The organism is Variovorax endophyticus (assembly GCF_025376855.1).
GTDB lineage: Bacteria > Pseudomonadota > Gammaproteobacteria > Burkholderiales > Burkholderiaceae_C > Variovorax.
On record NZ_JAHUTH010000034.1, the window covers coordinates 1 to 98,624 of the forward strand.

The window sequence follows — 98,624 nt, forward strand, 5'->3', positions numbered from 1 at the left end:
GGATAAGGGCCGCAGCTGTCTGAGCGCAACGAAGTGGAGCGAGTTCTGCGGACCCCCGCTTTCTCCGAGCACCGCAGGTTGCCCGTAGCGAAGCGAAGGGACACAGACAGCGGGGTCGCCTTCTCTTTGGTTACTTTCTCTTGGCGAGACAAGAGAAAGTGACTCGCCCGCCGGGGCGAGACCCGGCCAACGGCTTCAATACGAAATTCAGCCTTCGATCTTCCCCAACCGAGACTCCTTCAGTCGAGAAGGCGCCAAAGCCCCAGCCGACTCCAGAATCGGATAAGCAATAGAACAGATATGCGAATTGATCCGCTTCAAATCGCTGATCAGATCGATATGCAATGAACTGGTCTCGATGCTCAACGTCGTCCGATCCGACAACCGATCCAGGTGCGTCGTCGCATAAGCCCGCTCCAGATCCCGAAACCGAGCCTTCTCCTCGAGCAGCTTCTGCGCATCCCGAACATTCCCGTTCAGGAACACGCTCATCGACAGCCGCAGATTCGCCACCAGCCGCCCGTGCAGCTCGACGATCTCCGCCATCCCCGCTTCCGAGAAGTTGCGCTGCGGCTTGATCTTCTTGTCCTCCACGTCCTGGATCACCCGCTCGATGATGTCCCCGATCTGCTCCATGTTGATCGTGAAGCTGATGATGTCGGTCCAGCGCCGGCTCTCCTCCTCGCCGAGGGCCTCGCGCGAGATGCGTGTCATGTAGTACTTGATCGCCGAATAGAGCTCGTCCACCGTGTCGTCGAGCTGGCGCAGCTCCTGCGCCAGCTTGAGGTCGTTGCGGCGGATCACGTCGAGCACGCCGATCAGCATCGTCTCCACGATGTCGGCCTGGTGCAGCGCCTCGCGCGCGGCATTGGAGATCGCGAGCGTCGGCGTCGACAGCGCCGAGGGATCGAGGTGGTGCGGCCGCAGCGAAGCCGCCGAGGGCGCGGGCTCGGGCAGCATGCGCGTCACCAGCTTCGCCACCGTCTGCGTGAGGCCGATGAAGCCGATGCTGATCACGATGTTGAAGGCCAGGTGGAACAGCACCACGCCATGCGTGGGCGTGGGCAGCTGCGGCTGCACGTAGCGCAGCCAGAGGCCGACGAAGGGCGCGACCACCGCCACGCCCAGGGCCTTGAACAGCAGGTTGCCGATGGTCACCTGGCGCACGGGGATCGCCGACTTGGCGGTGGTCAGCACCGCGAGCAGGCCGCTGCCGAGGTTGGCGCCGAGCACCAGGCCGAGCGCGACGTCGAGCGGCACCACGTTCGAATTGGCCATGGTCGCCACCAGCAGCACCACCGCGAGGCTCGAGTACGAGGCGATCGCGAGCACGGAGCCGATGGTGATCTCGAGCAGCACGTCGCTGTTGAGCGAGGCCAGCACCGCGCGCACCGCCTGCGAGGAGAACAGCGGCTCGGTGGCTTCGACCACCAGCTGGAGGGCCAGGAGCATCAGGCCCAGGCCGATGAAGACGCGGCCGATGCGGCCCGCCACGCTGGCCGGGCGGCTGATGAACAGCACCACGCCCACGAAGATGAACATCGGCGAGAGCCAGGACAGGTCGGCGGAGAACAGCACCGAGATCAGCGCCGTGCCCACGTCGGCGCCGCGCATCACCGCCAGCGCCGCGGGCAGGGTGATCAGGCCCTGGCCGACGAAGGAGGAGGTCATCAGCGAGGTGGCGGTGCTCGATTGCACGAGGGCCGTGACGCCGATGCCCGAGAGGGCGGCCGTGAATCGGTTGCGCATGCTCTGCACGAGGATCTTGCGCAGGTTGGCGCCGAACACGCGAAGAACGCCGGTGCGCACGAGGTGCGTGCCCCACACCAGCAGGGCGACGGCCGCCAGCAGGTTCAGAAGATGCTTCATGGGTGTCGGGCTTGATCCTTTCTTTTCGTTCTGTTTCGGTTTTGCGTCGACCCCCCATTCTCCACATGTGGCCGGAGCAGGCCAGCCTGGGTCCTAGTCGATCAACGCGCCGTTGTCGTGGAAGGGATACGGCCCCTCGAAATGCCCGGAGGCCGCGAGGTGAGTGACCAGCCGGCCGGTCGTGGGCGACCAGGCATGCACGCGGAAGCCCGGGGGCTCGAGCGTCCAGGCCGAGGCCGCGTCGGGCGCGAGGTCGAGGCAGACCTGGTGCGCGGGCGCGGGCGCGGTCGAGGCGAGGGTGCCGCCGAAGCGCACGTCGATGGCGCGGTGCAGGTGGCCGCAGATCACGCGTTCCACATTGGAATGACGCGCCATCAGGGCCTCGAGTTCCGCGGCGCCCTCGAGCAGGCCGATCTCGTCCATGTGGCCGATCAGGGTCTGGAACGGCGGATGGTGCATCGCGACCACCACCGGCTCGCGCCGGCTCTCGCCGAGCCGGGCCTCGAGCCAGGCCAGCCGCTTCTCGCACAGCGCGCCATGGCTGGCGCCGGGCACCACGGTGTCGAGCGCGATCAGCCGCAGCGGCCCGACGTTCAACGCGTACTGCACGAAGCCGTCGCTGTCGCCGCCGTCGCCGAGGTAGGCGTGGCCGGGGAAGCTGCGGCGCAGCTGGTCGCGGTCGTCGTGGTTGCCGGGCATCAGGTGGACGGGGATGCCCCGCGCCTCGAGCGGGGCCAGCAGGCGCGCGAGGTGCTCGTACTCGGCGGCGCGGCCGAAGTCGGTGAGGTCGCCGGTGATGACCACCGCGTCGGGCGCCTGCCGCAGCGCGAGCACCGACTGCACCGCGCGCGCGAGGTAGGGCGCGGTGTCGATGCGGCCATAGGCCAGCCGGCCCGGCTCGCGGATGTGCAGGTCGGTGAGCTGGACCAGGAAGGTGTCGTGGGTCGTGGCGGTCATGCGCGGGTGTCCTGCGGGCTCATCAATCGGTCGGGGTGGATGCGAAGGGCGACGGCATCGCCGATGCCGTAGGGTGTGTCGCGCGCGGTGTCGGCCAGCAGCATCCGTGGCTGGTCGGCCACGCGCAGCTGCAGCTGCACGCGGTCGCCGAGGAAGGTGCGGCGCTCGACCGTGGCGGTGCCCCAGCCGGGCCGCGCGGGCTGCGCGGGGCCGACCTCGATGTCCTCGGGGCGCACCAGCAGCATGGCGCGGTCGCGCCAGGCGCCGGGGCAGGGCAGGGCGCTGCCGCCGAGCCGCACGACATCGTCGCGCAGCGCCTCGGGCGTGCGCTCGAGCCGGTTCACGCGGCCGAGGAACTCGGCCACGAAGGGATGGGAGGGCGCGCGGTAGAGGTCCTCGCCGCGGCCCACCTGCACGATGCGGCCGGCCTGCATCACGGCGAGCCGGTCGGCGATGGCCAGCGCCTCCTGCTGGTCGTGCGTGACGTGCACGGCGGTGATGTGCAGCCGCCGCAGCAGCTCGGCGAGCTCGTCGCGCAGCGACTCCTTGAGCTTGGCGTCGAGCGCGGCCAGCGGCTCGTCGAGCAGCAGCACGCGCGGGCGTACCGCCACGGCGCGCGCGAGTGCCACGCGCTGGCGCTGGCCGCCCGAGAGCTCGGCCGGGCGCTTGTTCTCGAGGCCGCCCAGGCGCACCAGGTCGACCAGCTCGCCGACGGCGCGCTGCTCCTCGGCCGGCGCCACGCCGCGGATGCGCAGGCCATAGCCGATGTTGGCCGCCACCGTCATCTGCGGGAACAGCGCGTAGCTCTGGAACACCATGCCCACGCCGCGCTGCTCGACCGGGCGCTGCGTCACGTCCTGGCCGCCGAAGGCGATGCGGCTGCCGGCATCGGGCGTTTCCAGGCCCGCGATCAGCCGCAGCAGCGTGGTCTTGCCGCAGCCCGAGGGGCCGAGCAGCGCCAGCACCTCGCCGGCCTCCACCTGGAGGTCGGTGGGCTGCAGGCCGCGCGTGCCGTCGGCATAGGTCTTGGCGCAGCGGGCGATGTCGATGGGGACGCGTTCAAGTTCCATGGCGTTTCTGGATCAGGTGGGCGAGGTATTGCAGGCCCCACAGCACGGGGAGGATGACGGCGAAGAAGACCAGCGTGTAGGCCGAGCCGATCTCGATGCGCATCGAGGCATAGCTGTCGGCCAGGCCCACGGGCAGGGTGCGCGTGAGCGGGGTGTGCAGCATCCAGGTGAGGTTGAACTCGCCGACCGAGAGCGTGAACACCATCAGGCTGCCGGCCACGATGGCGGGGAACACGGCCGGCACCAGGATGCCCATGAAGCGCTGGCGGAAGCTCGCGCCCAGCGTGCGCGCGGCCTCCTCGAGCGCGAGCAGCTCGTGGCGCTGGAAGGCCGAGCTCACGGTGCGCACCATGAAGGGCAGCGTGAACACGACGTGGCCGACCAGGATGAAGGCGAAGCTCTGGCGGAAGGCCGTGAGCTGGCCGTAGGCGAGGATCAGCGCGAGCGCGGTCGCCAGCCCCGGCACCGCGACCGGCAGGGTCAGCAGTTCCTCGAAGACATGGGCCGCGCGCGAGCGGCTGCGCGCCAGCGCATAGGCGCAGGGCACGCCGAGCAGCACGGTGCAGGCGACGCAGGCCGCGGCCAGCGCGAGCGACCAGCCGACGGTGCCGCCGTAGTTCTCCCACACCTCGCCGAGCCAGCGCAGGGTGAGGCCGCTCTTCAGGCCGGTGCTGTAGTTGTTGACCAGGCCGGCCATCACCGACAGCAGCATCGGCGCGATCATGAACAGGCTCACGACCAGCGTGATCGCGAGCAGGAAGGGCGCCTGGGGCCGGGTGTTGGTTCGCATGAGGGCCTCAGCGTGCGACGGGGTTCGCGCCGAAGCGGCGCGCGGCGAACAGCACCAGCCAGGTCACGAGGCCGAGCGCGATCGACAGCGAGGCCGCGAGCGCGAAGTTCGCGTAGTTGGTGAACTCGTTGTAGATGGTGATCGGGATCACCTCGAACTTGCTCGCGAGCGTGAAGGCGGTGCCGAAGGCGCCCATCGAGGTCGCGAACAGGATCGCGCCGCAGGCCAGGGTGGTGGGCGCGAGCTCGGGTATCCACACGTCGCGCGCCACGCGCAGCCGCGAGGCGCCGAGCGAGCGCGCGGCCTCCTCGAGCTGCAGGTTCATGGCCTCGGCCGCGGCCGCGTAGGTGGCGATGGCGCGCGGCAGCGAGAAATACAGGTAGGCCAGGAACAGCCCGAGCAGGCCGTAAGCGAAGGTGATGCGCTCGCCGATGAGGGCGTCGCTCAGGCTCGCCACCACGCCCTGGCGGCCGCCGAGCAGGATCACGAAGAAGCCGATGATCACGCCCGGAAAGGACAGCGGCAGCGTGAGCAGCGACAGCAGCACGCGCCGGCCCCGGAAGGCATGGCGCGCGAGGTAGATGCCCACCGCCGCGCCGAGCACCAGCGTGGCCAGCGTGACCGCCGCCGACAGCAGCACGGTGTTGGCCATGCTCTGCAGGTAGCGCGCGTCGGTCAGCACGGCGAAGTAGGTGGCCCAGCCCTTGTCGGCGGGCAGCGCGAGCAGCCGCACCACCGGCAGCAGCCAGAAGGCCGCGAAGAAGGCGGCCGCGGGCAGGGCGCAGGCCAGCAGCCGCCAGCGCGGGGTCCAGGCGCCGGCGGCGCCGTCCGGGGGCATGGTGGCGGTGGCCTGCGTCATCTCATGCGGTGCGGCTCAGCGCACTTCCTTCAGGTACTCGTCGGAGAAGGCGCGCTGCGCCGCGGCCATGCGGCCGTAGTCCACGCTCTTGGCGCGCGCGTAGTCGCTCGCGGGCAGGAACTGGGCCTCGATCTCCTTGGGCATCGCGCCGGCGCGCACCGGGCGCAGGTAGGCCTTGGCCCAGATCGCCTGGCCCTCGTCGGACAGCGTGAAGTCCAGCACCTTCTTGGCGTCGGCCGCGTGCGGCGCCTTGGCCACCAGGCTCATTACGTAGGGCACGGCCAGCGTGCCTTCGCTCGGGATCACGAAGGCGACGTTGGCCTTGTCCTTGTACTTGGCGCGGTAGGCGTTGAAGTCGTAGTCGAGCAGGATCGCGATCTCGCCCGAGAGCACGCGCGCGTACGAGGTCTGCTTGGGCACGATCGGCTCGTTCTTCTGCAGCGCCTTGAAGTAGTCGATGGCCGGCTTGAAGTTGTCGAGCGTGCCGCCGCGCGCCTCGTTGACCGCGACCGCGCCGACGTAGCCGACGAAGGCCGAGGCCGGGTCGAGGTAGCCGATCAGGCCCTTGTACTCGGGCCTGAGCAGGTCGGCCCACGACTTGGGGACCGGCTTGCCCTTGAGCGCGTCGACGTTGACCATGAAGCCCAGCGTGCCCGAGTGGATGGTGAACCAGTTGCCGGCGGGGTCCTTGAGGCCGTCGGGGATGTCCTTCCAGGCGGCCGGCTTGTAGGGCTCGACCAGGCCGTCCTTGGCGGCCTGCACCGCGAAGGTCACGCCGAGGTAGGTGACGTCGGCCACCGGGCTGGCCTTCTCGGCCGCCATCTGCGCGAGCGACTGGCCCGAGTTCTTGTTGTCGGGCGGCACGGTGATGCCGGTCCTGGCCTTGATGGCCTTCAGCTGGGTGCCCCAGTCGGCCCATTCGGTCGGGCAGTTGTAGCAGATGGCGGTCTGCGCGAAGGCGGCGCTGCCGCCGACGAGCGCGGCGGCGAGCAGGCCGAGGCGCGCGATGCGGCGCAAGGGAGAGGACATGGGAGAAGCTCCTGTGGCGGGTGGGTTGAAGCGGTCGGGAGAAAAGGGGCGTCAGGCGATGTCGCCCGGATCGCCGTCGGGCGCGGCGGCGCACGATTCGCCGTCGCGGAACACGTGGGGCAGCAGCAGGCTGGCGTCGGCGTCGAGCGCGCCGCCGCCGGCCATGGCCTGGATCAGCAGCTCGACGCCGTGGCGGCCGATGTCGCTGTTGGGCTGCGCGATGGTGCTGAGCGCGGGCGTGAGGTCCTCGCCGAGCGCGATGCCGTCGAAGCCGATCACGCTGAGGTCGGCCGGCACGGCCAGGCCGCTGCGGTGCGCGGCGCGAATGCTGCGGATGGCGAGCAGGTCGTTCGAGCAGACCAGCGCGCTGGGCCGGTGGCGCAGCTGCAGCAGCCGCGCGAGGCGTTCGACCGCGCTCTCGACGAAAGGCACCTCGACCAGCGGCTGCGGCTTGAGGCCGGCATCGGCCATGCCTTTCTGATAGCCGCGGTAGCGCTGCTGCGCGCGGTCGGAGGCCGCCAGCGTGCCGCTGACCATCGCGATGCGCCGGTGGCCCAGCAGCACCAGCCGCGCCACCGCGTCGGCGACGGCGGCCTCGTTGTCGACCGTGACGCAGGGATGCGCGGGATGGCGGTTGTAGGCCAGCACGTAGGGCACGCGCTGGGCGCGCAGCCGCTCGAGCGCCTTCGAGGTCGAGGGGTTGGAGACCACGAGGATCAGGCCGTCGACATTGCCGGCCAGGAGCATGTGGACCGCGCGCTCCTCCTCGTCGAGCTTGTAGCCGGTGGTGACCGGGATGATCGCGTAGCCGCCGGCCACGGCCGCCTGCGCGATGCCCTGCAGGCATTCGGCGAAGGTGGGGTTCAGCAGCGTGGGCAGCACCACGCCGAGCACGCGGCTGCGCTGGGTGCGCAGAGTGCGGGCGCTGGCATTCGGCAAGTAGTTCAGCTCGCGTGCCGCGCGCTCGACCAAGTCGCGCGTGGCGCCGCTGACCTTGTCGGGGAAATTGAAGACGCGCGAGACGGTGGCGACGGAAACGCCGGCCTTGGCCGCGACTGCCTGGATGCTCATGGGTAGGTGCTATGTAATCGATTACATTGGACCGCGGCAGTATGACCCCGCCATGACAGCGCGGGATCGATGAAAACCCGTGCGCCCGAATGCGCGAAGGGCGCGCCGGGGATCCCGGCGCGCCCTTCGAGGGAGCAAAAAGACGGTGGCCGCTACTTGCCGCGCCGCACCCTTCGGATCTCGTCGACGATCAGGCAGATCGCGCCGAGCGTGATCGCGCTGTCGGCCGCGTTGAAGGCCGGGAAGTACCAGTTGCCCGCGTGGAAGCTCAGGAAGTCCACCACGTAGCCGTGCATCATCCGGTCGACCACGTTGCCGACGGCACCGCCCAGGATGCAGGCCATGGCGAACGAGAACAGCTTCTGGCCCGCATGCGACTTCAGCATCCAGACGATGAACACGGCCGCCGCCACGCCGATGCCGGTGAACAGCCAGCGCTGCCAGCCCGAATGGTCGGCCAGGAAGGAGAAGGCCGCGCCCGTGTTGTGCCAGCGTCCCACGTTGAAGAAGCTGGTGACGTAGGTGGAGTCGCCGTACTTGTAGTAGCCGAGGATCAGCGTCTTGGTGAACTGGTCGATGATCACGATGATCAGCGCCAGCGCGAGCCAGGGCCAGATACCCAGGCCGCGCGAGCGCGAGGCCGAAGCGGTGCGGGTGGCGGCCATCAGGCGAAGCTCCTCGATTCGCCGGCGCCGAACAGGTTGCTGGTGCAGCGCCCGCAGATCGTCGGATGGGCCGGATCGTGGCCCACGTCGTCGCGGTAGTGCCAGCAGCGCTCGCATTTCTGCGCCGTGCTCGGCACGACCGCCGTGGCCAGCGCCTCGCCCGCGGCCAGCTCGATCGCCGAGGCGATGAAGACGAACTTCAGGTCCTCGCCGAGCGAACCCAGCAGCGTGAAATCCTCGGCCGGAGCCGTCACGCGCAGGTTGGCCTGCAGCGAGGAGCCGACCTGGCCCTCGGCGCGCACCGTCTCGATCTCCTTGTTCACCGCGTCGCGGATCTCGCGGATGCGGCTCCACTTGGCGAGCAGCGCCTCGTCGGGTGCGTCGAAGCGGCTGTAGGTCTGGGTGAAGATCGAGTCGCCGGCCTGGCCGGTGCCGACGATCTTCCAGGCCTCCTCGGCCGTGAAGCTCAGGAACGGCGCCATCCAGCGCAGCATCGCCTGCGCGATGTGCCACAGCGCGGTCTGCGCGCTGCGGCGCGCGCGCGAGCCGGGCGCGGTGGTGTAGAGGCGGTCTTTCAGGATGTCGAGGTAGAAGCCGCCGAGGTCTTCCGAGCAGTAGATCTGCAGCTTGGCGACCACCGGGTGGAACTCGTACACCTTGTAGTGCGCGAGGATCTCGTCCTGGAACTGCGCGGCGCGCGCGAGCGCGTAGCGGTCGATCTCGAACAGCTCCGAATGCGGCAGTGCGTCCTTCGCGACGTCGAAGTCGCTGGTGTTGGCCAGCAGGAAGCGCAGCGTGTTGCGGATGCGGCGATAGGCGTCGACCACGCGCGCGAGGATCTTGTCGTCGCCCGCGATGTCGCCCGAGTAGTCGCTCGCGGCCACCCACAGGCGGATGATCTCCGAGCCCAGCTTGTTGCTGATCTCCTGCGGATCGATGCCGTTCTTGAGCGACTTGCTCATCTTGATGCCCTTGGCATCGACGGTGAAGCCGTGCGTGAGCAGGCCCTTGTAGGGCGCGCGGTCTTCGAGCGCGCAGGCCAGCAGCAGCGACGAGTGGAACCAGCCGCGATGCTGGTCGTGGCCTTCGAGGTAGAGGTCGGCCTCGGGGCCGGTCTCGTGGTGCACCGTGGGGTGGGTGCCGCGCAGCACGTGATAGAAGGTCGAGCCCGAGTCGAACCACACCTCGAGGATGTCGGTGCTCTTGGTGTAGCTCGGCGCATCCTCGGCGCCGAGGATCTCTTCGACCGTGACGCGGCTCCAGGCCTCGATGCCGCCCTTCTCGACGATGTCGGCGGCCTGGTCGAGGATCTCCATCGTGCGCGGATGCAGCTCGCCCGAGTCCTTGTGCAGGAAGAACGGGATCGGCACGCCCCAGCTGCGCTGGCGGCTGATGCACCAGTCGGGCCGGCCGGCGATCATGTCGTGCAGGCGGGCCTTGCCGTTCTCCGGATAGAAGCTGGTCTCTTCGATCGCGTCGAGCGCGGTCTGGCGCAGCGTCTTGGGCGCCTTGTCCTTGGTGAACACGCCCTCGCCCTCGTCCATGCGGATGAACCACTGCGCTGCGGCGCGGTAGATCACCGGCGTCTTGTGGCGCCAGCAGTGCGGGTAGCTGTGGCTGATGGTCTCGGTGGTCAGCAGGCGGTTGGCATCGCGCAGCGCGGCGATGATCGCCGGCACGGCCTTCCAGATGTTCTGGCCGCCGAACAGCGGGAAGTCCGGCGCGTAGCTGCCGTTGCCCTGCACCGGGTTCAGGATGTCGTCGTAGGCCAGGCCATGGGCGACGCAGGAGTTGAAGTCGTCCAGGCCGTAGGCGGGCGAGGAGTGGACCAGGCCGGTGCCGTCGGTGGCGGTGGCGTAGTCGGCCAGGTAGATCGGCGACAGGCGCTTGTAGCCGGCGTCGACGTCGTACAGCGGATGCTCGAACTCGAGCCCGCCGAGCGCCTCGCCCTTGACGGTGGCGATCACCTTGCCGTCGAGCGCATAGCGCGTCATGCACATCTCGACCAGCGAGGCGGCCAGGATCAGCAGGCCGCGCTCGGTGTCGACCAGCGCGTACTCGAGTTCGGGGTTGAGGTTGATCGCCTGGTTGGCCGGGATTGTCCAGGCGGTGGTGGTCCAGATGACGGCGAAGACGTCGCCCAGCGCATCGGGCCGGCCGAAGGCGGCGAGCACCTTCTCGCGCTCGTGCGCCTTGAAGGCCACGTCGATGGTCTGGCTCTTCTTGTCGGCGTATTCGATCTCGAACTCGGCCAGCGACGAGCCGCAGTCGAAGCACCAGTAGACCGGCTTCAGGCCGCGGTAGACGAAGCCGCGCTCGATCACGCGCTTGAACGCGCGCAGCTCGCCGGCCTCGTTGGCGAAGTCCATGGTCTTGTAGGGATGGTCCCATTCGCCGAGCACGCCCAGGCGCTGGAAGTCGGCCATCTGCTGCGCGATCTGCTCGGTGGCGTAGGCGCGGCTCTTGGCCTGCATCTCGTCGCGGCTCAGGTTGCGGCCGAACTGCTTCTCGATGGCGTTCTCGATCGGCAGGCCGTGGCAGTCCCAGCCCGGCACGTAGAGCGCGTCGTAGCCCTCGAGCTGGCGCGCCTTGGTGATCATGTCCTTGAGGATCTTGTTCACCGCGTGGCCCATGTGGATCTGGCCGTTGGCGTAGGGCGGGCCGTCGTGCAGGATGAACTTGGGCGCGCCGCGGCGCGCCAGGCGCAGGCGGTGGTAGGTGCCGTGCTCGGCGTCGTTCCATTCCTTGACCCAGCCCGGTTCGCGCTTGGGCAGGTCGCCGCGCATCGGGAAGGGGGTGTCGGGCAGGTTCAGCGTGGAACGGTAATCGGTGGGGGCGGCAGCGTCAGACATGTTGGGGGTGCGAAACAGTGGGCTTCGACAGGCTCAGCCCGAACGGCACAAAGGGCGTCGGTGCGGAAGAAAAGCCGTTCGCCCTGAGCTTGTCGAAGGGCGGCAGCACGGAGCGTGCAGGGCTAAATTCGATCGCGCGTGGTCTGGCGGTGGGTTTCTGCGTGGGTGGATGCAAAGAAGGCACGCGCGTCGCGTCCATCCTTCGCGATGCCCGCGGTGAGGGCTTCGAGGCTGGTGTAGCGCAATTCGTCGTGCAATTTGTGCAGCAGTTCCACGCGCACGATTTTACCGTAGGCCCCTTCGGCGCCCAGGTGGGAGGGCCACTCGAGGCAATGGGTCTCGAGCAGGACCCGGCCGGCATTGACGTCGTTCGGGTCGAGCGAGGGCCGCACGCCGAGGTTGGCGACGCCGGGCAGCGGCCGCTCGGACAGGCCATGCACCAGCACCACGAAGATGCCGCTGGCCGCCGGTTTCCAGTGCTTGAAGCGCAGGTTGAGGGTGCGGAAGCCGTCGTCCTGCCCCGGCGCCGAGGCGCCGAGCGCGCGGCCCAGCTTGCGCCCGTGCACCACGTGGCCCGAGATGGCGTAGGGCCGGCCCAGCAGGGTCTGGGCATCGGCCATGCGGCCTTCGGCCAGCGCCTCGCGCACGGCCGAGCTCGACACGCGCAGGCCGTGCCCGTCGCCGGGCCGCCCCAAGACGGGCGCACCCCCTCGGGGGGCAGCGGGGCGAAGCCGCGCGTGAGGGTCCGATATCTCGTAGCTGTTCATGCGCGCGACGTCGAAACCGCGGGCATCGCCGGCCGCGTCGAGCATGGCGTAGTCGCCCGCGCGCCTGGCGCCGAAGCGGAAGTCGTCGCCCACCAGCACGTAGCGCGCGCCCAGGCCGTCGACCAGCACGTTCTGGATGAATTCCTCGGGCGACTGCGAGGCCAGCCGGGCATCGAAGGGCAGCACCACGGTCTGCGCCACGCCGCAGGCGGCCAGCTCGCCGAGCTTGTCGCGCAGCGTGCCGATGCGCGCCGGGGCCAGTTCGGGCTTCTTCGAAAGCGCGGCGAAATAGTCGCGCGGATGGGGCTCGAAGGTCAGCACGCAGCTCGGCAGGCCGCGCTGCCGCGCCTCGGTCTGCAGGAGCGCCAGCATGGCCTGGTGGCCACGGTGGACGCCGTCGAAATTGCCGATGGTCAAGGCGCAGGCCGGAGCCACGCCCGGGTGCCGGAAGCCGCGGAAAACCTGCATGGGTGAATATCTTTTTGATAGCGCCTTTCGCCCGCCGAATGGGCTCATCAGGCCGTTTTGTCACAAAGCCGGTATATTGTGACGCAGTGCGCCGATCCGCGAGGTCGCCGACGCGCTCCGTGTCCCGGGTCTCTCCGTGTTTCTTTCGTTCTGTCGAGGAGGCGTGTGGTGAAGGTCTTGAAGCTGTCGGCCCAAGGGCTGCCCCAGTCGTGGATTTCGCTCGAACAGGCGGTGATCCACTATGCAGCGGACGAGGTCCGCTGGGAGGCTGGCGGCCAGGTGGCCCTGTTCCGCGGCGGCCACAACGCGATGACGGGCGAGCAGTCGCAGATTGCCGTCAACAGCATCATCGGCACCAAGGGCGTGCCGCGCATCAACCCCTTCACCCAGCGTCCGGGCCTCACCAACAGCAAGCTGTTCGCGCGCGACCGCAACGTCTGCGCCTACTGCGGCGGCCACTTCCACGAAGACGAGCTGACCCGCGAGCACATCATTCCGTTCGCGCAGCGCGGCATCGACACCTGGATGAACGTGGTCACGGCCTGCAAGCCCTGCAACCACCGCAAGAGCAGCCGCACCCCCGAGCAGGCCAACATGCCGCTGCTCTACGCGCCCTACGTGCCCAGCCTCTGGGAGGACTTCATCCTGCGCAACCGCCGCATCCTGGCGGACCAGATGGAGTTCCTGATGGCGCACCTGCCGCAGAGTTCGCGGCTGCACGACAGCTAGCTGCTCAGGCTTTCCAGGAAGGCGGGCGCTTCTCGATGAAGGCCTGCACGCCTTCGAGCGCACTCGCATCCATCATGTTGCAGGCCATGGTCTGGCTGGCGTCCGCCAGTGCCGGCGCGATGCCGGTTTCGAGCTGACGGTAGAACAGCGCCTTGCCGAGCGCCAGCGCGGTGCGCGGCTTGGCGACGATGCTGGCCAGCAGCGCCTCGAGCGCGGCATCGAGTTCGGCGGGCGGCGCCACGCGGTTGACCAGGCCCTTCTCGCGCGCCTCCTCGGCGCCGATGAATTCGCCGGTGACGAGCATCTCGAAGGCTTCCTTGCGCCCGAGGTTGCGCGACAGCGTGACGCTCGGCGTGGCGCAGAACAGCCCGACGTTGACGCCGCTGACCGCGAAGCGCGCCTCGCCCGAGGCCACGGCGAGGTCGCACACCGCCACCAGCTGGCAGCCCGCGGCCGTCGCGATGCCGTGCACGCGCGCGATGACGGGCACCGGCAGCCGCTGCAGCGACAGCATCATCTCGCCGCAGCGCGCGAACAGGCGCTGGTAGTAGTCGAGCGCGGGCGCGGCGCGCATTTCCTTCAAGTCGTGGCCGGCGCAGAAGGCCTTGCCGGCGCCCGCGATCACGACGGCACGCACCGTGTCGTCGGCCGCGATGCCGGCGATGGCGTCCTCGAGGGCGCCCAGCATGCCCTCGGACAGCGCATTGAACGCGCCCGGGCGGTTGAGCGTGAGGGTGACCACGCCGCGGGCGTCGCGGGCCTCGAGCACGAAGGGGGAGCTGTCGTTCATCGCATGCCGCCTTTTCTTCAGTAGGTCAGTTCCAGCACCGTGACATGGCCCTTGACCGCGGGCCAGGTGAGCCCCGTGAGGCGCTCGCCATTGAACTCGCCCGTGACCGCGCGCTGCGGCTCGGAGCCCGTCTCGCGCAAGCGCGAGCTCGACACGCCGGCCCCCTTGGGCGGCACCCCGGCCGGCGGGCTCTTGCCGTCGAAGCGCATGGTGTCGCGCTGCGCGTCGAAATAGCCGCGCGGCCGCGTGAAGACGGCGACCGCGTTGGCGCTGCCGTCGGCTGGCACGATCGGGTCGAGCCGCAGGTTCACGAGGCTGCTGCCGCGCGGGAACGGGCTGCGGTAGACGTGGGTGACGCTGGCCTGCGTGTCGAGCACGAATTCGTAGGCCGCATCGGGGCGCGCGCTGAAGGGTCCCCAGCGGCCATCGGCGCCGATGGTCTTGCGGTGCACGGGCTCGCCGAGCCGCCGGCCGGTGGCCGGATCGACCGCGTACACCAGCACCTGCGCGCCGGCCAGCGACTGGTTCTCCGCGCCGATCGCGCGGCCGTCGAGCACCACGTTGGCCTCGTGCGCGATCTCCGGGCTGCGCGGCGCCTCGCCGGTGAGGAACTGCCAGGTCGCCGCGAAGGCCGCGGGCGAGAACGAGGTCTCGCGATGGTCGACCCGCGGCAGCACGATGTTGGTCGCGCCCTTGAGCGCCGGGCCGTCGAAGCCGATGTTCGTCGGCTTGCCGGGCGACCCGACCCACAGGCCGTCGGGCTGGGCGAACTTGTCGTTGTTGTCCGAGCGCAGCGTGAGCCACTTCACACCGGGCGTCACCTCGTCGCCGTTCGGGCCCTTGGGCGCGTTGAGCTGCCGCATGAAGGGCGACAGCCCCGAGAACTCGTTGTTCTCGCGCAGGCCCGGCACGGCCCAGATGCCGTGCGCCGGGTTGCCGCCGAGCACCACGTGGCTGACGACGGCCGCGCCGCCGCCGTTCTGCACGTAGTTGCGGATGGTGTTGCCGCCGCGCGAGTTGCCGATCAGCACGACCCTGGCCGCGCCGGTGGCGCGCAGCACCTGCTCGACCCGTTCCTTGAGGAAGGCGGCCGATTCGGCCGTGGAGCTGCGCCCGGCCTGGGCCACGCCGTCGTCGTCGCGCGCCAGCGGCAGGGGCTGGTCGAAGGCGAACAGCCGCTCGCGCGGCCAGCCGTTCGACTCGAAGCGCCAGAACGTGGTCTGCCACAGCGCGGCCGAGTCGCCGTTGCCGTGCACGAAGACGATGGGCGGGCGGTCGGCGAGCGAGGGCATGGCGGTCGGCGCGTTGGCGCAGGCGGTCAACAGGAGGGCGGGAGAGGCGAGCAGCCCGGCGAGGACCGGCGGTGCGCCGAGGAGGAGGGTGCGGCGGGATGGCATGGTCGTTGTGGTTGCGTGGCGGCGGCCGTTCCGAATGAAAAACGCCCGCCGGCGCGAAGGCGGGCGGGCGCTGGATGCTAAGAGAAAAGCGGCGTCAGGCGAAGACGCCGGCCGTGTCCTGCATGCGCGCCGACACCTCGCCCAGGTGGTGGAAGCTGTCGCCGAAGCTCATCTCGAGCTGCGTGAGCTTGCGGAAGTAGTGGCTGCCGATGTATTCGTCGGTCACGCCGATGCCGCCATGCAACTGCACCGAGTTCTGGCCCACGAAGCGCATCGACACGCCGAGCTGGTACTTGGCGCGCGCCAGCGCCTGGCGCCGCTCGGCCGCGGGGGCGTTGAGCTTGAGCGTGGCGTAGTAGCTCATCGAGCGCGCGAGCTCGAGCTGCATCTTCATGTCGGCGACGCGGTGGCGCAGCGCCTGGAAGCTCGAGATGACCACGCCGAACTGCTTGCGCTGGTTCATGTAGTCGACCGTCACGTCCAGCGTCTTGTCGAGCACGCCCACCGCTTCGGCGCAGGTGGCGGCGATGCCGACGTCGACCGCGTATTCGAGGGCCGCGAGGCCATCGGCCGTGACCAGCGTGGCGTCGGCCTTGTCGAACACCACCTCGGCGGCGCGGCTGCCGTCCTGCGTGCCGTAGCCGCGTGCTTCCACGCCGCTGGCGCTGCGCTCGACCAGGAACAGGGCGATCTTGCCGTCGGCCTGGGCGGGCACGAGGTAGGCATCGGCCTGGTCGCCTATGGCCACCAGGCTCTTGGCGCCGGTCAGGCTCCAGCCTTCGCCGGCCTTCACCGCCTGGGCTTCGCAGACGTCGAGGCGGTAGCGCGCCTTGCGTTCCTGGTAGGCCAGCACCACGATGGCCTCGCCGCCCGCGATGCGCGGCAGCCAGGCCTTCTTGAGCGCGTCGCCCGCGTAGCCGCCGAGCACGGCGCCCGCGATCAGCGTCTGCGCGAAGGGCTCGAGCACGATGCCGCGGCCCAGTTCTTCCATCACGACCATGCCGGCCACCGGGCCCATGCCCAGGCCGCCGTCGTCCTCGGAAATGTAGAGGCCGCCGAGGCCGAGCTCGGCCAGTTCGTCCCAGGCCTCGTGCGAGAAGCCGCCCTTGGCCTCGATGCCGCGGCGGCGCTCGAAGTCATAGCCCTTGTCGACCCATTTGCGGACGGCGTCGCGCAGTTGTTCCTGGTCGTCGGTGAAATTGAAATCCATGTCTTTGTCTCCTCAGCCCAGCACCGTCTGCGCGACGATGTTGCGTTGCACTTCGTTCGAGCCGCCGTAGATGGTGGTCTTGCGCATGTTGAAGAAGGTCGACGACAGCGGCGCGAGCGCCGGGTTGCCGCCCGGGAAGTTGCCCTGCCAGCCGGCGGCCATGGCTTCGCGGATCAGCGGCAGCGAATACGGGCCGCCCGCGAGCATCATCAGTTCGCTGTAGCGCTGCTGGATCTCGCTGCCGCGGATCTTGAGCAGGCCGGCCACGTCGAGCGAGTTCTTGCCCGAGGTGGCGGCCGACAGCACGCGCAGCACCATCATCTCGAGCGCGACGATGTCGACCTCGAGCCTGGCGATCTCGTCGCGGAAGCGCGCGTCGTCGTACACGCCCTCGGTCTTCGCGATGCGCTTGAGGCGCTCGAGTTCGCGCTTGGCGCGGTTGACGTCGGCGATGTTGGTGCGCTCGTGCGAGAGCAGGTGCTTGGCGTAGGTCCAGCCCTTGTTCTCCTCGCCGATCAGGTTCTCGGCCGGCACCTCGACGTTGTCGAAGAACACCTCGTTGACTTCATGGCCGCCGTCGAGCAGCTTGATCGGGCGCACGGTGACTCCGGGCGACTTCATGTCGAGCAGCAGGAAGCTGATGCCGGTCTGGGGCTTGCCCTCGCTGCTGGTGCGCACGAGGTTGAACATCCAGTCGCCGTACTGGCCGAGCGTGGTCCAGGTCTTCTGGCCGTTGACGATGTACTTGTCGCCCTGGCGTTCGGCCTTGGTCTTGAGCGAGGCGAGGTCGGAGCCCGAGCCCGGTTCGCTGTAGCCCTGGCTCCACCAGACCTCGCCGCTGGCGATGCCGGGCAGGAAGCGCTTCTGCTGCTCGGGGCTGCCGAAGGCCATGATGACCGGGGCCACCATCACCGGGCCGAAGGGCACGATGCGCGGCGCGCCGGCCAGCGCGGTCTCTTCCTCGAACAGGTGGCGCTGCACGGCGGTCCAGCCGGGACCGCCGAATTCCTTGGGCCAGCCGTAGCCCAGCCAGCCCTTTTTGCCGAGGATCTTGGCCCAGGTCTGCATATCGTCGCGCGTGAGTTCCAGCGCGTTGTGGACCTTGGTGGAGATTTCCTTGGGAAGGTTTTCTTTGACCCATGCGCGAATCTCTTCGCGGAACTGCTGTTCTTCGGGCGTGAAGCTCAAATCCATGCGTGCCTCGCTGTGTTGATCGTCGGTGCACCGCAGACGCGGCGTGTCTCCGGAGCCATGAGTTTTAGCACGGTCGTGCTGCAAATTGCTGTCCGCGCGGCGACAAGTCTGGGTGCGCGGACCTTGCGCGGCAAGGGGCGGGGCCGGAAAAGGCGCCGTGCGCGGGCACGGATAATCCCGCCTCCCATGAAGAACATCGTGATCCTGATCTCCGGCGGCGGCTCCAACATGGAGGCCATCGTGCGCGCCGCGGCGCGCGACCGCTGGGCCGAGCGTTTCGGCGCCCGCGTCGCCGCCGTCGTCAGCAACAAGGCGGAGGCGGGCGGCCTGGCGCTGGCCCGGGCGCAGGGCATCGCGACCGCGGTGGTGCCGCACAAGGATTTCGAGAGCCGCGAAGCCTTCGACCAGGCGCTCGCCGCGGCGGTCGACGCGCACGCACCGGCACTGGTGGTGCTCGCGGGCTTCATGCGCATCCTGACGCCCGGTTTCGTCGAGCGCTATGCCGGGCGGCTGGTGAACATCCATCCCTCGCTGCTGCCGGCGTTTCCGGGCCTGCACACCCACCAGCGAGCGATCGATGCGGGCTGCAAGGTGGCGGGCGTCACGGTGCACCAGGTCACGACCGAGCTCGACCATGGCCCGATCCTGGCCCAGGCCGTGGTGCCGGTGCTGCCCGACGACACGGCGGCGACGCTCGCCGGCAGGGTGCTCGCGCAGGAGCACCAGTTGTATCCACGCGCCATCGCCCAGTGGCTGATGGATACATCAGGACACAATCCGTAAAGAACTTGTTTATATTCGCGGGTTTTCGGGAGTCGCAGTGAAAACCCAATCGCTACTGTCCACGATCGCCGGTGCCGCCCTGATGGCAGGCTGTGCCGCTCCGGCCCCGCCGCCGCCCGCCGCGCCGGCGCCGGCGCCCGCCCCGGTGTTCCAGTGCGGAGCCGACGGTGCCCGTTTCGCCGTGGGCCAGCAGCTCACGCCGCAGCTCGAAGCCGCCGCCAAGGTGCGCGCGGGCGCCGGCACGGTGCGCGTGCTCAAGCCCGGCGATGCCGCGACCACCGAACTCGATGGCGGGCGCCTGAACCTCGACGTCGATGCCCGCAACCGGGTGACCGACGTCCGCTGCGGCTGAGCGGTCCGTGCCGCTTCAGCCGTCGATCCGCGCGAAGCGCGGCTGCGGCCGGCCATCGATGTCCACGGTTTCCCCGAACATCGCGGCCGGACGTACCCACAGGCCCCGGGCGCCGTAGAGCGCGCGGTAGAGCGTCATCGGTTCCAGGGTCTCGCTGTGGCGCACGGTGCCCAGCACCTCGTATTCCCCGCCCTTGTAGTGGCGGTAGCGGCCCGGCGGGGTTTCGATCAGGGGCGGCAGGTCGTCGTCGGTCACGGGGTCGTTTCTTTCTTTGTCAGGAGTCGGGGCCGCCGGCAGGCATGCCGGGGCCGGCGGAAGTACCGGAATGGATCGCGCTGATTTTGTCCACCTCGTCCGGCTGAGCGAGCATGCCAGCGCGGAGGACAGCGCGCGTTACCGCCGCGGCGTGGCGGCGTTCGCGGCGCTGGGCTATCTGTGGGTGCTGGCCTGTCTCGGGCTGGCGATGGGGCTGATCGTCTGGGTCGCCGTGTCGCTCGGCGACGGCGGGTTCAGCGTCTCGCGCGGCTGGCTGCTGCTGTTCGGCCTGGGCCTGCTGTGGGCCACCGTGCGGGCGCTGTGGGTGCGCTTCGACGAGCCGCATGGCCTGGAGCTCTCGCGCGAGGACGCGCCCCAGCTGTTCGAGGCGCTCGACCGCATCCGCGGCAAGATCAAGGGGCCGCCGGTCCACCATGTCTACCTCGACGACGACTTCAACGCCAGCATCCGCCAGGTGCCGCGCTTCGGGCTCTTCGGCGGCGCGGTCAATTCGCTGAGCATCGGGCTGCCGCTCCTGATGATGCTCGACCGGCGGCGGCTGCTGTCGGTGCTCGCGCACGAGTACGGCCACCTGCGCGGCAACCACGGCAAGCTCAGCGCCTGGATCTACCGCACGCGGCTGTCGTGGCTCAAGCTCGATGCCAACCTGCAGCGCAACGAAGGCGTGATGGCGATCGTCTCGCAGGCCTTCTTCCGCTGGTATTTCCCGCGCTTCGCGGCCAAGACCTTCGCGCTCGCGCGGCAGGACGAGTACGAGGCCGACCGCATCTCGGGCCGGCTGCTCGGCACCTCGGTGGCGGCCGCGGCGCTGACCGAGATCTCGATCAAGGCCAGCTGGTACGCGAACGAGTTCTGGCCCTGGCACTGGGCCCGGGCTGAGCGCGAGCCGCTGCCGCCGGGGCCCTTCGCGGGGCTGCGCGAATGCGTCGCGACGCCGCCGGGGCCGGAGTTCGCGCGACAGGCGCTGCGCGAGGCGATGCGCCGCGTCAGCGACCTGGAAGACACCCATCCGGTGCTGCGCGACCGGCTCGAGGCGCTGCGCCAGAAGGCGACGGTGCCGGCCTGGTCGAAGCGGCCGGCGCTCGAGATGCTGGTCGACGGCCCGCGCTGGATCGCGCACTTCGACGCCCAGTGGCGCCAGGCCCATGCCGCCGACTGGAAGCAGCATCACGCGCACCGCTCGCGCATCCGCGAGCGCATCGCCGTGCTGGCGGCGCGCGGCGAGCGCAACACGCCCGACGAGTGGGTCGAGTGGGCCGATGCCGAGCGCCGCCTCGACACCTCGGCGCCCGTGCGCGAGCACTACGAGCGCGCGCTGCGGATCGCGCCCGAGCATCCGGGTGCCTTGCGCGGCCTGGCGCAGATGATTCCGCCGACCGAGCGCGAGGCGCGGCTCGCGGTGCTCGAGCGGCTGCACGAATCGGGCTCCGCCAGCCGCTGGTGGGCGGCGCGCAATGCGGTGGCGGTGCTCGAGAACCCCGATGCCGGCCCGCACGACGAGGCGGGCCTCAAGCACTGGCGCGGCCGCCTGAAGGAGGCCGAGGAGGCCGAGGCGCGCGCCTGGGAGGAACTGACCGAGACGCCGTGCTTCGCCCAGATCGGCCGGCACGACCTCAACGAACACGAGCTCGACGAGCTGCGGGCCGACCTCGTGCGCAACCTGCCGGTGTCGCGCGCCTGGCTGGTGCGCAAGAACCTGCGCGAGTTTCCGTGGCGGCGCGCCTTCGTCGTCTTCGTCGAGCTGCCGGGCCTGGACGACGAGGAGCGCTGGCAGCTGTGCCGCCAGCTCGAGCAGACCCTGAGCCTGCCCGGCGTGGCCCTGGTGCTGTGGGCCGGGCATTCGCCGACCTTGGCGGACATCGAGCGGCAGGCTTTCGGTCCGGTCTGGACGCGCGGCACCTGAGGCGGACGGCGGCTGAGACAATCGGGGCATGCACCCCAAAGCCCTGTTGGAGGCCACCGCCGATCTGGTCGGCCTGGTCCTGAAATTCGATCATCCCGCCGACCAGGTGGTTTCGCGCTTCTTCCGCGACCACCGCGAGTTCGGTCCACGCGAGCGCGCCACCCTGGCCGAGACGGTCTACACCGTGCTGCGCAAGAAGCTGCTGTTCGATCACCTTTCGCCCTCGGGCAGCGGCCCGAAGGAGCGCCGGATGGCGATCCTGGGCTTCCATGGCCCGCGCGACTTCCTCAAGAGCGCGCTCAACGACACCGAGAAGCGCTGGCTCGACAACTGCGACGCGGTCAGCGAGGCCGACCTGCTCGAACGCCATCGTCACAACCTGCCCGAATGGCTGGTGGCGCCGCTCAAGAGCCAGCTCGGCGACGGCTTCTGGCCGCTGGTCCAGAGCCTGCAGCAGCCGGCACCGCTCGACCTGCGCGTCAATTCCTTGCACGACAAGCGAGCCGATGTGAAGGCGGAGCTTGCCAAGGCTGCTATCAAATCGGAAGCAACACCGTATTCGCCCTGGGGCCTGCGCCTCGAAGGCAAGCCCGCGCTGACCAAGCTCGATGCCTTCGTGCGCGGCGCCATCGAGGTGCAGGACGAGGGTTCGCAGCTGCTGGCGCTGCTGCTGGACGCCAAGCGCGGCGAGATGGTGGTCGATTTCTGCGCGGGCGCCGGCGGCAAGACGCTGGCGATCGGCGCGGGCATGCGCAACACCGGACGGCTGTACGCCTTCGACACCTCGGCGCACCGCCTCGACGCGCTCAAGCCCCGGCTGGCGCGCAGCAAGCTCTCGAACGTGCATCCGGCCGCCATCGCGCACGAGCGCGACGACCGGGTGAAGCGGCTGGCGGGCAAGATCGACCGCGTGCTGGTCGACGCGCCGTGCTCGGGGCTCGGGACGCTGCGGCGCAATCCGGACCTCAAATGGCGCCAATCGGCCCAATCGGTGGAAGAACTGACCGTGAAGCAGGCGGCGATCCTGCAGAGCGCGGCCCGGCTCGTGAAGTCGGGCGGGCGGCTGGTCTACGCCACCTGCAGCGTGCTGCCCGAGGAGAACGAGGCCATCGCGGAGGCTTTCGGCGCCGCGAATCCCGATTTCGTGCCCGTGGACGCGGCGGAACTGCTGCAGGGCCTCAAGGTGGAGCAGGGCGACAGCCTGGTCGCGGGCGGCGCCGACGGACGGCGTTACCTGCGCCTGTGGCCCCATCTGCACGCCACCGACGGTTTCTTTGCCGCCGTGTGGAACCGCAAATAGGTACGGGGCTCCAAAGTTAGGGTAAATCTGCGCAAACCATGGGGTGAAAGGTGAGTGATTCCTGACCCCCGGCTTTAAAATTGCGAGTTACCTGGAAGCCGCACCTTCGTGCGGTTATGGAGTACCTGACTCAATGTTGCTTCCTGACTCCGCCATCCTGAGCGCGGCCATCGACTGGCTCGGAAACGGCCTGTGGGATCTCACCTGGTGGCAGATCGTGCTGTACACGCTCGTCACCACGCACATCACGATCGCCGCCGTGACGATCTTCCTGCACCGGACGCAAACGCACCGGGCGATGGACCTCGGTCCGATCCCGTCGCATTTCTTCCGCTTCTGGCTCTGGATCGGCACCGGCATGGTGACGAAGGAGTGGGTCGCGATCCACCGCAAGCACCACGCCAAGTGCGAGAGCGAGGAAGATCCGCACAGCCCGCAGGTCAAGGGCATCGAGGAAGTGCTCTGGCGCGGCGCCGAGCTCTACCGCGCGGAGTCGAAGAACAAGGAAACGATGGAGCGCTACGGTCACGGCACGCCCGACGACTGGATCGAGCGCAACCTGTATTCGCGCTACAGCTGGCAGGGCGTGGGCCTGATGCTGGTGCTCAACCTGGCGCTGTTCGGCACGCTCGGCATGGCCGTGTGGGCGGTCCAGATGCTGTGGATCCCGATCACCGCCGCCGGCATCATCAACGGCATCGGCCACTACTGGGGCTACCGCAACTTCGAGGCGCCCGACGCCAGCCGCAACATCATGCCCTGGGGCCTGATCATCGGCGGCGAAGAACTGCACAACAACCACCACACCTACCCGACCTCGGCCAAGTTCTCGGTCAAGAAGTACGAGTTCGACATCGGCTGGATCTACATCCAGATGATGCAGAAGATCGGCTGGGCCAAGGTCAAGAAGGTGCCGCCGAAGATGCTGATCGGCGACATCCAGCCCGTGGCCAACGAGAAGACGCTCGAGGCCGTGATCGCCAACCGCTACGAAGTGATGGCCGGTTTCGCGCGCGAGATGCGCCGCGCCACGCAGGAGGAAATCGCCGCGCTCAAGAGCAAGGGCGCCGACCTCTCGGCGCTGAAGGCCGCCAAGCGCTGGATGCACCGCGACGACGACAAGGTGCCCGCCTCGGCCCGCTCGCACGTGGTGCAGGCCCGTGCCGCCCACCCGGTGCTCGACAAGATGGCGACCATGCGCGAAGAACTGCGCCAGCTCTGGCTCAACACCTCGCACTCGCGCGAGCAACTGGCGGCCGACCTGGCGGCCTGGTGCCATCGCGCGGAAGCCAGCGGCATTGCGGGCCTGCGCGAGTTCTCGACGCGGCTGCGCTCGGCACGCGCCTGAGGGAGCCTTTTCTCTCGTCGAAAAGCCGGCCTCGTGGCCGGCTTTTTTGTGCCCGTCGCATTTGCCCGTTGATCGAAATTCCAGACAAATAAAAAAGCCCGCGGCTTGCGCTGCGGGCTTTTTAGAAAGAATTCAGGCTGAATTACTTCAGCTTGATTTCCTTGTATTCGACGTGCTTGCGTGCCTTGGGGTCGAACTTCATGATCGACATCTTTTCAGGCATCGTCTTCTTGTTCTTGCTGGTCGTGTAGAAGTGGCCGGTACCCGCGGTGGATTCCAGCTTGATCTTTTCGCGTCCGCCTTTGCTCGTTGCCATGATTCAGCTCCTTAAGCTTGGCCGCGTGCACGCAGGTCTGCGAGCACGGCGTCGATGCCGTTCTTGTCGATCAGGCGCAGGGCAGCGCTCGAAACACGCAGGCGAACCCAGCGGTTTTCCGTTTCGACCCAGAAACGACGGTATTGCAGGTTCGGCAGGAACCGGCGCTTGGTTTTGTTGTTGGCGTGAGAAACGTTGTTTCCCACCATCGGGCCCTTGCCCGTGACTTCACATACGCGTGCCATGAGGACACTCTTTCTTGAACAGCTGGCACCGGCTCGACGGCAGTGGCCGAGGGTGTTTTGCAGCTTGACCTCGCCAGAAACGGGTGGCGGTACCCCGGATTGCCGCTGGCCCCAGGAGGGTGCGATTTCGGCAAAGCCTCGGATTATAGCCCTTTCGGCGGGCCGGCAGGAAAACCGAAGGCGGGCCCACGAAAAAGGCGGGCGCAAGGCCCGCCTCGTCGAGGAGCCTGGCGACTCAGAGCGTGCCGTCCTGCTCTAGGAAGCGCTGCGCATCGAGCGCGGCCATGCAGCCCGTGCCGGCGCTGGTGATGGCCTGGCGGTAGATGTGATCCTGCACGTCGCCGGCGGCGAACACGCCCGGCACGCTGGTCATGGTGGCGAAGCCCTGCAGGCCCGAACGCGTGACGATGTAGCCATCCTTCATGTCGACCTGGCCCTGGAAGATGTCCGTGTTCGGGTGGTGGCCGATCGCGATGAAGCAGCCCTTGAGGTCGATCTGCTCGGTCGCGCCGGTCTGCGTGTTCTTGATGCGGATGCCGGTCACGCCGGAATCGTCGCCCAGAACTTCGTCGAGCGTATTGTGTACTTTCAACTCGATTTTGCCCTCGGCTTCTTTTTCATGAAGCTTGTCGATCAGGATGGGTTCCGCGCGGAATTTGTCGCGGCGATGCACCAGCGTTACTTTTTTGGCGATATTCGAAAGATAAAGCGCTTCCTCGACCGCCGTATTGCCGCCGCCGATCACGCAGACTTCCTGCTCGCGATAGAAGAATCCGTCGCAGGTGGCGCAACCCGACACGCCGCGGCCCATGAACTTCTGTTCGGATTCGAGGCCCAGGTACTTGGCCGACGCGCCGGTGGCGATCACGAGCGCGTCGCAGGTGTAGGTGCCGCTGTCGCCGGTGAGCGTGAAGGGGCGCTTGCTCAGGTCGACCTTGTTGATGTGGTCGAACACGATCTGCGTCTTGAAGCGCTCGGCGTGCTCCAGGAAACGCTGCATGAGGTCGGGCCCCTGCACGCCATGCACATCGGCCGGCCAATTGTCGACCTCGGTGGTCGTCATCAATTGCCCGCCCTGGGCCATGCCGGTAATCAGCAAAGGCTGAAGATTTGCACGCGCCGCATAAACGGCAGCCGTATAACCGGCGGGACCTGAGCCCAGAATTAAAACCTTGGCATGTTGGGAAGCGGACATGGTGCGTAAAAACCTAGGAATTGCGCTGATTCAGCGTGTACATTTTGAGGGTGGTAGCGATACATGGGGAGTATCGCCGCTCGGATCAACCACCGAGTGCACGGTGTTTTCAATGCGCGCGATTGTAGTAATCCATCGGCGCGCCGATGGCCCGACCGCAGGAGCGCGCGGTACCAGGGATTGAATGAATGTCGATGCTGTCCAACCTTGAATTGCTCCGGCGCGTTCCGCTGTTCGCGTCGCTGACTCCTTCGCAGTCCGCAAGCATTGCGGATGCGATCATCAAGAAGCGCTTCAAGCGCGCGGAGGTCGTGGTCGAGCAGGGCAAGAAGTCCGATGCGCTCTACATCATCCTGACCGGGCGAGCGCGCGTGACCAGTGCCGACAGCCGTGGCCGCGAGGTCATCCTCGCCACGCTGCATCCCGGCGACTATCTGGGCGAGATGAGTCTGATCGACGACGAGCCGCATTCGGCCACGGTACGCACCGAGATCCAGTGCGACGTGCTGATGCTGGGCCGCGAAGCCTTCGCGCGCTGCCTGCCCGAGAACTCCTCGATGGCCTACAACATCATGCGCGGCCTGGTGCAGCGCCTGCGCCATGCCGACCGCAAGATCGAGTCGCTCGCGCTGATGGACGTCTACGGCCGCGTCGCGCGCTCGCTGCTCGAGTTCGCGGTCGACGACGGCGCCGGCAACCTCAAGGTGCGCGAGAAGATTTCGCGCCAGGACCTCGCGAAGATGGTCGGTGCCTCGCGCGAGATGGTGAGCCGCGTGATGAAGGATCTTGAGGAGCGCGGTTTCGTGCAGACCCTCGAGGACGGCTCGATGATCGTCAAGGAGCGCCTGCTGTCGCTGGCCTGAGCCGGCGCGAAGGCGTGAAAGAAGGTGTGAGCGAAACTGCCGCGGCCCGTGGACGCGGCAGAATAGCCGCGGCCCTTTTCGTTGTAGTGTTCGTGCCGCCAGACCCGCGTCCCGCCGGTCTGGCCGCCAGTATTTCATGACCTATTCGCTCAATACGCTTCACTCTTCCACGGCCGGCGAAGGTGCGCCCGTGCGTGTGCGGGCCATGCGCTTCGCCCACGAGATCACCCTGATCGCCGGTTTCGCGGCGCTGTTGTTCTGGCTGCTCGCCATGCTGAGCTTCACGCCCTCCGATGCGGCCTGGTCGACCTCGGGCACCGGCGGCGAGATCAAGAACTGGGGCGGCCGCATCGGCGCCTGGGTGGCCGACGGCAGCTACTTCCTGGCCGGCTACTCGGTCTGGTGGTGCCTGGCAGCCGGGCTGCGCGCCTGGCTGTCCTCGCTCGCGAGCTGGATGCGCGGCGGAGAGGAGGGCCCTCAGGGCGATCCCGCGCCGCGCGGCCGCTTCAACCGCAGCCGCCTGGCCTTCTGGTTCGGGCTCGTGCTGCTGCTGTGCGCGAGCACCATGCTCGAGTGGTCGCGCCTGTACCGGCTCGAGTCGCACTTGCCCGGCTCGGGCGGCGGCGCCATCGGCCTGCTGGTCGGTCCCGCGAGCGTGCGCTGGATGGGCTTCACGGGTTCGGCGCTGGTGGCCATCGCCGGCGGCGTGATCGGTTCGGCGCTGGTGTTCCGCTTCTCGTGGAGCCAGATCGCCGAGCGCATCGGCGCGCGCGTGTATTCGCTGTTCGAATCGCGGCGCGAGAAGCGCGAGGTCGCCGCCGACATCGCACTGGGCAAGAAGGCCGTGCGCGAGCGCCGCGCCGAGGTCGACGACGAGCCGGCCTATGTGCCGCGCGGTGCCGTCGAGCCCTCGATCGATGGCGAGCATCAGTCCACCGCCGTGCCCGACATGGACGACCTGCGCATCGAGCCGCGCGCCAAGCGCCGCCCCGCATCGCCGCCGGTGCAGATCGAGCCCGCGATGACCGAGGTGCCCAAGAGCGACCGTGTCGCCAAGGAGCGCCAGAAGCCGCTGTTCAAGGAACTGCCCGACAACAAGCTGCCGCAGGTCGACCTGCTCGATGCCGCGCAGGCGCGCCAGGAGACCGTCTCCTCCGACACGCTCGAGATGACCTCGCGCATGATCGAGAAGAAGCTCAAGGACTTCGGCGTCGAGGTGCGCGTCGTGCTCGCCTCGCCCGGCCCGGTCATCACGCGCTACGAGATCGAGCCCGCCACCGGCGTCAAGGGCTCGCAGATCGTCAACCTCGCGAAGGACCTCGCGCGCTCGCTTTCGCTGGTGTCGATCCGCGTGGTCGAGACCATCCCGGGCAAGAACTACATGGCGCTCGAACTGCCGAACGCCAAGCGCCAGTCGATCAAGCTCAGCGAGATCCTCGGCTCGCAGGTCTACAACGAGGGCAAGTCGATGCTCACGATGGGCCTGGGCAAGGACATCATCGGCAACCCCGTGGTCGCCGACCTCGCGAAGATGCCGCACGTGCTGGTGGCCGGTACCACCGGTTCGGGCAAGTCGGTGGGGATCAACGCGATGATCCTGAGCCTGCTCTACAAGGCCGAGGCGCGCGACGTGCGCCTGCTCATGATCGACCCCAAGATGCTGGAAATGTCGGTCTACGAAGGCATCCCGCACCTGCTCGCGCCCGTGGTCACCGACATGCGCCAGGCCGCGCACGGCCTGAACTGGTGCGTGGCCGAGATGGAGCGCCGCTACAAGCTCATGAGCAAGCTCGGCGTGCGCAACCTCGCGGGCTACAACACCAAGATCGACGAGGCCAAGGCGCGCGAGGAGTTCATCTACAACCCCTTCAGCCTCACGCCCGACGACCCCGAGCCGCTGCGCCGCGAGCCGCACATCGTGGTGGTGATCGACGAGCTGGCCGACCTGATGATGGTGGTCGGCAAGAAGATCGAAGAGCTGATCGCCCGCCTCGCGCAGAAGGCGCGCGCCGCCGGCATCCACTTGATCCTGGCCACGCAGCGGCCCAGCGTCGACGTGATCACCGGCCTCATCAAGGCCAACATCCCGACCCGCATTGCGTTCCAGGTCTCGAGCAAGATCGACAGCCGCACCATCCTCGACCAGATGGGCGCCGAGGCGCTGCTCGGCATGGGCGACATGCTCTACATGCCCAGCGGCACCGGCCTGCCGGTGCGCGTGCACGGTGCCTTCGTGAGCGACGAGGAAGTGCACCGCGTGGTGGCCTATCTGAAGAGCCAGGGTGAGCCCGACTACATCGAGGGCGTGCTCGAAGGCGGCACGGTCGACGGCGACGGTGACGGCGACCTGCTCGGCGGCGGTGGCGACAGCGAGAAGGACCCGATGTACGACCAGGCGGTCGAGGTGGTGCTCAAGAACCGCAAGGCCAGCATCTCGCTGGTGCAGCGCCACCTGAAGATCGGCTACAACCGCGCGGCGCGGCTGGTCGAGGACATGGAGAAGGCCGGCCTGGTGAGCGCCATGAGCGGCAGCGGCCAGCGCGAGATCCTCGTGCCCGCGCGCGCCGAATAGGCGCGCCCACGCGATCCCGTGTCCGTTCCGTTACGTGTTGAGATACGGCTTGCACAAGCTCGCTGCCCATTGCAAATCTTCATCAAGCCCTACAAGGACGGCCATGGCCGCCGGGGTAAGGTCGATGCGGTGTTCAGCTTCGAAGGTTTGAAAGAATGAAGACTCGTCCCTGGCTCCTCGCGGGCCTTCTCCTCGCGTGCGGTGCCCATGCATGGGCCGGCGGCATGGAAAGCCTCGAGGCTTTCGTCAAGTCCGCCAAGTCCGGCCGCGCCGACTTCACCCAGACCGTGACCGCGCCGCCGCGCGACGGCCAGGCCGGCCGCGTCAAGACCTCGAGCGGCACCTTCGAATTCCAGCGGCCCGGTCGCTTCAAGTTCGACTACAAGAAGCCTTTCGCGCAAAGCATCGTGGCCGACGGCAAGACGCTGTGGCTCTACGACGCCGACCTCAACCAGGTCACGCAGCGCGCGCAGGCACAGGCTTTGGGCTCGACGCCCGCGGCCCTGATCGCCGCCGCACCCGACCTGCGTGCGCTGCAGGCCGACTTCGCGCTCGAGGCGGTGCCCGAGCGCGACGGCCTGCAATGGGTCAAGGCCACGCCGAAGAACAAGGACGGCCAGCTGCAGAACGTGCAGGTCGGCTTCCAGGGCGACGCGCTCGCGGCGCTCGAGATCCTCGACAGCTTCGGCCAGCGCTCGGTGCTCAAGTTCAGCAAGGTCGAGGTCAATCCCGCGCTGCCCGCCGCCACCTTCGACTTCAAGGTGCCCACCGGCGCGGACGTCGTCAAGCAGTAATCCACACTCTCACCCGAACGTTTCGTCCTTGGCCGTCAGCTCGCATCAACCCCTGGCCGAGCGCCTGCGTCCGCGCACGCTCGGCGAAGTCATCGGCCAGCAGCACCTGCTCGGGCCCGGCATGGCGCTGCGCATCGCCTTCGAGTCGGGCCAGCCGCATTCGTGCATCCTCTGGGGCCCGCCCGGCACCGGCAAGACCACCATCGCGCGCCTGATGGCCGATGCCTTCGATGCGCAGTTCCTGAGCATCAGCGCGGTGCTCGGCGGCGTGAAGGACATCCGCGAGGCGGTCGAGCGCGCGACCGCTGCGCGCGACGGGCTCGAGCAGCGGCGCACCATCGTCTTCGTCGACGAAGTGCATCGCTTCAACAAGAGCCAGCAGGACGCCTTCCTACCGCACGTCGAGTCGGGCCTCTTCACCTTCATCGGCGCCACCACCGAGAACCCGTCGTTCGAGGTCAACTCGGCGCTGCTCTCGCGGGCCGCCGTGTATGTGCTGCAGTCGCTCGGCGAAGCCGACCTCAAGCAGATCGTCGCGAAGGCGCAGGCCATCGACGCATTGCCCGCCATCGAGGACGCCGCGCTCGAGCGCCTGATCGCCTATGCCGACGGTGATGCGCGCCGGCTGCTCAACACGCTCGAAACGCTGGCCGTCGCGGCACGCGCCGAGAAGCTCGAGGCCATCGGCGACGAATGGCTGCTGCGCGTGCTCGGCGAGCGCATGCGGCGCTACGACAAGGGCGGCGAGCAGTTCTACGACACCATCAGCGCGCTGCACAAGTCGGTGCGCGGCAGCGATCCAGATGCCGCGCTCTACTGGTTCGTGCGCATGCTCGATGGTGGCGCCGATCCGCGCTACATGGCACGCCGGCTGGTGCGCATGGCGAGCGAGGACATCGGCCTGGCCGATCCGCGCGCGCTGCGGCTCGCGCTCGACGCGGCCGAGGTCTACGAGCGCCTGGGCACGCCCGAGGGCGAACTCGCGCTGGCCCAGTGCGTGGTCTACCTCGCGATGGCGCCCAAGTCGAACGCGGTCTACACGGCCTACAACGCGGTGCGCGCGCTGGTCAAGAAGGACAGCACGCGGCCCGTGCCCATGCATCTGCGCAATGCCCCGACCAAGCTCATGAAGGAGCTCGACTACGGCAAGGGCTATCGCTACGCGCACGACGAGGAGGGCGGTTTCGCGGCCGGCGAGCAGTACCTGCCCGATGGCCTGCAGGGTCAGGTCTTCTACGAACCGGTCGATCGCGGACTCGAGATCCGCATCGGCGAGAAGCTGCGCGAGCTGCGCCGCCGGAACGCCGAACAGGGCGACTGATACGCCCTTGCGGCGTGCACGCAAGGCGTGCATGGATACAAGCGCAAAGCGCATGACGTCAGCGGGTAAACCCCCGTCGATGCGCACCAAATCGGCGCTGGCCCGTGACTACAATCCCGCCCACTAAATCGGCAGCCACCACATGCTGGCTGGTTTTTTGCTTGTCAAGCCAAGGCGCCAAACCGGTGCCACGGTGGGTGAATGGCACCCCGCAACGGTGCAACACAGAGGAATCTTCTTTATGGACATCTTGCTGCAGCAGATCATCAACGGTCTGGTTCTCGGCAGCATGTACGCCTTGATAGCCTTGGGCTACACCATGGTGTACGGCATCATCAATCTGATCAATTTCGCGCACGGTGAAGTGCTCATGGTGGGGGCGCTCACGAGCTGGTCCATCATCGGGCTCATGCAGTCGTCGATGCCCGGCACGCCGGGCTGGCTGATATTGATCATCGCGCTGGTCATCGCGTGCGTCGTCGCCGCCACGCTGAACTTCGTGATCGAGAAAGTGGCCTACCGGCCGCTGCGCAACTCGCCCAAGCTCGCACCGCTGATCACCGCCATCGGCATGTCGATCCTGCTGCAGACGCTGGCGATGATCATCTGGAAGCCCACCAACAAGGCCTACCCGACGCTGCTGCCCTCGGACCCCATCCACATCGCCGGCGCCGTCATCTCGCCGACGCAGGTGATGATCCTCGGCGTCACCGCGGTCTCGCTGGCCATCCTCATGTGGCTGGTCAATTACACGAAGCTCGGCCGCGCGATGCGCGCCACCGCCGAGAACCCGCGCGTGGCCGCGCTGATGGGCATCCGCCCCGACATGGTCATCTCGGCCACCTTCATCATCGGTGCCGTGCTCGCGGCCATCGCGGGCGTCATGTACGCCTCCAACTACGGCATCGCGCAGCACGCGATGGGCTTCCTGCCCGGCCTCAAGGCCTTCACCGCGGCCGTGTTCGGCGGCATCGGCAACCTCGCGGGAGCGGTCGTCGGCGGCCTCCTGCTGGGGCTCATCGAGGCCATCGGCTCGGGCTACATCGGCACCCTCACCGGTGGCGTGCTCGGCAGCAACTACAGCGACATCTTCGCGTTCATCGTGCTGATCGTGATGCTCACGCTGCGCCCCGCCGGCCTGCTCGGCGAACGCGTGGCCGATCGCGCCTGAAGGACTTGCCATCATGAAGAACAGCAAGAACCTCGCGCTCTACCTGGTCGGCGTCATCGCCGTGCTCGCGCTGCCGCTGCTGCTGCAAAGCCAGGGCAATGCCTGGGTGCGCATCGCCGACATCGCACTGCTCTACGTGCTGTTGGCACTGGGCCTGAACATCGTGGTCGGCTACGCCGGCCTGCTCGACCTGGGCTACGTCGCCTTCTTCGCGGTCGGTGCCTACCTGTTCGCGCTCATGGGCTCGGGCCACCTGTCCGAGACCTTCGAGTGGTTCAAGGCCACCTTCCCGAACGGCATGCACACCTCGCTGCTGATCGTGATACCGCTGGCCTTCGTGCTGGCCGCGCTGCTCGGCGTGCTGCTCGGCGCGCCCACGCTGAAGCTGCGCGGCGACTACCTCGCGATCGTGACGCTGGGCTTCGGCGAAATCATCCGCGTGTTCCTGAACAACCTCGACCAGCCGATCAACATCACGAACGGTCCCAAGGGCATCACCTCGATCGACTCGATCAAGTTCTGGGGCCTCGATCTCGGCAAGGCCTGGAAGTTCGACGGCTTCACGATCTCCTCGGTCACGCTGTACTACTACCTGTTCCTCGCGCTGGTGGTGGTCACCATCGTGATCTCGCACCGCCTGCAGGTCTCGCGCATCGGCCGCGCCTGGATGGCCATCCGCGAGGACGAGATCGCCGCCAAGGCGATGGGCATCAACACCCGCAACATGAAGCTGCTGGCCTTCGGCATGGGCGCGAGCTTCGGCGGCGTGTCGGGCGCGATGTTCGCGGCCTTCCAGGGCTTCGTCTCGCCCGAGTCGTTCAGCCTCATGGAGTCGGTGATGATCGTCGCCATGGTCGTGCTCGGCGGCATCGGCCACCTGCCCGGCGTGATCCTGGGCGCCGTGCTGCTCGCGGCCCTGCCCGAGGTGCTGCGCTACGTCGCCGGCCCGCTGCAGGCGCTGACCGACGGCCGCCTCGACGCCTCCATCCTGCGCCAGCTGTTCATCGCGCTGGCCATGATCGTCATCATGCTGGTGCGTCCGCGCGGCCTGTGGCCCTCGCCCGAGCATGGCAAGACGCTGCAGCGCAAGGGCGCCGCGGCGGTCGACCCGGCCCATGCTGCGGTCGCGCCCGGCTCGCTGCAGACCCACGCGCCCGGCGTCGATTCGCCGGCCGACGAAGTGCCCGGTGGCGCCTCGCGTTCCATGTCGATCAATCCGTGAGCCAGGAGACGCATCCCATGAGCACGGCAGACACCATCCTCAACGTCCGCGGCATCTCCAAGCGCTTCGGCGGCCTGCAGGCCCTCTCGGACGTCGGCATCACCATCCAGCGCGGCCAGGTCTATGGCCTGATCGGCCCCAACGGCGCCGGCAAGACCACCTTCTTCAACGTCATCACCGGCCTGTACACGCCCGACAGCGGCAGCTTCGAGCTCGCCGGCAAGCCCTACCAGCCCACGGCCGTGCACGAGGTGGCCAAGGCCGGCATCGCGCGCACCTTCCAGAACATCCGCCTGTTCGCCGAGATGACGGCGCTCGAGAACGTGATGGTCGGTCGCCACATCCGCACCCGCTCCGGCGTGGTCGGCGCGATGCTGCGCACCGGCGCCTTCAAGGCCGAGGAGAAGGCCATTGCCCAGCGCGCGCAGGAGTTGCTCGACTACGTGGGCATCGGCAAGTTCGCCGACTACAAGGCGCGTACCCTGAGCTACGGCGACCAGCGCCGCCTCGAGATCGCGCGCGCCCTGGCCACCGACCCGCAGCTGATCGCGCTCGACGAGCCCGCGGCCGGCATGAACATGACCGAGAAGGTCCAGCTGCGCGAGCTGATCGACCGCATCCGCCGCGACGACCGCACCATCCTGATCATCGAACACGACGTGAAGCTGATCATGGGCCTGTGCGACCGCGTCACGGTGCTCGACTACGGCAAGCAGATCGCCGAAGGCACGCCGGCGGACGTACAGAAGAACGAAAAGGTGATTGAGGCTTACCTCGGCACCGGAGGACATTGAGATGAGCGCAGCAGTGCAAACCCAAGAGGAAGTCGCGGCGGGCGCTTCGCAACGCAAGGCCGCAGGCAAGGTGTTGCTCAAGGTCAGCGGCCTGAAGGTCGGCTACGGCGGCATCCAGGCCGTCAAGGGCGTGGACTTCGAGGTGCGCGAGGGCGAGCTGGTCTCGCTGATCGGCTCCAACGGCGCCGGCAAGACCACCACCATGAAGGCGATCACCGGCACGCTGCCCGCGGGTGCGGGCGACATCGAGTTCCTGGGCCGCAGCATCAAGGGCCGCGGCGCCTGGGACCTGGTGGGCGAGGGCCTGGTGATGGTGCCCGAGGGCCGCGGCGTGTTCACGCGCATGACGATCACCGAGAACCTGCAGATCGGCGCCTACATCCGCAAGGACAAGGCCGGCATCGCGAGCGACATGGAGCGCGTCTTCGTGACCTTCCCGCGGCTGCGCGAGCGCAAGGACCAGCTGGCCGGCACCATGTCGGGCGGCGAGCAGCAGATGCTGGCCATGGGCCGCGCATTGATGGCACGCCCCAAGGTGCTGCTGCTCGACGAACCCACCATGGGCCTGTCGCCGATCATGTGCGACAAGATCTTCGAGGTGGTGCAGGCCGTGGCCGCGCAGGGCGTGACCATCCTGCTGGTCGAGCAGAACGCCAACCGCGCGCTGCAGCTGGCCGACCGCGGCTACGTGATGGAGTCGGGCCTGATCACCATGTCGGGCGATGCGAAGGGCCTGCTCAGCGATCCGAAGGTGCGCGCGGCGTACCTGGGCGAGTAAGCGGCACGGCGGGCCTTTCGAGGCCACGCAAAAAAGGGCGGCGGTGCGAGGCACCGGCCGCCCTTTGTCTTGTGGGTGCGAGCTCAGTCGACCTTCGCGCCCGTGGCCTTCACCACCTGCTCGTACTTGCCGAGCTCGCTCTTCATGAAGGCGCCGAACTGCGCGGGCGTGCTGGCCACCGGCTCGGCCAGCAGCAGCGCGAAGCGCGACTTGGTCTCCGGCGCGTTCAGCGCGTCGACGAAGGCATGGTTGAGCTTGGCGATCACGTCCGGCGGCGTGTGGGCCGGTGCGACAAGGCCCCACCAGGTGTCGATCGAGAAGTCCTTGAGCGTGTCCGACACCGGCGGCACCTCGGGCAGGGCGCTGCTGCGCTGCAGGGTGGTCACGGCGATCGCCTTGAGCTTGCCCGAGCGGATGTTGGGCGCGGCGGTGGCGAGGTTGTCGAAGTTGAAGTCGACCTGGCCCGACACCAGCGCCAACTGCGCCGGGTTGCCGCCGTTGTAGGGGATGTGCACCGCGAAGATGCCGGCGGCCTTCTTGAACATCTCGCCCGCCAGATGGCCGGCGCTGCCGTTGCCGCCGCTGCCGTAGTTGAGCTTGCCGGGGTTGGCCCGGGCGTAGGCGATCAGGTCCTTGAGCGTGGCGATCTTCAGGCGCTGCGCGGTCTCGGCGTTCATCACCAGCACGTTGGGCACGCGGACCATCTGCGTGATCGGCGCGAAGTCGGTCGCCGCGTTGAAGGGCATCTTGCTGTAGAGCCAGGGGTTCACCGCGTTGGTGGCGGTGGCGGCAATGCCGATGGTCAGGCCGTCGGGCGCGGCCTTGGCGACGATGTCGGCGCCGATGTTGCCGCCCGCGCCGGGCTTGTTGTCGATGATCACCGGGCCGCCGAGCGTGTCGCGCACGCGTTCGGCCAGCGCGCGCGCTGTCACGTCGATGGGGCCGCCGGCCGCGTAGGGCACGACGAGGCGGATCGGCCGCTGCTGCTGGGCCAGGGCGGGGGCGCCGGTGGCCAGGGCGAGCGTGGAGAGGGCGAGGGTGGCGAGGAAGGTCTTGCGGGTTGTCATGCCCCGGATTGTCGGCGCGCCGCGCGGCGGCCGCAGCGTGGCTATCCCTAGCCGGCGCGCCGGGCCACCGGCTTCAGGGCAGTGCCTTGTCGGCCTCGGTGGTGAAGGCGTCGGCGAAGAACTCTTCCTCGGGCAGGCCCGCGAGCGCCACGTAGTCGCGCTTGGCCGAGTCCACCACGATCGGCGCGCCGCAGGCATAGACCTGGTGGCCCGAGAGGTCGGCGAAGTCTTCCAGCACCGCGGCATGGACGAAGCCGGTGCGGCCGGTCCAGTTGTCCTCGGGCGTGGCGTTGGAGATCACCGGCACGTAGCGCAGGTTCGGCATCTGCGCGAGCTGCTCGCGCACCCAGTCGTCCATGTAGAGATCCTCGGGCCGGCGGCCGCCCCAGTAGAGCGTGGCGGGGCGGTCGATGGCCTTGAACTTCATGTGTTCGAGCAGCGCCTTGATCGGCGCGAAGCCGGTGCCCGAGGCCAGCAGGATCAGCGGCTTGTCCGAGTCCTCGCGCAGGAAGAAGCTGCCGTAGGGGCCCTCGATGCGCAGGATCTCCTTTTCCTTCATGGTGAGGAACACGTGGTCGGTGAACTTGCCGCCCGGCAGGTGGCGCAGGTGCAGCTCGATGCCGGTGCCCGGCTCGCCCAGCGTGTGCGGCGCATTGGCCATCGAGTAGCTGCGGCGCGCGCCGTCGCGCAGGATGAATTCCACGTACTGCCCCGCATAGAACTGCAGCGGCTCGCCGGCCGGCAACTGCAGGCGCAGCTGCATCACGTCGTGCGACTTGCGCGCGAGCGCGAGCACCCGCACCGGCATCTTGCGGATGGGGTGGGCGCCGGCCTCGGTCACCTGGCGCGATTCGAGCACCACGTCGCTGCGCGCGCGGGCGCAGCAGGTCAGCACGAAGCCCGCGAGCTGTTCTTCCGCGCTCAGGGCCTTGCTCTGGTGCGGGCCGAGCTCGACCTCGCCCGAGAGCTTGCGGCACTTGCACGAGCCGCAGGCGCCGTCCTTGCAGCCATAGGGCAGGCCGATGCCCTGGCGGATGCCGGCCGCGAGGATGGTTTCGTCGCCTTGCGCCGCGAAATGGCGGCCGCTGGGTTCGACGGTGATGGAAAAGCCCGCCTCATGCGGCGCTGCAACAGTCATCGGTATTCTTCGGCTTGGATCAGCCCGTTACATGGGGGCTGAAAAAGAAAAGGGAACCCGAATTTTGCCTTCAATCCATAGCCCCTCCGGCGCGCTGCCGGCGCGCTTCCGCCGGACGCGTCTCCTGATCGTCGGCTGCGGCGACGTCGGCCAGCGCGTGGCGCGCGATCTGCGCGGGCGCGTGTCGCTGGTGGCGCTCACCTCCTCGGCCGAGCGCGTGAGCGCTTTGCGCGCCGCGGGCATCCGGCCGCTGATCGGCAATCTCGACGATCCGAAGACGCTGCGGCGCCTGTCGGCGCTGGGCACGCGCGTGCTGCACCTGGCGCCGCCGCCGCGCGACAGCGGCTCGGCCTGGTGGCGCGACCAGCGCACCGCCGCGCTGGTGCGCGCGCTGCGGCTGCGCGCGCTGCCCGACGCGCTGGTCTACGGCTCGACCAGCGGCGTCTATGGCGATTGCGGTGGCGCGCGCGTGAGCGAGACCCGCGCCGTGCGCCCCGACACGCCGCGCAGCCATCGGCGCGTCGATGCCGAGCGCGCCGTGCGCTGGTTCGGCCGCAGCACGGGCGTGCGCGCCAGCATCCTGCGCATCCCGGGCATCTACGCGCCCGACCGCGAAGGCGGCACGCCGCGCCAGCGGCTGCAGCGCGGCACGCCGGTGCTGCGGCGCGAGGACGACGTCTACACCAGCCACATCCATGCCGACGACCTCGCGCGCGCCTGCATCGCGGCGCTGTTCCGCGGCCGGCCGCAGCGCATCGTGCATGCCTCGGACGACACCGAGCTGCGCATGGGCGACTACATCGACCTCGCGGCCGACCTCTACGGCATGCCGCGCCCGCCGCGGGTGGCGCGCGAGGAGGCCGAACGCCAGCTGCCGCTGCAGCTGCTGAGCTTCATGGGCGAATCGCGCCGGCTCGACAACACGCGGCTCAAGCGCGAGCTGCGCGTGCGGCTCGCGCATCCGACGGTGCATACCGGGCTGCGCGAGGGAATCTGAGAGGGGAGGCGGAGTCCGCGAAGGACACCGGAAAAGAAGGCGCCGTGTGTGGTGCCCGGGGCCGGAATCGAACCGGCACGCCTTGCGGCGGGGGATTTTGAGTCCCCTGCGTCTACCAATTTCACCACCCGGGCACGGCAGGAAGGAAGCCCAAAATTATGGCACAGTGGAATGATGAACCGTCCCGAAGCTGATTCTTTTGCATATCCGCTACCCTCCGGGGCGGCAACCAGCGCCTTCCGCGCGGCCGACCGGACGCAGTCATGACCCACAAGTACCCCACCATCGAAGACGCCATCGGCCGCACGCCGCTGGTCGCGCTGCAGCGCATCAACGCCGAAGAGAACGCGCGGCGCAACAACGTGATCCTCGGCAAGCTCGAGGGCAACAACCCCGCCGGTTCGGTCAAGGACCGTCCGGCGCTTTCGATGATCAAGCGCGCCGAGGAGCGCGGCGAGATCAAGCCCGGCGACACGCTGATCGAGGCCACCTCGGGCAACACCGGCATCGCGCTCGCGATGGCCGCGGCCGTGAAGGGCTATCACATGGTCCTGATCATGCCGGAGGACCTCTCGATCGAGCGCGCCCAGACCATGAAGGCCTTCGGCGCCGAGCTCGTGCTCACGCCCAAGAGCGGCGGCATGGAATACGCGCGCGACCTCGCCGAGCAGATGGTGGCGCAGGGCAAGGGCCGCGTGCTCGACCAGTTCGCCAACCCCGACAACCCGCGCATCCACTACGAGACCACCGGCCCCGAGATCTGGGCCGACACCCAGGGCAAGGTCACGCACTTCGTGAGCGCCATGGGCACCACCGGCACCATCACGGGCGTGTCGCGCTTCCTCAAGGAGAAGAACCCCGCGATCCGCATCGTCGGCGCGCAGCCGGCCGAGGGCTCGCGCATTCCCGGCATCCGCAAGTGGCCGGCCGAATACCTGCCGAAGATCTTCGACCCGAGCCGTGTCGACCAGGAGATCAGCGTGAGCCAGGACGATGCCGAGGAGATGTGCCGGCGCCTCGCGCGCGAGGAGGGCATCTTCGGCGGCATCTCGGCCGCCGGCGCGCTGTGGGCGGCGCTGCAGGTCGCCAACACGGTCGAGAACGCCACCATCGTGTTCGTGGTCTGCGACCGCGGCGACCGCTACCTGTCGACCGGCGTCTTCCCCGCCTGATGCCAGCACCCCGGTGCGCCACGCGGCGCGCCGGCGGTTTCCCGGAACGAGACAAGAAAGAACAAGAGCCACCCCATGCCCCATCCCAAGTTCTGCCAGGCCTGCGCCACGCCGCTCGAATGGATCGCGCTGATGGAAGACGGCGGTCCCAAGGAGCGCCTGCGCTGCCCCAACTGCGGCCACACGCACTGGAACAATCCGACGCCGGTGCTGGCCGCCATCGTCGAATACCGCGGCCAGGTGCTGCTGGCGCGCAACGCGGCCTGGCCCGGCAAGATGTTCGCGCTGATCACCGGCTTCATGGAGGCCGGCGAGACGCCCGAGGAAGGCATCGCGCGCGAGGTCAAGGAAGAGACCAACCTCGACGTGAGCGCGACGAAGATCGTCGGCGCCTACGACTTCCAGCGCATGAACCAGGTCATCATCGCCTACCACGTGGTGGCCGATGGCGAGGTCAGGCTCTCGCCCGAGCTGGTCGACTACCGCCTCTACGACCTGCCCGACCTCAAGTGCTGGCCCGCCGGCACGGGCTATGCGCTGGCCGACTGGCTGCGCACGCGCGGCCACGAGCCGGTGTTCTTCACCGCGGCCGAGAACGAGGAACGCCGCCGCGGCCTGAACCTGCCGCCCGAGCCGCCCACCGGCAAGGGAGCCTGAGCATGGACGTCGACCGCGAAATCGACACCCGCGGGCTCAACTGCCCGCTGCCCATCCTCAAGGCCAAGAAGTCGCTCAACGACATGGCCAGCGGCCAGCTGCTGCGCGTGGTCTCGACCGACCCCGGCTCGGTGCGCGACTTCCAGGCCTTCGCGCGCCAGACCGGCAATGCGCTGATGGAACAGCAGACGGTCGGCACCGACTTCATCCACGTGCTGAAGCGGCGCTGAGGCCGCGCGCGACACGGCATCGAAAAGCAAAAAGGCCGGGAATCGCTGCCCGGCCTTTCGATTTGGAGCGACCCGGTTCAGAGCTTCAGGCTCTTGAGGTAGTCGCGGAACTGCCCGCCCACTTCCGGATGCGCGAGCGCCAGTTCCACGCTGGCCTGCAGGAAGCCTTCCTTGCTGCCGCAGTCGTAGCGCACGCCCTTGTAGGAATAGGCGTAGACCGATTCCTTCTTCATCAGCGCGGCGATGCCGTCGGTGAGCTGGATCTCGCCGCCCGCGCCCTTGGGCTGCTCGCGGATCTCGGCGAACACGCCGGGCGTGAGGATGTAGCGGCCAGCCACGCCCAGGCGCGAGGGAGCGTCCTCGGGCTTCGGCTTCTCGACCATGCGGTTGACCTTGACCAGGCCGTCCTCGATGGCGTCGCCGGCCACGATGCCATAGCGCTTCACGTGCTCGAGCGGCACTTCCTGCACCGCCAGCAGCGAGCCGCCGAGGCGCGCGAAAGCCGCGGTCATCTGGGCCAGCACCGGTTCGCCGCCCGTGGGGCCGACCATCAGGTCGTCGGCCAGCAGCACGGCGAAGGGCTCGTTGCCCACCAGGTGCTCGGCGCACAGCACCGCGTGGCCCAGGCCCAGCATGCGCGGCTGGCGCACGTAGGAGCAGGTCATGTCGTCGGGCATCACCGAGCGTGCGATGTTCAGCAGCGCATCCTTGCCGCTGGCCTCGAGCTGGCTCTCGAGCTCGTAGGCGGTGTCGTAGTGATCCTCGATCGCGCGCTTGTTGCGGCCGGTCACGAAGATCATGTCGCGGATGCCCGCGGCATAGGCTTCCTCGACGGCGTACTGGATCAGGGGCTTGTCGACCACCGGCAGCATTTCCTTGGGCTGGGCCTTGGTGGCCGGCAGGAAGCGGGTGCCGAAGCCTGCAACGGGGAATACGGCCTTGCGGATGCGCGTCGGGGAGGTGGACATGGGCAATTCGGTGTCGGTTCGTTCAGGATGAAGGAAGGAGTGAGGGCCGCGGGGGCCGTCCGGAACTGCGGCGGCGGAACCGGTCCGCCACCCGGCCGATTCTGCATCGGCCACCCATCCTACCGGCCTGCGGACAAGCCCGTATGTCAGCCGAGGCGCACAAGCTGGTCGCGCAGGCGCTCCAGCGTGGCCGTGAAGTCGGCCAGGCGCTTGCGCTCCTGCTCGATCACGGCCGGCGGCGCCTTGGCCACGAAGGCCTCGTTGCCGAGCTTGCCGTTGACCTTGGCGATCTCGCCCTCGATGCGGGCGATCTCCTTGCCGATGCGCGCGCGCTCGGCCACCTTGTCGATCTCCATGTGCAGGCACAGGCGGGCATTGCCGACCACGGCCACCGGCGCGGCCTCGGCGGCCGCGGCCCAGGCGGCCTCGTCGTCGAACACGCGCACTTCCTTGAGCTTGGCGAGCGCCTGCAGCACCGGCGCGGCCTCGCGCAGGAAGGCCGCGCCCTCGGCGTCGTCGGCCACGGCATAGAGCGGCAGCCGCAGCGCGGGCGAGACGTTCATCTCGCCGCGCAGGGTGCGGCAGCCGTCCACCAGCGCCTTGAGCCGCGCCACGTGGGCCTCGGCGGCCTCGTCGATGCGCTCGGGCTGGCTGAGCGGATAGGCCGCCACCATCACCGATTCGCCCGTGCGGCCCGCTACCGGCGCGACCTTCTGCCACAGCTCCTCGGTGATGAACGGGATCACCGGATGCGCGAGGCGCAGCAGGGTTTCGAGCGTGCGGATCAGCGTGCGGCGCGTGGCACGCTTCTGGGCATCGTCGCCGGTCTGAATCTGCACCTTGGCGATCTCGAGGTACCAGTCGCAGAACTCGTCCCAGGCGAACTGGTAGATCGCGTTGGCGACGTTGTCGAGCCGGTACTCCTCGAAGCCCTTGGCGACCTCGGCCTCGACGCGCTGCAGCTGCGAGACGATCCAGTAGTCGGCGCGGCTGAACTTCAGGTAGCCGTGCGCCGGACCGCCGACCTTGCACTCTTCCTTCGTGTGCTCCTTGAGGCCGCAGTCCTGGCCCTCGCAGTTCATCAGCACGAAGCGGGTGGCGTTCCACAGCTTGTTGCAGAAGTTGCGGTAGCCCTCGCAGCGCTTGCTGTCGAAGTTGATGCTGCGGCCCAGCGAGGCCAGCGAGGCGAAGGTGAAGCGCAGCGCGTCGGCGCCGAAGGCCGGGATGCCCTCGGGGAATTCCTTCTGCGTGTTCTTGCGCACCGTGGGCGCGGTCTCGGGCTTGCGCAGGCCCTGGGTGCGCTTGTCGAGCAGCTCGGGCAGCTCGATGCCGTCGATCAGGTCGACCGGGTCGAGCACGTTGCCCTCGGACTTGCTCATCTTCTTGCCCTGCGCATCGCGCACCAGGCCGTGGATGTAGACGTCCTTGAACGGCACGCGGCCGGTGAAGTGCTTGGTCATCATGATCATCCGGGCGACCCAGAAGAAGATGATGTCGTAGCCCGTGACCAGCACGCTCGAGGGCAGGTAGAGGTTGTAGTCGCTCGTGGGCTCGGTGCCCTGGTTCGGCCAGCCCAGCGTCGAGAACGGGAACAGGGCCGCGGAGAACCAGGTGTCGAGCACGTCCTCCTCGCGGCGCAGCGTCTTGCCGGGCGCCTTGGCCTGGGCTTCCTCCTCGCTGCGCGCGACGTAGACATTGCCCTCGTCGTCGTACCAGGCCGGGATCTGGTGGCCCCACCAGAGCTGGCGCGAGATGGTCCAGTCCTGGATGTTCTCCATCCAGTGGTTGTAGGTGTTGATCCAGTTCTCGGGCACGAAGCGCACCTCGCCCGAGCGCACCACGTCGATCGCCTTCTGCGCGATCGACTGGCCGTCGGCGCCGGGCTTGGTCATGGCCACGTACCACTGGTCGGTCAGCATCGGCTCGACGATGGCGCCGGTGCGCGCGCAGCGCGGCACCATCAGCTTGTGCTTCTTGGTCTCGACCAAGAGGCCCAGCGCGTCGAGGTCGGCCACCACGGCCTTGCGCGCCACGAAGCGGTCGAGGCCGCGGTATTTCTCGGGCGCGTTGTCGTTGACGGTCGCGTCGAGCGTGAGGATGCCGATGGTCTCGAGCTGGTGGCGCTGGCCCACCGCATAGTCGTTGTAGTCGTGCGCGGGCGTGACCTTCACCACGCCGGTGCCGAAGGCCTTGTCGACGTAGTCGTCGGCGATCACCGGGATCAGCCGGTCGACCAGCGGCAGGCGCACCTGCTTGCCGATCAGCGCCTTGTAGCGCTCGTCTTCCGGATGGACCATCACGGCCGTGTCGCCGAGCATGGTCTCGGGCCGGGTGGTGGCCACCGTGAGCGTGCCCGAGCCGTCTGCCAGCGGGTAGGCGATGTGCCAGAGCCAGCCGTCCTCTTCCTCGCTCTCGACCTCGAGGTCGCTCACGGCGGTCTTGAGCGTCGGGTCCCAGTTCACCAAGCGCTTGCCGCGGTAGATCAGGCCCTCTTCATAGAGCTTGACGAAGGTGTCCATCACCACGGGCGAGAGCTTCTCGTCCATGGTGAAGTATTCGCGGCTCCAGTCGACGGTGTCGCCCATGCGGCGCATCTGCTGGGTGATGGTGTTGCCGCTGCGTTCCTTCCACTCCCAGACCTTGGCGATGAAGTTCTTGCGCGCCTCCTGCGGCGTCGGGCCCATCTCGTGGCGGCTGATGTTCTGCGCCTGCAGCTGGCGCTCGACCACGATCTGGGTCGCGATGCCCGCGTGGTCGGTGCCCGGCAGCCACAGCGTGTTGTCGCCCTTCATGCGGTGGTAGCGCGTGAGGCTGTCCATGATCGTCTGGTTGAACGCATGGCCCATGTGCAGCGTGCCCGTCACGTTGGGCGGCGGCAGCTGGATCGAGAACGCGCCGGCGTCGGCCTTCGGCTTCCCGGTGCCGCGCCAGCCCGCGTGCGCGTAGCCGCGCTTTTCCCATTCGGGACCCCAGTGCGCCTCGAGGGCCGCGGGTTCGAACGATTTGGAAAGGCTCTCGAGGCCGGGTTGGGCGGTGGGTGTGGTGGGTTCGCTCATGGGGGCTTGGGGCAATGCGGCCATGGCGCCGGTACGCAGGTCGTACGGGCCGCGGGCCGCGCGGAGGCAGGGAAGGTCGGCGATTTTACCGGCGCCGCAAGGGGCGGGCGGGCCAACAGATAATTCCGCGATGCTGTTCCTGCTCTCTCCCGCCAAGTCGCTCGACTACGACACCCCGGTCCCCGCCGAAGTCCCCGCCACCCAACCCCATTTCGAGAGCCCGAAGGGCCCCTCGGTCGAACTGATCAAGCTGCTGCGCGAGAAGTCGCCGCAGCAGATCTCCGAGCTGATGCGCCTGTCGGACAAGCTCTCGGCCCTCAACGTGGCGCGCTATGCCGCCTGGCGTCCCAAGAGCACCGAGCAGAACGCCCGCCAGGCCGCCTTCGCCTTCGACGGCGACGTCTACGGGGGCTTCGACGCGCGCTCGTTCACGCCCGCGCAATTGGACTGGGCGCAGGACCACGTCTGCATCCTCAGCGGCCTGTACGGCGTGCTGCGCCCGCTCGACCGGCTGCAGCCCTACCGGCTCGAGATGGGCACCGCGCTGGCCAACCGGCACGGCAAGGACCTCTATGCCTTCTGGGGCGCGCGCATCGCCGAGCACCTCAACGAGCGGCTGGCGGCCGACCGCACGCCGGTGGTGATCAACGCCGCCTCGCAGGAGTACTTCCGCGCCGTCGATACCAAGGCGCTCAAGGCGCGTGTGGTCGAATGCGTGTTCGAGGAGTGGAAGGGCGACCGCTACAAGGTCATCAGCTTCTTCGCCAAGCGCGCGCGCGGCCTGCTGGCGCGCTGGGCCGTGCTGCACCGCGTGGCCACGCCCAAGGCGCTGGAAAAATTCGATCTCGAGGGTTATGGTTTCGACGCCCAGGTGTCCACGGCCGAACGGCTGGTCTTCAGGAGAAAACTCGTATGAATGATGTGAGGGAAGCAGGCGAGGCAACCGGAGCGCGCGCATGACGCAGGCCGTGAGTCCCGAACTGCGCGACTGGCTGGTGAGCCAGCTCGCGGCCGGCCATTCGGTGCCCGCGCTGCGCGCCTCGATGCGCGCGGCCGGCTGGCACGACGCCGCCACCGACATCGCGCTGGCCCAGCTCGAGGCCGGCTTTCCCGAATCCAGGGCCGCGTCGGCGCTGCCGCCGCGCACCTCGATGCCGGGCCCCGACCTCGAGGGCTCGCCGCTGTACATCGATGCCGGCGACCGCCGCGTGCAGGTGCTGCAGACCATGAAGCACCCGCGCGTGATCGTCTTCGGCAACCTGCTGTCGGCCGAGGAGTGCGAGGCGCTGATCGCGGCCGCGCGCGTGCGGCTCGCGCGCTCGCTCACGGTCGAGACCAAGACCGGCGGCGAGGTGCTCAACGTCGACCGCACCAGCGAAGGCATGTTCTTCGAGCGCGGCGAGAACGAGACCGTGCAGCGGCTCGAGCAGCGCCTGGCGCTGCTGCTGCGCTGGCCGCTCGAGTTCGGCGAGGGGCTGCAGATCCTGCGCTACGCGCCCGGCGCGCAGTACCGGCCGCACTACGACTATTTCGATCCCGGCGAGCCCGGCACGCCCACCATCCTCAAGCGCGGTGGCCAGCGCGTCGCCACGCTGGTGATGTACCTGCAGGAGCCCGAGAAGGGCGGCGCCACCACCTTCCCCGACGTCGGCCTCGAGGTCGCGCCGGTGCGCGGCACCGGCGTGTTCTTCAGCTACGACCATCCCGATCCCGCCACCCGCACGCTGCACGGCGGCGCGCCCGTGGTCGCGGGAGAGAAGTGGGTCGCCACCAAGTGGCTGCGCGAACGCGAGTTCCGCTAGCCCGCAACACAAGAAAGCCGCGATGAAGGTCCAGGCCAACGGATTGCAGATCGAAGTCGACGACACCGGCGGCGAGGGCCGGCCGGTGATCCTGCTGGTGATGGGCCTGGGCATGCAGCTCGTGGCCTGGCCGCGCGATTTCGTGCAGCCGCTGGTCGACGCCGGCTTTCGCGTGCTGCGCCACGACAACCGCGACATCGGCCTGAGCGAAGGCTTCGACCACAAGGGCGTGGGCAACATCGTCTGGGAGAGCATCCGGCTGCGCCTGGGCCTGCCGGTGCGCTCGGCCTACACGCTGCAGGACATGGCGGCCGATTCGCTGGGCGTGCTCGACGCGCTGGGCATCGCGCAGGCGCACGTGGTCGGCGCCTCGATGGGCGGCATGATCGCGCAGCGCATGGCCGCGACCGCGCCCACGCGCGTGCAGAGCCTCGTGAGCATCATGAGCTCGAGCGGCGCGCGCGGCCTGCCCGGTCCGCGCCGCGAGGTGGCCGCGATGCTGCTGCGGCGCCCGCTGGGCCGCGGCGAGGACGAGCTGATCGCGCACAGCATCCGCCTGCTGCGCCTGATCCAGAGCCCGGCCTATCCGCAGACCGACGAGGCGCTGGCCGAGCGCCTGCGCTTCGCCATGCGCCGTGCCTACCATCCGGCCGGCATGTTCCGCCAGATGCTCGCCATCGGCGCCGACACCGAGCGCCCCGAACTGCTGGGCCGCATCCAGTGCCCGACCCTGGTGCTGCACGGCGAGCCCGACGCGCTGGTGCCGATCGCCTGCGGCCAGGACACGGCGCGCCGCATCCCCGGCGCGCAGTTCGTGCCCATTCCCGGCATGGGCCACGACCTCCCGCCCGAGGTCTGCGCCATCCTTGCCAGACACATCGTCCCGTTCCTGAACGCGACGCCATCCCGCCATCCATGAGCCACGACGCCTCCCACACCCCCAACCCCAACACGCCCGAGCAGTCCCAGCTCGGCCGCGCCTCGGCCTACGCCGACCGCTACGACCCCACGCTGCTGTTCCCGATCGCGCGCGCCACCCAGCGCGAGGCCATGGGCATCGCGGCCGGCGCCTTGCCCTTCTTCGGCGCCGACCTCTGGACCGCCTTCGAACTGAGCTGGCTCAACCCGCGCGGCAAGCCGCAGCTCGCGATCGCGCACTTCACCGTGCCCTGCGAGACGCCCAACATCATCGAGAGCAAGAGCTTCAAGCTCTACCTCAACAGCTTCAACAACACCGCCTTCGCCGACGCCGAGGCCGTGCGCGAACGCCTGCGCACCGACCTGGCCGAAGCGCTGTGGCGCGGCAGCGACCGCGCGGCGGGCATCGGCGTGAAGCTGGTCGCGCCCGAGCTGTTCGACCGCGAGCCGGTGCACGAGCTCGACGGCCTGGACCTCGATCGGCTCGACATCGAGTGCACGCACTACCAGCCCGCGCCCGAGCTGCTCTCGAGCGACGCCACGCAGGTGCCGGTCACCGAGACGCTGACCAGCCGGCTGCTCAAGAGCAACTGCCTGGTCACGGGCCAGCCCGACTGGGGCAGCGTGCAGATCCGCTACAGCGGCCCGCCGATCGACCAGGCCGGGCTGCTCGCCTACATCGTGAGCTTTCGCAATCACAACGAATTCCACGAGCCCTGCGCCGAGCGCATGTTCACCGACATCTGGAAGCACTGCCACCCGACCAAGCTCGCGGTGTACGCGCGCTACACGCGGCGCGGAGGGCTCGACATCAACCCGTTTCGCACCAGCTGGCCGCAGGCGCTGCCGGCCAACGTGCGCACTGCGCGCCAGTAGGCGGACCGGTGTCGTCGAAGTTTTTTGAAGATTTTTTTGCTCGAACTCAAAAATGGCGTTTTTGGGGCATATAATCTGAGGCTTCGCGGGAATAGCTCAGTTGGTAGAGCGCAACCTTGCCAAGGTTGAGGTCGAGAGTTCGAGACTCTTTTCCCGCTCCAAATTTTTTTGCTTCTTCGAAGGGTCCGCAAGACCCGCCGCAGAACGCAAGCGAAGACGAAAGAAAAGGCCGCTGTCCCCAGCGGCCTTTTTCTTTTTCCGCGGCCGTTCGCGAGGGGTGGCCCGGCCCGTGTGGCATCCTGCCCGCATGACCCCCGACACCCGTTCGCTGCGCCTGTTCGTGGCCGTGGCCGACCACGGCAGCATCAGCGAGGGCGCCAAGCGCTGCCACCTCGCGCTCGCGGCCGCGAGCAAGCGCATCTCCGACCTCGAGGCGCGCGCGCGGCTGCCGCTCCTGGTGCGCCATGCGCGCGGCGTCACGCTCACGTCCGCCGGCCATGGCCTGTTGCTGCATGCGCGCGCCGTGCTCTCGGCCATGGACCGGCTCGGCGCCGAGCTCGACGACTTCCAGAACGGCGTGGCGGGCGTGGTGAGCATCACGGCCAATGCCTCGACCATCGCGCAGTTCCTGCCGGCGCAGATCGGCTCCTTCCTGCGGCTGCATCCGGTGCTCAAGATCGATCTGCAGGAGCGCGCGAGCACCGAGGTGGTGAAGGCGGTGCAGGCCGGCCTGGCCGACATCGGCGTGATCGAGGGCAACACGCCGGCCGATCCGCTCGAATGCCTGCCCTACCGCAGCGACGAACTGGCCGTGGTGGTGGCGCGCGACCATCCGCTGGGCCGGCGCAAGCGCATCGGCGCGGACGAGGTGCTGCGCCACGAGCACATCGTGGTGCGCGAAGGCACGGCGCTGCACCGCGTGCTGCTGAGCGCCGCGCTCGAGGCGCAGGTGCCGCTCAAGGTGCGCATGCAGGTCGGCAGCTTCGACATGGTGTGCCGCATGGTGGAGCAGGGCGCGGGCATCGGCGTGCTGCCCTATGCGGCCATCCTGCCGCAGCTGCAGATCCTCAAGCTGCGCTGCCTCAAGCTCGATGCGCCCTGGGCCGTGCGCCGCCATCTGCTGTGCGTGCGCCGGCAGCAGGACCTGACGGTGGCCGCGCGCTCGGTGCTGGAACACCTGAGCCGGCCCGACTGAAGCACGAGGCTTCGCGCCGCGCGAAGCCTCGCTCCCGCCAAAAACGAATTGTTCTCCACCGGGGCGCGCGCAAAGATGCGCGCACAACGAAGGAGACAATTTTGAAGATCGTTCGCGTCAGCGCCACGCCGCTGAACATTCCCGTCGCCATCGACGTGCTGGGGCTCGACAAGAAGACCTCGCTGTCGCTGTGCCTGACCGAGATCGAGACCGACACCGGCCTCGTCGGCCACGGCATGACCGCCATCACCGAGGAGGAGATCGTCGCCGCCGCGGTGCGCGAGGTGGCGGGCCCGGCGCTGATCGGCGAGGACCCGATGGCCACCGAGCGCCTGTGGGACAAGCTCTACTGGCTGCTGTCGCCGCGCGGCCAGACCGGCTACGCGAGCCATGCCATCGCCGCGCTCGACATCGCGCTGTGGGACCTGAAGGCGAGGGCGCTGGGCCAGCCGCTGTGGCGCCTGCTCGGCGGCGCGCGCGCCAGGGTGCCGGTGTATGCGACCTTCGGCTTCGGTTTCTTCGAGCGCGACCAGCTCGCGGCCGCCGCCAAACTGTGGGTGGAGCAGGGCTTTCGCCGCCTGAAGATGACCGTCGGCGGCCATGCGCTCGCGCGCCGCGACGAGCCGCGGCCGATCGACGAGGTGATCGCCGAGGACGTGCGCCGCGTCGCCGCGGTGCGCGAGGCGGTCGGCCCCGAGGTGAAGCTCTATGTGGACGCCAACTGCGGCCTCGACCTGTTCCATGCGAGCGAGCTCGCACGCCGCATCGAGCCCTACGGCATCAGCTTCTTCGAGGAGCCGCTGACGCAGAACGACGTGCGCCAGATGGCCCAGCTGCGCGCGCGCACGAGCATCCCGCTGGCCTGCGGACAGAACGAGGGCCTGGCCTTCCGCTTCCGCGACCTGCTGGTGAACCAGGCGGCCGATGTACTGCAGCCCAACGTGACGATCTCGGGCGGCTATTCGCAGTGCCTGAAGATCGCGGGCATGGCGCAGGCCTTCAACGTGCCGATCGACAATGGCGGCGCCTGGCCCTTCCACAACATGCACCTGCATGCAGGGGTGTCGAATGGTGGGCTGGTCGAGTACCACTACGTGGCGGTGAAGATGCTGCAGCAGATCTTCGACGGCCTGCCCGTCCCCGATCAGGGCTGGCTCACGCTGCCCGAGACGCCGGGCCTGGGCTTCGCGCCCAACGCCGAGCGCGTGCGCGAACTCGCGAAGCTGCCGACCTCGCGCGGCAAGGGCAAGGCCTGAACGATGAAGACGACAACACCCACGATCTTTCGCTCGCGTCGTCTTGCACTGCGCGCCGCAACGGTCTTCGGCCTCGCGGGCCTGCTCGCGACGCCCATGGCCTGGGCCCAGAAGTACCCCGACAAGCCGATCCGCCTCATCGTCGGCTATTCGGCCGGCGGCGGCGTCGATGCCGTGGCGCGCCTGCTGAGCGCGCGCCTGCCCGCGGTGCTGGGCCAGCAGGTGCTGGTGGAGAACCGCACCGGCGCCACCGGTCTCATCGCGGCCGACTTCGTCGCCAAGGCGCCGCCCGATGGCTACACGCTGATGATGGGCGACAGCGCCTTGCTGATCGCCAAGCTGCTGCAGCCGAAGATCGCGATCGATCCGCTCACCAGCTTCAAGCCGGTGGCCGGCGCCTTCGTCTCGCCGCTGATGATCGTCACGGGCAACGACTTCCCCGCGAAGACGCCGGCGGAGTTCGTCGCCCAGCTCAAGGCGAACCCGGGCCGTTTCTCGTTCGCGACCTCGGGCGTGGGCACGGTGCAGCACCTGGGCTTCGAGATGCTCAAGCAGTCCACCGGCAGTTTCGTGGTGCATGTGCCGTATCGCGGCGCCGCGCAGATCGTGCCCGACGTGATCGGCGGCCAGGTGCCGATCGGCGTGGTCAGCGCCACGGCGGCGATGGCGCAGTCCAAGGCCGGCAAGCTGCGCGCGGTGGCGTTGATGAACAGCGCGAAGCTCGAAGGGGCCGAGAACATCGCGCCGCTGGCCGATGCGTTGCCGGGCTTCGATGTGGCGCCGCGCATCTTCGTGCTCGCACCTGCTGGAACGCCCAACGAGATCGTCGACCGGTTCTCAGCCGCCGTGAAGACCGTGCTCGATGCGCCCGATGCCGGGACTGCCGCGGCGGCGCAAGGCACCCTGCGGGCCTATGCCACGCCGGCGCAACTCGGCAAGGACATGGCCGAGGAGACGGTGCGGTGGAAACGCATCATCACGGAGCAGCGGATCGTGGCGGATGGGGGGTGATTTCTTGTCCGGGGCGGGCTCACGCCGACGGGATACTCCCCTCCGCGAATGTCCCCCGCCTTCGGCTCCTCCTTGATTTCGCTGCGGGGAGTACCCCATCGGCGTGAGCCTGGACGCAATCATTGTTGACTCGCCGGCACCACCGCAGCGCCTCCCGTGCACAGGGTGTCGGGTGCTTCCCGCAGCGAAATCAAGGAGGAGCCCGAAGGGCGGGGGACATTCGCGGAGGGAAGTACCCGATGCCCTGTGCACGCGCCCCAGACCCCAAACTGAATGAAACAGAAGAGATGAACCAACCACACCTGGGCCTCATAGTCCCCCCGAAAGCAGGCCAAGTCCCCATCGACGGCCCGCTTCTCTACGGCACCCGCATTCGCTTCAGCGCACGCGGCCTCGGCCTCGGAGAAATCTCGACGCGCGGCTACACCGAGGTCATCGACTCGGTGATCGGCAAGGCGCTGGAACTCAAGGAGGAGGGCGTCAGCGCCATCTCCCTCATGGGCACCTCGCTGAGCTTCTTCCGCGGCGCCGCCTTCAACCGGCAACTCGAAGTCGAGATGTCGCGCGCCACCGGCCTGCCCTGCACCACCATGAGCAACGCCATCGTCGAGGGACTGCGCAGCCTCGGCGTGAAGCGCGTCGCGGTGGCCACCGCCTACATCGACGAGGTCAACGTGCAGCTGCGGCGCTACCTCGAACAGAGCGACTTCGAAGCGCTGGCCATCGAAGGCCTGTCGATCTCCGATGTGCAAGCGGTCGGCCAGGTCGGCACGCAGGTGCTCGTGGACCTGGGCCGCCGCGTGTTCGAAGCGCGACCCGGCGCCGACGGCATCCTCATCTCCTGCGGCGGCCTCGTCACGCTCGATGCCGTGCGCGAACTCGAATCGGTGTTGAAGGTGCCCGTGGTCTCGAGCTCGCCCGCGGGCTTTCGCGACCTGGTGCGCAAGGCCGGGCTCGATGCGCGCTCGCCGGGCAACGGCCGCCTGTTCGACTGAACGAAAAACGCGCGCGTCCCGCCCGGCTTCGGACATGTCCTGCACGGGGACGCGCTGCGGTCTTTCCGTCGCGGTCATCGAACGGACTCAGTCTGCTGTCCATTCCCTGAACCATCCTGGAGGACAGCACCATGGCAGACGACCTGAGCCAACGCGGGCAACCCGACCGCTCGCGCATCAACGTGAACGAGGCGCACGAGATGCGCTACTGGACCCAGACCCTGGGCGTGACCGAGGCGCAGCTGCGCTCGGCCGTCGCGGCGGCCGGCGTCGAGGTCAAGGACGTGCGGACCTACCTCGGCAAGCCCTGATCGCCAGCGAGCGAACCTGCGTAGGCAGGTTCCTACACCCGGGCGGCGAGGCGCGGCCGATACTCTGTCGCTTGCCTCGCACCGGGACATCTCCCTTGAACTTCCCCCTCCTCATCGCCTCCCTCGCCGGCCCGACCTCCGGGCATCGCCATCCACATGCCGCCCCCGCGGCCGGAGCCGCGGCGCGATGAAGACCTCTCCCGGAGCGCGCAGCTGGATCGCCGCCGGCGTGCGCCACGAACTCCTGACCCGCGCCTTGCCCGCGCTGCGCCATGACATGGCGGCGCCGGTGTCGGTGATCCGCATGGCGCTGCTGATGCTCAAGCGCCAGCTCGCCGCCGAGACCATCGATCGCGCCGCCAGCGAAGAACGCATGGGCCTGGTCGACGGCCAGGTGTCCGAACTGGTCGAAGGCATCCGGTCGCTGCGCGACTGGGAGCTGGCCACCACCGACGACGGCATCACGCGCGCCGCGCTCGTGGCGCGCTGCGTCGCGCTGATGCGCGCGGCCTTCGACCTGCATGGCGTGTCGCTCGATGTGGACGATGCGCTCGCCGCCGGCGAGGACGACAAGCGCTGGCCCGCGGCGGCCGCGCTGCGCTACCTGTTCCTCGGCGCGCTCGGCTACCTGCACGACGGCGCGCCCGAAGCCGGCGCGATCCGGATCGAGGCGGACGGCGCCGAAGGCCTGCGCTTCGCGGCACTGCCGCGCGAGGCCAGCGCCGTCAATCCGGTGCTCGATGCGCACCGCGCGCCGCGCGCGCTGGCCATCGACGCGGTCGCGCTGCAGAGCCTGGCCGAGGACCTCGGCTACCGCATCGCGCTCGAGCGCGACAGCGTGCGCTTCTCGCTCGGCGCGGGCTGAACACGCGGCCGCGCTGGCGCGGCCTTGCGCACCGCCAGCGGCGCGTGCTTCGATGTTCCCGGGGATGTCGCCGGGCCCGATGCGGGCTTCGCGCTCTTTCGCTGCCGCGTCGCGGCCTGGAGCTCGCGCCGGTGTGCCTGCAGGAAGGCCAGCAGCCGCCGCTCCGCCGCATGCAGCCCGCGCGAGGGCCGCGCGCTGCGGCGCCCCGCGACGCGCTCGAGCAGGGCCGAGGCGGCATCGGCCTCGGTGCTCGCGAGCGCGCTGCCCAGCGACAGCACGGCAGGATGCACATAGGCCTTCTTGCAGACCGCGGGCGTGTTGCCGAGCTGGCGCGCCACGGTCGCGAGGATGTCCTTCGCGGTGTAGCGGCTGCCGTCCGAGGCGACCCGGCCCGGCTCGCAGGCCAGCCGCGTCAGTTCGAGCGCCTGCACCGTGCCGTGCCAGGTGCGGAAGTCCTTCGCGGTGAAGCGCTCGCCGCCCAGGCCCTTCTGGCCCTCGACCGCCTCGCCGAGGTAGTCGTTGACGTCGGTCGACGAGACGCTGTGCGGCTCGCCGTCCTCGCCCACGTACTGGAACAGCGCCTGCCCCGGCAGTTGCTGGCAGCCGCGCACGATCTTCGCCACGCGCGGGTCCTCGAGCGTGGCCTCGTGCATCACGCCGCTCTTGCCGCGAAAGCGCAGCCGCAGCGCCGCGCCCTTCACCGCCGCATGCCGGTTGCGCAGCGTCGTGAGGCCGTAGGAACCGTTGCTGCTCGCGTACTCCTCGTTGCCCACGCGCATCAGCGTGGTGTCGAGCAGCCGCACCAGCGCGGCCAGCACCTGCGCCCGGGCCGGCGCGCCCGTGCCCTTGCCGGCTTGCAGGTCGCGTTGCACCCGCGCGCGGATGCGCGGCAGCGCGCGCGCGAAGGCCTCGAGCCGGTCGAACTTGGTCTCGTCCTTCAGCGCGCGCCAGTCGGCGTGGTAGCGGTACTGCTTGCGGCCGCGCGCATCGAGGCCCGTGGCCTGCAGGTGGCCGTTGGGCAGCGGGCAGATCCACACCTCGTCGTAGGCCGGCGGTATCGCCAGCATGCGGATGCGCGAGAGCTCGTCCGCGTCGCGCACCCACTGGCCGCGCGCGTCGCGGTAGCGAAACTTCGCGCCGTGCCGCAGGCGCCGGATGCCCGGCATGTCGGGGTTCACGTAGACCAGCCCGTTCGCGATCGGCGTGGGCTTGGACGGAGGCCGTCTCGCGGAGGATGCTGTGTCCGGCATGGTGGTTGCGTGGTGTAGACAGGCCCGTTGTGCCAGCGCCGACAATGCGCGGCTGTAGGACGCCGCGAGCGCCGCCGGTGCGATGGCCGCGCTTGCGTGTCCTGCCCTCATCCTCGAACCCACGGAGTTCCCCCATGCCGCTTTCCTCCTCCCTGTGCTTCGCCCGCCTCTCGGCGCTGGCCACCGCCGCGCTGCTGGCCGGTGCCGCCAGCGCCGCCACCATGCCGCCCGCGCCCGGCGCCGAGGCCCGCGCCGAACTGCCCGTGAAGGTGAAGGTGTTCGTCGCCGCCATGTTCGAGATCGGCCAGAACACGGGCGACCGCGCGGGCGAGTTCCAGCACTGGTACGAGCGCTACTGGAAGGGCGCGAAGCCGATGGCCGTGCCCGGCGCGCTGCAGCCCGTCTACTGCAATGCCGACGGCGTCTGCGGCGCGGTGCTCGGCATGGGCAAGGTCAATTCCTCGGCCTCGATGCAGGCGATCCTCTTGAACCCGCAGTTCGATTTCTCGCAGGCCTACTACGTGATCTCGGGCGTGGCCGGCACGCCGCCCTCGCGCGGCACCATCGGCGAGGTCAGCTGGGCCACCTGGCTGGTCGACTACGACCTCGGCCACCGCTGGGCGCCCGAGGAGAACAAGCCCGGCGAGCCCACCTTCATGCCGCGCAAGGGCTACGAGTCGTACCGCCGCTTCAAGCTCAACCCCGATCTCGTCGGCTGGGCCATGAAGCTCACGGCCGACACGCCGCTCAAGGATTCCGAATCGGCGCGCAGCTACCGGCTGCGCTATCCCGATGCCGCGGCGCGCCGCGCGCCCTTCGTCGGCACCGGCACTCACATGACGGGCGACACCTTCTTCCACGGCCCCGGCATGTCGAACCAGGCGCAGTACATCGCGAAGCTCTACGGTGCCGACGACTACGTGATCACCGAGATGGAGGCCGCCGCGATCACGCTCGTGATCCAGCGCACCCACGGCACCGACCGCGTGATGAGCCTGCGCGGCGCGGTCAACTTCGACCAGGGCAATCCCAACGAGACCACCTTGCAGCATCTCGACCCCGCGCCCGGCGAAACGGCCGGCGGCTTCGCCGAGACGGTGGAGAACATCGCGCTGGTGGGCACGCGCATGGTCGACCACATCGTGGCGAACTGGGGGCATTGGGCGGGCGGGGTGCCTCGGCGCTGAAAGCGGGATCGGGATCGGACAGCCGAACGCAGAAGGAAGACAAAAGAGGCGCAGAAGTCGCAGAAGAATTTCCTTTGGATTTCCTTCTGCGACTTCTGCGAAGCCTTCGCGACTTCTGCGTTCGGCTGCCCGTATTCAGCCTGTTCAAGGCGCCCGCTGCAGATGCCACGTCACCGTGAAGTCGAACGGCGTCCAGCGGCTGACCGTCACGCCCGCGCGGCGCAGGCCGCGGCCGGTCCAGGTGTTGCAGGTCTCGAACAGGTGATAGGCGCCGTTGGCCTCGTAGAAGGCATCCTGCGCGTTGTAGTGCGCGCCCGCGATGGCCGTCGCCTGGCCCGCGGGCAGGGTGCTGCGCACATGCTCGATCAGGCGCAGGTACTGCGGCATCGACAGCGGCAGCCGGAACGCGCCGGAACCGAACTGGTCGCGCCGCAGATAGCTCACGTGCAGCAGCGCGCGGTTGCGGCCCGACAGCGCGCCCAGCGCGCGCGCGGCCGTGAGGTCGGCCCAGGTCGGCGTGTGCAGGTAGAACTCGCGGTCGCCCCAGCCCAGCGCCACGTACTCGGCACCGGGCGGCACGGCCGGGAAGTCCGCGAGCGGGAACAGCTTCTGCCAATCGATCAGCGCCGAGCGCACCGGGAACACGTAGTCGGTGTGCACGCCGTTGCTCAGCACCCAGGCCTCGACGTAGGGCGTGGCCGGCGCGGCGGTCTTCGCATGGCTGGGCCAGAACACCAGCGCGAAGGCCGTTCCCACATAGAGCGCGATCAGCACCACGAGGCCGAGCAGCAGCAGCGAGAAGCGGCGCAGCCAGCGTGCGATGAAGGCCATGGCGTCAGAACAGCGAGGCGGTGGCCGACTCGGGCGCGGCGGCCGAACGCTGCGCGCCGCCGGCCGGTGCCAGCGCCTCGGGGCTGCCCGCGCGCGCCAGCGCGCCCACGCGCACGCCGAGCAGGCGCAGCGGCCGTTCGAGCGGCACGCGTTTCAGGCACAGGCCGCCGGTGCGGCGGATGGTCTTCGCATCGTCGGTGAAACGGTCGATGGTCTGGTCGCGCGTGGCGATCCTGAAATCGTCGTAGCGCAGCTTGATGCCGATGGTCTTGCCCACGTAGCCCTTGCGCCGCAGGTCCTCGGCGACCTTCTCGCACAGCCGTGTGAAGATCTCGCCGAGTTCCGCGCGGTCGCGCACCGCGTGCAGGTCGCGCTCGAAGGTGGTCTCGCGGCTCATCGAGACCGGCTCGCTCTCGGTCACCACCGGGCGATCGTCGCGGCCCCACGCCACCTCATGCATCCAGGCGCCGGTGGACTTGCCGAAGTGGTCGATCAGCCAGCCGCGCTCGCAGGCCGCGAGCTGGCCGATGGTCTCGATGCCCAGGCGCTTGAGCTTCTCGTCGGCCTTGGGGCCGATGCCGTTGACCTTGCGGCAGGGCAGCGGCCAGATGCGCGTCTCGATGTCGTCCTGGTAGACCACCGAGATCCCGTTGGGCTTGTTGAATTCGCTCGCCATCTTGGCGATCAGCTTGTTGGGCGCCACGCCGATCGAACAGGTCAGGCCGGTGGCCTGGAAGATCGATTTCTGGATCAGCCGCGCCAGCGTGCGCCCGCCTTCGCGCTGGCCGCCGGGCACCTCGGTGAAGTCGATGTAGACCTCGTCCACGCCGCGGTCCTCCATCAGCGGCGCGATGTCGGTGATGATCGACTTGAAGCCGCGCGAGTACTTGCGGATCTCCTCGAAGTCCACCGGCAGCAGGATCGCCTGCGGGCACAGCTTGGCGGCCTTCATGAGCCCCATGGCCGAACCCACGCCGAACTGCCGCGCCGGATAGGTGGCGGTGGTGATCACGCCGCGGCCCACGTAGTCCTTGAGCCGCGCGAAGGCATCGACAGGGATGTCGGCCAGCGTGCCGCCGGGCGGCAGGTGGCGGATCGCTTCGTCGACGCTGCGCCGGCCGCCGCCGATCACCACCGGCAGGCCCTTGAGCTGCGGATAGCGCAGCAGCTCGACCGACGCGTAGAAGGCGTCCATGTCGAGGTGGGCGATGCGGCGGATCGGGGGCGTGGCGGCAGGCTTGGAACTCACGGTAACGATTGTCTCGCGCTGCGCCGATGTTCGCCCGGGCCGTGCAAGAATGCATCGGAATTTCAATCCCCCGCGAGGACAACGGAAAGGAATGCGCCATGGGTGACGACGAGGAAGGCGGCCTCTCGGTCGCGCTGACGCCGGTGCAGATGGCGGCGGTGCTCGGTGGCGAGGACGTGCCCGAGTCGGCGAGCCTCAGCAACCGGCTCTGGGGCACCGCGGCGCTGGTCGGCGGCGTGCTCGAGCTGGTCGGCGCGGGCGTGCTGTGCGTCGCGCCCGAACCCACGATGGCGAGCAAGGTCGGCTGCGTGGTGCTCGGCGCCCACGGCAGCGACGTCACCGCCACCGCCGCGCGCCAGGTCTGGACCGGCCGCTCGCAGCGCACCGCCACCTCCATGACGGCCGATGCCGCCGCGCAGGCCATGGGCGCCTCGCCCGAGACCGGCGCGCAGGTGGGGCTCGCGGTCGACGTCGCGGTGCCGCTGTTCGTGGCCGGCGGCCTGGCCGCGTCGCGCGTCATCGCGGTGCGCGCGAGCCGCTTCAAGCTCGAGCCGGTGCGCCTCATCGAGCACGAGGGCGTGGCCGGTTCCAAGGCCGGCGGCCACACCATCCGCGAGCACGTCGGCAAGTCGGCGCAGGACCTGTTCGACCGCTTCGCGAAGAAGCCCAGCCTGCAGAAGTCCTCGTCCTTCTTCGATCTCGCCACCGCCGAGTCGGCCATCAGCCAGACCGTGCGCGTCAATGCGCGCGCGATCCGCGCCTGGTCGCGCTCGGCGCAGGTGGGCTCCAAGCCGGTGGCCTTCGAGCACGACATCGGCACCGTGGTCGGCATCGGCGTGCAGCGCGGCAGCACGGCCGTGAGCCAGCTCACCAAGGTGCGCGTGACCCTCAACATGAAGGCCTACAACGGCAAGCCCTTCTACATCCTCACCGCCCATCCGTTCTGACAGCCAGTACAACGAAACCACGATGCGATTCGAACTGATCGACCACTTGACCAAGGTCTATTTCGGCCAGGACGCCGACATCCTCTTCGGCGAGACCGGCGCCGAGATCATGGCCTCGTACCGCGAATCGAGCACCCCGGCCGAACTGGCCGCGCTGCGTGCCGAGATCGCCGACTACCGGGGCTCGCACGACGACGTCGAGGCCGCGTTCGCGCGCGACTTCGAGCGCGACTACCTGCCCGAGGATTTCGGCCGTACGGCGGCGGAGTTCTTCGACAAGGTGCTGGCGGCGGTGCAGTAGGCACGGCCTCCCATCGCGGCATAAGGCCAAGGCTTGCGTGGGTCCACGGCCGGAGCCATCATCCGCCCCATGCAAACCGTCGCTTCCATCCTCTGGCGCAGGCTCGACGTTCCGGGCCACGATGCCTGCCGTCTCGAACGCAACGCCAGCGCCTGGCAGCTTGACGGCGCCTCGGCCTTCCGCGCCGAGGACGGCCGCGTGGCGCAGCTGCACTACCGCGTGCGCTGCGACCTGCATTGGCATGCGCAATGGGGCACGGTGCGCGGCTGGCTCGGCGACAGCACGGTCGACCTCTCGATCACGCGCGACGCGCAGGGCCGCTGGAAGCTCAACGACGAGCCGGTGCCCGATCTCTCGCACTGCGTCGACCTCGACCTGGGCTTCACGCCCGCGACCAACCTGCTGCAGCTGCGCCGCCTCAGCCTGTCGGACGGCGAAGGCGCGGACGCGCCCGCGGCCTGGATCGACCTCGATGGCGGCGGGCTGGGCGAGCTGATGCAGCGCTACGAGCGCCGCGGCGACAACGCCTACCGCTACGTGGCGAAGCGCTTCGACTACGAGGCGGTGCTGGGCGTCACGGCCGATGGCTTCGTGCACGACTATCCGGGGCTCTGGGTCGCCGAAGCCTGAGCTGCGCCCCGGCCGCGCGATGCGGCCTCAATCGAACTGCGAGCGATCCCCCGCCACCAGCGCCCGGTTGCGCCGCCGGTCCTGCGCGATCTCGCGCGCGAAGTCCTCGCTGCTGCCGCCGGCCGGCAGGTTGTAGGCCTCGCGCAGCCGAAGCCGCAGCGTCTCGCCGCGCAGCAGGCGCTGGATCTCGGCATTGAGCCGCTGCACCACGGGCTGCGGCGTGTGCGCGGGCGCGAACAGGCCGAACAGCGAATCGCGGTTGGCGCGTTCGTAGCCGAGCTCGGCGAGCGTCGGCACATCGGGCAGGGCCTCGATGCGGCGCGGCGCGCCGACCGCGAGCGCCTGGAAGCGGCCGTTCTCGATGTACTGCAGCTGCTGCGCCGCGACGTTGGTCGACAGCACCTCGAACTGGCCGCTCAGCGCGTCGTTGAGCTGCGGCCCGCCGCCCTGGTAGGGGATGTGGGTGATGTCGGTGCGGCTCTGCACCCGCACCTGCGCGAGCACCAGGTGGCCGATGGTGGCCACGCCCGAGCTGGCCCAGCGCACCGCGCCCGGATGGGCGCGCGCCTGCGCGATCAGGTCGCCGAAGCCGCGGCCGGTGAAGGCCTGGGTGCCGACCACCAGCACGGGCGTGCGCATCAGGCTGGCCACCGGCACGAAGGCGCGCAGCGGGTCGTAGGCCACGCGCGCGAGCAGCGGATGCAGGGTGAGCGGGCTGATGGCCGAGAAGGCCAGTGTGTGGCCGTCGGGCACGGCGCGCGCGAGCGCGTCCATGCCCACGCTGCCGCCGGCGCCGGGCCGGTTCTCGATCAGCACCGGCACGCCGAGCGACTGCGCCAGCGGCTCGGCCAGCACGCGCGCCATGCCGTCGCTGACGCCGCCCGGCGGGTAGACCACGATCAGCCGCACCGGCCGGCTGGGCCAGGCCGATGCCGCGCCGGCGCGCGACAGGCCCAGCGCGGCGAGCCCGACGAAGGACGCGCCCGCGCCCAGCAGCAGGCGGCGATGCAGCGCCCGCGTCATGGCCGGCCCTTCGCGTCGCCGGCCGCGAGGCCGCGCAGCAGCGCGGCGAAGCGGCGCGCGGGCAGGTTGTCCTCGTCGGCGCGCGACACCAGCGTGAGCGGCGCGTCGAGCGCGCCGCCATCGGCCAGCGGCGCATAGGCGATCGCGTGCGCGTGCACGCCGGTCATCGAGGCCGGCACCACCGACAGCCCGACGCCCGCGGCCACGAGGTTGAGGTTGGTCATCATGCGTTCGACCTCGGCCACCACGCGCGGCCGCAGGCCCTTGGCATGGCACAGCGCGAGCAGCTCGGCATAGAGGCCGGGCGCGCCGGGGCGCCGCACCAGGATCAGGTCTTCCTCGCAGAGCTTCGCCAGCGGCAGCGGGCGGGAAGCCGTGCGCTGGCTGCGCGCGGTGGCGAAGCGGTGGTCGCTGGGCATCGCCACCAGCACCGGCTCGCGCAGCAAAGTCTCGAACGCCAGGCCCGCGGGCCGGTCGACCGGCACGCGCAGCAGGCCGCAATGCACGCGGCCCGCGGCCAGCGCCTCGGTGATCTCGGCGGCGTTGTTCTCGCTGAGCTGCAGCTCGACGTCGGGGTACTCGCGCCGGAACGCGCGCAGCGCCTCGGGCACGAAGCGGTGCGCGGCGGCCGAACTGGTGAAGCCCACGGCCAGGCTGCCGGCCTGGCCGCTGGCCACGCGCGCCATGCGCTGCCGCATCGCGTCCATGTCCTGCAGCATGCGCAGCGCCTCGGCCTGGAACTGGCGGCCGGCGTCGGTCAGCGCCACGCCGCGCGGATGGCGCTTGAACAGCAGCACGCCGAGTTCGCGTTCCAGCGCCTTGATGGCTTGGCTCAGCGGCGGCTGCTGGATGCCCAGGCGCTCGGCGGCGCGCGTCATGTGGCCGGTCTCGGCGACGGCCACGAAGTAGCGCAGCGGTCTTATCTCCATATTTTTTTCATATCGAAAGTGCCTTTTTATTTTATTTGACCCCAGGTCAGGCTGCTTCTATCGTCCGGCCGCCCCTTCGAGCCGATGCGTTTTTTGTCGCGGCCGCGGGGCAACTTTCAATGAACGGCCCCGCGAGGCCGTGTTCCGGAGACAAAGACCATGCGCCCATCGCGCCCCTTGCCGACATCCGTGCCGACCCGACCCGGCCTTCCCTCCATGCTGCGCGCCGGTGCCACCGCGCTGGGCCTCTCGCTGATCCTGGCCGCCTGCGGTGGCGGCGGAGGAGGGGGCGGCGGCTTTCCGTTCCTGCCCGTCAACCCGCCGGCGAATGGCGGCGACGGCGGCAACCCGCCCGTCAACCCGCCGCCGGCACAAACCGCGAAGGCTTGCGCCGAACTCGCCGGCATGACCCTGGCCGCCTCGCAGATCAGCCTGCCCACGCAGGGCGCCACCGTGACCAGCGCCACCGCGGTGGCCGCGGGCGATGCCGGCAACAACTACGGCGACTACTGCCGCGTGCGCGGCACCATCCAGCCGGTGGACCCGAACTCGCAGCTGATCAACTTCGCGCTGAACCTGCCCGAGAAGTGGAACCAGAAGACCATCCACTTCGGCGGCGGTGGTTTCGATGGCGTGCTGATCGACGGCACCGAGGTGATCCGCTTCGGCCCGCGCGAAAAGCCCGCGCCGCTCGCGCTCGGCTATGCCACCTATGGCGACGATTCGGGCCATCAGGCCAGCAGCATCACCGACGGCCGCTTCGCCGCCAACGACGAGCAGCTCGCCAACTACGGCGGCCAGTCGCTCAAGAAGACGCGCGACGTGGCGCAGGCGCTGGTGCTCGCGCGCTACGGCAGCAAGCCGAAGAAGGCCTACTTCCTCGGCACCTCGACCGGCGGGCGCGACGCGCTGAGCTACATCCAGCGCTGGCCGCTCGACTACGACGGCGTGATCGCCAACGAGCCCGCGCTCAACTACACGGGCACGCGGCTGTCGAATGTGGCCGTGGGCCGGGCGCTCTACAACAACGGCGGCGCGGGCTGGATGAACGTGGCCAAGACGCTGCTGGTGCAGCGGACCGTGCTGCAGGCCTGCGACAAGCTCGACGGCGCGGCCGACGGCATCGTGAGCAACGTCGAGAGCTGCCGCCAGCTCAACACGCAGATCCTCGCCTCGCTGCGCTGCACCGGCGGCACCGACACCGGCGACGGCTGCCTGTCCGACGCGCAGCTCGATACCGTGCGCACCATCGAGTCGCCGCTCGAGTTCACGAGCTACGCACTGGGCAACGGCGTGAAGCGCGCGGGCGGCTACAACCTGCTCGAAGGCGCGCTGGTGGCGGGCCCGTACACCACGCGCGACCTCGGCACGCGCAAGGTGCCGGCCAACCCGGCCACCTCGGCCGACGCCAACATGTACGTCACCGGCGACCAGTGGGTGAAGTACTTCGTGACGCGCATCGAGGGCTTCGACACGCTGACCTTCGATCCGCTGAACCCCGGCGCCTACGCCGCGCGCGTGACCGAGGTGTCGAATCTCACCGACGCCACCAACCCGGACCTCGCGCCCTTCTTCGCGCACGGCGGCAAGCTGATCATGCTGCACGGCCTGGCCGACGAGGTGATCAGCCCGAACTCGACCATCGACTACTACAAGCAGCTGATCGCCACCGTGGGCCAGGCCTCGGTCGACCAGAACGTGCGCTTCTACACCGTGCCCGGCATGGGCCACGGCACCGGCGTGTTCATCCCGAACTGGGATTCGCTCGCGGCGCTCGAGGGCTGGGTCGAGGGCGGCCTCGCGCCCGCCACCGGCGTGGCGGTGGACGCGGTGGCCGGCACCTACGGCCGCACCCGCCCGCTGTGCCAGTTCCCGGCCTGGCCCAAGTACCGAGGCAGCGGCAGCCTCGACGCGGCCGTCAACTACAGCTGCGTGACCGAGGTCGGCGATCCGCTGGCCTGCCCGAACCTGCCCGCGGCCGTCGCCACCTACAAGGGCGGCGACAGCTTCGGCGAGGAACTCAGCGTGAAGATCGACCCGGCCGCCATGGCCTACACCATCACCGTCGATGCCAGCCTGCAGCGCACCGCCGGCACCACGCGCAGCGGCACGCTGGTGTCGCAGGGGCAGTGCAGCTACACCAGCGGCGAGAGCGGCGCGGCGTTCGCGTTCGCGCCGGGCGGCGTGCTGCTGGGCGGCGTGAACGCGCCGAGCGGCGGCGGCTTCGCACCGCTGCTCGCGTTCCAGAACACCTTCGAGAACTCGGCCTCGCCCGCGGTGTTCAACCCGGTCGCGAACATCTTCAACACGGTCGGCGTGCAGCAGGGCAGCGGCAGCGCCGTGGCCTATGCCGGCGCGGTGCGGCTGCGCAACGCGGGCACCTTCCAGTACTGCCGCAGCGCGGCCGGCAATGCCGGCAGCTTCATGGTCTACGACGCCAACTGCACCGAGACCGAGAAGGGCTACATCACCTGGAACGGCACGCGCAATGCCTTCGACCTGCGCACCACCGCGCCGACCGGCGGCGCCACCACCACCGGCGGCACGCTCACCGGCTCGATGGTGATCGGCCTGGTGAACGGCGCCGCGGTGCCGATGCACCTGGTGCGCGAATCGGCCACCAGCTTCGGCCTGCGCCTGCATGCGACGCAGCTGAGCCTGACCGCGGGCGCGGCCGACGGCAGCTACGTGATGGCCAGCGTGAAGGGCGAGAACGCCGCCGCCACCGTGGCCGGCACCGGCTTCAATCTCGCGGGCACGACCGCGACGCTGAGCTACGACAAGCCGGTGCCGGGCGTGGTGGAATCCAGCCTCGGTGCGCCGGACCACTTCCTCTTCAACAGCGGCGTGCTCGGCTTCGTGTCCGGCGCGGGCACGAGCGCGGCGCTGCAACTCGGAGTACGCCATTGACGATGCATCTCGAGCGGCGGGCACGCCCCGCCTTCGCGGCGGCGCTGACCGCGGCCGCCGCCCTGTTCGCCACGCTGCCGGCGCAGGCCGCGCGCGTCGAAGGACCGCGCGCCGCCATCTGCCCGGCCCCGGTCCCCGAGGGCGCGCGCTGCTACACCGGTGCCGACGGCACGGGCGCGCTCTACTGGATCGCGATCCCCAGGGACTGGAACCGCGGCGTGCTCGTGATGCACGCGCACGGCGGCCCTGAAACCGGGCCCCCCAAGCTCGAGCGCAGCGAGGAGGACCTCAAGCGCTGGGCCGTCACCGTGAAGGCCGGCTATGCCTGGGCCGGTTCCACCTACCGGCGCGGCGGCTACGGCGTGACCATGGCGGCCGAAGACACCGAGCGCCTGCGCCAGCTCTTCGTGCGCCATTTCGGCGAGCCGCGCCGCACGCTGCTGCACGGCCAGAGCTATGGCGCGGGCGTGGCGGCGAAGGCGGCCGAGCTCTATGCGCCGGCCGGCGGCGCCAAGGGGCCCTACGACGGCCTGCTGCTGACCAGCGGCGTGCTCGGCGGCGGCAACAGCGCCTACGACTTCCGGCTCGACCTGCGTGTGGTCTACCAGTACGTCTGCCGCAACCATCCGAAGCCCGACGAGCCGCAGTACCCGCTGTGGCAGGGCCTGCCGCTCGACGCGAAGCTCACGCGCAAGGAGCTGGCCGAGCGCGTGCGCGAGTGCACCGGCGTGGGCCTGCCCGCGGCGCAGCGCACGCCCGAGCAGGCCGCGCGGCTCAAGACCATCCTCACCGCGGTGAAGATTCCCGAGCGCTCGCTGGTCGGCCACCTGAACTGGGCCACCTGGCTGTTCCAGGACCTGACGCAGCTGCGGCTGCAGGGCCGCAATCCCTTCGGCAATGTCGGCGTGAGCTATGCCGCGGCGCCGGCCGAGGCGGCCGCGCTCAACGCCGGCGTGCCGCGCTACGCGGCCGATCCGCAGGCCCAGGGCGCGCTCGCGGCCGACAGCCAGCCCACGGGCCGCACCGCGCTGCCCACCGTGGGGCTGCATGCCATCCACGACCCGACCGCCTTCGTCGAGCTCGAGAACGCCTACCGCCGCATCCGCGACGCGGCCGGCACCGGCGACCTGCTGGTGCAGAGCTTCAGCGACGAGCGCGAGCACAGCTACCTCAGCGATTCGGAGTACCCGGCGCTGTTCGCCGCGCTGCTCGACTGGATCGACAAGGGCGAGAAGCCCACGCCCGCGGGCCTCGCGCAGCGCTGCGCCGCACTGATGCCGCGCTACGACACCGACGGCAGGAACGGCTGCCACATCCAGCCGGCCTGGCAGCCGCCGCCGCTCGAGAGCCGCGTGCCGGCGCGCGCGCCCTGATCCTCTTTTCGCATTCGACCTTTCAATACCCGGAGACTCCATGACCCAGCGTTTCGCTTTCGCCTTCGCCCTCGCCACGGTGGCCGCCGCCTGTGCCTTCCCCGCTCAGGCGCAGGACTTCCCGGCGGGCAAGCCCGTCACCATCGTCGTGCCCTTCGCGGCCGGCGGCCCCACCGACCGCGTCGCGCGCGACCTCGCCGAGGCGCTGCGCAAGCCGCTGGGCGGCGCGAGCGTGATCATCGACAACGTGCCCGGCGCGGGCAGCTCGATCGGCGCGGCCAAGGTGGCGCGCGCGGCACCCGACGGCTACACGCTGCTGCTCAACCACATCGCCATGGCCACCGTGCCGACGCTGGTGCGCAACGTGCCGTTCAAGGTCGAGACCGACTTCGAGTACCTGGGCATCGTCAACGACGTGCCGATGACCCTGATCGCCAAGCCCAGCCTGCCGGCCAACAACTACGCCGAGCTGTCCTCGTGGGTGTCGGCCAACAAGGGAAAGATCAACATCGGCAACGCCGGCGTGGGCTCGGCCTCGCACCTGTGCGGCCTGCTCTACCAGAGCGCCACCAAGACCGAGATGACGACCGTGCCCTACAAGGGCACGGCGCCGGCCATCACCGACCTGATCGGCGGCCAGATCGACCTGCTGTGCGACCAGACCACCAACACCTCGCCGCAGATCGAGGCCAAGAAGGTCAAGGCCTATGCCGTGACCTCGCCCAAGCGCCTGACCACGCCGCTGCTCAAGGACCTGCCCACCTTGCAGGAGTCGGGCCTGAAGGACTTCCAGGTCACGATCTGGCACGGCCTCTACGCGCCCAAGGGCACGCCGGCGGCGATCCAGAAGAAGCTCAACGAAGCCCTGAAGGCCGCGTTGAAGGACGCCGACTTCATCAAGCGCGAGGAAGCGCTGGGCGCCGTGGTCGCGACCGACGGGCGCATCGAGCCCGAGGGCCACAAGAAGTTCGTGGCGGCCGAGATCGCGAAGTGGAGCCCGATCATCAAGGCCGCGGGGGTGTACGCGGACTGAGCGCCGCGGGCTGTGGGCGGTGCGTCAGAGGTGCTGCGAGATCAGCACCGCGGCGCCCGCGAGCGAGATGGCGCCGCCGACGAGTTTTCTGAGGTTCCTGATGAGCGTCATGGTGGTTCTCCTGGCTGAGGCTCCATGGTGCCGTGCATCGCCTCGGCGCGGGTTTGGAAATCCTCATGCCGGGGATAGCCGGGACCCTCAGGACCCGCGCCGCAGCCACCGGTAGACGCGGCTGCCGAGCCAGCCGCCCATGACGATCGACACGCACTGCACGCCAAGCGCGACCATGTAGAGCGTGCCCAGGTCGCCGTCATTGCGTGCGTGATGGAGTTCGTACCACAGGCCCACAGGCCCGATGAGCTTGTAGAACAGGAAGCCGACGATGAGCGCGCCGGCCACGATGGCTGCGGGATGCTTGAGGCGGTTCATGGCACCTACCAGAACCAGATGGCCGAGTCGTGTGCCGCGCGCCGCCGGATCGCGCAAGCAGGTCAATGGTCGTGGTGCAGATAGCTGGCCTGTCTCGGCAGCCGCAGGCTCACGAGGAAGGCGATCACCATCATCGCGCTCACGTACCAGAAGAAGGCCGACTCGTGGCCCAGTGACTTGAGCCCCAGCGCCACGTACTCGGCCGAGCCGCCGAAGATCGCGTTGGCCACCGCGTAGGCCAGGCCCACGCCGAGCGCGCGCACCTCGGGCGGGAACATCTCGGCCTTCACGATGCCGCTGATCGAGGTGTAGAAGCTCACGATGGCCAGTGCCACGATGATCAGCACGAAGGCCAGCAGCGGGCTGGTGGTGTGCTGCAGCGCGGTGAGGATCGGCACGGTGGCGATCGCGCCCAGGCCGCCGAACAGCAGCATGTTGTTGCGCCGGCCGATGCGGTCCGACAGCGCGCCGAACAGCGGCTGCATGCACATGTAGATGAACAGGCAGGCGGTCATCACGTTGCTGGCGGTCTTGATCGACATGCCGGCCGAGTTCACCAGGTACTTCTGCATGTAGGTGGTGAAGGTGTAGAAGATCAGCGAGCCGCCGGCCGTGTAGCCCAGCACGGTGAGGAAGGCCGGCGTGTGGTGCCTGAACAGGCCGCCGATGCTGCCGGCCTCCTTGTTCTTCTTCGCTTCGTCGCTCTGCGTCTCGTGCAGCGTGCGGCGCAGCAGCAGCGCGACCACCGCGGCGATGGCGCCGATCACGAACGGGATGCGCCAGCCCCAGGCCTTGAGCTCGGCCTCGCTGAGCAGCTGCTCGAGCACCACGATCACCAGCACCGCGAGCAACTGGCCGCCGATCAGCGTGACGTACTGGAATGAGGAGAAGAAGCCGCGCTGCCCGCGCAGCGCGACCTCGCTCATGTAGGTGGCGGTGGTGCCGTATTCGCCGCCCACCGACAGGCCCTGGAACAGCCGGCACATCAACAGCAGGAACGGCGCCCAGGCGCCGATGGCCGCGTAGGTCGGCAGGCAGGCGATGACCAGCGAGCCGCCGCACATCATCGTGACCGAGATCAGCATCGAGGTCTTGCGCCCGAGCCGGTCGGCGATGCGGCCGAACAGCCAGCCGCCGATCGGCCGCATCAGGAAGCCGGCCGCGAACACGCCGGCGGTGTTGAGCAGCTGCGCGGTGGGATCGGACTTGGGGAAGAAGGCCGGCGCGAAATAGAGCGCCGAGAACGCGTAGACGTAGAAGTCGAACCACTCGACCAGGTTGCCCGAGGAGGCCGCCATGATCGCGAACACGCGGTGGCGCTTCTCTTCCGCGCTGTAGTGGGGTGGGGATGCGGAGGCCGCCGGGCTTGCCGGGCCGGCCTGGAGGGGCGTGGTCGCGCTCATGGTGCCTGTGGGCCACCGAACGGGCCGGCGGCCGTGTTGTTGTTGCCGGACCATTCTGCGCCGCACGACGGCCGGGTCGTGTCAGCGGGTGCCGCATCGGCCTATCGCCGACGTGGCCTTGCGCGCGGCCCGTGCCCCTGGCGCGGACCTGCTAGAACGTGCCCGGCAGCAGGATCCCCGAATCCACCGTGTCGATGCTCGTGTGGCCGCAGAACGCCATGGTCACGTCGAGTTCCTTGTGGATGATCTGCAGCGCGCGCGTCACGCCGGCCTGGCCGTAGGCGCCCAGGCCGTAGAGGAAGCTGCGGCCGATCAGCGTGCCGCGGGCACCGAGGGCGCGTGCCTTGAGCACGTCCTGGCCGCTGCGGATGCCGCCGTCCATCCAGACCTCGATGTCGCGGCCCACGGCATCGACGATGGCCGGCAGCGCGCTGATCGAGGAGGGCGCGCCGTCGAGCTGGCGTCCGCCGTGGTTCGACACGATCAGCGCGTCGGCGCCGCTGTTCGCAGCCAGCCGCGCGTCTTCCGCGTCGAGGATGCCCTTGAGGATCAGCTTGCCGCCCCAGCGCTTCTTGATCCACTCGATGTCGCCCCAGTTCAGCGCCGGGTCGAACTGCTCGGCGGTCCACGAGGACAGCGAGGACAGGTCCTTCACGCCCTTGGCATGGCCCGCGATGTTGCGGAAGGTGCGGCGCTTGGTGCCCAGCATGCCCAGGCACCAGTGCGGCTTGGTCGCGAGGTTCAGCAGGTTCTTGATGGTGGGCTTGGGCGGCGTGGTCAGGCCGTTCTTGATGTCCTTGTGGCGCTGGCCGAGGATCTGCAGGTCGAGCGTGAGCTGCAGCGCCGACACGTTGGCCGCGCGCGCGCGGTCGATCAGGCGCTCGATGAAGTCGCGGTCCTTCATCACGTAGAGCTGGAACCAGAACGGATGGCGGCCGGTGTTCTCGGCGATGTCCTCGAGCGAGCAGATGCTCATGGTCGAGAGCGTGAACGGGATGCCGAAGGCCTTGGCCGCGAGCGCGCCCAGGATCTCGCCGTCGGCGTGCTGCATGCCCGTGAGGCCCGTGGGCGCGATCGCCACCGGCATCGCCACGTCCTGCCCGATCATGGTGGTGCGGGTGGAGCGGCCCTCCATGTTGACCGCCACGCGCTGGCGCAGCTTGATCTTCTGGAAGTCGCTCTCGTTGGCGCGGTAGGTGCCCTCGGTCCATGCGCCGGAGTCGGCGTAGTCGTAGAACATCTTCGGCACGCGCCGCTTGGCGACCACCCGCAGGTCTTCGATGCAGGTGATCTTGGAAAGGTCGGGCACGGGGAGTCTCCTGTGGAACGGGTTGTTGTCGTGGGCGGGCCTGGGGGCCGGGCCGCCGCCATTATTGGGCAGCAGCCCCTCCCGCAGCGCAACGCGCGGCGCCGTGAGTGTGGCTTCGGCGGGGCCCGGCCGGGCTGAAAAACGCTGGCCGGCGATCTGAAAAGAATTCAGGCGACCACTTCACACCTCGTCAGCCTTCGAGCGACTGCCGCGCCCAGGCCACGAACGCGGCGCATTCGGGCCGCTCCAGCGCACCCGGCCGCCAGCACAGGAAGTAGTGGTTGGGCGAGGGTACGCTGACCGGCGACAGCCGCACCAGCCGGCCGCCGTCGATCCAGGCGCGGCCCAGGTGCAGCCGCATCAGCGCCACGCCCAGGCCTTCGGCCGCCGCCTCGAGCAGCAGGCCCAGGTCGGTGAACTGGGCGCCGCTGGCGGGCTCGGGCAGGCCGATGCCGTGGGCCGCGAACCAGATGCGCCAGTTCTCGAGCGGGGTGCGCAGCAGCTGGGCGCGCTCCACCTCGGCCCGGGTGGCGAAGCCTTCGAACGGACCGTGGCGCTTCAGGTAGGCCGGGCTGCACACGGGCGTGAGCGCATCGGCCGGGAACTGCAGGAACTCGCGCTGGCGGAACGGTCCGGCGCCGAAACGCAACTCGATGTCGGCCTCGTCGAGCGCGTTCTCGCGCATCGGCGCCGTCACCTGCATCACCAGCTCGACCTCGGGATGGGCCTCGCAGAAGCGCGCGAGCTGCGGCATCAGGATCTGGCGCGAGAAGGTGGGCGTGACGGCCACGCGCAGCCGCCGGGTGTTGGGCGCGGCCTCGCGGCCGGGCACCTGCTCGAGCGCGAAGATGGCCTCGCGCACCCGCGCCAGGTAGACGATGCCGTCGGCGCTGAGGCTGAAGTCGCTGCCCGCGAAGAAGCGCAGGCCGAGCTGCGACTCGAGCTGGCGGATGCGGTGGCTCACGGCGCTGGGCGTCACGCTGAGCTCCTCGGCCGCCAGGTTCACGCTGCGCAGGCGCGCGACGGCCTCGAAGGCGAGCAGGCCCTGGGTCGAGGGAAGGCGCGTGGAAGCCATGAAGGTGCGAAGGCAGTGCGTAGAAGGAGGTTGTACCCGAGGGGGCGGGCCGGCCCACGGTTGTCCGCAGGTGGTGCGCCGCGGGGGTTGCGGGCGTACGATGGTATCGAAGCGCCGCGGGCCCGACCGCCCCGGCGCTTCGTTTCGCCGCGCCGCAGTGCAGTGCAGAGGAGAGAAACGGCAAAGGAGGCTTGAGCGATCGCAGTGTGTTGCAGCGCATCCGTCACATCGAATACCAACAGTACGGAGACAGACACATGGTTTGGCAGCAGGTTTACAACCCGTTCGGGAACATGGTGGTATCGACGGCGCTCGCCGCGATACCGGTGGTGGTGATGCTGGTGTGCCTCGGCCTCCTGCACGTCAAGGCCCACTTCGCGGCCGGGCTCGGCCTCCTCAGCGCGCTGGCGATCGCGGTCTTCGCCTTCGGTATGCCGGCCGACATGGCGGGCAAGGCCGCCTTCCTCGGCGGCATCACCGGGCTGCTGCCGATCGGCTGGATCGTGCTCAACATCATCTTCCTGCAGCAGCTCACGCAGCAGAACGGCAGCTTCCAGGTGCTGCAGGACTCCATCGCCGGCATCACCGAGGACCGGCGGCTGCAGCTGCTCTTGATCGCCTTCGCCTTCGGCGCCTTCTTCGAGGGCGCGGCCGGCTTCGGCACGCCGGTGGCGGTCACGGCCGCCATCCTGATCGGGCTGGGCTTCTCGCCGCTCGCGGCCTCGGGGCTCTCGCTGATCGCCAACACCGCGCCGGTGGCCTTCGGCGCGCTCGGCACGCCGGTGATCACGCTGGCCAAGGTGCACGGCTACGACCTGATGGCCGTCACCGCGATGATCGGCCGGCAGTTGCCCTTCTTCTCGGTGCTGGTGCCGTTCTGGCTGATCTGGGCCTTCGCGGGCCGCAAGGGCATGTGGGAGATCTGGCCGGCGATCCTGGTCACCGGTGTGTCGTTCGCGATCCCGCAGTACCTGGTGTCGAACTTCATCGGTCCCGAGCTGGTGGACATCATCGCGGCCATCGTCTCGATGGTCTGCCTGGTGCTGTTCCTGCGCGTGTGGAGGCCTGCCAAGGTCTGGACCTCGGTCTCGCTCAAGGGCCACGAGGCCGACGGCGGCGAGGCCGCGCCGGTGGGCGCGCCCACCAGGCATCCCACCGCCGCGGTGGTGCGCGCCTGGACCCCGTGGCTGATCCTCACGGTGTTCGTGTTCATCTGGGGCCTGCCCGCGGTCAAGACCTGGCTCAACGGCATCTTCGCGCCCAACTTCCCGATCGAGGGGCTGCACAACATGATCGAGAAGGTGGCGCCGGTGGTGCCCAAGCCGACCAAGGAAGGCGCGGTCTACCAGCTGCTGCTGCTCTCGGCCACCGGCACCGGCATCCTGGTGTCGGCGCTCGTGGGCGGGCTGGTCATGAAGTACAACCCGGTCCAGCTCGTGGCCGCCTACGGCCGCACGCTGTGGCTGGTGAAGTTCTCGCTGCTCACCATCGTGCTGATGCTCGCGCTGGGCACGCTCACGCGCTACTCGGGGCTCGACACCACCCTGGGCCTGGCCTTCGCCAACACGGGCGTGCTGTATCCCTTCTTCGGCACCCTGATGGGCTGGCTGGGCGTGGCGCTCACGGGGTCCGACACGGCCTCGAACGTGCTGTTCGGCGGCATGCAGAAGGTGGCGGCCGACCAGCTCGGGCTGAGCCCCAACCTCATGGGCGCGGCCAACAGCTCGGGTGGCGTGATGGGCAAGATGATCGATGCGCAGTCGATCGTGGTGGCCTCGACCGCCACGCGCTGGTTCAACCACGAGGGCGAGATCCTGCGCTACGTGTTCTTCCACTCGATCGCGCTGGCCTGCCTGGTCGGCATCCTCGTGACCCTGCAGGCCTATGTGTGGCCGTTCACCGCGATGGTGGTGAAGTAGGCGCCGCGGCGTCGGCCAGCGCGCGCAGCAGCCGGCGCAGGTCCTCGACCGCCTCGCGCACCAGCTCGGCGCCGCCCATCTGCGCCTTGACGATCGCGCCGTCGATGCCGATGGCGGCGGCCTGCGCGAGCGCCGTGCGCTGCGGCAGCGTGGCGGGGAGCAGGTCGGCGATCACCTCGACCATCTCGCGCTTGTGATCGCGCGCGCGCTCGGCCGCGCCTTCGACGCTGCCGCCGACCTCGGCCACGGCATTGATGAAGGCACAGCCGCGGAACACCGGGTCGGCGAACCATTCGGCCATCACGTCGGCCAGCAGCAGCAGGGCCTGCGCGTCGCCGCTGCGCTCGTGCGCGCCGCGCCGCCCCAGCGCATCGACGAACCAGGCCATCCAGCGCGCATGCCGGTGGTCGAGGAAGGCGCGCACCAGGTCGTCCTTCGAGGGGAAGTGGCGGTAGAAGGTGACCTTGGTCACGGCCGAGGCCGCGATCACGCGGTCGATGCCGGTGGCGCGGATGCCGTCGGCATAGAAGAGGTCGTGCGCCGTGAGCAGGATGCGCTCGCGCGCGGGCAGGGCGGAAAGGTCCAGGTCCATGGCGCGATTGTAGGCACTCCCGCCGCCATGTAGACAGGTCTGTCTACATATGGCACATTGCGGCCGGGCTACACCGCCTCTGCCTTTTTCCAACCTTCTCCTCTTCACCGAAAGACCGCCATGGAATCCGAATCCCGCCCGCCGCTGCCCCCGTTCACGCTCGAGACCGCGCTCAAGAAGGTCCAGGCCGCCGAAGACGCCTGGAACACGCGCGACCCGGTGCGCGTGAGCCTGGCCTACACGCCCGACACCGAATGGCGCAACCGCGCCGACTTCGTCAACGGCCGCGAGCAGGTGGTGCAGTTCCTGCAGCGCAAGTGGGTGCGCGAGCTCGACTACCGCCTGAAGAAGACGCTCTGGGCCTTCATGGACAACCGCATCGCGGTGCGCTTCGAGTACGAATGGCACGACGACTCGGGCCACTGGTTCCGCAGCCACGGCAACGAGAACTGGGAGTTCGCGCCCAACGGCCTGATGCAGCGGCGCTACGCGAGCATCAACGACCAGCCCATCGCGGAGTCGGAGCGCAAGTTCCGCTGGGAACGCGCCTGATGGCGCCGGGCCGGGCGGCGGCACGCCTGTTGCTTGCCCGTGTCCGGCACTCAAGGAGCACCTGAACATGAACCGCAACGACGTCACCGAGAAGATCATCGCCACCAAGGTGGCCAAGGGCCTGCAGTGGGCCGATGTCGCGAAGAAGCTCGGCCTCTCGAAGGAATGGACCACCGCCGCCTGTCTCGGCCAGATGACGCTCGACGAGAAGCAGGCCAAGATCGTCGGGCGCATCTTCGGCCTCAACGCCGAGGAGCAGAAGTGGCTGCAGGTGGTGCCGTACAAGGGCTCGCTGCCCTCGGCGGTGCCGACCGATCCGCTGATCTACCGCTGGTACGAGATCGTCAGCGTCTACGGCACCACCATCAAGGAACTGATCCACGAGGAGTTCGGCGACGGCATCATGAGCGCCATTGACTTCAGCATGGACATCCAGCGCGAGCCCGATCCCAAGGGCGACCGCGTGAACGTGGTGCTCTCGGGCAAGTTCCTGCCCTACAAGACTTACTGAATCAGAAGGCGTACTCGGCCGGCTCCTCGGGCGCGCTGTCCGAGCGGCCGCCCGGCGAGCGCAGCAGCGCGGGCACGGGATGCGCCGCGTAGTAGCCGCCCTCGATCGCGCCGGCGATCGAACGCGCCACCGCGTCGGCCGGCGCCAGCAGGCGCCGCCGCGTCGACATGCGTTCGCCCGCCAGGCCCGCCGCGATGCGCTCCAGGCGCGGATCGCCCGGCGGCGCGAGTTCGGGATGGAGCACGCTCACGCGCACGCGGCCCGCATGCTCCTGGCGCAGGCCCTCGGAGATCGCGTCCACCGCGTACTGCGTGCCGTGGTAGACGGCCGACTCGGCCGTCACGCCCGTGACCGACACCGGCGCGAGGTTCACGATGTGGCCCCAGCCCTGTTCCTGCATGGTCGGCAGCACGGCCGCGATGCCGAGCAGCACGCCGCGCAGGTTGACGTCGATCATGAGCTCCCACTCCTCGATCTTGCGCATCCACAGCGGCGAGCGCGGCATCACGCCCGCGGCATTGACCAGCGCGTCGATGCGGTCGTGGCGCTCGAGCGCCAGTTCGGCGAAGGCCTCCATCTCGGGGCGCAGCGTGACGTCGAGCCGCTGGAAGCTCGCCGAGCCGCCGGTGGCCCGGATCTCGGCCGCGAGCGCCGCGAGCCGGTCGGTGCGGCGCGCACCGAGCACCACATGCGCGCCGCGACGCGCGAGCAGCCGCGCGGTCGCTTCGCCGATGCCGCTGCTCGCGCCGGTGATGAGAACGACTTTGTCCTGGATTGCGGTCATGGATAACTCCTCATGCTTGGGGGATGCACGGTTGCCAAGGGGCTCCCGGCATGCTTGGAAGTGTCGCGCCGCTGCCGCCTCGGGCGTTATCCGGATCGAACGCGGTTCTTGCCTTTTTCTCCGAAACAAGGGCGTCGCGCCGGCGACACCGGCTGGCAGGCGAACTTTCTTCTCGCATGGGCCCATCTTCGGTGCGCGGGCGCTTCGGGGCTGGCCGTTTCCGGCCCTGCGTTTGCCGGTTCTTGCCCGATCCTTCGCGGCCGCGGTGGCGGCCTCAGCGCGCCAGCAGCTTCAGCATGCGCTCGAAGGTCTTGCCGTAGGGCGGCTTGAACAGGCCGAGGCCGTTGAGGCCCGACTGGTGGAACACCGGCTTCATCTTCGAGAAGGTCTGGAAGCCGAACTCGCCGTGGTAGGCACCCATGCCGCTCGCGCCGACGCCGCCGAAGGGCAGGTCGTCCTGCGCGATGTGCAACAGCGTGTCGTTGACGGTCACGCCGCCGGCCACGGTCCGGGCCAGCACGCGGTCGATGTCCGCGCGCTGCTTCTCGAACAGGTAGAGCGCGAGCGGCCGCGGCCGGGCGTTGACGTAGCCGATGGCCTCCTCGAGCGTGTCGTAGGGCACGAGCGGCAGCACGGGGCCGAAGATCTCCTCCTGCATCACGCGCATGCCGTCGTCCACGCCGGTGAGCAGCACCGGCGGCAGCCGCCGCGACGCGGCATCGGCCGGCGCGTCGCCCAGCCGTTCCACCGCGGCCCCCTGCGCCCGGGCCTCGTCCACCAGCGACGCGAGCCGCGCGAAATGGCGCGGGCTCACGATGCTGGTGTAGTCGGTGTTGCGCCCCAGGTCGGGGTAGAGCGAGGCGAACACGCGCCGCGCGGTCTCGACGAAGCGCGCCTGCTGCTCGCGCGGCACCAGCACGTAGTCGGGCGCGATGCAGGTCTGGCCGGCGTTGAGCGTCTTGCCCACGAGGATGCGCTCCACCGCCTTGTCGAAGGCGGCGCCGCGGCCCACGATGGCCGGCGACTTGCCGCCGAGCTCGAGCGTGACCGGCGTCAGGTGTTCGCTCGCGGCGCGCATCACGTGGCGGCCGACCTCGGTCGAGCCGGTGAACAGCAGGTGGTCGAAGGGCAGGCTCGCGAATGCGCGCGCGATCTCGGCGTCGCCGTTGACCACCGCGATCTCGTCGGGCGCGAAGGCCTCGCCCACGAGCCGCGCGAACAGTTCGGCGAAGCGCGGCGTGTACTCCGACTGCTTGAGCATCGCGCGGTTGCCCGCGGCCAGCGCGGCCGTGAGCGGCCCGGCCGCGAGGTACAGCGGGTAGTTCCAGGGCACGACGATGCCGACCACGCCGAGCGGCTGCGGCATCAGCCGCGAGGACGCGGGCTTGAACCACAGCCCGGTGCTGCGGCGGCGCACGCGCATCCAGCGCTTGCCGTGGCGCAGCGCATGGTCGATGCCCTCGAGCGTGGGGAAGACCTCGGCCAGCTCGGTCTCCTGGCGCGGCCGGTTCGAGAAGTCGGCGCTGATCGCGGCCGCGATCGCGGCGCGGTGCTCGCGCACCAGCGCGCGCAGCCGGCGCAGGCGGTCGGCGCGCACGCTCCAGGGCGGGGCCTGGTCGCGCAGGCTGGCGGCGCGCTGGGCGTCGAAGAGGGGGCGCAGCTCTGGGGTCATGGAGGCCTCGGCGTGTCGGGGAAGGGCGGCGGCAAGTATGCCGGTCGTCGAACCGCCCGCATCCCGAACCGCAGCAAGCCCGCCCTAAGATCCCGCCATGCCCTTCATCCGTCCCGCCATCGCCGCGCTCTCGTTCCTCGCCGCAACGGCAGCGATCGCCGCCCCCACAGCCCAGGTCTTCGACCGCGTCGCCAAGCCGGAATCGGTCGACGCCCAATGGCGCCCCGCGTTGTGCGCGTTGCTCTCGACGTCCTGCAACGCCGGCGAGCTCGGCCTCTACCGGCCGCGCGGCAGTGCCGAGGGCGAGTACGTGGTGCTGTCGGTGAAGCCGCTCGCCATGGCGCGTGTCCAGAGAAATGCGGACGGAAGCTGGCGCCTGCAGCGGCTGCATGACTTCTCGGCCTACCAGGGCACGCCCTCGAAGCTCGGTGGCGGCCGCGAGGCGCAGCGCTCGCTCGCGCCCGCGCTCTATCCGCTGGCCGACGGCCGCTGGGCGGTCGCGGTGCAGAGCGCCTTCAGCGACATGTATTCGGGCGGTGGCGCCAGCTTCGTGGTGGCCGACTTCGTGCCGATCGACGGCGACCCGGCCGGCGCCAGGGCCGCCTACGAGGACATCCCGTTCTGGTGCTCGCAGATGATCCGCGCCTGCTTCTCCGAGAAGGAATACAAGACCTCGCCGCATTGCCACGACGAGACCGCCGGCAGCCTGCGCATCGCCTATGCCGACGCCGCGCGGCCCGGCGCCGCCTATGGCTGGAGCTTCAGCTGGACCGAGAGCGAATGGCCCGCGAACAAGCCGCGCAGCGCGCGGCGCGCCAGCACGATGCGCTTCACCGCGGCCGACACCTCGGCCGTGCCCTTCTGCGGCGGTCCGCAGTAGCGGGGCGGCTCAGTCCGCGGGCGGCGGTGCTTCCCACGCGAAGCCCACGCCGTACACCGAGCGGATCCAGTCGTGCCCGGGCGTCACCGCGCCGAGCTTGCGGCGCAGGTTCTTCACGTGGCTGTCGATCGCGCGCTCGGTCACGTCCACCGTGTCGTCGTAGGCCAGCTCGAGCAGCCGCGCGCGCGAGAAGATGCGCCCCGGATGGCGCGACAGCACCTGCAGCAGCCCGAACTCGCGCCGCGTGAGGTTCAGCGGCGTGCCCTCGAGCGAGGCGCGCCAGTGCACGTCGTCGAGCACCAGCCCGGGCGCCGCGTCGGTCGCGGCGCGGCCCGGTGCTCCCGGGTCGGACAGGCCCGGCGCGGCGCGGCGCAGCACCGCGCGCACGCGCGCCACCAGCTCGCGCGGCGAGAAGGGCTTGCAGACGTAGTCGTCGGCGCCGAGCTCCAGGCCCAGCAGCCGGTCGACCTCCTCGATGCGCGCCGTCAGCATGATGATCGGATGGGCCGTGTGCTCGCGCGCGCGCCGCAGCACCTCGATGCCGTCGAGCCGCGGCAGCATGATGTCGAGCAGGGTCAGGTCGGGCGGCGCGGCCACGATGCTCTCGAGGGCGCTCTGGCCATCGGCGAAATGCGTGGTCTCGTAGCCCGCGTGGCGCAGGTAGTCCTGCACCACCGAGGCGATGTCGGCTTCGTCCTCGACGATCACGATGCGGGTCATGGGCGGCTCATGGTGAAGTGGCCAGCGGCAGGGTGAGGGTGACGCGCAGCCCGCCCATCGGCGAGGGCGAGGCGTCGATGGTGCCGCCGTGCGCCTCGATGGTGGTGCGGCAGATCGACAGGCCCAGGCCCGAGCCGCCGTGCTCGCGGCTGCGCGAGGTCTCGCCGCGGAACAGGCGGTCGAACAGGCGTGGCAATTCGCTCTCGGGCACGCCCGGTGCGCTGTCGTCGAACAGCAGCGTGAGGCTGTGGCCGGTCCACGGCCCCTCCACCGTGACGTCGATGCGCAGCACGCCGCCGGGGTCGGTGTAGGCCAGCGTGTTCTCGAGCAGGTTCATGAAGACCTGGTGCAGCCGGTGCGCGTCGCCCTCGATCGCCGGCTGCTTGCGTGCCGCGATCAGGTCGATGGCGCGCCGGTCGACCGCGATGCCGCGCTGCGCGAAGCGGTCGCGCGTGTGGTCCAGCGCCTCCTTGAGCAGCGACAGCGGATACACCGTCGTGGTCGGCAGGTCGCTCTGCGGCGCGCGCATGCTGCTGCGCAGGTCGTCCACCAGCTGGCCGAGCCGGATCACCTGGCGGTGCAGCCGCAGCGCCGTGCGTTCGTCGAAGGTGCGCACGCCGTCCTGCAGCGCCTCGATCTCGGCGCGCATCGCGGCCAGCGGCGTGCGCAGCTCGTGCGCGGCGTCGGCCAGCCAGGCGCGGCGCGAGGCCTCCACCGTGTCGAGCCGCTGCGCCATGTCGTTGAAGGTCTTGCCCAGCAGCGCGAGCTCGTCCGAGCCCTGCACCACCACGCGCGTCGACAGCCGGCCGCGCGCCACGTCCTGCGCCGCCTGCGTCAGGTCGTCGACCGGCTTGAACCAGCGCCGCGCCAGCAGGTAGGAGAGCGCCAGCGCGAACACCAGGCCCGCGAGGCCCGTGAGCACGATCACGCCCGACTGCCGCGCCAGGAAGGCGCGGTCGGCCTCGCTCTCCAGGCCCTGCAGCGGCGCCAGCGCGAGGTAGCCGATGACGGCCCGGCCGCGCCGTATCGGCAGGCGCGCCGCGTTCTCGGGGTCGATGGTCGCGCCCACCACGCGCGCGCCCTGCGCGTCGAGCACCGCGAGCCGCTGGTAGATCGAGTCGGCCATCGCGCGCGGATCGGCGAAGAAGAAGGGCGGCGGCATCGCCGGCGCCGCGCGCCGCGGCAGCAGCTCGAGCTGGCCCGGCGGCATCGGCGGCGGGCCGTTGTCGGCCGAGCCCTCGGGCGGAGCGCCGCGCGTGCGGTACTCGTACCAGGGCGGCAGCCGCCGGTCGTCGGGCGTGCTCGCGTTGTCGAGCACCGTCGCCACGCGGCCCATCTGCAGCCGGTGCCAGGCCTCGTCGTTGTCGCGCAGGCTCTTCCAGTCGCCATTGAGCACGTAGTGCTTGAGCACCAGCTGCGAGAGCCAGTCCATGCGGCGGATCTCGATCTCGGCCACGTAGGCGCCGAGGCCGCGCTGCAGCGCGAGGATCGACAGCCCCGCGAAGCTCAGCAGCAGCACGATCAGCAGCGCGGCGAGCGCGAGGAAGATCTTGCGGGAGAGGGTCAGGCGCAGGCGCGGCATGGTCTCGGGAGGTGAGGGCCGCATTCTGCGACAGGCGACGCGGGTGGCGCGGGCAGGGCGGACGGGGGCGTCATCGGCAAGCCGCCGATCATGACCGCCAAATGTGGAGGAATCTGGGAGGGCCCATCTCCCATTTTTCTCCCGAATCGGCACGCACGATGGCTGCCATGACACCGTGCATCGACCTCCTGTGGCCCGCGCTCCTCGCGCTGTTCGGGCTGTTCGCCCCCGCCTGGATCTTCGCGATCCACTGGGCCGAGGGCCGCACCACGCGGCCCTGCGTGGTCGGCGGCACGGCCCTCGGGGAGGAGTCGACGTGAGCCTTGCCGCGCCCGCCGAGCGCCGCGGCAAGCGCATGCAGCGCCTGGCGGGCGCGCTGGCCTTCTGCGGCCTCGCGGCCGGCACGGTGGTCGCGGTGCGCGACGAGTGCCCGCCCGAGACCGGCGGGCGCGGCACGGTGCGCCGCACGCCGGTCTCCACGCTCGCGCCGATCATGGAGATCGAGCGCGCGGCACTGCCGCAGCAGGCCCGTCCCCGGCCCGGCCAGCCCTTCGACAGCTACAGTCCCGCCGCGCCGAAGCCGGGCGCGCGCCGCGGCGCGGGGGCCTGCCGCTACCAGGCCCGTTGAAGTTCAGGCCGGCCGCTCCGCGAAGCTGAAGCCCACGCCGTAGATCGAGCGGATCCAGTCGTGCGCGGGCGCCGCGGCCGAGAGCTTGCGGCGCAGGTTCTTGATGTGGCCGTCGACCGCGCGCTCGTTCACCTCGAGCGCCTCGGGGAACGCGGCCTCGAGCAGCGTCGAACGGCTGAACACCCGGCCCGGGTCGCCCGAGAGCGCGCGCAGCAGCAGCAGCTCGCGCCGCGTCAGCGCCAGCGGCCGGCCCTCGAGCCGCGCCCCGCCCCCGGCGTCATCGAAGGCCACGGCCGCCGAGGGCCGCGCCGCGTGCCGGCGCTGCGCATGGCGGCGCAGCACCGTGTTCACGCGCGCCACCACCTCGCGCGGCGAGAAGGGCTTGCAGACGTAGTCGTCGGCCCCGAGGTCGAGCCCGCGCAGCCGGTCGGCCTCGCGCGTGCGCGCCGTCAGCATGATGATCGGATGGTCGCTCAGCGAACGCACGGCCTCCAGCACCCGCAGGCCGTCGATGCGCGGCAGCGCCACCTCGAGCAGCGTGAGCGCGGGCGGCGCCTGCAGGATGCGCTCGAGCGCGGCCGCGCCGTCGCCGATCCGCTCGACCTCGTGGCCGGCCGCGTGCAGCAGGCCGTGCAGCGCGGCGGCGCTGTCGTGGCGCGCGTCTTCCACCAGCAGGATGCGGGCCATGGCGCTCAGAACGCGGTGCCGATCTGGAACTGCAGCCGCTGCGTGCGGTCGGCCGCGATGCCGTTGGCCGTGTCCTCCTTCTGGTAGCGCAGCGGCACCGCATAGGCCAGTCGCAACGGCCCGAGCGGCGAGATCCAGCTGATGCCCAGGCCGGCCGAGGCACGCAACCTGTTCTGCGCCTTCCATTGCGCATCGCTCATGCTGGCCGTGCGGCTCGCGAACACGTTGCCCGTGTCGAGGAAGCTGTACAGCCGCAGCGAGCGGTCGTTGCCCGCGCCCGGGAACGGCGTGCTGAACTCGAGGTTGAAGATCGCCTTGCGCGTGCCGCCCAGCGCGCCTTCGGTCACCGCGTCGCGCGGCCCCAGCGAGTTCTGCTCGAAGCCGCGGATCGAGCCCAGCCCGCCCGCGTAGAAGTTCTTGAAGATCGGAAAGGCCGAGTCGCCGAGCGCGCGCGCATAGCCGAGCTCGCCGTTGAAGGCCAGCGTGTACTGCTTGGACAGCGGGAAGTACTGCTGGTACTGGTAGTTGCTCTTGAGGTAGCGCAGCGCGCCGCCCACGCCGACCTCGAGGTTCGCGCTCTGCAGCCGGCCCCGGGTCGGGATCAGCGCGCTGTCGCGGTCGTCGCGCGACCAGCCCAGCGTGGCCGGAAAGGCCACCACGTTGCGGTTGGCGCAGCTCACGCTCGGCGCCGTGCCGGTGCACTGGAAGTAGTCGAGGTAGGCCTGCGGCGTCGCGGTGTAGACATAGGAGCCGTCGACCAGCGTGTAGCTGCCGTTGCTGCCGGGCGTGAACGCATAGCGCTCCACGCCGATGCCCAGGTAGATCCGGTCGAGCTCGCCGACCGGGATGCCGAAGCGCACCGAGCCGCCGTCGCTCGCGAGCTTGTAGTTGCCGTCGGCCTCGTAGTAGGGGCGGGTGGTGGTGTGGAACAGGTTGAAGGTGCGCGAGATCCCGTCCTTGCTGAAGTAGGGATCGGTGGCGGTCACCGAGATCGTGCGGTTGTAGGAGCTCGTGTTGACCTGCAGGCCCAGGTAGTTGCCCGAGCCGAACACGTTCTCCTGCGTGATGCCGAAGCTCAGCGAGATCTTGTCGGTGGACGAATAGCCGGCGCCGAGCTGCAACGAGCCCGTGGGCTTCTCGGCCACCGTCACCGCGATGTCGACCTGGTCGGGCGAGCCGGGGATCTCCTGCGTCTCGACGTTCACGTCGGTGAAGAAGCCCAGCCGGTCCACGCGGTCGCGCGAGAGCTTGATCCTGTTGCCGTCGTACCAGGCGCCCTCGTATTGGCGGAACTCGCGGCGGATCACCTCGTCGCGCGTGCGCGCGTTGCCGCCGATGTGGATGCGCCGCACATAGGCGCGGCGCGCGGGCTCGGCGCGCAGCACCATGGTCACGCGGTGGCGTGCGCGGTCGATCTCGGGCTCGGCCTTCACGCGCGCGAAGGCATAGCCGAAGGTGCCGAAGTAGTCGGTGAAGGCCTTGGTGGTGGCCGCGACCTGCTCGCCGTTGTAGGGCTCGCCGGGCCGGACCGTGACCAGGGTCTTGAATTCATCGTCGCGGCCCAGGTAGTCGCCCGCGAGCTTCACGCCGGCCACCGTGAACTTCTCGCCTTCGGTGATGTTGACGGTGATCGCGAGGTCCTGGCGGTCGGGCGAGATCGCGACCTGGGTGGAGTCGACGCGGAACTCGAGGTAGCCGCGCGTGATGTAGTAGCTCTTGAGGGTCTCGAGGTCGGCGTCGAGCTTGGCGCGCGAGTACTGGTTCGACTTGGTGTACCAGCTGAGCCAGCCGCCGCTGTCCTGGTCGAACAGGTCGAGCAGCGTGCTCTCGCTGAAATCCCTGCCGCCGACGATGCGGACCTCGCGGATGCGCGCGGGCTCGCCCTCGGTCACGCCGAAGCTCAGGTTCACGCGGTTGCGCTCGGTGGGCGTGGCGGTGGTGACGACCTGCGCGTTGTAGAGGCCGCGGCCCAGGTACTGGCGCTTGAGCTCCTGCTCGGCGCGGTCGGCCAGCGCCTTGTCGTAGGGCCGGCCCTCGGCCAGCCCGACCTCGCGCAGCGCCTTCTGCAGCGCCGCCTTGTCGAATTCCTTGGTGCCGGTGAAGTCGACGTCGGCGATGGTCGGGCGTTCCTCGACGATCACCACCAGCACGCGGCCGCTGACGTCGATGCGCACGTCCTTGAATAGGCCCAGCGCGAATAAAGCGCGGATCGCTTCGCTGCCGCGTTCGTCGCTGTAGGTGTCGCCGGCGCGCAGGCCGAGGGTCGCGAAGACGGTGCCCGCCTCCACGCGCTGCAGGCCTTCCAGGCGGATGTCCTGCACGGCGAAGGGCTCGGCGGCCCGGGTGGAAGGTGCGATCAGCGCGGCGAGCAGCGCCAGGCCCGCGAGGGACTTCGGAGATTTCATCGGCGCATGGTTTCGTCCAATGTCGGAGAAATTTGGGACGCCGCGCCGAGTTCACTTTCTCTCCTTTATTGCAGTCCGATGGCGTTGGCGGACAGCCAGCCCGGGGCCGCGAGCGAGGCCCGCATGCCGGGGCCGGTGCAGGCGCGGCAGTTGCGCAGGTGCTCCTCCAGGTCGAGGTCGCCCTGGATCTCGAGCAGCCGCTGCACCGTGCGCTCGACCGCCTGCGCATCGAGCAGCGGATAGCTGCGCGCGGTGCGGCCGTTGTTGCGCACCAGCCGCGCGATGTAGGGCAGGTCCTGCTGCGTGATGACGGCCGCGGGCATCACGCCCTCGAGCTCCACGCCCTCGCAGGGCAGCAGCACGAAGTACTGCAGCCGCAGGTCGTCGGGCAGCAGGCTGCGCAGCTGCGTGGTCTTGCGCCCGCCCTGCCAGGCCGGGTCCTTCACCTCGCGCGCGCGGTTGCAGCCCTGCAGCCGCAGGAACCAGCGCGGCGGCGCCTGGTCCGACTTCTTGCGGTAGACGAAGGCGTTGCGCCAGGCCTTGATCTCGAACAGGTAGATGCCGGTCTCGCAGACCACCACCGCGTCGATGCGCGCGGTGCGCACCGCGCAGCCCTCGGGCATCGGGATGATCAGGTTGCGAAGAATGCGCAGGTGCTCGAACGCGGGGCGGAATGCGTTGGCGAGCTGTTGCACGCCGAGCGAGGCGGCGAGGTTGCTTTGCAATGCGATGGTCATGGTGGCTCCTTCAGAGCGCGAGCATTGCCTGGCTTTTGGGAGACTTCTGGTAAGGCGAGCGATCGGGGATTGCGCGCAAAAACAACATTCGCCCCCATGCACCAGATTCCTCCGAATTTGGACGGGAGCATCCGTTCCGGCCGCTCGATGAAGAGCGCCGAAACCGGAGAAACCTGAATGAAGAAATCCCTCACGGCCCTGGCCGCGCTGACCGTCACCGGCCTGGCCTGTGCCCAATCGTCCGTCACCCTGTTCGGCGTCGTCGACGCCGGCGTGAGCTACCAGTCGGCCACCTCGCGCAACGCGATCACCGGCATCACCAGCAAGCAGAGCCAATGGAGCCTGGCCAACTCGGGCTACAACTCCAGTCGCATCGGCTTCAGGGGCACCGAGGACCTGGGCGGCGGGCTGGCCGCGAGCTTCTGGCTCGAGGCACCGATCACCAACGACGACGGCGCGACCGGCATCGCCAACTTCAACCGGCGCTCCACCGTGAGCCTCTCGGGCGGCTTCGGCGAAGTGCGGCTGGGCCGCGACTACACGGCCACCTTCTGGAACGACACCGTGTTCGATCCCTTCGGCACCAACGGCTCGGGCACCAACGTGATCAGCACCGTGGGCGGCAGCACGGGCATCGGCAACAGCAACTATGCGCGCGCCAGCAACATGGTCGCGTACTTCCTGCCGCCCAACCTCGGCGGCTTCTACGGCCAGGTGCAGTACAGCCTGAACGAGAACGTGCGCACCAGCGCCACCGACCTCACGGCCGCCACCAGCAGCAGCGCGGGCCGCTACATCGGCGGGCGCTTCGGCTATGCCAACGGGCCGCTCGACGTCGCGCTGGCCGCGGGCCAGAACGTGGCGGTCGACACCACCGCGCTCACGCGCAAGGTGCAGACCGTGAACCTCGGCGCCTCGTACGACTTCGGCCCGGTCAAGCTGTTCGGCGAGCTCTCGAACGTGCAGAACAAGTTCGACACCGGCTTGACCAACACGCACGACAGCTACAAGGGCTACCTGATCGGCGCCACCGTGCCGGTGGGCCCGGGCCTGATCCGCGCCTCGTATTCGGCGGTGCGCTACAACGAGGGCGCCACCGGCCTCTACGGCGAGGATCCGCGCGTCAACAAGCTCGCGCTGGGCTACGTGCACAACCTGTCGAAGCGCACCGCGCTCTACGCCACCGTGGCACGCGTGAGCAACCGCAACGACGCGGCCTACACCGGCAGCCTCACGGCCGCCAGCACCACCGGCTACGGCAGCACGGGCGTGGGCTACACCGGCCTGCCCAAGTCCTCGACCGGCTACGACTTCGGTATCCGCCACGCGTTCTGACGCCGCCGCGCGCCCGCATGCCTCGCGGCGCGCGGGCCCTGCGCGAATGCAGAAAAAGAAGAGGAGAAGCTTTCATGACCTTGCGTATCAAGCACCTGGCCGGCGCGCTCGCCGTGGCCAGCCTCGGCGGCTGCATCGTGCTGCCGCCGCCCATGCCCTACGGCCCGCCGCCGGCCTTTCGGGGCGAAGGTCCGCCGCCGCCGATGCCGCTGCACATGGCGCTGCCCGGCGCGATGAACACGCGCGCGCTGCCTGCCTGGGACATGTGCGAGGGCGAGCCCGAGGGCGCGCGGCCGGTGCCGCCGGGCCCGCGCGGCGACGCGCTCGCGGGCCGCTGCGAGCGCACGCCCTCGGGCTCGCTCGAATACCGGCCGGGCGCGCCGCGCTGAAACCGGCATGGCCATGCAGACCGGCAACCTCGGCTTCGCCATCGCGAGCGTCATCGGGCTCGGCTTCGCGGGCGTGTTCGGCCTCATGGGCTCGCTGCTGGTCGCGAACCTGCGCGACGGTGCGCGGGCGCGCGAGGCCGCGGCACGCGCGCGCGACGAGGCCCTGCAGCGGTTCGGCCGCAGCGCGGTGCACGACTTGCGCGCGCTGCTCGGCGCGGCGCTGCCGCGCGCCGCCGTCGAACTGCCGTCGCAGGCCGTACCCGTGCTGGCGGTGGAGAGCGAGCTGCGCGAGCTGCTCGCGCAAGTGGCTGCGCAGGCCGCCTCGGCCTCGACGGGCGCCGCGCCGCGCGTGCATGCGCGCATCGAGGGCACGCAGGCGGTGGTGCACTGGCGCGATGTCGGCGCGGCGCCGCTGCGGGCCTGCGAGCGCATCGCGGCCGGCCTGGGCGGGCGGCTCTATGCGGCCTCGCACGCGGGCGGTCCGCTCGGACTCACCTTGCGGCTGCCGCTGCACGGCGGCCCGGCCTCGCGCTGAGGCTCAGCCCGGCAGGCGCCGGGCCCAGGGCACGATCACGTCGAGCGGTCCGGGCCGCGCGAGGTGGTAGCCCTGCATCAGAGGACAGCCGAGCGCATTGAGCGCCTCGAGCTCCTCGACGGTCTCCACGCCCTCGGCCACCACGTCGATGCGCAGCGAATGGCCGAGGCGGATCACCGATTCGACCAGCACGCGGTTGCCCGGCGAGGCGGCCAGCCCGAAGATGAAGCTGCGGTCGATCTTGACCTGCCGCACGTACTTGCTGCGCAGCGAGGCCAGCGAGGAATAGCCGACGCCGAAATCGTCCACCACGATCGCCACGCCCGCGTCGGCCAGCGCATGCAGCCGCGCGCTGGCGGCGAAGGTGTCGAGCGCGATCTCCTCGGTGATCTCGATCTGGATGCGGTGCGGCCCGATGCCGTGGCGCGCAATCTCGCCGAGCACGATGCGGTCGAGCGCGAGCTGCGACATCTCGCGCGGCGACACGTTCATCGCCACCGGCACGGCCTCGAAGCGCGGGTCGGCCGCGGCGAGCTCCTGCAGCCCGACGCAGATCTCGGCCAGGATGTGGCGCAGCAGCGATTCGGCCAGGCCGGTGCTCGCGGCCGCGCGGATCACGTCCTCGGGCGGGATCCAGCCATGGCGCGGATGCTGCCAGCGCAGCAGCGCCTCGAGGCTGTGCAGCCGGCGGCCGCCGTCGGCCAGGATCGGCTGGTACCAGACGCCGATGGCGCGCGAGGCGACCGCGGCGGGCAGGTCGCGCTCCACGTCGCGCCGCGTCACCAGGCGTTCGCGCAGGGCCTCGTCGAAGCGGCGGCAGCGGCTGCGGCCCGCGCGCTTGGCCTCGTGCAGCGCCTCGTCGGCCGAGCTCAGCATGTCGGCGATCGGCACGCCGCGCTCGACGCACAGGCCCACGCTCGCGCTCAGCTTGCCGCCGTACTGCGCGGTGGCCGAGGCGATCGATTCGATCAGCGCCTGCGCCACCTGCTCGGGCGAGGGGCCGCCATCTTCGGCGACGAACAGGGCCGCGAACTCGTCGCCGCCCCAGCGGCCCAGGATGGCGTCGCGGCCGGCCAGCTCGCGCTGCAGCCACTGCGCCACGTCCTGCAGCACGCGGTCGCCCATCTTGTGGCCGAAGGCGTCGTTGACGGCCTTGAAGCCGTCGATGCCGAGGATCAGCAGGCCGTGCTCGCGCTCCTTGCCGCCGGCATCGATGCGCAGGCTCGAGGCCTGCGTGAAGCCCTCGCGGTTGAGCAGGCCCGTGAGCGCGTCGTGCGCGACGCGGAAGGCGAGCTGGCGCGTCGATTCGAGCGACAGCGCATGCGACTGCCGCAGGCGCGCGGCCATCGACACGGCCTCGTTCTTGAGCCGGCTGCCTTCGCGGAAGCCGCGTGCGCTCTGCAGCGCCGCGCGCATCAGCGCCGCGAGATAGACCAGCACCATCGCGGCCAGCATCAGGCGGTCGAAGCCGCCGGCCCAGACCAGGCAGCCCATCACCGACAGCAGGGCCGGTGTGATGAAGCTGACCGGCACTGGCGCGTAGGCGATGCCGTAGGTGACCGAGCCGGCGCAGATGCCGCAGACCACGGTCAGGTAGAACAGGGTCTCGGGCGAGGTGTAGCCCTCGCAGAGGATCGGGATCAGGGCCCAGACCGAGCCCGACAGCAGCGCGAACAGCCAGGCCAGCCGCAGCTCGTGGTCGACCGAGGGATCGGTGCCGTCGGCGTTGGGCGCGGGCACGAAGGGCCGGCGGCAGACGAAGATGCGCGTGACGTTGACGGCCAGCGAGAGCGCGAGCCAGGCCAGGCCGAGCGCGGTCAGCTCCGAGTGGTGGGCCAGCAGCGCCACCGTGAGGCTCAGCACCAGGTTGACCGGGATCGCTGCGAGCACGCTGCGGCGCACCGCCAGCATCTGCTCGGTGCGCACCATGCGCGACAGCGCGAGGCCGTCGGGCGAGCCGGCGGTTTCTTCTTCCTGCGGAGGGGAGGAGGCGTTCATGGAATGGATCGGCGACGCATCATGCACCGGTCCGCCGCATCGCGCAGCGCGGCACGGCCGCCGCGGGCGGCCTGCGCGGTCCCCTCGGGGTCACCGCGCGCGGGAAAGCAAGCGCAACGGCACGCTTTTTCAGCGCACCGTCGACATCACGGTCGCGCGGCACCGCGGCTGGTCGCGCGGTGCGAGCAGGACGCAGTTGTCGAGCGCGCGCTGCTGCATGTCGCTGAGCTTCGGCGGTTCGCCGCGGTAGACCGGCGGGGGCGGCGGCGCGGCATAGCGCTGGCGCTGCTCGTATTCCCAGCGGCTGCGGTCGTCGCGGCTGCGTTCCCAGCGCTCGCGTTCCCAGCGGTCGCGGTCGCGCTGGCGGTCGAAGCGCAGCCGGTCCATGCAGGAGTGGAAGTCCATGCCCGAGCGGCCGCTCGCGCAGTAGCGGCGGTCGGCTTCATAGACGTCCATGTCGCGCTGGGCCAGCGCGGGGGCGGTCTGGATCAGGCCCAGCAAGGCCAGGGCGGCAAGTTTCTTCATGGTGCGCTCGTCGAAGAGAAGCCGTGAGGCGGGTGGATCGGGGCGGTGCCTGCTTGGGGCCGCAGTCTGACCGTCGGCATGGGACGAAGTTTCTCATGCTCCGGACCCATCGCCCTTCGGACGCGCGAGCTTCTTGCTGTAGGCGCGCGCGGACCCGGGTACCGCGTCGCGCCAGCACCACGCTAGCGTGGCACCGTGACCGCGCCCACGTGCAGGGTGCGGCCCGCGCCGATGCCCGCGATCACCAGCGCGACACCGACCCCGACGAACAGCCACGAGGCGGCGCCGAAGCTGCCGGTCCAGCCGTGCAGCAGCCCGGCCAGCAGCGGGCCGAAGGCCGCGATGACGTAGCCCACGCCCTGCGCCATGCCCGACAGGTGCGCCGCCACGTGCGAATCGGGCGAGCGCAGCACGATCATGGTGAGCGCCAGCGCGAAGGTGCCGCCCTGCGCGATGCCCAGCAGCACGGCCCAGACCCATACGCCGCCGAGCGGGGCGAACAGCTGGGCCAGCATGGCGGCCACGGTGAGCAGCGCGAGCGCCACGGCCAGGCCGATCTGGTTGCGCAGCCGGACCGCGAGCGCGGGGACCACGAGGCAGGTCACGACCTGCGTGATGACCGAGACCGAGACCACGTAGCCCGCGACGTCGCTGGCCAGGCCGCGCTCGCGCAGGATGGGCGCGAGCCAGCCCATGACGATGTAGGCCAGCGCGGACTGCAGCCCCATGAAGCAGGTGACCTGCCAGGCCAGCCGGTCGCGCCACAGGCCGCGCACGGTGAAGCCCGATTCGCTGGCGATCGGCTTGCGCGCCAGCGCCTGCGGCGCCCACAGCAGCGTGACCAGCGCGGCCGGCAGCGCCCAGACCGCGAGCGCCGCGGTCCAGCCGCCGCCCAGCGCATGCTCGATCGGCACCGTGAGGCCGGCCGCGCTCGCGGCGCCGCCGCACACGGCCATGGTGTAGAGGCCCATCATCAGCGCCGCCTGTCCGGCGAAGTCGCGCTTGACCAGCCCCGACAGCAGCACGTTGGCGACCGCGATGCCGCTGCCGGCGATCGCCGAGGCGAGGAACAGCAGCGGCACGTTGCCGGTGCCGCGCAGCAGCGTGCCGACCAGGATCAGCGCCATGCAGCCCAGCAGCGTGCGCTCGGTGCCGAAGCGCCGGCCGAGGCCGGGCGCGAGCGGCGCGAACAGGCCCAGGCACAGCACGGGCAGGGTGGTCAACAGGCTGGCGGCGGTGGCCGACAGGCCGGTGGCGCGGACGATCTCGGGCAACACCACCGAGAGGCTGGCGAACACCGGCCGCAGGTTGAAGGCGATCAGCACCACGCTGGCGCCCAGCAGGATGCGGCGGCCGCGGCTCGGTGCCGGGGTGGGCGGCGGCGCGGGCTGGCTGTCGACCTCGGCGTCGATCAGCAGCTGGCCGGCCTCGGCGGCGGGCGCGTGGCGCAGGGTGGCCGTGGCGGCGGAAGGGAAGGTGCTGGTGGCGGTCATGGACGGGACGGCGCGCGCGGGTCGCCGGTGGGGGTGTCGGAGCCGGCGGCGAGGGCCGCGATCATGGGCGTCATGAAGGCGCGCACGGCGGCGTCGGCGCGCTCGGGGTCGCGGCTGGCGATGGCCTCGACCACGGCGCGGTGCGCGGCGTCGTCGGGCTCGGGCAGCAGCGTGCCCATGGTGCTGGCGATCGTGTCCTTGATGTAGCCGCCGATGAAGCGCACCGTCTCGGCGAGCGCGAGGTTGCCCGCGATGTCGACGATGGCCAGGTGGAAGGCGAGGTCGCGCTCGATGAAGGCCTTGCCGCCGTCGTCGGGCGCGGGCGTGCCGCGGCGGTCGAGCAGGGCGTGGAGCTGGCGCAGGTCCTCGGGCGTGTGGCGCAGCGCGGCCAGCCGCGCGGCCTGCACCTCGAGCGCGCAGCGCACCTCGAACTGGTCGAGCAGGCTGGCCAGGCGCAGCTTCTGCAGGCTGGCGCCGGGATCGAAGCCCGAGCGCACATAGGTGCCCGAGCCCTGGCGCACCTCGAGCAGGCCACGCGAGACCAGCGTCTTGACGGCCTCGCGCACGGTGCCGCGGCTCACGCCGAGCAACTGGGCGAGCTGCGGCTCGATGGGGATGCGCGCGCCGACGGGCCAGCGGCCGGCGGAGATCTCCGCGCGGATGCCGTTGGCGGCGGCTTCGACCAGGGAGGTGCGGGGGGCTTGGGCTAGCATGAGGTGCTAATTCATTGAATCATCGGATGAATTGTGGCCGGGGGTCGGTAGGCCTTGTGGCGGGAGGGGCTTGGGCCGGGGCGTTCCCCCGGGCCGTCCGCTACCAGCTTCCCGAGGCGCCGCCGCCGCTGCTCGAGCCGCCCGAGTCCGACGAGGACGACGACGAATCCGACGACGAGGAGGACGAGGACTCGTACGAAGAGGAGGACGAGGAACTGCTGCTGCCCCATCCGCTGTCGCCGTAGTCGTTGCCGTGCCCGCCGCCCCCGCCGCCATCGGCCGGGAAGAAGGCCACGAGCAGCGCCACCACCGTGACGGCCGCCAGCACGAGCAGGAACAGCTGCGGCTCGAGCTCGTCGTGCGCCATCCCGACGAACAGGCCCACCACCACGCACACCACGATCCAGCGCGAGACGAAGCTGCGCACGCCCTTGCGCCAGGCCTTGCGCATGCCGGTCACGATCAGCAGCCCGACCAGCACCGCCGCGCCCAGCGCCAGCATGCCGAGCAGCGACCAGCCCACGCGCTCCCAGCCCAGCTGCTGGCCCGCGACCGCCACGCCCGCGATCAGCAGCGCGATGCCGGCGACGACGAGGCGCATGGTGCGCCACAGGCCGCAGCCATAGCCGATGCCGAAGCCCATCGGCACCGGCATCATCGCGAGCGCGATCGCGAACATCGGCTCGCCGAGCGTGGCGGCCGCGGCGACCGGCGCGACCGCGAGCGCGCCGAAGGCCCAGGGCCAGCGCCGCAGGGTCTTGCCGGGCGCGGCCGCGGCAAGGGCCGAGGCGCTTTCCAGCTCGGCCGCGACGCCGGCCTGCGCGCGGCGTGCGCGCTTCGACGAGCGGCGCGCGCTGCTGCGGGCCTGCCGTGCGCGCCGCCGGGCGAGCCAGTCGGCGTCGGTGCGCAGCTCGGCCGCGCTCTTCTTCTGCCGGCTCTGCCAGAGCCCGACCAGCGCCGACCAGCCGATCACGGCGAAGAAGGCCCAGCCCTCGGGCGTGACGTGCCATCCGCGCGGCTCGGGCGGCGTCGATTCGACGGGCTCGCCCGGATCGATCAGCGGCAGCTCCTGGGCCATGGCCATCGGCTCGCCGCGGATCAGTTGCGCGATGCCGTCGACCGCGGCACCCAGGCCGCCATCGAAATCGCCGGCGCGAAAGCGCGGCGTCATCTCCTGGTCGATGATGCGCGCGGCCTGGATGTCGGTGATGCGGCCCTCGAGGCCGCGGCCGACCTCGATGCGCATGCGCCGGTCGCGGATCGCCACCAGCAGCAGCACGCCGTCGTCCTCGTCCTTGCGCCCGAGCTTCCACTGCGCGAACACGCGCGTGGCGTATTGCTCGATGCTGTCCTCGCCGGTGGTCGGCACGATCAGCACCGCGAGCTGGGCCCGGGTCTCGCGCTCGATGTCGGCGATGCGCTCGCGCAGCGCCTCGGCCTGCGCGGCGTCGAGCGTCTTGTTCTGGTCGATCACGCGCGACTTCATCGCCGGCACGGGCACGGGTTTGGCCTGCGCGCCGAATACCGCGGCGAACAGCAGCACCAGACACAGCCAGAGGTGCAGGCCGGGTCGGGAGTTCGGGGTCGTCGCCTTCATCGCTGGGCGCTCTTCGTCACGACGCCCGCGCCGCGCACCTCGAGCCGGCGCTGGTCCACCACCTTGCCGCCGGCATCGACCAGCTCGATCAGGTGGCGGCCCGGCCAGGGCAGCCACTGCGCGCTGTTGCCGCGCGCGAAGTGCTTGCCGTCGATGCGCCATTGCACGCCGCGGCCTTCCGATTCGAAGCGCACGCGCTGGCGCAGCGGCGGGATGTCGGGATCGAGCGCGATGATCGTGCCGTCGGCCGGCGCGGTGATGCGCGCGATGGCGGCCGTGCCCGCGGCGCCGGGTTCGTTCGCGAGCGCGAACAGCGGCTGCTCCGTGCCCTGCACGAACCATTCGTCGCGCGCGGCCTCGAGCGCATTGCCGTCGGGACCGGGGCCGAAGTCGATGTGCGTGCGCACCAGGCCCGGCGGCGGCGCGGGCGCCCGGCTCGGCTCGCGCGCGTGCAGGAAGCGCATGACCTCGGCCCAGACCGGCGCCGCGCCGCTGGTGCCGCTCACGTCCCACATCGACTCGCCGCTCGCGTTGCCGACCCACACGCCGACCGTGTAGCGCTGCGACCAGCCCACCGCCCAGTTGTCGCGCATGTCCTTGCTGGTGCCGGTCTTCACCGCGCTCCAGAAGCGGGTCGAGAGGATGCTGTCGAGGCCGAAGGTGCGGGTGCGCGCGTTGGGGTCGGACAGGATGTCGCCGACGATGAAGGCGGCGCGCGGGTCGAGCACCGGCGCCGGGGGGCTCTTCGCGGTGGCGGCGGTGGTCTTCCTCGACTTGTCGGGCGCCGCCGGCGCCAGCAGCGTGGTCGTGCCGTAGCGCCCGCCGTTGGCCAGCATGCGGTAGGCATTGGTCAGCGACAGCAGCGTGACCTCGGCGCTGCCGAGCGCGAGGCTGTAGCCGTAGTAGTCGCCGCTCTCGCGCAGCGGCAGGCCGGCCGCGCGCAGCCCGCGCGCGAAGGATTCGGGCGACACCATCACCAGCGTGCGCACGGCCGGCACGTTGAGCGAGGCCGCGAGCGCGGTGCGCGCCGAGACCGGGCCCTTGAAGCGGCGGTCGTAGTTCTGCGGGATGTAGAGGCCGCTCGCGGTGTTGATCTGCGCCGACGAGTCCTCGATCAGCGAAGCCGCGGTGAGCCGCCGTTCGGCGATCGCCTGGCCGTAGAGCAGCGGCTTGAGCGTCGAGCCCGGCTGGCGCATCGCGATCACGCCGTCGACCTCGGCCGCCTGGCTCAGCGGCCCCGAGGAACCGACCCAGGCCAGCACTTCGCCGGTGGCGTTGTCGAGCACCACGAGCGCGCCGTCCTCCACGTGCCGGCCGCGCAGCTCGCGCAGGTGCCGCTGCAGGGTGCCGAGCGCGAAGCGCTGCAGCGGCGCGCGCAGCGTGGTGCGCACGCTGCCGTCGCCGGTGTCCTTCGCCGCCGCCCTGGCTTCGCCCGGCGGCGTGTCTTCCTGCCCGGGCTCGCGGCCCTCGCGCGCCTGGCGCAGCGCGCGCCGCGCGGCATGCGGCGCGATGCCTTCACTGGCCTCGAAGGCGCGCCGCTGCACCGCGGCGCTGGTGAACATGTCGAGCGCCTCGCAGTCGGCCTTGCGCTGCGGCTCCATGGTGCGCAGCACCTCGCAGGCGCGCTGCGCCACCAGGGCCGGCCGCGCGTTGGGCGCGCGCACCAGCGCGGCGGCCACGGCGGCCTCGCGCGCGTCGAGGCCGCTCGGCGCCTTGCCGAACAGCGTGCGCGAGAGCGCGTCGATGCCCACGATCTCGCCGCGGAACGGCACGCTGTTGAGGTAGGCCTCGAGGATCTGGTCCTTGCGCCACTGGCGCTCGAGCTGGGTCGCGGCCACGGTCTGGCCGAGCTTCTGCGTCAGGCTGCGGCCGCCGCCGCCGCGCCGCAGGTCCTCGTCGAGCAGGCCCGAGAGCTGCATCGTGATGGTCGAGGCGCCGCGCGTGCGCGTGTTCCAGAGGTTGCCCCAGGCCGCGGCCGAGACCGCGCGCCAGTCGACGCCGCTGTGCTCGTAGAAGCGCCGGTCCTCGCTGAGCACCATCGCCGTGCGCAAGGCCGGCGAGATATCGGCCAGCGCCGTCCACTGGCCGCGCCGCACGCTGGCGTCCGTGCGCACGCGCTGCAGCAGCTCGCCGTTGCGGTCGAGCACCGCGGTGTCGGACGAGCGGAAGTCGCGCTTCACCTCCTCGAAGCTCGGCACGGCCCGTGCGGCCTGCGCCGTCAGCATCAGCGCGGCGAGCGCCAGCGTGAGACGCGGGAGCGCGGGGGAATGAAACAGGGCGATGGGCGTCGGCATCAGGGCAGGGGTGCGCGCGGGGAATGCGCGGGGCTGGAAAGCGGCAGCCATTCTCGGCCATGCGCATCGGGCTGCCGTCCTGCCGAAAGATGTAGACGGAAGTTCGAACCCGTGCCGCGCGGCATGCGCCTACCCACGGACGCGGGGCGCGCCGCCACGCGGTGGGCGGGTGGGTCGTTCACAGTCTGCGGCAGCGGCCACATCCGGTCACACAACTTCACCGTGGCGCAGCCATCGCGACACCGCGGCTCGACCGGCGTGACCTTCAATGCGCTACCGCCCCGGTGCCCAGAGGCGAGCCGGCGCGGTGTTCCACCATCATTCCAAGGAGAAGCTTCATGAAGAACAACAGACTCGCCACCCTGGCCGTCGTGCTGTCGGCCTCGGCCGTGCTGGCCGGCTGCGTCGTCGCCCCCGGCTACGACCGTCCGCCGCCGCCGCGCGCCGGCTATGGCGACCGTGACCGCGACGGCGTGCCCAATCGCTACGACCGCGATCGCGACGGCGATGGCGTGCCGAACCGCTACGACCGCCGCCCTGGCGATCCGACGCGCAACTGAGCGATCAGGCCGGCCGGCGCGCCATCAGCGCCCACAGGCCCGCGGCGCTCAGCAATGCGCCGCCGCCGAGGTTGAAGCGGCGCTGCGCGCGCGGCGACGACAGGAGGCGCCGCGCCGAGCCCGCGAACACCGCGTAGAGCGTGGCGTTGAGCGTGGCCATCGCGACGAAGGTCAGCGCCAGCACCCACATCTGCGGCGCGACCTCGGCCTTCTGGCTGATGAACTGCGGCAGGAAGGCCACGAAGAACACGATGCCTTTCGGGTTGAGCGCCGTCACCAGGTAGGTGTTGGCGAACAGCCGCCAGCGCGAGGCGGGTGCTTCCGGTGTCGCGATCTCGGCGCTCGACACGCCCGCGCGCAGCAGCTTGATGCCCAGGTACAGCAGGTACAGCCCGCCCACCCATTTCACCGCGTTGAACCAGAAGGCCGAGGCCGCGAGCAGCGTGCCCAGGCCCAGCAGCGACACCACCAGCGCGGTCGAGTCGCCGAGCGCCACCGCGGCCACCAGCGGCACGTTGGCGCGGCGGCCGTGCGACATCGAGTAGCTGATCACCGTGAGGATGGTCGGACCTGGAATGACCAGCAGCACGGCCGAGGCGGCCACGAAGGCGAGCCAGAGTTCGAAAGGCATGAGGGTGTCTCCTGTGGATTGTGGTTGTCTGTCTGTTGATCGTCGTCTCAGGGATCGATGGCCGTGCGCGCCACGTGCCAGGTGCCGCGGTGGCCGTCCACGTACTGCAGCGGCGAGTTGACGAGGTCGTCGAGGTCCACGTCGTCGAGGCAGGTCACGTTCACGCCGTAGGCATGGGCGCCGGTCTCGGGCGAATGCCCCACGCCGAAGGAGCGCACGCCGCAGAGCTTGCAGACGATGTAGTGGCTGTTGCGGGTGTCGAGCATCTGCTCGCTGAGCTCGGATTCGCCCTCGAGCAGGCGGAAGGCCCCGGGCTCGACGATGGCTGGCCAGAAGCGCGTGCGGGTGCAGATCGCGCAGTTGCAGCGCAGCGTGCCCAGGCTCAGGTCGATGTCGGCTTCGAAGCGCACGGCGCCGCAGTGGCAGCCTCCGATATAGGTCTTTCTCATTCGGTCGATGTCCGCGTCTTCTGGAATGTGTTTCGGCTTGCAAGGCACGATACCAAAGGCCTTTTGGACCTGCGCCGCGGCAGGCGCAAAAACCGTGCGCGGCGAAGGCCGAACGCGGCGGGCTCGGGCGCGTGCGCCGGTGGCGGTCAGGAAAGCTGCGTGCCGAAGCGCGCGGCCGAGCGGGCCCTGGCGCGCTCGGCCTCGATCTCGCGGTCGCGCGGCTCGGCCGTGGTCACCAGCGATTCGAGCAGCCGCGCGGCGCTGGCACTGACTTCCTCGACGGCGCGTTCGAACGCGGCCTCGTTGGCGCGCGAGGGGACGTTGAAGCCGCTGAGCTTGCGCACGAACTGCAGGGCCGCGGCGCGGATCTCCTGCTCGGTGGCGGGCGGCTCGAAGTTGTAGAGGGTCTTGATGCTCCTGCACATGGTGTCGTGTCTCCGGGCTCTTGTCGGGTACGGAGCAGTCTAGTGGGGCGCGGTGGCCGCGGTGGCGAGCAGGGCCATGGCGTGGACGTCGTGGTAGATGCCGTCGACGCGCATCGCCTGGCGTTGCAGGCCTTCGTGCTGGAAGCCGAAGCGTTCGTAGAGGGCCTTGGCGGGGAGGTTGTCGTCGCGCACCGTGAGTTCGATGCGGGTGAGGCCCCTGAGCCAGGCGGCTTCGATGGCGGTGCGCAGCAGCTGCGGACCGAGTCCGCGGCCGCGTGCCTGGGGGTGCATCGCGATGCCGAGGGTGCCTGCGTGGGCGCGGGTCTGGCCGAAGGTGGGGGCGATGTCGCACCAGCCTATGACCTGGTTGTTTTCTACGGCTACGAAGTGAGGGGAGTGGGTGGCGCGCAGGTGGCGGTAGAAGTCGGTGGTCGAGTCGTAGGGCGGGGCCTCGGTGAGGGCCAAGTACTTTTTTTCTCGGGCCACCGTGTCGAGGGTCTGGTGGAGGGAAGGGTAGTGATGCGCTTCTGCGGGGAGGATGACGGCTTGAGGCATGGTGTGGGGCAGTTTGCCAGCGGTCTTGGTTGTGTGACGGTGCTCTTCTTGTTGAGGTTGTCGGCCGGGACTCGCCCCGGCGGGCGACTCACTTTTCTTGTCTCGCCAAGAAA

Annotated in this window: 94 protein-coding genes and 2 tRNA genes; 46 read left to right on the plus strand and 50 right to left on the minus strand. The window is 69.8% G+C overall.

Going from position 1 to position 98,624, the window contains the following annotated elements; all coding sequences use genetic code 11:
• Positions 1-207 precede the first annotated feature (207 nt).
• From KV106_RS32895 to KV106_RS32940, 10 genes are all read right to left on the minus strand, one after another.
• Entirely contained in the window at positions 208-1,869 is a 1,662-nt protein-coding gene (locus KV106_RS32895; RefSeq protein ID WP_057595041.1) for a Na/Pi cotransporter family protein, read from the minus strand.
• Positions 1,870-1,962: 93 nt separating this feature from the next.
• Positions 1,963-2,826, minus strand: a complete 864-nt coding sequence (locus KV106_RS32900; RefSeq protein WP_261215619.1) for a phosphodiesterase — start codon at positions 2,824-2,826, stop codon at positions 1,963-1,965.
• The gene (locus KV106_RS32905) at positions 2,823-3,896 is read right to left on the minus strand and encodes an ABC transporter ATP-binding protein (RefSeq protein ID WP_261215620.1); all 1,074 of its coding nucleotides are present in this window, start codon (positions 3,894-3,896) and stop codon (positions 2,823-2,825) included. The genes KV106_RS32900 and KV106_RS32905 overlap by 4 nt, the downstream gene beginning before the upstream one ends.
• Entirely contained in the window at positions 3,886-4,686 is an 801-nt protein-coding gene (locus KV106_RS32910; protein WP_203204726.1) for an ABC transporter permease, read from the minus strand. The genes KV106_RS32905 and KV106_RS32910 overlap by 11 nt, the downstream gene beginning before the upstream one ends.
• Before the next feature lie 7 nt (positions 4,687-4,693).
• Positions 4,694-5,545, minus strand: a complete 852-nt coding sequence (locus KV106_RS32915) for an ABC transporter permease (protein WP_409976583.1) — start codon at positions 5,543-5,545, stop codon at positions 4,694-4,696.
• Positions 5,546-5,560: 15 nt separating this feature from the next.
• Complete coding sequence (locus tag KV106_RS32920) at positions 5,561-6,574, minus strand: ABC transporter substrate-binding protein (protein WP_261215623.1); 1,014 nt, start codon at positions 6,572-6,574, stop codon at positions 5,561-5,563.
• 51 nt (positions 6,575-6,625) lie between these two features.
• Positions 6,626-7,645: a LacI family DNA-binding transcriptional regulator gene (locus KV106_RS32925; RefSeq protein ID WP_057595036.1), complete on the minus strand. Its 1,020-nt coding sequence runs from the start codon at positions 7,643-7,645 to the stop codon at positions 6,626-6,628.
• 152 nt (positions 7,646-7,797) lie between these two features.
• Entirely contained in the window at positions 7,798-8,310 is a 513-nt protein-coding gene (lspA, locus tag KV106_RS32930; RefSeq protein WP_057595035.1) for a signal peptidase II, read from the minus strand.
• Positions 8,310-11,162, minus strand: coding sequence for an isoleucine--tRNA ligase (ileS, locus tag KV106_RS32935; protein ID WP_261215626.1), 2,853 nt, complete (start codon positions 11,160-11,162; stop codon positions 8,310-8,312). Before ileS ends, lspA begins: the two co-directional genes overlap by 1 nt.
• A gap of 122 nt (positions 11,163-11,284) precedes the next feature.
• Positions 11,285-12,397, minus strand: a complete 1,113-nt coding sequence (locus tag KV106_RS32940) for a bifunctional riboflavin kinase/FMN adenylyltransferase (protein WP_261215628.1) — start codon at positions 12,395-12,397, stop codon at positions 11,285-11,287.
• A gap of 168 nt (positions 12,398-12,565) precedes the next feature.
• On the opposite strand from KV106_RS32940, the gene KV106_RS32945 reads away from it, so the two are divergent.
• A complete protein-coding gene (locus KV106_RS32945) occupies positions 12,566-13,126 on the plus strand; it encodes an HNH endonuclease (RefSeq protein WP_057595044.1) in 561 nt (186 codons plus the stop codon).
• Between the two features lie 4 nt (positions 13,127-13,130).
• Here the strand turns inward: KV106_RS32945 and KV106_RS32950 are convergent, their stop codons facing one another.
• The 4 genes from KV106_RS32950 to KV106_RS32965 all read right to left on the minus strand — a co-directional run bounded on the left by KV106_RS32950 (position 13,131) and on the right by KV106_RS32965 (position 17,717).
• Entirely contained in the window at positions 13,131-13,916 is a 786-nt protein-coding gene (locus KV106_RS32950) for an enoyl-CoA hydratase (RefSeq protein ID WP_261215638.1), read from the minus strand.
• Between the two features lie 17 nt (positions 13,917-13,933).
• Positions 13,934-15,313, minus strand: a complete 1,380-nt coding sequence (locus KV106_RS32955; protein ID WP_261215640.1) for an alpha/beta fold hydrolase — start codon at positions 15,311-15,313, stop codon at positions 13,934-13,936.
• A 94-nt stretch (positions 15,314-15,407) separates the two neighbouring features.
• Positions 15,408-16,523: an acyl-CoA dehydrogenase family protein gene (locus tag KV106_RS32960; RefSeq protein WP_261215642.1), complete on the minus strand. Its 1,116-nt coding sequence runs from the start codon at positions 16,521-16,523 to the stop codon at positions 15,408-15,410.
• 12 nt (positions 16,524-16,535) lie between these two features.
• Positions 16,536-17,717, minus strand: a complete 1,182-nt coding sequence (locus KV106_RS32965) for an acyl-CoA dehydrogenase family protein (RefSeq protein WP_261215643.1) — start codon at positions 17,715-17,717, stop codon at positions 16,536-16,538.
• A gap of 186 nt (positions 17,718-17,903) precedes the next feature.
• Between KV106_RS32965 and purN the strand changes: the two genes are divergently transcribed.
• Entirely contained in the window at positions 17,904-18,500 is a 597-nt protein-coding gene (purN, locus tag KV106_RS32970) for a phosphoribosylglycinamide formyltransferase (protein WP_203204736.1), read from the plus strand.
• Between the two features lie 37 nt (positions 18,501-18,537).
• Positions 18,538-18,852 carry an I78 family peptidase inhibitor gene (locus KV106_RS32975; RefSeq protein ID WP_261215646.1) on the plus strand — a complete coding sequence of 105 codons (315 nt, stop codon included), beginning with the start codon at positions 18,538-18,540 and terminating at the stop codon, positions 18,850-18,852.
• 15 nt (positions 18,853-18,867) lie between these two features.
• On the opposite strand, the gene KV106_RS32980 is transcribed toward KV106_RS32975, so the two are convergent.
• The gene (locus KV106_RS32980; RefSeq protein WP_057595026.1) at positions 18,868-19,107 is read right to left on the minus strand and encodes a DUF1653 domain-containing protein; all 240 of its coding nucleotides are present in this window, start codon (positions 19,105-19,107) and stop codon (positions 18,868-18,870) included.
• 70 nt (positions 19,108-19,177) lie between these two features.
• On the opposite strand from KV106_RS32980, the gene KV106_RS32985 reads away from it, so the two are divergent.
• The 3 genes from KV106_RS32985 (at position 19,178) to KV106_RS32995 (ending at position 23,679) form a co-directional block, all read left to right on the plus strand.
• The gene (locus KV106_RS32985) at positions 19,178-21,031 is read left to right on the plus strand and encodes a M48 family metallopeptidase (protein WP_261215650.1); all 1,854 of its coding nucleotides are present in this window, start codon (positions 19,178-19,180) and stop codon (positions 21,029-21,031) included.
• A 28-nt stretch (positions 21,032-21,059) separates the two neighbouring features.
• Positions 21,060-22,331, plus strand: coding sequence for an RsmB/NOP family class I SAM-dependent RNA methyltransferase (locus tag KV106_RS32990; protein ID WP_261215652.1), 1,272 nt, complete (start codon positions 21,060-21,062; stop codon positions 22,329-22,331).
• A gap of 133 nt (positions 22,332-22,464) precedes the next feature.
• Positions 22,465-23,679 carry a DesA family fatty acid desaturase gene (locus KV106_RS32995; RefSeq protein WP_057595023.1) on the plus strand — a complete coding sequence of 405 codons (1,215 nt, stop codon included), beginning with the start codon at positions 22,465-22,467 and terminating at the stop codon, positions 23,677-23,679.
• 142 nt (positions 23,680-23,821) lie between these two features.
• Here KV106_RS32995 and rpmG read toward each other — a convergent pair whose 3' ends face one another.
• The 3 genes from rpmG to trxB all read right to left on the minus strand — a co-directional run bounded on the left by rpmG (position 23,822) and on the right by trxB (position 25,435).
• Complete coding sequence (gene rpmG, locus KV106_RS33000; protein WP_007830291.1) at positions 23,822-23,995, minus strand: 50S ribosomal protein L33; 174 nt, start codon at positions 23,993-23,995, stop codon at positions 23,822-23,824.
• An 11-nt stretch (positions 23,996-24,006) separates the two neighbouring features.
• A complete protein-coding gene (gene rpmB / locus KV106_RS33005) occupies positions 24,007-24,240 on the minus strand; it encodes a 50S ribosomal protein L28 (protein ID WP_028251282.1) in 234 nt (77 codons plus the stop codon).
• A gap of 235 nt (positions 24,241-24,475) precedes the next feature.
• Positions 24,476-25,435 carry a thioredoxin-disulfide reductase gene (trxB, locus tag KV106_RS33010; RefSeq protein ID WP_057595022.1) on the minus strand — a complete coding sequence of 320 codons (960 nt, stop codon included), beginning with the start codon at positions 25,433-25,435 and terminating at the stop codon, positions 24,476-24,478.
• Positions 25,436-25,623: 188 nt separating this feature from the next.
• Here trxB and KV106_RS33015 point away from each other — a divergent pair, with 188 nt between their 5' ends.
• From KV106_RS33015 to KV106_RS33050, 8 genes are all read left to right on the plus strand, one after another.
• Complete coding sequence (locus tag KV106_RS33015) at positions 25,624-26,298, plus strand: Crp/Fnr family transcriptional regulator (protein WP_057595021.1); 675 nt, start codon at positions 25,624-25,626, stop codon at positions 26,296-26,298.
• Between the two features lie 136 nt (positions 26,299-26,434).
• A complete protein-coding gene (locus KV106_RS33020) occupies positions 26,435-28,870 on the plus strand; it encodes a DNA translocase FtsK (RefSeq protein WP_261215669.1) in 2,436 nt (811 codons plus the stop codon).
• A gap of 155 nt (positions 28,871-29,025) precedes the next feature.
• Positions 29,026-29,664, plus strand: a complete 639-nt coding sequence (gene lolA, locus KV106_RS33025; protein WP_057595019.1) for an outer membrane lipoprotein periplasmic chaperone LolA — start codon at positions 29,026-29,028, stop codon at positions 29,662-29,664.
• Positions 29,665-29,692: 28 nt separating this feature from the next.
• A complete protein-coding gene (locus tag KV106_RS33030; RefSeq protein WP_057595018.1) occupies positions 29,693-30,985 on the plus strand; it encodes a replication-associated recombination protein A in 1,293 nt (430 codons plus the stop codon).
• A gap of 241 nt (positions 30,986-31,226) precedes the next feature.
• Positions 31,227-32,156 carry a branched-chain amino acid ABC transporter permease gene (locus KV106_RS33035; protein WP_057595017.1) on the plus strand — a complete coding sequence of 310 codons (930 nt, stop codon included), beginning with the start codon at positions 31,227-31,229 and terminating at the stop codon, positions 32,154-32,156.
• A gap of 13 nt (positions 32,157-32,169) precedes the next feature.
• Positions 32,170-33,378: a branched-chain amino acid ABC transporter permease gene (locus tag KV106_RS33040; protein WP_057595016.1), complete on the plus strand. Its 1,209-nt coding sequence runs from the start codon at positions 32,170-32,172 to the stop codon at positions 33,376-33,378.
• 17 nt (positions 33,379-33,395) lie between these two features.
• Positions 33,396-34,172, plus strand: a complete 777-nt coding sequence (locus tag KV106_RS33045) for an ABC transporter ATP-binding protein (protein ID WP_057595043.1) — start codon at positions 33,396-33,398, stop codon at positions 34,170-34,172.
• A gap of 1 nt (position 34,173) precedes the next feature.
• On the plus strand, positions 34,174-34,950 hold the full coding sequence (locus KV106_RS33050) for an ABC transporter ATP-binding protein (protein ID WP_057595015.1): 777 nt from the start codon (positions 34,174-34,176) through the stop codon (positions 34,948-34,950).
• An 83-nt stretch (positions 34,951-35,033) separates the two neighbouring features.
• On the opposite strand, the gene KV106_RS33055 is transcribed toward KV106_RS33050, so the two are convergent.
• Positions 35,034-36,017, minus strand: coding sequence for a Bug family tripartite tricarboxylate transporter substrate binding protein (locus tag KV106_RS33055; RefSeq protein ID WP_209547380.1), 984 nt, complete (start codon positions 36,015-36,017; stop codon positions 35,034-35,036).
• A 73-nt stretch (positions 36,018-36,090) separates the two neighbouring features.
• Positions 36,091-37,155, minus strand: coding sequence for a CDP-6-deoxy-delta-3,4-glucoseen reductase (locus KV106_RS33060; protein WP_261215677.1), 1,065 nt, complete (start codon positions 37,153-37,155; stop codon positions 36,091-36,093).
• 64 nt (positions 37,156-37,219) lie between these two features.
• Between KV106_RS33060 and KV106_RS33065 the strand changes: the two genes are divergently transcribed.
• Positions 37,220-38,152 (plus strand): SDR family oxidoreductase, encoded by a 933-nt coding sequence (locus KV106_RS33065; protein ID WP_261215678.1) that lies wholly within the window; start codon positions 37,220-37,222, stop codon positions 38,150-38,152.
• Between the two features lie 49 nt (positions 38,153-38,201).
• Here KV106_RS33065 and KV106_RS33070 read toward each other — a convergent pair.
• Positions 38,202-38,286 (minus strand) — tRNA-Leu (locus KV106_RS33070).
• A gap of 129 nt (positions 38,287-38,415) precedes the next feature.
• On the opposite strand from KV106_RS33070, the gene cysM reads away from it, so the two are divergent.
• The 3 genes from cysM to KV106_RS33085 all read left to right on the plus strand — a co-directional run bounded on the left by cysM (position 38,416) and on the right by KV106_RS33085 (position 40,211).
• Positions 38,416-39,324 carry a cysteine synthase CysM gene (gene cysM, locus KV106_RS33075; RefSeq protein ID WP_057592908.1) on the plus strand — a complete coding sequence of 303 codons (909 nt, stop codon included), beginning with the start codon at positions 38,416-38,418 and terminating at the stop codon, positions 39,322-39,324.
• A gap of 75 nt (positions 39,325-39,399) precedes the next feature.
• On the plus strand, positions 39,400-39,981 hold the full coding sequence (locus KV106_RS33080) for an NUDIX domain-containing protein (RefSeq protein WP_057592909.1): 582 nt from the start codon (positions 39,400-39,402) through the stop codon (positions 39,979-39,981).
• Positions 39,982-39,983: 2 nt separating this feature from the next.
• Positions 39,984-40,211 (plus strand): sulfurtransferase TusA family protein, encoded by a 228-nt coding sequence (locus tag KV106_RS33085; RefSeq protein WP_057592910.1) that lies wholly within the window; start codon positions 39,984-39,986, stop codon positions 40,209-40,211.
• Between the two features lie 77 nt (positions 40,212-40,288).
• Here KV106_RS33085 and galU read toward each other — a convergent pair whose 3' ends face one another.
• Positions 40,289-41,179, minus strand: coding sequence for a UTP--glucose-1-phosphate uridylyltransferase GalU (gene galU, locus KV106_RS33090; RefSeq protein ID WP_261215681.1), 891 nt, complete (start codon positions 41,177-41,179; stop codon positions 40,289-40,291).
• A 146-nt stretch (positions 41,180-41,325) separates the two neighbouring features.
• Positions 41,326-44,235, minus strand: coding sequence for a valine--tRNA ligase (locus tag KV106_RS33095; protein WP_261215684.1), 2,910 nt, complete (start codon positions 44,233-44,235; stop codon positions 41,326-41,328).
• Positions 44,236-44,365: 130 nt separating this feature from the next.
• Between KV106_RS33095 and yaaA the strand changes: the two genes are divergently transcribed.
• The 11 genes from yaaA to KV106_RS33150 all read left to right on the plus strand — a co-directional run bounded on the left by yaaA (position 44,366) and on the right by KV106_RS33150 (position 53,464).
• Positions 44,366-45,151 carry a peroxide stress protein YaaA gene (gene yaaA, locus KV106_RS33100; RefSeq protein ID WP_261215685.1) on the plus strand — a complete coding sequence of 262 codons (786 nt, stop codon included), beginning with the start codon at positions 44,366-44,368 and terminating at the stop codon, positions 45,149-45,151.
• A 40-nt stretch (positions 45,152-45,191) separates the two neighbouring features.
• A complete protein-coding gene (locus KV106_RS33105) occupies positions 45,192-46,037 on the plus strand; it encodes a 2OG-Fe(II) oxygenase (protein WP_057592914.1) in 846 nt (281 codons plus the stop codon).
• 22 nt (positions 46,038-46,059) lie between these two features.
• Complete coding sequence (locus KV106_RS33110; protein WP_261215687.1) at positions 46,060-46,956, plus strand: alpha/beta fold hydrolase; 897 nt, start codon at positions 46,060-46,062, stop codon at positions 46,954-46,956.
• Entirely contained in the window at positions 46,953-47,831 is an 879-nt protein-coding gene (queF, locus tag KV106_RS33115) for an NADPH-dependent 7-cyano-7-deazaguanine reductase QueF (protein WP_057592916.1), read from the plus strand. Before KV106_RS33110 ends, queF begins: the two co-directional genes overlap by 4 nt.
• Positions 47,832-47,916: 85 nt before the next feature.
• Positions 47,917-47,992 (plus strand) — tRNA-Gly (locus tag KV106_RS33120).
• A 146-nt stretch (positions 47,993-48,138) separates the two neighbouring features.
• Complete coding sequence (locus tag KV106_RS33125; RefSeq protein WP_057592917.1) at positions 48,139-49,026, plus strand: LysR family transcriptional regulator; 888 nt, start codon at positions 48,139-48,141, stop codon at positions 49,024-49,026.
• Between the two features lie 101 nt (positions 49,027-49,127).
• Positions 49,128-50,282, plus strand: a complete 1,155-nt coding sequence (locus KV106_RS33130) for a mandelate racemase/muconate lactonizing enzyme family protein (RefSeq protein WP_261215690.1) — start codon at positions 49,128-49,130, stop codon at positions 50,280-50,282.
• Positions 50,283-50,285: 3 nt separating this feature from the next.
• Complete coding sequence (locus tag KV106_RS33135; protein ID WP_057592919.1) at positions 50,286-51,293, plus strand: Bug family tripartite tricarboxylate transporter substrate binding protein; 1,008 nt, start codon at positions 50,286-50,288, stop codon at positions 51,291-51,293.
• A 287-nt stretch (positions 51,294-51,580) separates the two neighbouring features.
• A complete protein-coding gene (locus KV106_RS33140; protein ID WP_261215694.1) occupies positions 51,581-52,288 on the plus strand; it encodes an arylmalonate decarboxylase in 708 nt (235 codons plus the stop codon).
• A 131-nt stretch (positions 52,289-52,419) separates the two neighbouring features.
• Positions 52,420-52,599, plus strand: coding sequence for a DUF3606 domain-containing protein (locus KV106_RS33145; RefSeq protein ID WP_203204764.1), 180 nt, complete (start codon positions 52,420-52,422; stop codon positions 52,597-52,599).
• A gap of 187 nt (positions 52,600-52,786) precedes the next feature.
• Positions 52,787-53,464, plus strand: coding sequence for a hypothetical protein (locus KV106_RS33150; protein ID WP_057592922.1), 678 nt, complete (start codon positions 52,787-52,789; stop codon positions 53,462-53,464).
• Here KV106_RS33150 and KV106_RS33155 read toward each other — a convergent pair.
• On the minus strand, positions 53,410-54,714 hold the full coding sequence (locus KV106_RS33155) for a DNA topoisomerase IB (protein ID WP_261215698.1): 1,305 nt from the start codon (positions 54,712-54,714) through the stop codon (positions 53,410-53,412). The genes KV106_RS33150 and KV106_RS33155 overlap by 55 nt on opposite strands.
• Positions 54,715-54,848: 134 nt before the next feature.
• Between KV106_RS33155 and KV106_RS33160 the strand changes: the two genes are divergently transcribed.
• A complete protein-coding gene (locus KV106_RS33160) occupies positions 54,849-55,901 on the plus strand; it encodes a purine-nucleoside phosphorylase (protein ID WP_261215700.1) in 1,053 nt (350 codons plus the stop codon).
• 144 nt (positions 55,902-56,045) lie between these two features.
• Here the strand turns inward: KV106_RS33160 and KV106_RS33165 are convergent, their stop codons facing one another.
• The gene (locus tag KV106_RS33165) at positions 56,046-56,732 is read right to left on the minus strand and encodes a TIGR02117 family protein (RefSeq protein WP_261215702.1); all 687 of its coding nucleotides are present in this window, start codon (positions 56,730-56,732) and stop codon (positions 56,046-56,048) included.
• A gap of 4 nt (positions 56,733-56,736) precedes the next feature.
• Complete coding sequence (locus tag KV106_RS33170) at positions 56,737-57,927, minus strand: Y-family DNA polymerase (protein WP_057592928.1); 1,191 nt, start codon at positions 57,925-57,927, stop codon at positions 56,737-56,739.
• Between the two features lie 152 nt (positions 57,928-58,079).
• On the opposite strand from KV106_RS33170, the gene KV106_RS33175 reads away from it, so the two are divergent.
• The 3 genes from KV106_RS33175 (at position 58,080) to KV106_RS33185 (ending at position 59,859) form a co-directional block, all read left to right on the plus strand.
• Positions 58,080-58,928: an RNase A-like domain-containing protein gene (locus KV106_RS33175; RefSeq protein WP_057598104.1), complete on the plus strand. Its 849-nt coding sequence runs from the start codon at positions 58,080-58,082 to the stop codon at positions 58,926-58,928.
• A gap of 22 nt (positions 58,929-58,950) precedes the next feature.
• Complete coding sequence (locus tag KV106_RS33180; protein WP_261215703.1) at positions 58,951-59,229, plus strand: contact-dependent growth inhibition system immunity protein; 279 nt, start codon at positions 58,951-58,953, stop codon at positions 59,227-59,229.
• Between the two features lie 69 nt (positions 59,230-59,298).
• A complete protein-coding gene (locus KV106_RS33185) occupies positions 59,299-59,859 on the plus strand; it encodes a putative glycolipid-binding domain-containing protein (RefSeq protein WP_057595296.1) in 561 nt (186 codons plus the stop codon).
• 27 nt (positions 59,860-59,886) lie between these two features.
• Here the strand turns inward: KV106_RS33185 and KV106_RS33190 are convergent, their stop codons facing one another.
• Together KV106_RS33190 and KV106_RS33195 are read right to left on the minus strand one after the other, a co-directional pair.
• Positions 59,887-60,882, minus strand: coding sequence for a Bug family tripartite tricarboxylate transporter substrate binding protein (locus tag KV106_RS33190; RefSeq protein WP_057595295.1), 996 nt, complete (start codon positions 60,880-60,882; stop codon positions 59,887-59,889).
• Complete coding sequence (locus KV106_RS33195; protein ID WP_261215704.1) at positions 60,879-61,811, minus strand: LysR substrate-binding domain-containing protein; 933 nt, start codon at positions 61,809-61,811, stop codon at positions 60,879-60,881. Before KV106_RS33195 ends, KV106_RS33190 begins: the two co-directional genes overlap by 4 nt.
• Positions 61,812-62,027: 216 nt before the next feature.
• On the opposite strand from KV106_RS33195, the gene KV106_RS33200 reads away from it, so the two are divergent.
• Genes KV106_RS33200 through KV106_RS33210 form a run of 3 tightly spaced genes read left to right on the plus strand, consistent with a single transcriptional unit; the run spans position 62,028 to position 67,127 of the window.
• A complete protein-coding gene (locus tag KV106_RS33200) occupies positions 62,028-64,721 on the plus strand; it encodes a tannase/feruloyl esterase family alpha/beta hydrolase (RefSeq protein ID WP_261215783.1) in 2,694 nt (897 codons plus the stop codon).
• Positions 64,722-64,723: 2 nt separating this feature from the next.
• The gene (locus KV106_RS33205) at positions 64,724-66,094 is read left to right on the plus strand and encodes an alpha/beta hydrolase family protein (RefSeq protein ID WP_261215785.1); all 1,371 of its coding nucleotides are present in this window, start codon (positions 64,724-64,726) and stop codon (positions 66,092-66,094) included.
• 40 nt (positions 66,095-66,134) lie between these two features.
• Positions 66,135-67,127: a tripartite tricarboxylate transporter substrate-binding protein gene (locus tag KV106_RS33210; RefSeq protein WP_261215706.1), complete on the plus strand. Its 993-nt coding sequence runs from the start codon at positions 66,135-66,137 to the stop codon at positions 67,125-67,127.
• Between the two features lie 198 nt (positions 67,128-67,325).
• On the opposite strand, the gene KV106_RS33215 is transcribed toward KV106_RS33210, so the two are convergent.
• The 4 genes from KV106_RS33215 to KV106_RS33230 form a co-directional block, all read right to left on the minus strand.
• Complete coding sequence (locus tag KV106_RS33215; RefSeq protein WP_261215708.1) at positions 67,326-67,556, minus strand: hypothetical protein; 231 nt, start codon at positions 67,554-67,556, stop codon at positions 67,326-67,328.
• A 62-nt stretch (positions 67,557-67,618) separates the two neighbouring features.
• Positions 67,619-68,959, minus strand: a complete 1,341-nt coding sequence (locus tag KV106_RS33220; RefSeq protein ID WP_261215710.1) for an MFS family transporter — start codon at positions 68,957-68,959, stop codon at positions 67,619-67,621.
• Between the two features lie 151 nt (positions 68,960-69,110).
• Positions 69,111-70,268, minus strand: a complete 1,158-nt coding sequence (locus tag KV106_RS33225) for an alpha-hydroxy acid oxidase (protein ID WP_057595287.1) — start codon at positions 70,266-70,268, stop codon at positions 69,111-69,113.
• 190 nt (positions 70,269-70,458) lie between these two features.
• Complete coding sequence (locus KV106_RS33230; RefSeq protein WP_057595286.1) at positions 70,459-71,343, minus strand: LysR substrate-binding domain-containing protein; 885 nt, start codon at positions 71,341-71,343, stop codon at positions 70,459-70,461.
• A gap of 257 nt (positions 71,344-71,600) precedes the next feature.
• Here KV106_RS33230 and KV106_RS33235 point away from each other — a divergent pair, with 257 nt between their 5' ends.
• The gene (locus KV106_RS33235; protein ID WP_057595285.1) at positions 71,601-73,262 is read left to right on the plus strand and encodes an L-lactate permease; all 1,662 of its coding nucleotides are present in this window, start codon (positions 71,601-71,603) and stop codon (positions 73,260-73,262) included.
• Here KV106_RS33235 and KV106_RS33240 read toward each other — a convergent pair.
• Positions 73,240-73,848 (minus strand): TetR/AcrR family transcriptional regulator, encoded by a 609-nt coding sequence (locus KV106_RS33240; protein ID WP_261215788.1) that lies wholly within the window; start codon positions 73,846-73,848, stop codon positions 73,240-73,242. The two genes, KV106_RS33235 and KV106_RS33240, sit on opposite strands and share 23 nt — an antisense overlap.
• A 126-nt stretch (positions 73,849-73,974) precedes the next feature.
• Between KV106_RS33240 and KV106_RS33245 the strand changes: the two genes are divergently transcribed.
• Together KV106_RS33245 and cynS are read left to right on the plus strand one after the other, a co-directional pair.
• Complete coding sequence (locus KV106_RS33245; RefSeq protein WP_057595284.1) at positions 73,975-74,406, plus strand: nuclear transport factor 2 family protein; 432 nt, start codon at positions 73,975-73,977, stop codon at positions 74,404-74,406.
• 67 nt (positions 74,407-74,473) lie between these two features.
• On the plus strand, positions 74,474-74,917 hold the full coding sequence (gene cynS / locus KV106_RS33250; protein ID WP_261215739.1) for a cyanase: 444 nt from the start codon (positions 74,474-74,476) through the stop codon (positions 74,915-74,917).
• A gap of 1 nt (position 74,918) precedes the next feature.
• Here the strand turns inward: cynS and KV106_RS33255 are convergent, their stop codons facing one another.
• Positions 74,919-75,701 (minus strand): SDR family oxidoreductase, encoded by a 783-nt coding sequence (locus KV106_RS33255; protein WP_261215741.1) that lies wholly within the window; start codon positions 75,699-75,701, stop codon positions 74,919-74,921.
• Positions 75,702-75,975: 274 nt separating this feature from the next.
• The gene (locus KV106_RS33260; protein WP_261215743.1) at positions 75,976-77,373 is read right to left on the minus strand and encodes a coniferyl aldehyde dehydrogenase; all 1,398 of its coding nucleotides are present in this window, start codon (positions 77,371-77,373) and stop codon (positions 75,976-75,978) included.
• Between the two features lie 97 nt (positions 77,374-77,470).
• Here KV106_RS33260 and KV106_RS33265 point away from each other — a divergent pair, with 97 nt between their 5' ends.
• A complete protein-coding gene (locus KV106_RS33265) occupies positions 77,471-78,253 on the plus strand; it encodes a hypothetical protein (RefSeq protein ID WP_261215745.1) in 783 nt (260 codons plus the stop codon).
• A gap of 9 nt (positions 78,254-78,262) precedes the next feature.
• On the opposite strand, the gene KV106_RS33270 is transcribed toward KV106_RS33265, so the two are convergent.
• Complete coding sequence (locus KV106_RS33270) at positions 78,263-78,973, minus strand: response regulator (RefSeq protein ID WP_057595280.1); 711 nt, start codon at positions 78,971-78,973, stop codon at positions 78,263-78,265.
• Between the two features lie 7 nt (positions 78,974-78,980).
• On the minus strand, positions 78,981-80,555 hold the full coding sequence (locus KV106_RS33275) for an ATP-binding protein (protein ID WP_261215747.1): 1,575 nt from the start codon (positions 80,553-80,555) through the stop codon (positions 78,981-78,983).
• 167 nt (positions 80,556-80,722) lie between these two features.
• Here KV106_RS33275 and KV106_RS33280 point away from each other — a divergent pair, with 167 nt between their 5' ends.
• Positions 80,723-80,875, plus strand: a complete 153-nt coding sequence (locus KV106_RS33280; protein ID WP_261215752.1) for a hypothetical protein — start codon at positions 80,723-80,725, stop codon at positions 80,873-80,875.
• A complete protein-coding gene (locus KV106_RS33285; RefSeq protein WP_057595278.1) occupies positions 80,872-81,183 on the plus strand; it encodes a hypothetical protein in 312 nt (103 codons plus the stop codon). Before KV106_RS33280 ends, KV106_RS33285 begins: the two co-directional genes overlap by 4 nt.
• 3 nt (positions 81,184-81,186) lie before the next feature.
• Here the strand turns inward: KV106_RS33285 and KV106_RS33290 are convergent, their stop codons facing one another.
• From KV106_RS33290 to KV106_RS33300, 3 genes are all read right to left on the minus strand, one after another.
• A complete protein-coding gene (locus KV106_RS33290; RefSeq protein WP_057595277.1) occupies positions 81,187-81,870 on the minus strand; it encodes a response regulator in 684 nt (227 codons plus the stop codon).
• Positions 81,871-81,875: 5 nt separating this feature from the next.
• Entirely contained in the window at positions 81,876-84,275 is a 2,400-nt protein-coding gene (gene bamA / locus KV106_RS33295) for an outer membrane protein assembly factor BamA (protein WP_261215755.1), read from the minus strand.
• Between the two features lie 65 nt (positions 84,276-84,340).
• Positions 84,341-85,012, minus strand: a complete 672-nt coding sequence (locus tag KV106_RS33300) for a nuclease-related domain-containing protein (protein ID WP_261215763.1) — start codon at positions 85,010-85,012, stop codon at positions 84,341-84,343.
• 177 nt (positions 85,013-85,189) lie between these two features.
• Here KV106_RS33300 and KV106_RS33305 point away from each other — a divergent pair, with 177 nt between their 5' ends.
• The 3 genes from KV106_RS33305 (at position 85,190) to KV106_RS33315 (ending at position 87,271) form a co-directional block, all read left to right on the plus strand.
• The gene (locus KV106_RS33305) at positions 85,190-86,347 is read left to right on the plus strand and encodes a porin (RefSeq protein ID WP_057595274.1); all 1,158 of its coding nucleotides are present in this window, start codon (positions 85,190-85,192) and stop codon (positions 86,345-86,347) included.
• A gap of 74 nt (positions 86,348-86,421) precedes the next feature.
• Complete coding sequence (locus KV106_RS33310) at positions 86,422-86,736, plus strand: hypothetical protein (RefSeq protein WP_057595273.1); 315 nt, start codon at positions 86,422-86,424, stop codon at positions 86,734-86,736.
• A gap of 7 nt (positions 86,737-86,743) precedes the next feature.
• On the plus strand, positions 86,744-87,271 hold the full coding sequence (locus tag KV106_RS33315; protein WP_261215766.1) for an ATP-binding protein: 528 nt from the start codon (positions 86,744-86,746) through the stop codon (positions 87,269-87,271).
• A 3-nt stretch (positions 87,272-87,274) separates the two neighbouring features.
• Here KV106_RS33315 and KV106_RS33320 read toward each other — a convergent pair whose 3' ends face one another.
• The 6 genes from KV106_RS33320 to pbpC form a co-directional block, all read right to left on the minus strand.
• Complete coding sequence (locus tag KV106_RS33320; protein WP_261215768.1) at positions 87,275-89,269, minus strand: putative bifunctional diguanylate cyclase/phosphodiesterase; 1,995 nt, start codon at positions 89,267-89,269, stop codon at positions 87,275-87,277.
• 129 nt (positions 89,270-89,398) lie between these two features.
• Positions 89,399-89,794 carry a hypothetical protein gene (locus KV106_RS33325; RefSeq protein WP_057595271.1) on the minus strand — a complete coding sequence of 132 codons (396 nt, stop codon included), beginning with the start codon at positions 89,792-89,794 and terminating at the stop codon, positions 89,399-89,401.
• A gap of 182 nt (positions 89,795-89,976) precedes the next feature.
• Positions 89,977-91,287: a CynX/NimT family MFS transporter gene (locus KV106_RS33330; protein WP_057595270.1), complete on the minus strand. Its 1,311-nt coding sequence runs from the start codon at positions 91,285-91,287 to the stop codon at positions 89,977-89,979.
• Positions 91,284-92,000 carry a FadR/GntR family transcriptional regulator gene (locus KV106_RS33335; RefSeq protein WP_261215770.1) on the minus strand — a complete coding sequence of 239 codons (717 nt, stop codon included), beginning with the start codon at positions 91,998-92,000 and terminating at the stop codon, positions 91,284-91,286. The genes KV106_RS33330 and KV106_RS33335 overlap by 4 nt, the downstream gene beginning before the upstream one ends.
• A gap of 100 nt (positions 92,001-92,100) precedes the next feature.
• The gene (locus KV106_RS33340) at positions 92,101-93,597 is read right to left on the minus strand and encodes a TPM domain-containing protein (RefSeq protein WP_261215772.1); all 1,497 of its coding nucleotides are present in this window, start codon (positions 93,595-93,597) and stop codon (positions 92,101-92,103) included.
• Positions 93,594-95,891, minus strand: a complete 2,298-nt coding sequence (pbpC, locus tag KV106_RS33345) for a penicillin-binding protein 1C (RefSeq protein ID WP_409976584.1) — start codon at positions 95,889-95,891, stop codon at positions 93,594-93,596. The genes KV106_RS33340 and pbpC overlap by 4 nt, the downstream gene beginning before the upstream one ends.
• Positions 95,892-96,229: 338 nt before the next feature.
• On the opposite strand from pbpC, the gene KV106_RS33350 reads away from it, so the two are divergent.
• Entirely contained in the window at positions 96,230-96,451 is a 222-nt protein-coding gene (locus KV106_RS33350; RefSeq protein ID WP_057597769.1) for a hypothetical protein, read from the plus strand.
• A gap of 4 nt (positions 96,452-96,455) precedes the next feature.
• Here the strand turns inward: KV106_RS33350 and KV106_RS33355 are convergent, their stop codons facing one another.
• The 4 genes from KV106_RS33355 to KV106_RS33370 all read right to left on the minus strand — a co-directional run bounded on the left by KV106_RS33355 (position 96,456) and on the right by KV106_RS33370 (position 98,511).
• Positions 96,456-97,082, minus strand: coding sequence for a LysE family translocator (locus tag KV106_RS33355; protein ID WP_261215774.1), 627 nt, complete (start codon positions 97,080-97,082; stop codon positions 96,456-96,458).
• Between the two features lie 47 nt (positions 97,083-97,129).
• Positions 97,130-97,531: a GFA family protein gene (locus KV106_RS33360; RefSeq protein WP_057597766.1), complete on the minus strand. Its 402-nt coding sequence runs from the start codon at positions 97,529-97,531 to the stop codon at positions 97,130-97,132.
• A gap of 146 nt (positions 97,532-97,677) precedes the next feature.
• Positions 97,678-97,956, minus strand: a complete 279-nt coding sequence (locus KV106_RS33365; RefSeq protein ID WP_057597764.1) for a DUF2277 domain-containing protein — start codon at positions 97,954-97,956, stop codon at positions 97,678-97,680.
• A gap of 39 nt (positions 97,957-97,995) precedes the next feature.
• A complete protein-coding gene (locus KV106_RS33370; protein WP_261215791.1) occupies positions 97,996-98,511 on the minus strand; it encodes a GNAT family N-acetyltransferase in 516 nt (171 codons plus the stop codon).
• Positions 98,512-98,624 lie beyond the last annotated feature (113 nt).

What these genes read in the sequence shown, in the direction of transcription:
- KV106_RS32895 (WP_057595041.1), bottom strand. Translation starts at nt 1,869, where the DNA reads ATGAAGCATCTTCTGAACCTGCTGGCGGCCGTCGCCCTGCTGGTGTGG.
- KV106_RS32900 (WP_261215619.1), bottom strand. Translation starts at nt 2,826, where the DNA reads ATGACCGCCACGACCCACGACACCTTCCTGGTCCAGCTCACCGACCTG.
- KV106_RS32905 (WP_261215620.1), bottom strand. Translation starts at nt 3,896, where the DNA reads ATGGAACTTGAACGCGTCCCCATCGACATCGCCCGCTGCGCCAAGACC.
- KV106_RS32910 (WP_203204726.1), bottom strand. Translation starts at nt 4,686, where the DNA reads ATGCGAACCAACACCCGGCCCCAGGCGCCCTTCCTGCTCGCGATCACG.
- KV106_RS32915 (WP_409976583.1), bottom strand. Translation starts at nt 5,545, where the DNA reads ATGACGCAGGCCACCGCCACCATGCCCCCGGACGGCGCCGCCGGCGCC.
- KV106_RS32920 (WP_261215623.1), bottom strand. Translation starts at nt 6,574, where the DNA reads ATGTCCTCTCCCTTGCGCCGCATCGCGCGCCTCGGCCTGCTCGCCGCC.
- KV106_RS32925 (WP_057595036.1), bottom strand. Translation starts at nt 7,645, where the DNA reads ATGAGCATCCAGGCAGTCGCGGCCAAGGCCGGCGTTTCCGTCGCCACC.
- lspA (WP_057595035.1), bottom strand. Translation starts at nt 8,310, where the DNA reads ATGGCCGCCACCCGCACCGCTTCGGCCTCGCGCTCGCGCGGCCTGGGT.
- ileS (WP_261215626.1), bottom strand. Translation starts at nt 11,162, where the DNA reads ATGTCTGACGCTGCCGCCCCCACCGATTACCGTTCCACGCTGAACCTG.
- KV106_RS32940 (WP_261215628.1), bottom strand. Translation starts at nt 12,397, where the DNA reads ATGCAGGTTTTCCGCGGCTTCCGGCACCCGGGCGTGGCTCCGGCCTGC.
- KV106_RS32950 (WP_261215638.1), bottom strand. Translation starts at nt 13,916, where the DNA reads ATGAACGACAGCTCCCCCTTCGTGCTCGAGGCCCGCGACGCCCGCGGC.
- KV106_RS32955 (WP_261215640.1), bottom strand. Translation starts at nt 15,313, where the DNA reads ATGCCATCCCGCCGCACCCTCCTCCTCGGCGCACCGCCGGTCCTCGCC.
- KV106_RS32960 (WP_261215642.1), bottom strand. Translation starts at nt 16,523, where the DNA reads ATGGATTTCAATTTCACCGACGACCAGGAACAACTGCGCGACGCCGTC.
- KV106_RS32965 (WP_261215643.1), bottom strand. Translation starts at nt 17,717, where the DNA reads ATGGATTTGAGCTTCACGCCCGAAGAACAGCAGTTCCGCGAAGAGATT.
- purN (WP_203204736.1), top strand. Translation starts at nt 17,904, where the DNA reads ATGAAGAACATCGTGATCCTGATCTCCGGCGGCGGCTCCAACATGGAG.
- KV106_RS32985 (WP_261215650.1), top strand. Translation starts at nt 19,178, where the DNA reads ATGGATCGCGCTGATTTTGTCCACCTCGTCCGGCTGAGCGAGCATGCC.
- KV106_RS32990 (WP_261215652.1), top strand. Translation starts at nt 21,060, where the DNA reads ATGCACCCCAAAGCCCTGTTGGAGGCCACCGCCGATCTGGTCGGCCTG.
- KV106_RS32995 (WP_057595023.1), top strand. Translation starts at nt 22,465, where the DNA reads ATGTTGCTTCCTGACTCCGCCATCCTGAGCGCGGCCATCGACTGGCTC.
- rpmG (WP_007830291.1), bottom strand. Translation starts at nt 23,995, where the DNA reads ATGGCAACGAGCAAAGGCGGACGCGAAAAGATCAAGCTGGAATCCACC.
- rpmB (WP_028251282.1), bottom strand. Translation starts at nt 24,240, where the DNA reads ATGGCACGCGTATGTGAAGTCACGGGCAAGGGCCCGATGGTGGGAAAC.
- trxB (WP_057595022.1), bottom strand. Translation starts at nt 25,435, where the DNA reads ATGTCCGCTTCCCAACATGCCAAGGTTTTAATTCTGGGCTCAGGTCCC.
- KV106_RS33015 (WP_057595021.1), top strand. Translation starts at nt 25,624, where the DNA reads ATGTCGATGCTGTCCAACCTTGAATTGCTCCGGCGCGTTCCGCTGTTC.
- KV106_RS33020 (WP_261215669.1), top strand. Translation starts at nt 26,435, where the DNA reads ATGACCTATTCGCTCAATACGCTTCACTCTTCCACGGCCGGCGAAGGT.
- lolA (WP_057595019.1), top strand. Translation starts at nt 29,026, where the DNA reads ATGAAGACTCGTCCCTGGCTCCTCGCGGGCCTTCTCCTCGCGTGCGGT.
- KV106_RS33035 (WP_057595017.1), top strand. Translation starts at nt 31,227, where the DNA reads ATGGACATCTTGCTGCAGCAGATCATCAACGGTCTGGTTCTCGGCAGC.
- KV106_RS33040 (WP_057595016.1), top strand. Translation starts at nt 32,170, where the DNA reads ATGAAGAACAGCAAGAACCTCGCGCTCTACCTGGTCGGCGTCATCGCC.
- KV106_RS33045 (WP_057595043.1), top strand. Translation starts at nt 33,396, where the DNA reads ATGAGCACGGCAGACACCATCCTCAACGTCCGCGGCATCTCCAAGCGC.
- KV106_RS33050 (WP_057595015.1), top strand. Translation starts at nt 34,174, where the DNA reads ATGAGCGCAGCAGTGCAAACCCAAGAGGAAGTCGCGGCGGGCGCTTCG.
- KV106_RS33055 (WP_209547380.1), bottom strand. Translation starts at nt 36,017, where the DNA reads ATGACAACCCGCAAGACCTTCCTCGCCACCCTCGCCCTCTCCACGCTC.
- KV106_RS33060 (WP_261215677.1), bottom strand. Translation starts at nt 37,155, where the DNA reads ATGACTGTTGCAGCGCCGCATGAGGCGGGCTTTTCCATCACCGTCGAA.
- cysM (WP_057592908.1), top strand. Translation starts at nt 38,416, where the DNA reads ATGACCCACAAGTACCCCACCATCGAAGACGCCATCGGCCGCACGCCG.
- KV106_RS33080 (WP_057592909.1), top strand. Translation starts at nt 39,400, where the DNA reads ATGCCCCATCCCAAGTTCTGCCAGGCCTGCGCCACGCCGCTCGAATGG.
- KV106_RS33085 (WP_057592910.1), top strand. Translation starts at nt 39,984, where the DNA reads ATGGACGTCGACCGCGAAATCGACACCCGCGGGCTCAACTGCCCGCTG.
- galU (WP_261215681.1), bottom strand. Translation starts at nt 41,179, where the DNA reads ATGTCCACCTCCCCGACGCGCATCCGCAAGGCCGTATTCCCCGTTGCA.
- KV106_RS33095 (WP_261215684.1), bottom strand. Translation starts at nt 44,235, where the DNA reads ATGAGCGAACCCACCACACCCACCGCCCAACCCGGCCTCGAGAGCCTT.
- yaaA (WP_261215685.1), top strand. Translation starts at nt 44,366, where the DNA reads ATGCTGTTCCTGCTCTCTCCCGCCAAGTCGCTCGACTACGACACCCCG.
- KV106_RS33105 (WP_057592914.1), top strand. Translation starts at nt 45,192, where the DNA reads ATGACGCAGGCCGTGAGTCCCGAACTGCGCGACTGGCTGGTGAGCCAG.
- KV106_RS33110 (WP_261215687.1), top strand. Translation starts at nt 46,060, where the DNA reads ATGAAGGTCCAGGCCAACGGATTGCAGATCGAAGTCGACGACACCGGC.
- queF (WP_057592916.1), top strand. Translation starts at nt 46,953, where the DNA reads ATGAGCCACGACGCCTCCCACACCCCCAACCCCAACACGCCCGAGCAG.
- KV106_RS33125 (WP_057592917.1), top strand. Translation starts at nt 48,139, where the DNA reads ATGACCCCCGACACCCGTTCGCTGCGCCTGTTCGTGGCCGTGGCCGAC.
- KV106_RS33135 (WP_057592919.1), top strand. Translation starts at nt 50,286, where the DNA reads ATGAAGACGACAACACCCACGATCTTTCGCTCGCGTCGTCTTGCACTG.
- KV106_RS33140 (WP_261215694.1), top strand. Translation starts at nt 51,581, where the DNA reads ATGAACCAACCACACCTGGGCCTCATAGTCCCCCCGAAAGCAGGCCAA.
- KV106_RS33145 (WP_203204764.1), top strand. Translation starts at nt 52,420, where the DNA reads ATGGCAGACGACCTGAGCCAACGCGGGCAACCCGACCGCTCGCGCATC.
- KV106_RS33150 (WP_057592922.1), top strand. Translation starts at nt 52,787, where the DNA reads ATGAAGACCTCTCCCGGAGCGCGCAGCTGGATCGCCGCCGGCGTGCGC.
- KV106_RS33155 (WP_261215698.1), bottom strand. Translation starts at nt 54,714, where the DNA reads ATGCCGGACACAGCATCCTCCGCGAGACGGCCTCCGTCCAAGCCCACG.
- KV106_RS33160 (WP_261215700.1), top strand. Translation starts at nt 54,849, where the DNA reads ATGCCGCTTTCCTCCTCCCTGTGCTTCGCCCGCCTCTCGGCGCTGGCC.
- KV106_RS33165 (WP_261215702.1), bottom strand. Translation starts at nt 56,732, where the DNA reads ATGGCCTTCATCGCACGCTGGCTGCGCCGCTTCTCGCTGCTGCTGCTC.
- KV106_RS33170 (WP_057592928.1), bottom strand. Translation starts at nt 57,927, where the DNA reads ATGGACGCCTTCTACGCGTCGGTCGAGCTGCTGCGCTATCCGCAGCTC.
- KV106_RS33175 (WP_057598104.1), top strand. Translation starts at nt 58,080, where the DNA reads ATGGGTGACGACGAGGAAGGCGGCCTCTCGGTCGCGCTGACGCCGGTG.
- KV106_RS33180 (WP_261215703.1), top strand. Translation starts at nt 58,951, where the DNA reads ATGCGATTCGAACTGATCGACCACTTGACCAAGGTCTATTTCGGCCAG.
- KV106_RS33185 (WP_057595296.1), top strand. Translation starts at nt 59,299, where the DNA reads ATGCAAACCGTCGCTTCCATCCTCTGGCGCAGGCTCGACGTTCCGGGC.
- KV106_RS33190 (WP_057595295.1), bottom strand. Translation starts at nt 60,882, where the DNA reads ATGACGCGGGCGCTGCATCGCCGCCTGCTGCTGGGCGCGGGCGCGTCC.
- KV106_RS33195 (WP_261215704.1), bottom strand. Translation starts at nt 61,811, where the DNA reads ATGGAGATAAGACCGCTGCGCTACTTCGTGGCCGTCGCCGAGACCGGC.
- KV106_RS33200 (WP_261215783.1), top strand. Translation starts at nt 62,028, where the DNA reads ATGCTGCGCGCCGGTGCCACCGCGCTGGGCCTCTCGCTGATCCTGGCC.
- KV106_RS33205 (WP_261215785.1), top strand. Translation starts at nt 64,724, where the DNA reads ATGCATCTCGAGCGGCGGGCACGCCCCGCCTTCGCGGCGGCGCTGACC.
- KV106_RS33210 (WP_261215706.1), top strand. Translation starts at nt 66,135, where the DNA reads ATGACCCAGCGTTTCGCTTTCGCCTTCGCCCTCGCCACGGTGGCCGCC.
- KV106_RS33215 (WP_261215708.1), bottom strand. Translation starts at nt 67,556, where the DNA reads ATGAACCGCCTCAAGCATCCCGCAGCCATCGTGGCCGGCGCGCTCATC.
- KV106_RS33220 (WP_261215710.1), bottom strand. Translation starts at nt 68,959, where the DNA reads ATGAGCGCGACCACGCCCCTCCAGGCCGGCCCGGCAAGCCCGGCGGCC.
- KV106_RS33230 (WP_057595286.1), bottom strand. Translation starts at nt 71,343, where the DNA reads ATGGCTTCCACGCGCCTTCCCTCGACCCAGGGCCTGCTCGCCTTCGAG.
- KV106_RS33235 (WP_057595285.1), top strand. Translation starts at nt 71,601, where the DNA reads ATGGTTTGGCAGCAGGTTTACAACCCGTTCGGGAACATGGTGGTATCG.
- KV106_RS33245 (WP_057595284.1), top strand. Translation starts at nt 73,975, where the DNA reads ATGGAATCCGAATCCCGCCCGCCGCTGCCCCCGTTCACGCTCGAGACC.
- cynS (WP_261215739.1), top strand. Translation starts at nt 74,474, where the DNA reads ATGAACCGCAACGACGTCACCGAGAAGATCATCGCCACCAAGGTGGCC.
- KV106_RS33255 (WP_261215741.1), bottom strand. Translation starts at nt 75,701, where the DNA reads ATGACCGCAATCCAGGACAAAGTCGTTCTCATCACCGGCGCGAGCAGC.
- KV106_RS33260 (WP_261215743.1), bottom strand. Translation starts at nt 77,373, where the DNA reads ATGACCCCAGAGCTGCGCCCCCTCTTCGACGCCCAGCGCGCCGCCAGC.
- KV106_RS33265 (WP_261215745.1), top strand. Translation starts at nt 77,471, where the DNA reads ATGCCCTTCATCCGTCCCGCCATCGCCGCGCTCTCGTTCCTCGCCGCA.
- KV106_RS33270 (WP_057595280.1), bottom strand. Translation starts at nt 78,973, where the DNA reads ATGACCCGCATCGTGATCGTCGAGGACGAAGCCGACATCGCCTCGGTG.
- KV106_RS33275 (WP_261215747.1), bottom strand. Translation starts at nt 80,555, where the DNA reads ATGCCGCGCCTGCGCCTGACCCTCTCCCGCAAGATCTTCCTCGCGCTC.
- KV106_RS33280 (WP_261215752.1), top strand. Translation starts at nt 80,723, where the DNA reads ATGACACCGTGCATCGACCTCCTGTGGCCCGCGCTCCTCGCGCTGTTC.
- KV106_RS33290 (WP_057595277.1), bottom strand. Translation starts at nt 81,870, where the DNA reads ATGGCCCGCATCCTGCTGGTGGAAGACGCGCGCCACGACAGCGCCGCC.
- bamA (WP_261215755.1), bottom strand. Translation starts at nt 84,275, where the DNA reads ATGAAATCTCCGAAGTCCCTCGCGGGCCTGGCGCTGCTCGCCGCGCTG.
- KV106_RS33300 (WP_261215763.1), bottom strand. Translation starts at nt 85,012, where the DNA reads ATGACCATCGCATTGCAAAGCAACCTCGCCGCCTCGCTCGGCGTGCAA.
- KV106_RS33305 (WP_057595274.1), top strand. Translation starts at nt 85,190, where the DNA reads ATGAAGAAATCCCTCACGGCCCTGGCCGCGCTGACCGTCACCGGCCTG.
- KV106_RS33310 (WP_057595273.1), top strand. Translation starts at nt 86,422, where the DNA reads ATGACCTTGCGTATCAAGCACCTGGCCGGCGCGCTCGCCGTGGCCAGC.
- KV106_RS33315 (WP_261215766.1), top strand. Translation starts at nt 86,744, where the DNA reads ATGGCCATGCAGACCGGCAACCTCGGCTTCGCCATCGCGAGCGTCATC.
- KV106_RS33320 (WP_261215768.1), bottom strand. Translation starts at nt 89,269, where the DNA reads ATGAACGCCTCCTCCCCTCCGCAGGAAGAAGAAACCGCCGGCTCGCCC.
- KV106_RS33325 (WP_057595271.1), bottom strand. Translation starts at nt 89,794, where the DNA reads ATGAAGAAACTTGCCGCCCTGGCCTTGCTGGGCCTGATCCAGACCGCC.
- KV106_RS33330 (WP_057595270.1), bottom strand. Translation starts at nt 91,287, where the DNA reads ATGACCGCCACCAGCACCTTCCCTTCCGCCGCCACGGCCACCCTGCGC.
- KV106_RS33335 (WP_261215770.1), bottom strand. Translation starts at nt 92,000, where the DNA reads ATGCTAGCCCAAGCCCCCCGCACCTCCCTGGTCGAAGCCGCCGCCAAC.
- KV106_RS33340 (WP_261215772.1), bottom strand. Translation starts at nt 93,597, where the DNA reads ATGAAGGCGACGACCCCGAACTCCCGACCCGGCCTGCACCTCTGGCTG.
- pbpC (WP_409976584.1), bottom strand. Translation starts at nt 95,891, where the DNA reads ATGCCGACGCCCATCGCCCTGTTTCATTCCCCCGCGCTCCCGCGTCTC.
- KV106_RS33350 (WP_057597769.1), top strand. Translation starts at nt 96,230, where the DNA reads ATGAAGAACAACAGACTCGCCACCCTGGCCGTCGTGCTGTCGGCCTCG.
- KV106_RS33355 (WP_261215774.1), bottom strand. Translation starts at nt 97,082, where the DNA reads ATGCCTTTCGAACTCTGGCTCGCCTTCGTGGCCGCCTCGGCCGTGCTG.
- KV106_RS33360 (WP_057597766.1), bottom strand. Translation starts at nt 97,531, where the DNA reads ATGAGAAAGACCTATATCGGAGGCTGCCACTGCGGCGCCGTGCGCTTC.
- KV106_RS33365 (WP_057597764.1), bottom strand. Translation starts at nt 97,956, where the DNA reads ATGTGCAGGAGCATCAAGACCCTCTACAACTTCGAGCCGCCCGCCACC.
- KV106_RS33370 (WP_261215791.1), bottom strand. Translation starts at nt 98,511, where the DNA reads ATGCCTCAAGCCGTCATCCTCCCCGCAGAAGCGCATCACTACCCTTCC.